The organism is Paractinoplanes rishiriensis (assembly GCF_016862375.1).
In the GTDB taxonomy this organism is placed as follows: Bacteria; Actinomycetota; Actinomycetes; order Mycobacteriales; family Micromonosporaceae; genus Actinoplanes; species Actinoplanes rishiriensis.
The window spans coordinates 619498-730971 of the sequence record NZ_BOMV01000007.1 but is presented as its reverse complement, the minus strand read 5'-3'; the positions used below and the strand labels follow the sequence as shown (position 1 = coordinate 730971).

At 70.8% G+C, this 111474-nt stretch carries 111 protein-coding genes and 1 pseudogene (2 of these 112 cut by a window edge); 70 read left to right on the top strand and 42 right to left on the bottom strand.

Features of this window, described 5'->3' with window-relative positions; translation table 11 throughout:
* The 8 genes from Ari01nite_RS07265 to Ari01nite_RS07230 all read left to right on the top strand — a co-directional run.
* Positions 1-659: the 3' portion of a lysophospholipid acyltransferase family protein gene (locus tag Ari01nite_RS07265; protein ID WP_203780253.1), read on the top strand. It extends 103 nt beyond the left edge of the window; only the last 659 of its 762 coding nucleotides appear in the window; its start codon lies off the left edge, out of view; its stop codon occupies positions 657-659.
* A gap of 109 nt (positions 660-768) precedes the next feature.
* On the top strand, positions 769-1482 hold the full coding sequence (locus Ari01nite_RS07260) for a response regulator transcription factor (RefSeq protein ID WP_203780252.1): 714 nt from the start codon (positions 769-771) through the stop codon (positions 1480-1482).
* A gap of 8 nt (positions 1483-1490) precedes the next feature.
* On the top strand, positions 1491-3068 hold the full coding sequence (locus Ari01nite_RS07255) for a sensor histidine kinase (protein ID WP_203780251.1): 1578 nt from the start codon (positions 1491-1493) through the stop codon (positions 3066-3068).
* 39 nt (positions 3069-3107) lie between these two features.
* A complete protein-coding gene (locus Ari01nite_RS07250) occupies positions 3108-4751 on the top strand; it encodes a S1C family serine protease (RefSeq protein ID WP_203780250.1) in 1644 nt (547 codons plus the stop codon).
* A gap of 237 nt (positions 4752-4988) precedes the next feature.
* Positions 4989-8165 carry a zinc metalloprotease gene (locus Ari01nite_RS07245; RefSeq protein WP_239162528.1) on the top strand — a complete coding sequence of 1059 codons (3177 nt, stop codon included), beginning with the start codon at positions 4989-4991 and terminating at the stop codon, positions 8163-8165.
* Between the two features lie 31 nt (positions 8166-8196).
* Positions 8197-8412: a hypothetical protein gene (locus Ari01nite_RS07240; protein WP_203780249.1), complete on the top strand. Its 216-nt coding sequence runs from the start codon at positions 8197-8199 to the stop codon at positions 8410-8412.
* A gap of 18 nt (positions 8413-8430) precedes the next feature.
* Positions 8431-8952: a hypothetical protein gene (locus tag Ari01nite_RS07235; protein WP_203780248.1), complete on the top strand. Its 522-nt coding sequence runs from the start codon at positions 8431-8433 to the stop codon at positions 8950-8952.
* Between the two features lie 52 nt (positions 8953-9004).
* Positions 9005-10390, top strand: a complete 1386-nt coding sequence (locus Ari01nite_RS07230; RefSeq protein ID WP_438872150.1) for a chitinase — start codon at positions 9005-9007, stop codon at positions 10388-10390.
* Between the two features lie 6 nt (positions 10391-10396).
* Here Ari01nite_RS07230 and Ari01nite_RS07225 read toward each other — a convergent pair whose 3' ends face one another.
* Positions 10397-11758, bottom strand: coding sequence for a serine hydrolase domain-containing protein (locus Ari01nite_RS07225; protein ID WP_203780246.1), 1362 nt, complete (start codon positions 11756-11758; stop codon positions 10397-10399).
* Positions 11759-12096: 338 nt separating this feature from the next.
* Between Ari01nite_RS07225 and Ari01nite_RS07220 the strand changes: the two genes are divergently transcribed.
* From Ari01nite_RS07220 to rocD, 4 genes are all read left to right on the top strand, one after another.
* Positions 12097-12699, top strand: coding sequence for an ATP-dependent Clp protease proteolytic subunit (locus tag Ari01nite_RS07220; RefSeq protein ID WP_203780245.1), 603 nt, complete (start codon positions 12097-12099; stop codon positions 12697-12699).
* Positions 12700-12817: 118 nt separating this feature from the next.
* Positions 12818-13417: a hypothetical protein gene (locus Ari01nite_RS07215; protein ID WP_203780244.1), complete on the top strand. Its 600-nt coding sequence runs from the start codon at positions 12818-12820 to the stop codon at positions 13415-13417.
* Positions 13418-13674: 257 nt separating this feature from the next.
* Entirely contained in the window at positions 13675-14481 is an 807-nt protein-coding gene (gene ddaH / locus Ari01nite_RS07210) for a dimethylargininase (RefSeq protein ID WP_203780243.1), read from the top strand.
* Positions 14478-15692, top strand: coding sequence for an ornithine--oxo-acid transaminase (gene rocD / locus Ari01nite_RS07205; RefSeq protein ID WP_203780242.1), 1215 nt, complete (start codon positions 14478-14480; stop codon positions 15690-15692). The genes ddaH and rocD overlap by 4 nt, the downstream gene beginning before the upstream one ends.
* A 17-nt stretch (positions 15693-15709) precedes the next feature.
* On the opposite strand, the gene Ari01nite_RS07200 is transcribed toward rocD, so the two are convergent.
* Entirely contained in the window at positions 15710-16864 is a 1155-nt protein-coding gene (locus Ari01nite_RS07200; protein WP_203780241.1) for an FHA domain-containing protein, read from the bottom strand.
* 177 nt (positions 16865-17041) lie between these two features.
* Between Ari01nite_RS07200 and Ari01nite_RS07195 the strand changes: the two genes are divergently transcribed.
* Positions 17042-17827 carry a hypothetical protein gene (locus Ari01nite_RS07195; RefSeq protein ID WP_203780240.1) on the top strand — a complete coding sequence of 262 codons (786 nt, stop codon included), beginning with the start codon at positions 17042-17044 and terminating at the stop codon, positions 17825-17827.
* On the opposite strand, the gene Ari01nite_RS07190 is transcribed toward Ari01nite_RS07195, so the two are convergent.
* Positions 17824-18885 carry a 1-acyl-sn-glycerol-3-phosphate acyltransferase gene (locus Ari01nite_RS07190; protein WP_203780239.1) on the bottom strand — a complete coding sequence of 354 codons (1062 nt, stop codon included), beginning with the start codon at positions 18883-18885 and terminating at the stop codon, positions 17824-17826. The genes Ari01nite_RS07195 and Ari01nite_RS07190 overlap by 4 nt on opposite strands.
* The gene (locus tag Ari01nite_RS07185) at positions 18885-19733 is read right to left on the bottom strand and encodes a patatin-like phospholipase family protein (RefSeq protein WP_203780238.1); all 849 of its coding nucleotides are present in this window, start codon (positions 19731-19733) and stop codon (positions 18885-18887) included. Before Ari01nite_RS07185 ends, Ari01nite_RS07190 begins: the two co-directional genes overlap by 1 nt.
* 67 nt (positions 19734-19800) lie before the next feature.
* Here Ari01nite_RS07185 and Ari01nite_RS07180 point away from each other — a divergent pair, with 67 nt between their 5' ends.
* From Ari01nite_RS07180 to Ari01nite_RS07170, 3 genes are all read left to right on the top strand, one after another.
* On the top strand, positions 19801-20625 hold the full coding sequence (locus tag Ari01nite_RS07180; protein ID WP_203780237.1) for an Fpg/Nei family DNA glycosylase: 825 nt from the start codon (positions 19801-19803) through the stop codon (positions 20623-20625).
* Positions 20626-20715: 90 nt separating this feature from the next.
* Positions 20716-21513 carry an ATP-binding protein gene (locus tag Ari01nite_RS07175; protein WP_203780236.1) on the top strand — a complete coding sequence of 266 codons (798 nt, stop codon included), beginning with the start codon at positions 20716-20718 and terminating at the stop codon, positions 21511-21513.
* Positions 21506-22882: an ATPase domain-containing protein gene (locus tag Ari01nite_RS07170; RefSeq protein ID WP_203780235.1), complete on the top strand. Its 1377-nt coding sequence runs from the start codon at positions 21506-21508 to the stop codon at positions 22880-22882. The genes Ari01nite_RS07175 and Ari01nite_RS07170 overlap by 8 nt, the downstream gene beginning before the upstream one ends.
* Here Ari01nite_RS07170 and Ari01nite_RS07165 read toward each other — a convergent pair.
* The 3 genes from Ari01nite_RS07165 to Ari01nite_RS07155 all read right to left on the bottom strand — a co-directional run bounded on the left by Ari01nite_RS07165 (position 22879) and on the right by Ari01nite_RS07155 (position 27053).
* Entirely contained in the window at positions 22879-24321 is a 1443-nt protein-coding gene (locus tag Ari01nite_RS07165; RefSeq protein WP_239162527.1) for a polysaccharide deacetylase family protein, read from the bottom strand. The genes Ari01nite_RS07170 and Ari01nite_RS07165 overlap by 4 nt on opposite strands.
* 131 nt (positions 24322-24452) lie before the next feature.
* On the bottom strand, positions 24453-25823 hold the full coding sequence (locus tag Ari01nite_RS07160; RefSeq protein ID WP_203780234.1) for an FAD-dependent oxidoreductase: 1371 nt from the start codon (positions 25821-25823) through the stop codon (positions 24453-24455).
* Positions 25824-25895: 72 nt separating this feature from the next.
* Positions 25896-27053, bottom strand: a complete 1158-nt coding sequence (locus tag Ari01nite_RS07155; protein ID WP_203780233.1) for a carboxylate-amine ligase — start codon at positions 27051-27053, stop codon at positions 25896-25898.
* Between the two features lie 70 nt (positions 27054-27123).
* On the opposite strand from Ari01nite_RS07155, the gene Ari01nite_RS07150 reads away from it, so the two are divergent.
* The 5 genes from Ari01nite_RS07150 to Ari01nite_RS07130 all read left to right on the top strand — a co-directional run bounded on the left by Ari01nite_RS07150 (position 27124) and on the right by Ari01nite_RS07130 (position 32169).
* On the top strand, positions 27124-27393 hold the full coding sequence (locus Ari01nite_RS07150) for a DUF6412 domain-containing protein (RefSeq protein WP_203780232.1): 270 nt from the start codon (positions 27124-27126) through the stop codon (positions 27391-27393).
* A gap of 80 nt (positions 27394-27473) precedes the next feature.
* Entirely contained in the window at positions 27474-28094 is a 621-nt protein-coding gene (locus Ari01nite_RS07145; protein WP_203780231.1) for a YidC/Oxa1 family membrane protein insertase, read from the top strand.
* Between the two features lie 93 nt (positions 28095-28187).
* On the top strand, positions 28188-29603 hold the full coding sequence (locus Ari01nite_RS07140) for a carbohydrate-binding protein (protein WP_203780230.1): 1416 nt from the start codon (positions 28188-28190) through the stop codon (positions 29601-29603).
* 122 nt (positions 29604-29725) lie between these two features.
* A complete protein-coding gene (locus Ari01nite_RS07135) occupies positions 29726-30973 on the top strand; it encodes a chitinase (protein WP_203780229.1) in 1248 nt (415 codons plus the stop codon).
* Entirely contained in the window at positions 30970-32169 is a 1200-nt protein-coding gene (locus Ari01nite_RS07130; protein ID WP_203780228.1) for a carbohydrate-binding protein, read from the top strand. The genes Ari01nite_RS07135 and Ari01nite_RS07130 overlap by 4 nt, the downstream gene beginning before the upstream one ends.
* Before the next feature lie 9 nt (positions 32170-32178).
* On the opposite strand, the gene Ari01nite_RS07125 is transcribed toward Ari01nite_RS07130, so the two are convergent.
* A complete protein-coding gene (locus Ari01nite_RS07125) occupies positions 32179-32832 on the bottom strand; it encodes a DedA family protein (RefSeq protein WP_203780227.1) in 654 nt (217 codons plus the stop codon).
* Positions 32833-32893: 61 nt separating this feature from the next.
* Here Ari01nite_RS07125 and Ari01nite_RS07120 point away from each other — a divergent pair, with 61 nt between their 5' ends.
* From Ari01nite_RS07120 to Ari01nite_RS07100, 5 genes are all read left to right on the top strand, one after another.
* Entirely contained in the window at positions 32894-34531 is a 1638-nt protein-coding gene (locus tag Ari01nite_RS07120; RefSeq protein ID WP_203780226.1) for an alpha-amylase family protein, read from the top strand.
* A 49-nt stretch (positions 34532-34580) separates the two neighbouring features.
* Complete coding sequence (gene fabG / locus Ari01nite_RS07115; protein ID WP_203780225.1) at positions 34581-35345, top strand: 3-oxoacyl-ACP reductase FabG; 765 nt, start codon at positions 34581-34583, stop codon at positions 35343-35345.
* A gap of 49 nt (positions 35346-35394) precedes the next feature.
* The gene (locus tag Ari01nite_RS07110; RefSeq protein WP_239162526.1) at positions 35395-35793 is read left to right on the top strand and encodes a hypothetical protein; all 399 of its coding nucleotides are present in this window, start codon (positions 35395-35397) and stop codon (positions 35791-35793) included.
* A gap of 3 nt (positions 35794-35796) precedes the next feature.
* Positions 35797-37260 (top strand): glutathionylspermidine synthase family protein, encoded by a 1464-nt coding sequence (locus Ari01nite_RS07105; RefSeq protein WP_203780223.1) that lies wholly within the window; start codon positions 35797-35799, stop codon positions 37258-37260.
* A 149-nt stretch (positions 37261-37409) separates the two neighbouring features.
* Positions 37410-39002 carry a methyl-accepting chemotaxis protein gene (locus Ari01nite_RS07100; RefSeq protein ID WP_203780222.1) on the top strand — a complete coding sequence of 531 codons (1593 nt, stop codon included), beginning with the start codon at positions 37410-37412 and terminating at the stop codon, positions 39000-39002.
* Between the two features lie 44 nt (positions 39003-39046).
* Here Ari01nite_RS07100 and Ari01nite_RS07095 read toward each other — a convergent pair whose 3' ends face one another.
* Positions 39047-39463: a hypothetical protein gene (locus Ari01nite_RS07095; RefSeq protein ID WP_203780221.1), complete on the bottom strand. Its 417-nt coding sequence runs from the start codon at positions 39461-39463 to the stop codon at positions 39047-39049.
* A complete protein-coding gene (locus tag Ari01nite_RS07090) occupies positions 39456-39821 on the bottom strand; it encodes a hypothetical protein (protein WP_203780220.1) in 366 nt (121 codons plus the stop codon). Before Ari01nite_RS07090 ends, Ari01nite_RS07095 begins: the two co-directional genes overlap by 8 nt.
* Positions 39822-39888: 67 nt before the next feature.
* On the opposite strand from Ari01nite_RS07090, the gene Ari01nite_RS07085 reads away from it, so the two are divergent.
* Genes Ari01nite_RS07085 through Ari01nite_RS07075 form a run of 3 tightly spaced genes read left to right on the top strand, consistent with a single transcriptional unit; the run spans position 39889 to position 42473 of the window.
* On the top strand, positions 39889-41421 hold the full coding sequence (locus Ari01nite_RS07085) for a sensor domain-containing diguanylate cyclase (RefSeq protein ID WP_203780219.1): 1533 nt from the start codon (positions 39889-39891) through the stop codon (positions 41419-41421).
* Positions 41422-41442: 21 nt separating this feature from the next.
* Positions 41443-41766, top strand: coding sequence for an ArsR/SmtB family transcription factor (locus Ari01nite_RS07080; RefSeq protein WP_203780350.1), 324 nt, complete (start codon positions 41443-41445; stop codon positions 41764-41766).
* The gene (locus Ari01nite_RS07075; RefSeq protein WP_203780218.1) at positions 41766-42473 is read left to right on the top strand and encodes a cation efflux transmembrane domain-containing protein; all 708 of its coding nucleotides are present in this window, start codon (positions 41766-41768) and stop codon (positions 42471-42473) included. The genes Ari01nite_RS07080 and Ari01nite_RS07075 overlap by 1 nt, the downstream gene beginning before the upstream one ends.
* A gap of 19 nt (positions 42474-42492) precedes the next feature.
* On the opposite strand, the gene Ari01nite_RS07070 is transcribed toward Ari01nite_RS07075, so the two are convergent.
* The gene (locus tag Ari01nite_RS07070) at positions 42493-42783 is read right to left on the bottom strand and encodes a hypothetical protein (RefSeq protein ID WP_203780217.1); all 291 of its coding nucleotides are present in this window, start codon (positions 42781-42783) and stop codon (positions 42493-42495) included.
* Positions 42784-43052: 269 nt separating this feature from the next.
* On the opposite strand from Ari01nite_RS07070, the gene Ari01nite_RS07065 reads away from it, so the two are divergent.
* A complete protein-coding gene (locus tag Ari01nite_RS07065; protein WP_239162525.1) occupies positions 43053-43418 on the top strand; it encodes a hypothetical protein in 366 nt (121 codons plus the stop codon).
* Positions 43419-43441: 23 nt separating this feature from the next.
* Here Ari01nite_RS07065 and Ari01nite_RS07060 read toward each other — a convergent pair whose 3' ends face one another.
* Positions 43442-44404, bottom strand: a complete 963-nt coding sequence (locus Ari01nite_RS07060) for an AraC family transcriptional regulator (RefSeq protein WP_239162524.1) — start codon at positions 44402-44404, stop codon at positions 43442-43444.
* Positions 44405-44746: 342 nt separating this feature from the next.
* Between Ari01nite_RS07060 and Ari01nite_RS07055 the strand changes: the two genes are divergently transcribed.
* The 3 genes from Ari01nite_RS07055 (at position 44747) to Ari01nite_RS07045 (ending at position 46181) form a co-directional block, all read left to right on the top strand.
* A complete protein-coding gene (locus Ari01nite_RS07055; protein WP_203780215.1) occupies positions 44747-45103 on the top strand; it encodes an STAS domain-containing protein in 357 nt (118 codons plus the stop codon).
* A gap of 26 nt (positions 45104-45129) precedes the next feature.
* A complete protein-coding gene (locus Ari01nite_RS07050) occupies positions 45130-45465 on the top strand; it encodes a YnfA family protein (RefSeq protein ID WP_203780214.1) in 336 nt (111 codons plus the stop codon).
* A 74-nt stretch (positions 45466-45539) separates the two neighbouring features.
* Positions 45540-46181 carry a VanZ family protein gene (locus Ari01nite_RS07045; protein ID WP_307837755.1) on the top strand — a complete coding sequence of 214 codons (642 nt, stop codon included), beginning with the start codon at positions 45540-45542 and terminating at the stop codon, positions 46179-46181.
* Here the strand turns inward: Ari01nite_RS07045 and Ari01nite_RS07040 are convergent.
* Together Ari01nite_RS07040 and Ari01nite_RS07035 are read right to left on the bottom strand one after the other, a co-directional pair.
* Complete coding sequence (locus Ari01nite_RS07040) at positions 46159-46536, bottom strand: VOC family protein (RefSeq protein WP_203780212.1); 378 nt, start codon at positions 46534-46536, stop codon at positions 46159-46161. The genes Ari01nite_RS07045 and Ari01nite_RS07040 overlap by 23 nt on opposite strands.
* Positions 46537-46562: 26 nt before the next feature.
* Positions 46563-47033: a hypothetical protein gene (locus Ari01nite_RS07035; protein ID WP_203780211.1), complete on the bottom strand. Its 471-nt coding sequence runs from the start codon at positions 47031-47033 to the stop codon at positions 46563-46565.
* 92 nt (positions 47034-47125) lie between these two features.
* Between Ari01nite_RS07035 and Ari01nite_RS07030 the strand changes: the two genes are divergently transcribed.
* Positions 47126-47491, top strand: a complete 366-nt coding sequence (locus Ari01nite_RS07030) for a nuclear transport factor 2 family protein (protein WP_203780210.1) — start codon at positions 47126-47128, stop codon at positions 47489-47491.
* On the opposite strand, the gene Ari01nite_RS07025 is transcribed toward Ari01nite_RS07030, so the two are convergent.
* Complete coding sequence (locus Ari01nite_RS07025; RefSeq protein WP_203780209.1) at positions 47451-49100, bottom strand: CocE/NonD family hydrolase; 1650 nt, start codon at positions 49098-49100, stop codon at positions 47451-47453. The two genes, Ari01nite_RS07030 and Ari01nite_RS07025, sit on opposite strands and share 41 nt — an antisense overlap.
* 163 nt (positions 49101-49263) lie before the next feature.
* Here Ari01nite_RS07025 and Ari01nite_RS49635 point away from each other — a divergent pair, with 163 nt between their 5' ends.
* Positions 49264-51171: a serine/threonine-protein kinase gene (locus tag Ari01nite_RS49635; RefSeq protein ID WP_239162523.1), complete on the top strand. Its 1908-nt coding sequence runs from the start codon at positions 49264-49266 to the stop codon at positions 51169-51171.
* Between the two features lie 3 nt (positions 51172-51174).
* On the opposite strand, the gene Ari01nite_RS07015 is transcribed toward Ari01nite_RS49635, so the two are convergent.
* From Ari01nite_RS07015 to Ari01nite_RS07005, 3 genes are all read right to left on the bottom strand, one after another.
* Complete coding sequence (locus tag Ari01nite_RS07015; protein WP_203780208.1) at positions 51175-51924, bottom strand: alpha/beta fold hydrolase; 750 nt, start codon at positions 51922-51924, stop codon at positions 51175-51177.
* 101 nt (positions 51925-52025) lie between these two features.
* On the bottom strand, positions 52026-53045 hold the full coding sequence (locus tag Ari01nite_RS07010) for a polysaccharide deacetylase family protein (protein WP_203780207.1): 1020 nt from the start codon (positions 53043-53045) through the stop codon (positions 52026-52028).
* A gap of 85 nt (positions 53046-53130) precedes the next feature.
* Positions 53131-53307, bottom strand: coding sequence for an alpha/beta fold hydrolase (locus Ari01nite_RS07005; protein ID WP_203780206.1), 177 nt, complete (start codon positions 53305-53307; stop codon positions 53131-53133).
* 32 nt (positions 53308-53339) lie between these two features.
* Between Ari01nite_RS07005 and Ari01nite_RS07000 the strand changes: the two genes are divergently transcribed.
* The gene (locus tag Ari01nite_RS07000; protein WP_203780205.1) at positions 53340-53993 is read left to right on the top strand and encodes a 4'-phosphopantetheinyl transferase family protein; all 654 of its coding nucleotides are present in this window, start codon (positions 53340-53342) and stop codon (positions 53991-53993) included.
* On the opposite strand, the gene Ari01nite_RS06995 is transcribed toward Ari01nite_RS07000, so the two are convergent.
* The 6 genes from Ari01nite_RS06995 to Ari01nite_RS06970 all read right to left on the bottom strand — a co-directional run bounded on the left by Ari01nite_RS06995 (position 53977) and on the right by Ari01nite_RS06970 (position 61338).
* Positions 53977-56022: a GGDEF domain-containing protein gene (locus Ari01nite_RS06995; RefSeq protein ID WP_203780204.1), complete on the bottom strand. Its 2046-nt coding sequence runs from the start codon at positions 56020-56022 to the stop codon at positions 53977-53979. The two genes, Ari01nite_RS07000 and Ari01nite_RS06995, sit on opposite strands and share 17 nt — an antisense overlap.
* Positions 56023-56561: 539 nt before the next feature.
* Positions 56562-58904: a recombinase family protein gene (locus Ari01nite_RS06990; RefSeq protein WP_203780203.1), complete on the bottom strand. Its 2343-nt coding sequence runs from the start codon at positions 58902-58904 to the stop codon at positions 56562-56564.
* Positions 58901-59311 carry a hypothetical protein gene (locus tag Ari01nite_RS06985; protein ID WP_203780202.1) on the bottom strand — a complete coding sequence of 137 codons (411 nt, stop codon included), beginning with the start codon at positions 59309-59311 and terminating at the stop codon, positions 58901-58903. The genes Ari01nite_RS06990 and Ari01nite_RS06985 overlap by 4 nt, the downstream gene beginning before the upstream one ends.
* Before the next feature lie 152 nt (positions 59312-59463).
* On the bottom strand, positions 59464-59682 hold the full coding sequence (locus tag Ari01nite_RS06980; RefSeq protein ID WP_203780361.1) for a hypothetical protein: 219 nt from the start codon (positions 59680-59682) through the stop codon (positions 59464-59466).
* Entirely contained in the window at positions 59679-60644 is a 966-nt protein-coding gene (locus tag Ari01nite_RS06975; protein ID WP_203780201.1) for a TRM11 family SAM-dependent methyltransferase, read from the bottom strand. Before Ari01nite_RS06975 ends, Ari01nite_RS06980 begins: the two co-directional genes overlap by 4 nt.
* Positions 60637-61338 (bottom strand): hypothetical protein, encoded by a 702-nt coding sequence (locus Ari01nite_RS06970; RefSeq protein ID WP_203780200.1) that lies wholly within the window; start codon positions 61336-61338, stop codon positions 60637-60639. The genes Ari01nite_RS06975 and Ari01nite_RS06970 overlap by 8 nt, the downstream gene beginning before the upstream one ends.
* Before the next feature lie 721 nt (positions 61339-62059).
* On the opposite strand from Ari01nite_RS06970, the gene Ari01nite_RS06965 reads away from it, so the two are divergent.
* From Ari01nite_RS06965 to Ari01nite_RS06880, 18 genes are all read left to right on the top strand, one after another.
* A complete protein-coding gene (locus Ari01nite_RS06965; RefSeq protein WP_203780199.1) occupies positions 62060-62893 on the top strand; it encodes a hypothetical protein in 834 nt (277 codons plus the stop codon).
* A gap of 373 nt (positions 62894-63266) precedes the next feature.
* Positions 63267-63629 carry a pilin gene (locus tag Ari01nite_RS06960; protein ID WP_239162548.1) on the top strand — a complete coding sequence of 121 codons (363 nt, stop codon included), beginning with the start codon at positions 63267-63269 and terminating at the stop codon, positions 63627-63629.
* A 2-nt stretch (positions 63630-63631) separates the two neighbouring features.
* On the top strand, positions 63632-65632 hold the full coding sequence (locus tag Ari01nite_RS06955; RefSeq protein ID WP_239162522.1) for a TrbL/VirB6 family protein: 2001 nt from the start codon (positions 63632-63634) through the stop codon (positions 65630-65632).
* Positions 65633-65838: 206 nt separating this feature from the next.
* Entirely contained in the window at positions 65839-66789 is a 951-nt protein-coding gene (locus tag Ari01nite_RS06950) for a PrgI family protein (RefSeq protein ID WP_203780197.1), read from the top strand.
* A complete protein-coding gene (locus Ari01nite_RS06945) occupies positions 66786-68546 on the top strand; it encodes a VirB4 family type IV secretion system protein (RefSeq protein WP_203780196.1) in 1761 nt (586 codons plus the stop codon). Before Ari01nite_RS06950 ends, Ari01nite_RS06945 begins: the two co-directional genes overlap by 4 nt.
* A gap of 30 nt (positions 68547-68576) precedes the next feature.
* Positions 68577-69974 (top strand): hypothetical protein, encoded by a 1398-nt coding sequence (locus Ari01nite_RS06940; protein ID WP_203780195.1) that lies wholly within the window; start codon positions 68577-68579, stop codon positions 69972-69974.
* On the top strand, positions 69971-71566 hold the full coding sequence (locus Ari01nite_RS06935) for a type IV secretory system conjugative DNA transfer family protein (RefSeq protein ID WP_239162521.1): 1596 nt from the start codon (positions 69971-69973) through the stop codon (positions 71564-71566). The genes Ari01nite_RS06940 and Ari01nite_RS06935 overlap by 4 nt, the downstream gene beginning before the upstream one ends.
* A gap of 41 nt (positions 71567-71607) precedes the next feature.
* Positions 71608-72438, top strand: a complete 831-nt coding sequence (locus Ari01nite_RS06930; RefSeq protein WP_203780346.1) for a replication-relaxation family protein — start codon at positions 71608-71610, stop codon at positions 72436-72438.
* Positions 72426-73463 carry a C40 family peptidase gene (locus tag Ari01nite_RS49630; RefSeq protein ID WP_239162520.1) on the top strand — a complete coding sequence of 346 codons (1038 nt, stop codon included), beginning with the start codon at positions 72426-72428 and terminating at the stop codon, positions 73461-73463. Before Ari01nite_RS06930 ends, Ari01nite_RS49630 begins: the two co-directional genes overlap by 13 nt.
* Positions 73464-73927: 464 nt before the next feature.
* On the top strand, positions 73928-75130 hold the full coding sequence (locus Ari01nite_RS06920) for a winged helix DNA-binding protein (protein ID WP_438872149.1): 1203 nt from the start codon (positions 73928-73930) through the stop codon (positions 75128-75130).
* A gap of 202 nt (positions 75131-75332) precedes the next feature.
* A complete protein-coding gene (locus tag Ari01nite_RS06915; protein WP_239162519.1) occupies positions 75333-75872 on the top strand; it encodes a hypothetical protein in 540 nt (179 codons plus the stop codon).
* A gap of 214 nt (positions 75873-76086) precedes the next feature.
* The gene (locus Ari01nite_RS06910; RefSeq protein ID WP_239162518.1) at positions 76087-76437 is read left to right on the top strand and encodes a hypothetical protein; all 351 of its coding nucleotides are present in this window, start codon (positions 76087-76089) and stop codon (positions 76435-76437) included.
* Between the two features lie 265 nt (positions 76438-76702).
* The gene (locus Ari01nite_RS06905) at positions 76703-77500 is read left to right on the top strand and encodes a hypothetical protein (RefSeq protein ID WP_203780193.1); all 798 of its coding nucleotides are present in this window, start codon (positions 76703-76705) and stop codon (positions 77498-77500) included.
* Positions 77501-77805: 305 nt separating this feature from the next.
* The gene (locus Ari01nite_RS06900) at positions 77806-78648 is read left to right on the top strand and encodes a TnsA-like heteromeric transposase endonuclease subunit (protein WP_275410826.1); all 843 of its coding nucleotides are present in this window, start codon (positions 77806-77808) and stop codon (positions 78646-78648) included.
* Positions 78645-80912: a DDE-type integrase/transposase/recombinase gene (locus Ari01nite_RS06895; RefSeq protein WP_203780191.1), complete on the top strand. Its 2268-nt coding sequence runs from the start codon at positions 78645-78647 to the stop codon at positions 80910-80912. The genes Ari01nite_RS06900 and Ari01nite_RS06895 overlap by 4 nt, the downstream gene beginning before the upstream one ends.
* Entirely contained in the window at positions 80909-82177 is a 1269-nt protein-coding gene (locus Ari01nite_RS06890) for an AAA family ATPase (RefSeq protein WP_203780190.1), read from the top strand. Before Ari01nite_RS06895 ends, Ari01nite_RS06890 begins: the two co-directional genes overlap by 4 nt.
* Positions 82174-82875, top strand: a complete 702-nt coding sequence (locus Ari01nite_RS06885) for a TniQ family protein (protein ID WP_203780189.1) — start codon at positions 82174-82176, stop codon at positions 82873-82875. Before Ari01nite_RS06890 ends, Ari01nite_RS06885 begins: the two co-directional genes overlap by 4 nt.
* Before the next feature lie 515 nt (positions 82876-83390).
* The gene (locus Ari01nite_RS06880; protein ID WP_203780188.1) at positions 83391-84080 is read left to right on the top strand and encodes a hypothetical protein; all 690 of its coding nucleotides are present in this window, start codon (positions 83391-83393) and stop codon (positions 84078-84080) included.
* Between the two features lie 177 nt (positions 84081-84257).
* Here Ari01nite_RS06880 and Ari01nite_RS06875 read toward each other — a convergent pair whose 3' ends face one another.
* Positions 84258-84674, bottom strand: coding sequence for an NUDIX domain-containing protein (locus Ari01nite_RS06875; RefSeq protein ID WP_239162516.1), 417 nt, complete (start codon positions 84672-84674; stop codon positions 84258-84260).
* 440 nt (positions 84675-85114) lie between these two features.
* Here Ari01nite_RS06875 and Ari01nite_RS06870 point away from each other — a divergent pair, with 440 nt between their 5' ends.
* The 8 genes from Ari01nite_RS06870 (at position 85115) to Ari01nite_RS06835 (ending at position 89884) form a co-directional block, all read left to right on the top strand.
* Positions 85115-86101, top strand: coding sequence for a DUF932 domain-containing protein (locus Ari01nite_RS06870; RefSeq protein ID WP_203780186.1), 987 nt, complete (start codon positions 85115-85117; stop codon positions 86099-86101).
* A 233-nt stretch (positions 86102-86334) separates the two neighbouring features.
* A complete protein-coding gene (locus Ari01nite_RS06865) occupies positions 86335-86832 on the top strand; it encodes a hypothetical protein (protein WP_203780185.1) in 498 nt (165 codons plus the stop codon).
* A gap of 63 nt (positions 86833-86895) precedes the next feature.
* The gene (locus Ari01nite_RS06860; RefSeq protein ID WP_203780184.1) at positions 86896-87369 is read left to right on the top strand and encodes a hypothetical protein; all 474 of its coding nucleotides are present in this window, start codon (positions 86896-86898) and stop codon (positions 87367-87369) included.
* The gene (locus tag Ari01nite_RS06855) at positions 87366-87692 is read left to right on the top strand and encodes a hypothetical protein (protein WP_203780183.1); all 327 of its coding nucleotides are present in this window, start codon (positions 87366-87368) and stop codon (positions 87690-87692) included. Before Ari01nite_RS06860 ends, Ari01nite_RS06855 begins: the two co-directional genes overlap by 4 nt.
* Before the next feature lie 15 nt (positions 87693-87707).
* Complete coding sequence (locus Ari01nite_RS06850) at positions 87708-88130, top strand: hypothetical protein (RefSeq protein WP_203780182.1); 423 nt, start codon at positions 87708-87710, stop codon at positions 88128-88130.
* A 98-nt stretch (positions 88131-88228) separates the two neighbouring features.
* Positions 88229-88624, top strand: coding sequence for a hypothetical protein (locus Ari01nite_RS06845; protein ID WP_203780181.1), 396 nt, complete (start codon positions 88229-88231; stop codon positions 88622-88624).
* Positions 88621-88992: a hypothetical protein gene (locus Ari01nite_RS06840; RefSeq protein ID WP_203780180.1), complete on the top strand. Its 372-nt coding sequence runs from the start codon at positions 88621-88623 to the stop codon at positions 88990-88992. Before Ari01nite_RS06845 ends, Ari01nite_RS06840 begins: the two co-directional genes overlap by 4 nt.
* 253 nt (positions 88993-89245) lie before the next feature.
* Positions 89246-89884 carry a hypothetical protein gene (locus Ari01nite_RS06835; protein WP_438872139.1) on the top strand — a complete coding sequence of 213 codons (639 nt, stop codon included), beginning with the start codon at positions 89246-89248 and terminating at the stop codon, positions 89882-89884.
* Between the two features lie 67 nt (positions 89885-89951).
* Here the strand turns inward: Ari01nite_RS06835 and Ari01nite_RS06830 are convergent, their stop codons facing one another.
* From Ari01nite_RS06830 to Ari01nite_RS06760, 15 genes and pseudogenes are all read right to left on the bottom strand, one after another.
* On the bottom strand, positions 89952-90122 hold the full coding sequence (locus Ari01nite_RS06830) for a hypothetical protein (RefSeq protein ID WP_203780178.1): 171 nt from the start codon (positions 90120-90122) through the stop codon (positions 89952-89954).
* A gap of 79 nt (positions 90123-90201) precedes the next feature.
* Positions 90202-90642: a DUF6907 domain-containing protein gene (locus Ari01nite_RS06825; RefSeq protein ID WP_203780177.1), complete on the bottom strand. Its 441-nt coding sequence runs from the start codon at positions 90640-90642 to the stop codon at positions 90202-90204.
* A gap of 92 nt (positions 90643-90734) precedes the next feature.
* The gene (locus Ari01nite_RS06820; RefSeq protein ID WP_203780176.1) at positions 90735-91610 is read right to left on the bottom strand and encodes a DUF2637 domain-containing protein; all 876 of its coding nucleotides are present in this window, start codon (positions 91608-91610) and stop codon (positions 90735-90737) included.
* Positions 91607-94475 (bottom strand): annotated as a pseudogene (locus Ari01nite_RS51360) (AfsR/SARP family transcriptional regulator). The gene Ari01nite_RS06820 and the pseudogene Ari01nite_RS51360 overlap by 4 nt, the downstream one beginning before the upstream one ends.
* 31 nt (positions 94476-94506) lie before the next feature.
* On the bottom strand, positions 94507-94956 hold the full coding sequence (locus tag Ari01nite_RS06810) for a pilus assembly protein TadG-related protein (protein WP_203780345.1): 450 nt from the start codon (positions 94954-94956) through the stop codon (positions 94507-94509).
* Positions 94957-94961: 5 nt separating this feature from the next.
* Positions 94962-95438: a TadE/TadG family type IV pilus assembly protein gene (locus Ari01nite_RS06805; RefSeq protein ID WP_203780175.1), complete on the bottom strand. Its 477-nt coding sequence runs from the start codon at positions 95436-95438 to the stop codon at positions 94962-94964.
* Positions 95435-95923: a TadE family protein gene (locus tag Ari01nite_RS06800; RefSeq protein ID WP_203780174.1), complete on the bottom strand. Its 489-nt coding sequence runs from the start codon at positions 95921-95923 to the stop codon at positions 95435-95437. Before Ari01nite_RS06800 ends, Ari01nite_RS06805 begins: the two co-directional genes overlap by 4 nt.
* A gap of 5 nt (positions 95924-95928) precedes the next feature.
* Positions 95929-96120, bottom strand: coding sequence for a hypothetical protein (locus Ari01nite_RS06795; protein ID WP_203780173.1), 192 nt, complete (start codon positions 96118-96120; stop codon positions 95929-95931).
* 64 nt (positions 96121-96184) lie between these two features.
* Positions 96185-97078: a type II secretion system F family protein gene (locus Ari01nite_RS06790; protein ID WP_203780172.1), complete on the bottom strand. Its 894-nt coding sequence runs from the start codon at positions 97076-97078 to the stop codon at positions 96185-96187.
* A complete protein-coding gene (locus tag Ari01nite_RS06785) occupies positions 97075-97986 on the bottom strand; it encodes a type II secretion system F family protein (RefSeq protein ID WP_203780171.1) in 912 nt (303 codons plus the stop codon). Before Ari01nite_RS06785 ends, Ari01nite_RS06790 begins: the two co-directional genes overlap by 4 nt.
* Positions 97974-99413: a TadA family conjugal transfer-associated ATPase gene (locus Ari01nite_RS06780; protein WP_203780170.1), complete on the bottom strand. Its 1440-nt coding sequence runs from the start codon at positions 99411-99413 to the stop codon at positions 97974-97976. Before Ari01nite_RS06780 ends, Ari01nite_RS06785 begins: the two co-directional genes overlap by 13 nt.
* Complete coding sequence (locus Ari01nite_RS06775) at positions 99410-100216, bottom strand: hypothetical protein (RefSeq protein WP_203780169.1); 807 nt, start codon at positions 100214-100216, stop codon at positions 99410-99412. The genes Ari01nite_RS06780 and Ari01nite_RS06775 overlap by 4 nt, the downstream gene beginning before the upstream one ends.
* Before the next feature lie 2 nt (positions 100217-100218).
* Positions 100219-100824 carry an SAF domain-containing protein gene (locus Ari01nite_RS06770; RefSeq protein ID WP_203780344.1) on the bottom strand — a complete coding sequence of 202 codons (606 nt, stop codon included), beginning with the start codon at positions 100822-100824 and terminating at the stop codon, positions 100219-100221.
* A 148-nt stretch (positions 100825-100972) separates the two neighbouring features.
* Complete coding sequence (locus Ari01nite_RS06765) at positions 100973-101890, bottom strand: hypothetical protein (protein ID WP_203780168.1); 918 nt, start codon at positions 101888-101890, stop codon at positions 100973-100975.
* Positions 101884-102435, bottom strand: a complete 552-nt coding sequence (locus Ari01nite_RS06760; RefSeq protein ID WP_239162515.1) for a hypothetical protein — start codon at positions 102433-102435, stop codon at positions 101884-101886. The genes Ari01nite_RS06765 and Ari01nite_RS06760 overlap by 7 nt, the downstream gene beginning before the upstream one ends.
* Before the next feature lie 833 nt (positions 102436-103268).
* On the opposite strand from Ari01nite_RS06760, the gene Ari01nite_RS06755 reads away from it, so the two are divergent.
* Both Ari01nite_RS06755 and Ari01nite_RS06750 read left to right on the top strand, forming a co-directional pair.
* A complete protein-coding gene (locus Ari01nite_RS06755) occupies positions 103269-103598 on the top strand; it encodes a winged helix-turn-helix transcriptional regulator (protein ID WP_203780167.1) in 330 nt (109 codons plus the stop codon).
* 8 nt (positions 103599-103606) lie between these two features.
* A complete protein-coding gene (locus tag Ari01nite_RS06750) occupies positions 103607-104254 on the top strand; it encodes a prepilin peptidase (RefSeq protein WP_203780166.1) in 648 nt (215 codons plus the stop codon).
* A 259-nt stretch (positions 104255-104513) separates the two neighbouring features.
* Here the strand turns inward: Ari01nite_RS06750 and Ari01nite_RS06745 are convergent, their stop codons facing one another.
* Together Ari01nite_RS06745 and Ari01nite_RS06740 are read right to left on the bottom strand one after the other, a co-directional pair.
* On the bottom strand, positions 104514-105731 hold the full coding sequence (locus tag Ari01nite_RS06745; RefSeq protein WP_203780165.1) for a helix-turn-helix domain-containing protein: 1218 nt from the start codon (positions 105729-105731) through the stop codon (positions 104514-104516).
* A 65-nt stretch (positions 105732-105796) separates the two neighbouring features.
* A complete protein-coding gene (locus Ari01nite_RS06740; RefSeq protein WP_203780164.1) occupies positions 105797-106612 on the bottom strand; it encodes an NAD-dependent epimerase/dehydratase family protein in 816 nt (271 codons plus the stop codon).
* A gap of 472 nt (positions 106613-107084) precedes the next feature.
* On the opposite strand from Ari01nite_RS06740, the gene Ari01nite_RS06735 reads away from it, so the two are divergent.
* The 6 genes from Ari01nite_RS06735 to Ari01nite_RS06710 form a co-directional block, all read left to right on the top strand.
* The gene (locus Ari01nite_RS06735; RefSeq protein WP_203780342.1) at positions 107085-108533 is read left to right on the top strand and encodes an APC family permease; all 1449 of its coding nucleotides are present in this window, start codon (positions 107085-107087) and stop codon (positions 108531-108533) included.
* A complete protein-coding gene (locus Ari01nite_RS06730) occupies positions 108505-109527 on the top strand; it encodes an acetamidase/formamidase family protein (RefSeq protein ID WP_203780163.1) in 1023 nt (340 codons plus the stop codon). Before Ari01nite_RS06735 ends, Ari01nite_RS06730 begins: the two co-directional genes overlap by 29 nt.
* The gene (locus Ari01nite_RS06725; protein WP_203780162.1) at positions 109527-110231 is read left to right on the top strand and encodes a GPP34 family phosphoprotein; all 705 of its coding nucleotides are present in this window, start codon (positions 109527-109529) and stop codon (positions 110229-110231) included. The genes Ari01nite_RS06730 and Ari01nite_RS06725 overlap by 1 nt, the downstream gene beginning before the upstream one ends.
* 28 nt (positions 110232-110259) lie before the next feature.
* Complete coding sequence (locus tag Ari01nite_RS06720; protein ID WP_203780161.1) at positions 110260-111102, top strand: SAM-dependent methyltransferase; 843 nt, start codon at positions 110260-110262, stop codon at positions 111100-111102.
* 21 nt (positions 111103-111123) lie between these two features.
* Positions 111124-111315, top strand: a complete 192-nt coding sequence (locus Ari01nite_RS06715; RefSeq protein WP_203780160.1) for a hypothetical protein — start codon at positions 111124-111126, stop codon at positions 111313-111315.
* Positions 111316-111412: 97 nt separating this feature from the next.
* Positions 111413-111474 carry the 5' end (the start) of a hypothetical protein gene (locus Ari01nite_RS06710; RefSeq protein WP_203780159.1) on the top strand. Its footprint extends 238 nt past the window's final position, so only the first 62 of its 300 coding nucleotides appear in the window; its start codon is at positions 111413-111415; its stop codon lies beyond the right edge, outside the window.

Below are 111474 nucleotides of genomic sequence, written 5' to 3'. Positions count from 1 at the left end.
GCGTACTCCTCGGTGGTTTGCTGCTGGTGCCGCTCCTGCGTGGCGCCGGGCTGCGGACCCTGGCCCGCACCATGCTCGCGGTGCTCGGTATCCGGCTGGTGCGGCAGGGACCGGCGCCGCGGCCGGGCAGTCTGCTGGCCGCCAACCACGTCTCCTGGCTGGACATCCTGGTGCTGCTCGCGGTGGCGCCGGTGCGGCTGGTGGCCAAGGGCGAGGTCGGCGGGTGGCCGGGGATCGGGATGCTGGCCGGGTGGTCCGGGGCGATCTTCATCGACCGTTCCCGGCCGAAGTCCCTGCCGGTCACGGTCGCCGAGGTGGCCGCGGCGCTGCGGGCCGGCCGGACGGTGGCCGCGTTTCCGGAGGGCACCACCCACTGCGGGGTCAGCCAGGGCCGGTTCCGGTCGGCGCTGTTCCAGGCCGCGATCGACGCCCGGGCGCCGGTGGTGCCCGCCTCGATCCGCTACGACAGCGCGGCGGCGGCTTTCGTCGGCGACGACACCCTCTGGGATTCCGTACGCCGGGTGGCCGCGCTACGGTCCCTGACAGTGACCCTCGTCACGGCGCCGGCGCTGCGCCCGGCCGCCGATGCGGACCGGCGCGGGCTCGCCCGGGCTGCCCAGTCGTCACTCGCGGTGAACGGATATCGCCTGGCCGCCTAGCCCGTCCGACCACCCCGCCGCCGCCCTTGACCTGACTGAAGGCGGTTTTTCAGACAACTTTCAGGCAGCGTGCAGCGAAGGTGCAGCGCGCTGATAAAGAATGGGCACCATGGCCGCTCAAACCCAGCCCAAGCAGAGTGAGGCGAAGCTCCTCGTCGTCGAGGACGACGCCAACATCCTGGAGCTCCTGTCCGCCAGCCTGCGCTTCGCCGGGTTCGACGTGAGCACCGCGACCAGCGGCAGCGCGGCGGTCAGCGCCGCCAAAAACTCGACGCCCGACCTCGTCGTCCTCGACGTGATGCTGCCCGACCTCGACGGTTTCGAGGTCATCCGGCTGATGCGCGAGGGCGGCCAGCGCACCCCCGTGGTCTTCCTGACCGCCCGGGACGGCACCGACGACAAGATCCGCGGGCTCACCCTGGGCGGTGACGACTACGTCACCAAGCCGTTCAGCCTCGAGGAACTCACCGCCCGCATCCGGGCCGTGCTGCGCCGCACCACGCAGGGCGACGAGGAGCCGTCCCGGCTGGTCTTCGCCGACCTCGAACTCGACGAGGAGACCCACGAGGTCTACCGGGCGGGCCAGCGGGTCCAGCTGTCGCCGACCGAGTTCAAGCTGCTGCGCTACCTGATGCTCAACGCCAACCGGGTGCTGTCCAAGGCGCAGATCCTCGACCACGTCTGGAAGTACGACTTCCGCGGCGACGACAACATCGTCGAGTCCTACATCTCGTACCTGCGCCGCAAGGTCGACAACGTGCAGCCGCGCCTGATCCACACCCTCCGCGGCGTGGGCTACGTGCTGCGCAAACCCGCCGTCTGAGCCGGGTCGTGTCGCTCGCCGAGCGGGTCCGGCTCTCGCTGCCGCAACAGCCCAACCTGCGCAAGATCTCGCTGCGCACCAAGCTGGTCGCCTCGGTGCTGGTGCTGGTGTTCGCCGCACTCACCCTGATCAGCGCGGCCAGCACGTACGCCCTGCACACCTATCTCCAGCAGCGGCTGGACGAGTCGCTGGCGATCTACGCCCGGACCATCGCCGACTCGCGCTGGGCGCAGATCCCGGTGCCCGGCGACTTCTACGTCTCGACCAGCACGATCAGCGGTTTCCGCGCGCACGCGCCCTGGGTGGGCGACACCAAGCTGGCCGCCGACGACCTGCCGCCGATGGTCAAGGGCGTCGACGAGGTCTACGCGGTGATGGACCAGCCGTACACCGTGCGCTCGCCCAGCGGCCGGGTGTACTGGCGGGCGATTGTGGTGACCAGCAGCAACGGCACGGTCGTGCAGGTGGCCGAGAAGATGTCCGTGATCGAACGCGCGATCACCTGGATGGTCTGGGTGGACGTGCTGGTCGGCGTCGGCGTGCTGATCGCGCTGGCCTCGGTGGGCGCGGCCATTGTGCGGCAGAGTCTCATCCCGCTCGTGCAGATCGAGCGGACCGCGGCGGCGATCGCGGCCGGCGACCTGAGCCAGCGGGTGCCCGACCCCGAGGCGGACGGCGGCGAGCCGACCACCGAGTTGGGCCGGCTGTCCCGCGCGCTGAACGCGATGCTGGCCCAGATCGAGGCGGCCTTCAAGGCGCGCGCCGAGTCCGAGGCGGCGGCCCGGTCGGCCGAGGCGGTGGCCAAGAACGCGGCCGAGGCGGCGCAGGTCTCCGAGGCCCGGGCGGTGCGCTCCGAGGCCAAGATGCGGCAATTCGTGGCGGACGCCTCCCACGAGCTGCGTACGCCGCTGACGACCATCCGTGGTTTCGCCGAGTTGTACCGGCAGGGCGCGGTCACCGGCCCGGACGACGTGGCCCGGCTGGTCCGCCGGATCGAGGACGAGGCCGCCCGGATGGGCCTGCTGGTCGAGGACCTGCTGCTGCTCGCCCGGCTGGACCGGGAGCGGCCGCTCACCCTGGGCCCGGTCGAGCTGCCGGTGCTGGCCCTCGACGCGGTGCAGGCGGCCGAGGCGACCGCGCCGGAGCGCTCGATCACCCTCGAGGTCAAGGACGAGGTGGACCGCCTGGTCGCCTACGGGGACGACGGCCGGCTGCGGCAGGTGATCGGCAACCTGATGACCAACGCGCTGGTGCACACCCCGCCGGAGGCGTCGGTGACGCTGCGGTTGTACGCCGAACCGGGCGACCGCGCGGTGATCGAGATCTCGGACACCGGGCCGGGCCTGTCCGCCGACCAGAAGTCACACGTCTTCGAGCGTTTCTATCGCGCCGACGAGGCACGCACCCGGCACACCGAGCGCGAGGCCACCGGCACCGGCCTGGGCCTGGCCATCGTGGCGGCCATCGTGCGGGCCCACCACGGCACTGTCGAGGTGGTCAGCGAACCGGGCCAGGGCGCGACCTTCCGGGTCACGTTGCCTACGTTAAATCACGACAAAAGCTTCACAGAAAACATCCAGGCATAACTCAGTCGGGTACGAGTCGCGGGGGGCAAGGTGGGTGGCATGAACGAGAACGAGACCGACCCGCGGCCCGGGCAGGGCGAGGCGGAACGGGGTCAGGCCGAGCCGCCGACCGCCGCGCAGCCCCCCGTCGCCGCGCACGCCGGCGCCGCCGCGCAGCCCGCCGGCCTGGAGGGGCTCGGGTTCTCCGCGCAGGCCGGAGGACAGCCCGCCAGCAACGCGCCGCAGTGGGGCGCACCGGTGTCGGGCGCTCCCCAGTCCGGTCAGCCGTGGCCGCAGCCGCAGCATCCGCAGCAGCAGACCTGGCAGCAGCCGCACTCGCCGTGGCAGCAGCCGGGCTACCACCACCAGGCCTACCAGCAACAGCAGTACGCGCAGCAGGCCGGCTACGCGGCCTGGGCCCAGCCGGGCAGCCAGGCGCACACCGAGGGCCAGCCGGGTCAGGGCCAGCCGGGTCAGGGCCAGCCGGGTCAGGGCCAGCCGGGTCAGGGCCAACCGGGTCAGGGCCAGCCGGGTCAGCAGGCGTGGGGCCAGCCCGGTGCCACCGACGGCCACGGCTGGCCGCCCGCCGAGGGGCAGCAGCCGGCCTGGGCCCAGCCCGTGGGCGGACCGCCGCCGGCGCCCGGCCGTGGTCGCAAGACCCTGGTGGCCGGCGCCGCCGCCGTGTTGATCGCGCTCGTCGCGGGTGGGGTCGGCGCCGCCACGGCACTGGCCTTCGACGGCGACGGTTCCTCGCCGACCGTGCAGACCGGCAACTCCTCGGTCACCCGGGTGGTCGACCGTTCGTCGCTGGCCCAGATCGCGGCCGCCGTCCAGGACAGCGTCGTCTCCATCACCACCGGGTCCGGCGAGGGCTCCGGCGTGGTGCTCACCGCGGACGGCTTCATCGTGACCAACAACCACGTGGTCGCCTCGGCGCAGGGCAGTTCGGTGACGGTCATCTTCGCCGACGGCCAGAAGGCGCAGGCCTCGATCGTCGGCACCGACGAACGCACCGACCTCGCGGTGATCAAGGCCACCGGGGTGAGCGACCTGCAGGCCGCCAAGTTCGGCACCAGCGCCAAGATGGAGGTCGGCGACACGGTGCTGGCCATCGGCAGCCCGCTGGGTCTGGAGGGTTCGGTGACCGCCGGCATCCTGAGCGCCAAGGACCGCACCATCCAGTCCGGCGGTGGCAGCGACGGCAGCCCGTTCGGCAACCAGTCCGCGCCCACCACCATGTCGGGCCTGCTGCAGACCGACGCGCCGATCAACCCGGGCAACTCCGGCGGCGCGCTGGTCAACACGAACGGCGAGGTGATCGGCATCAACTCGGCGATCGCCACCGGCGGCCAGGGCTCGGGCAACATCGGCCTGGGCTTCGCGATCCCGAGCGACAAGGCCAAGCTGGTCGCCGAGGACCTGATGGCCGGCCGCAAGGTCAGCCACCCGGCGCTCGGCGTCAGCGTCACCGACGCCGAGAACGGCGGCGCCCTGGTCAAGAGCGTCACCCCGGAGAGCGCCGCGGCCAAGGCCGGCCTCCAGCAGGGCGACGTGGTCACCCAGGTGGACGGCAAGGCCATCGACGGCTCCAACGACCTGGTGGCGGCGGTCCAGCAGGGCAAGGTGGGCCAGCAGATGACCCTCGACTACACCCGGGACGGCGCCAAGAAGCAGGTGACGGCCACCCTGACCGAGGCCAAGTAGGCCGGTCGATACGAGCAGTTCCTCCCCGCCACGGCGGGCGGCGCGACAAGGGGGTTGTCGCGCCGCCCGCCGTACGCATGTGTATGCCGCTATTCCGGACTTTTATTGCAAGCCGGACTTAACGCCTCGAGGGGCTCGCCTTGGTGCAGCCTGACCGCCTAATCTCCATTCCGCCATCGGCGGTGCCCCGCCGCGCAGTTGAGAGGGCCCCCTCAGTTGACCTACGTCGAGTCCCGCGTGAATGTCTGGGAAGCTCTGGCCGGCCGGGCTCCCGGCGAGCCAGGCGGCCCGGCCGACCCCGGCCTGTGGGGCGCGGTCGTCGACCGCCTCAACCCGGCCAGCGCCCGCCCGGTGCTGCGGGCCGGCATCGAGGCGGTTCAACTGACCTCGGCCCGCGGCGTGCCGTACATCATGCTGCGCTCGCCCGACGACGGCATCCGCTCCGGTTACCTGCGCCTCACCCCCGAGGAGTGGCAGCTGGCGCTGCTGATGGACGGCGAGAACACGGTGGCCCGGCTGGTCGCCGAGTTCGCCCGGATCGCCGGCCGGCTCGCCCCGGACCAGGTCCGCCGGGTGGTGGCCGACCTGGCCGGCAACCGGATGCTCGACGAACTGCCGATGGACGCCTTCCGGCCGCTGGAGGAGGGCCGCCGCAAGGCGCCGCCGGAGCGGCCCGGCCAGATGATGCGCGGCCGGCGCACCCTGGTCTTCCCGATCGACGGCCTGGTCACCGCGCTCTACCGGGCCGGTGGCCGGTTCCTGTTCAGCACCGCGGCGTTCGTGGCCACCGGGATTCTGGCGGTGCTCGGCCTGGTGCTGTTCATCGGCACCTGGGTGGGCGGCAGCCAGTCGCTGTTCCTGACCGCCAACTCCTATCTGGCCGGCGCCATCGTGCTGGTGGTGCTGAACGCCGGCGTGCTGGTGCTGCACGAGCTGAGCCGGGCGCTGGCCACCAAGGCCGCCGGCCGGGAGGTGTCGGCGGCCGGGCTGGCCTTCTACTTCGGCATCCCGTCCTTCTTCGTGGACACCACCGACGCGTGGATGGCCGGTCGCCGGGCCCGCATGCTGGTCGCCGTCTCCGGTCCGGCCGGCGCGCTGCTGCTGGCCGGCGTGGTGCAGCTCGGCGGCCTCGCGGTGCCGGCGCTCGGCGGGCTGGCCTTCAAACTGGCCTTCCTGCTCTATCTGAACGCGTTCTTCCAGCTCAGCCCGTTCCTCCCGCTCGACGGCATGTACCTGCTGATGGACTGGCTCGAGGTGCCGTCGGTGCGCGCCCGCGGGCTGGCCTGGGTCGGCGGCCGGCTGCGCGGGCAGTCGCCGCGCTGGTCCACGCTGGACCGGGAGGGCCGGCTGGTCGGCGTCTACGGCATCCTCGCCGTGGTCTGGCTGGTGCTGGCCGCCGCGGTGACCTACCGGGTCTTCGCCGACCGGATCTCCGGGCTGGCCACCGGTCTCTGGCAGGCCGGCCTGCTCGGCGGCCTACTGCTCGTGCTGGTGGTGCTGGGGCTCGGCGCACCGGCCGTCTTCTTCCTGCTCAGCCGCCTGGCCCGGTGGTGGCGCCGGTCCGGGCAGCAGCGCGCCGAGAACGACCGCGAGGCGGACGCCCCGCGCCGGGTGGCCGCGCTGCTCGCCTCCGACCTGGGCGGCCTGCCCGAACCGGCGCTGCACGGCCTGGCCGCGCGGGCCCGCTGGGTGCACCCGAACACCGGCCGCCAGATGGTGCTGGCCGGCGGGGCACAGTCCTCGGTGTACGTCGTGGTCGAGGGCGCGCTGCAGGCCCGCAAGCCCGGCGACCCGCCCGGCACGATCCGGCACCACGTCGGCGCGGGCGGGGTGGTGGGTCTGGTCAACGCGCTGACCGGCCGGTCCACCCAGCTCGACTGGCACACCGCGGGCACCACCCTGCTGGCCATCCCGAGCGCCACCATCGCGACCGTGGTGGGCCCGCTGCCCGGGCCGCCGCCGCAGGACCGGGCCGAGGCCGAGGCGCTGTTCGCCGACACGCCCGCGCTCTCCGGCCTGGCGGTCGACCAGCGGCTCGCGCTGATCGCCTCGGCGCACCCGGTCGACCTGGACGCCGGCTCGCCGGTGATCCTGCCCGGACCGACCCACGCCATCGTGGTCGAGTCCGGCGTGATCGCGATGCCGGACGACGTCGAACTGCGCCGCGGCACCCTGGTCGGCCCGGTCGGCGACGGCAGCCCCGGCATGGTGGCGCAGACCCGCACCCCGGTGCGGCTGTGGGTGCTGCCGGACGCCTCCGACCTGCCGCCGCTGGTCGGCGCCACGCACCGGCCCGGTTCGCCGATGCCGGTGGTCGCGGCGTCCGGCGGCCTGCGGCCCGGCGCGCCCGGTCAGGACTCCTACCCGCCGCTCGCGGTGCCGCCCGGCCCGCCGGAGGGACCGGAGAACTCGTCGACCGACCGCCGCTTCGAGGGCCGGCTCTGGTGGCTCACCGTGGGCCTGCTGGTGACGGCGCTGGTGTTCACCGGCCTGAGCTTCCGGCCCGGCCCGGCGTGGGCCGAGATGCCCACCGACAACGCCCTGCTCACCGTCGACCGGGGCCGCGCCAACGCGGTCGTGGACGGCGCCATCACCGCGCTCGAGCCCGGCGACCGGCGATACCTGGCGAACGGCACCCGGGTCGAGGTGCCCAACCAGGCCACCGCCCGCCTCACCCTCCCCGGCGGGGCGATCCTGGTGCTCTGTGCCGGTTCCCAGGTTGACCTGACCTCGCTGGCCACCGAGTCCGGCCGGGAGCACACCCCGAAGGCCACCCTGGGCCTGCAGGCCGGCCGCCTGCTGGCCGACACGACCAGCACGAGCGGCGCCTACCAGCCGCTGCACCTGACGGTCACCCGCAGCGGTGGCGAGGTGGTCAACACCGGCGTCGCCTGGTATGCGATCGACCCGGGCGCGGTCACCGTCTCGACCGGTCAGGTGACCGTGGCCGGTGCCGAGAGCACCGGCACCGGTGGCGACCTCACCTGCGGCGACGGCATCGCGGTCAGCCCGCCCACGGCGCCGGACGCCGCGCCCAGCGAGGAGCCGCTCCCGACCGACCTGCCGTCGCTGGAGCCGTCGTTGCCGCCGAGCGTCGAGCCGTCCTCGGCGCCCACGACGACCGACCCGGCGCAGACGGACGACCCGACCACCCAGCCGACCGAGGGCACCACTACGACGCCGCCGCGGACGACGCGACCCACCACGACGCCGCCCACCACCAGGCCGACGACGCGGCCGCCGACGACGCCGCCGACCACGACCACTCCACCGCCGACCACCGAGCCGACGACGCCGCCGACCACGGACCCGACCGACGGGTCTTCTGTATCAGCTTCGGCACCGACGGGGGAAGCGTCCGCTTCGTCCATTGAGTCGCCCTCTTCGTCGGTGGGGGCTTCCACCCTCGTCTAGGTACTTTCGTTCCCAGGCGAGGGGAGAGTCCATGCGATGCTGGTTCTGCGACGACCCGGCGCGTGCCACGTGCCGGTTCTGCGGCCGCGGGGTGTGCGCCGAGCACGCCCGCTTCGGGCCGTACCTGTTGCAGGTCAACCGGTCGGAGACCCGGCAGCGGGCCGAGGCGCTGGTGGTGGACGACGCGGTGCAGTGCGGCACCTGCCGGCCACGACCACACCCGGTGGCGATGCCGGAATTGGACTGAGCGCCGTACCGTCTAGGCATGACCCAACAGGACGGCGACGACCTCGGCATGTGGTCGGAGTTCGGCACGGCCGCCGGCATGGCGGCCGACCGGGCGGCGCGCGCGCTGACCGGTGAGCCGGCGGGCGGTCGCGCCGGCGGCACGGCACACAGCGGCATGGGCGACCGGCCCGACCTCGACGGGCTGCCCCCGGTGACCCGGATGGGCGACGCGCCGTCGACCGGCGAGGAGGTGGCCGGCGCGGTGCGCGACGTGGCCGCCATGATGCCGCCGGCGGGCTACCGCAACCGGGTGGACGCGGACGGCGACGGCACTCTCGACAAGGCGACCTACCGCGGGGACGGCAAGGGCGGCGCCGAGATCCACGTCGACCTCAACCGGGACGGTAAGGCCGACTTTGTCGGACATGACACTGACCTCGACAACCGGGTCGACTTCGCCGTCTACGACAAGAACCACGACGGCTTCTTCGAGAAGCGGATGTACGACGACGACGGCGACGGCTACCTCGACCGGGCCGAGTGGACGGCCGACAGTTAGGACTCTTTACAACTGCAGTTAACAGTCCTAATAATTGGCCATGCGCCGATCGATGATCTTCGCCGTGGCCGCGGTCCTGGCCGCCGCCGGTTCGACTGTCTACGTTGCCTCCTCGGCGGGTGCGGCCGTGGCCTGCGCACCGGCCTGGAGTGCCACCGCCGTCTACGTGGGCGGCAACTCGGCCTCGCAGAACGGCCGCAACTACACCGCCAAGTGGTGGACCCAGAACGAGTCACCGGCCACGCACAGCGGCCAGTGGGACGTGTGGGCCGACAAGGGCGCCTGCGAGGGCGGCACGACACCCACCACACCACCGACAACGCCGCCGACCACACCCCCGACGACGCCGCCCACCACACCGCCGACAACGGCTCCCACCACGCCGCCGACCAGCCAGCCGCCGGTCAGCGGGATTCCCAAGCGGGCCCTGATCGGCTACCTGCACGCCAGCTTCGCCAACGGCTCCGGCTATCTGCGGATGGCCGACGTGCCGGCCGACTGGGACATCGTCAACCTGGCCTTCGGCGAGCCGACCACGGCCACCTCGGGCGACATCCGGTTCGCGCTATGCCCGGCGGCCGAGTGCCCCGGGGTGGAGACCGAGGCCCAGTTCATCGCCGCGATCCGGGCCAAGCGCGCGGCCGGCAAGAAGGTGCTGCTGTCCATCGGCGGCGCGAACGGCCAGGTGCAGCTGACGACAACGGCGGCCCGGGACGCGTTCGTCCGCTCGGTGAGCGCCATCATCGACAAGTACGGCCTGGACGGCGTCGACATCGACTTCGAGGGCCATTCGCTGTCGCTGAACACCGGCGACACCGACTTCAAGAACCCGACCACCCCGGTGATCGTCAACCTGATCAGCGCGGTCCGCAGCCTCAAGGCCCGGTACGGCGCGAACTTCGTGCTGACCATGGCGCCCGAGACGTTCTTCGTCCAACTGGGTTACCAGTACTACGGTTCCGGGCCGTGGGGCGGCCAGGACCCGCGGGCCGGCTCGTACCTGCCGGTGATCCACGCGCTGCGCGACATCCTCACGGTCCTGCACGTGCAGGACTACAACTCGGGTTCGATCATGGGGCTGGACAACCAGTACCACTCGATGGGCGGCGCCGACTTCCACATCGCGATGACCGACATGCTGCTGGCCGGCTTCCCGGTGGCCGGCAACACCGCGAACGTCTTCCCGGCACTGCGCGAGGACCAGGTCGCGTTCGGCGCGCCCAGCTCGGTCAGCGCCGGCAACGGCCACGTGGCGCCGGCGGCGGTGCAGCAGGCGGTCGGCTGCCTGGTCAACGGCAGCAACTGCGGTTCGTACACGCTGCGCGGCGGCACCAACCCGAACTTCCGCGGGCTGATGACGTGGAGCATCAACTGGGACCGGTTCTACGGCTGGGAGTTCCAGAACACCAACGGGAGGTACCTGAAGTCGCTGCCGTGACGCCGCTCAGCCGGCCGCGATGACGTTGTGCACGGCCTTGCGGTGGGTGTCGGGATCGGACCAGGACCAGTTCGGGTGGGCCCGGTTGGTGAGCAGCACCACGACCTGCCGCCGGGACGGTACGACCAGCAACGACGTACCGCTGAACCCGGTGTGCCCGAAGCTGGTGGCAGCCGCCAGCCGGCCCATGAACCAGGACTGGTTCATCTCGACACCCAGGCCGTGGTCGGCCGAGCGGCCCGGCCGCTCGGAGTCGATGGCCGGCTTGCCCTTGTTGACGTTGGTCAGCATCTTGTTGACCGTGGCCGCGGAAAGGATCCGCCGGCCGTTGTAGGTGCCGCCGTTGAGCAGCATCTGGCCGACCACCGCGACGTCGGCCGCGCTGGCGAAGACGCCGGCGTGGCCGGCCACGCCGCCGAGGACGTTGCAGACGTCGTCGTGCACGGTGCCGCGCAGCAGACCGCGTGAGGTGCGCGCGTCGGTGGCCACCAGGCGCTGCTTGTCACCGACCCAGTTGAGCGGCTGGAAGCCGGTGTCCTTGAGCCCGAGCGGGGTGGTGATGTTGTCCCGCAGCGCCTTGTCGAGCGTCTTGCCGGTGAGCTTTTCGACCAGCCGGCCGAGCACCATGAGACCGACGCTCGAGTAGCGGAACGTGGTGCCCGGCACGCCGCCGCTGATCAGCTTGGTGCTCAACACGGACTGCCAGCGCGCGGTGTTGCTGGCGAGTCCGGTGACCTTGGCGCCGACCGGCAGCGCGCTGGTGTGCGCCAGCAGCATCTCGACGGTGATCTTGCCTTTGCCGGTGCCGGTGAAGTCGGGCAGGTACCGCTGCACCGGCGCGCCGAGCTCGATCTTGCCCTGGTCGAGCAGCTGGAGCGTGAGGATGGTGGTGTACACCTTGGTGATCGAGGCCAGGTCGAAGATCGAGTTGGTCCGCATGGCGACGCGCTTGGCGGCCGGCAGGTCGACCGGACCAGCTTGGTACCGCAGCGCGTGCCCGACCGCGGCGCTGAACTGCGTCTCGCCGTCCTGAAGCACCAGCGCGACCGCGCCCGCGTACCCCGGATGTCTGGGGTTGTCGCCGGTCGGCTTCAGATACTTGGTCAGCGTGCTCTGGAGCTTGACGGCGTACGGCGCATTGCCCGCCGGCGCCGCGGCGGCCGAGGCCGGACCGGCACCCGCCGAACCCGGCGCGGACGGCTGCACCGACCGGGCGGCGCCGCTCGGCGCGTCCAGCGGCTGCCCGGTGGTGACCGGCTCGGCCCAGGTGGGCGCCGCGTCCGTGGCCGAGCCGCGGTTGCAGCCGGTGAGCAGGGCGGCGGTGGCGGCGAGTCCGGTGCTCAGGACCGCGCGGCGCGGGAGATTCACCGCGCGATGATGTCACGGCCGGGCCGTTCCGGGCAGATCCGTACCTAGGGTGGGTGCCATGCGATCGTCGGTGCGTGGGTTGTTCCGCCCAGGACGAGCAGGACGGCGTGAGCCCGTTAGCCGCGTCGTGGGACCCCCGACGAGGTGGAAACTTTCCACGGCCTTGAGCTCCACGGCGCGGGCGACGGCAGCGGGCGGTTCACGGTGGACACCATCACTGGCTAGCTCGCCTTCACCGCCACGGCGGTCACCTTCGCAACGAGCGGTTATGCCCACAGCTGATTCGCCCACAGGGGAATCGCTAAGCTCGGCGGGTGGGTCTGAGGAAAGCTGGGGACATGAGTGTTGATGAGCTGACGATGCGCAGCAACGGTGCCTCGTTCGACGACCAGGTCTTCGAGCGGCTGCTGCGGGAACGCATCATCTTTCTCGGCAGTGAGGTGAACGACGAGGTCACCAACCGGATCTGTGCCCAGATGCTGCTGCTGGCGTCGAACGACAGCCAACGGGACATCGCCCTCTACATCAACTCGCCGGGCGGCTCGATCAGCGCCGGCATGGCGGTGTACGACACGATGCAGTACATCAAGAACGACGTGGCCACCATCGCGCTCGGGATGGCCGCCTCGATGGGGCAGTTCCTGCTCTGCGCCGGCGCGCCCGGCAAGCGGTATGCGCTGCCGCACGCCCGGGTGATGATGCACCAGCTGTCCGGCGGCATCGGCGGCACCGCGGCCGACATCGCGATCCAGGCCGAGAGCATGCTGCACGTCAAGCACGTGATGAACGAGCGGATCGCCTACCACACCGGGCACACCGCCGAGGAGATTGAGCGGGACGCCGACCGGGACCGCTGGTTCACCGCCGAGCAGGCCCGCGAGTACGGCATCGTCGACCACGTCATCCACCGGGTCAGCGACGTGCCGGCGCTGCCGGGCTGATCCGGTTTCGACCTCCCGCTCTCGGGGCACCCGGCGTCGGCCGTGTGCCCCGTTGTGTGCGGGGCGGGCGATCGGGGTATAGCCGGTGGCATCCCCCAATCGTCAAGGAGGTGCTGACGTGAGAATCCCGACGTTCTCCCGCCAGACCGAGCCCGCAACCGCGGAGGCGGAACGCCCGGCCACGGGCACCGCCACGGCGACCAACACCGCGCCCGTGCGCCCGAGGCACGACCGCGACGACACCACCGAGGTCCGCCCGGCGCCCACGGCGACCGAGCGGCCACTGCCGCCCCCGCCGCCCCGCGCGGTGGCCGATACCGACAAGACGGACACCGGCCGGGCCGACTCTGGCAAGACCGTGGTCACCGATCGCACCCCGGCCGCCGCCGGGCCCAAGCCGCGGGCCAGCCTGCTCGCGACCCTCGGCCTGATCCTGGCCGTCGTCTCGATCCTGCTGGTGCTGTCCGGGCCGCTGCTCGGCTACGGCATCGGGGTGGCCGTGGTGGCGCTGATCCTGTCGCTGAGCGGCATCCACGCCACCGGCAAGCGGCACGTGGCCGGCAAGTCCGACGCCCTGATCGGCATGGTCGTCTCGCTCGGCGCCATCGTGCTGGGCGTGCTCGCGCTGACCGGTTCGCTGTACTGGCTCGGCACCGACGTGCAGCCGGTAAACAACCTGCGTGAGTGGCTTGATACACAGTTTGTGGACCGTTTCTGAGGGTAGATCGTATTCGTGCCCGGCGATGCGCCGGACACAAAACGGAACCGGGGCGGCTCCAGGGTTGTCCCGCCCCGAAACTCTCCGGCGGTGCGCCGGATCGCATGACCTCGTCCGGGGGTGGCTCAGCGTCGAGCCACCCCCGGACGGTCGTGTGCAACGAATCGCCGTGACCTGCGCAGACAACGCAAGGATCGAACGCGGCGCGCACGGTTGAACCATGGGTGCTTGCGGAAGCCGCGCCTAGCGTTGCTGGCATGACGTTCTCCGCGACGCCGCGCCGATATTTGATGTGCCGCCCCACCCATTTCGCGGTCACGTACCGGATCAACCCGTGGATGGATCCCACGGCTCCCTACGACAACGCGCTCGCCATCTCCCAGTGGGAGACGCTCCGGCAGACCTACCTCGACCTGGGCCACACCGTCGAGCTGATCGAGCCGCTGCCCGGACTGCCCGACATGGTCTTCGCCGCGAACGGCGCCACCATGGTCGACGGCCGGGTGCTGGGGGTGCAGTTCCGCGACGCCGAGCGGGCCGACGAGGCCCCGGCGTACGCCGCCTGGTTCACCGAGCGGGGTTACCCGGTGAGCATGCCCAAGCACACCAACGAGGGCGAGGGCGACCTGCTGCTGGCCGGTGACATCATGCTGGCCGGCACCGGGTTCCGCACCGCGCACGCCGCGCACGCCGAGACCCAGGAGGCGCTCCAGCGGCCGGTGATCACGCTCCAGCTGGTCGATCCGGCGTACTACCACCTGGACACCGCGCTCTGCGTGCTGGACGACACCAACGTCGCGTACCTGCCCGAGGCGTTCTCGCCGGGCTCGCAGGCGGTGCTCCGCCAGCTGTATCCGCACGCCGTCCTCGCCGATCGGGCGGACGCTGCGGTGTTAGGCCTCAACGCGGTCAGCGACGGCCGTACCGTGGTGCTGCCGGTGCAGGCCACCCATCTGGCCGCCGCACTGCGCGAGGCCGGCTACCAGACCGTCGGGGTCGACGTCTCCGAGCTCCGCAAGGCCGGCGGGGGACCCAAGTGCTGCACGTTGGAGGTACGACCATGACCAGCGTCGACATGCGCACGTCCGGAGCGCTCGCGGACGCCGAGCGGTGGACCGCGCACAACTACCACCCGCTGCCGGTGGTGATCGCCGAGGGCGAGGGCTCCTGGGTGGTCGACATCGACGGCCGCCGCTACCTGGACTTCCTGGCCGGCTACTCGGCGCTGAACTTCGGCCACCGGCACCCGGGCCTGATCGCCGCGGCGCACGCCCAGCTCGACCGGGTGACCCTGACCAGCCGGGCGTTCGTGCACGACCAGTTCGCGACGTTCTGCCGCGAGCTCGCCGAGCTCTGCGGCAAAGACCTGGTGCTGCCGATGAACACCGGCGCCGAGGCGGTGGAGACCGCGATCAAGGTGACCCGCAAGTGGGGTTACCAGGTCAAAGGCGTGGAGGCCGAACGCGCGGAGATCGTCGTGGCGGCCGACAACTTCCACGGGCGTACCACCACGATCGTCAGCTTCTCCACCGACCCCGACGCGCGTGCCGACTTCGGCCCGTACACCCCTGGTTTTGTGGTTGTGCCCTATGGCGACCTGGCGGCGCTCGCCGACGCGATCACGCCGAACACGGTGGCAGTGCTGATGGAACCGATCCAGGGCGAGGCCGGCGTGCTGGTGCCGCCGGAGGGCTACTTCGCCGGGGTGCGGGCGCTCTGCGACGACCACAACGTGCTGTTCGTGGCCGACGAGATCCAGTCCGGGCTGGGCCGCACCGGCCGCACCTTCGCCATCGAGCACGAGGGCGTGGTGCCCGACATGTACGTGCTCGGCAAGGCGCTGGGCGGCGGCATCGTGCCGGTGTCGGCGGTCGCGGCGGACCGGGCCGTGCTGGGCGTGCTGCGTCCCGGCGAGCACGGCTCGACGTTCGGCGGCAACCCGCTGGCCTGCGCGGTCGGCACCGAGGTGGTCCGGCTGCTGGCCACCGGCGAGTACCAGCGCCGCTCGGCCCGGCTGGGCGAGCGGCTGCACGACGGGCTCACCGCGCTGGTCGGCCAGGGCCTGGTCGCGGTGCGCGGGCGCGGCTTGTGGGCCGGCATCGACATCGACCCGGCCCTGATGAGCGGCCGCGAGGCGTGCGAGCGCCTGGCCGACCGGGGCGTGCTGGCCAAGGACACCCACGGCTCCACCATCCGGCTGGCCCCGCCGCTGGTGGTCACCGCGGACGAGCTGGACCACGCCCTGATCCAGCTGGCGGCGATCCTGCGGCCATAGCCACCGGTTGAACTTCGTTACCGGTTGAACTTCCGGAGGGCCATCGTCGGAGCCTCACCCATCACCGAGCCGGGCTGAGTGAGGCCGCCGGTGGCCCACAGCTTGGACCGGCCCACGTTCACCCCGCCGTACAACTCCACCACGTCGTTCGCGGCCAGCGGCCGGCTCTCGTTGCGGTTGAGCGTGACGCGCTCGTCGTCGTCCTCGGAGCCGCCCGGCCGGATGCCGGTGCCGTTGGTGCTGACGTCCTGGGCCAGCAGGCTGCCGTCCTCGCGCAGGATGAGCTTCACGTGGCCGCGGCTGATCCACTTACGGGCGTCCTCGGTGAGCCACTGGCCCAGCATGATGCCCTTGCCGCCCTCGGGAGCCCGGCCGACCACCACCGGTTCCTCGGTGGAGACCACGAAGCGCTGCCGGACCACGCCGTCGATGCGTACCGACAGCACCTCGACCGCCGGGCGCGGACCGGCGTCGCGCAGCTTGGCGCCGTGCCGCGGGCAGCTGGGCGCGCCGGCCCGCAGGGCCGGCGGCGGCTGGGCCACCGGGCTGGTGAACGTGCGCATGTCGGCGAACGGGCTGTCCGGGTCGCCGCCGGAGCCGAAGCTCGTGCAGTTGGATTCGGGGCAGCTCCACACCCGGGTCAGCAGCCGCTCGCCGGTCGGGGTGCGCTCGATCTGCTTGGCCGGGTCGCCCCGGCCCACCCGGGAGACCAGCACCGGCTGGCCGCCGTCGCCGGCGATCGCGGCCAGCAGCCGGCCCGGCTCGTCCACCCAGGGGCGGCGGCTGCGGAACTGCTCGCCGCGGGTGCGGGTGAGCACCGGCAGCCCGAGCAGCTCGGCCACCTCGTAGATCCGGTCGTCCAGCTGGGGCACCACCTCGACCTTGCCGTCGTCGGCCCAGCGCCGGATCACCATCCGCTCGTTCGAGGTGAGGTCGGTGTCGGAGAGCAGGCCCCGCTGGGCGACCACGTAGACCGGCACGTTCTCCTCGGTCAGGTACCGGCTGAGCGCGTCGACGACCAGGCCGAGCCGCACCGAGCTGGCCGGCCGGCCGCCGTCGAGGTCGGCGTAGCGCACGATCTCGGACAGGTCGACCACCGCGCGAGCCAGCGCCGGGTCGGTGGTGAGCCGGGCCTCGATGGCGTCGAGGACCTTACTGACCTCGAATCTCACGGATCCTCCTGGTGTTATGCCTCCGGTCATCATGCCGCGTCCGCACCGGCACCGGTGGCGTCGGGTCGGTACGCCGGCCCGCCGTGTCCCGAGGTGTCCGTTTGCCCGCCGGAGCCACCGGGAATTGAAGTCGGTCAGCCGGCGTCACCCGGGACGCCGATGGCAGGGAGGACGGACATGCGGACACCACGGCTCGCCGGCCTGGCGATAGCGACCATGGCCACCGGCGCGCTCGCGCTGGCCGGCTGCGAGAGCGGAGCCGTCGTCACCCCGGCGGCCACCGCGCCGGCGCCGGCCGGCTCGGCAAGTTCGGCCGCGGCCGACCCGGCGGCGGTCGAGGCGCTCTCCCGGGCGACGGCACAGCTGGGCACCACCAGCTTCAAGATCACTGCGACCGCCGGTGCGGGCTTCAAGCTGACCGGCGAGGTCGACCCGCCGAACGGCAACGGCACCGCCCAGCTCACCGCTACCGGGCCGAACGCCGAGGTCAACATCAAGACGCTGCTGCTCGGTCAGGACCTCTACGCACAGGTGCCGGGCATCACCAAGGCCGGCACCTGGACCCACGTCGACGTGTCCCGGCTGCCCGAGGGCGCCAACGTCGGCCTGCGCCCCGGCCAGATCGACCCGGTGAACACCGCCAACCTGCTCGGTTCGGCCACCGACGTGCACCAGACCGGCGGCAACAGCTACGCCGGCTCGATCGACCTGACCAAGGCGGTCGGCCTGGCCGGCCTGAGCCAGGTGACGATCGACGGGTACGGCGCGGCCGCCTCGAAGGTGCCGTTCACCGCGGGCCTGGACGCGCAGGGCCGGCTGTCGGCGCTCACCGTCACGGTGCCGCAGGGCGACGCGATCGAGGTCCTCTACACCGACTACGGCGCGCCGGTGACCGTCACCAAGCCGGCCGCCTCCGAAATCACCGAGGCTCCGGACAGCTTCTACAACTCGCTCGGCTCCTAGGGCCTGCCCTGGACCGACGACCGGCGGGCCGTCCAGTCCGTGCTCAACGGATGGGCGGCCGGCCGGTGTTCCTCGATCCAGGCGTCGATCCGGGCCCACCAGTCGTAGAGCCAGGCCACCCGCTCCTCCTCGCCGGCCGGGATCTCCTCGGGCGGAACGCTCCAGAACCGCATGATCAGCTGCTTGTCCATCGGCAGTTCCCGCCACACGTCGCCGACCGTGAGCATCCGGTCGAGGCCGGTGTGCGCCACGAAGATCACCCCCGCGTCCGGGGCCGCGTCGATCGCCGCGGACAGCCCGGCCGGTTTCGGCGGCAGCAGGTTGCGCAGGCCCTCCGCGCGTTCGGCCATGTCGGCCAGGCCCCGGGCGCGCAGCCGGGCGATCGCCCGGGTCCGCCGGCGCGGGGTGAAGTTGCCGCCCTCCGGGAAGATCACGAACGCGTCGTTGTGGTCGAGACCGGTGGCCAGGTCGCCGATCTCGCCCTCGAGCGTGTCGGTGCCGGTGCGGCCGGGCGAGATGAAGCGGTTCGGCAGGCGGTTGAGGAGTACGTCCACCGCCGGGTCCCACTGAAGGGCGGCCTTGAGCACGATCCGCGGCTCGCGTTCGAACCAGTTGACCAGGCTGTGGATCAGGATGAAGGAGTCGCCCGGCCCGGCGTGCCGGCTCACCACGATCTCCGGACGGCCCGGCATGCCGGTGTCCGGGTCGGTGCCCACCACGTCCACGGTCAGGTGCAGCGACCAGCGGGCCAGCCAGAACAGCACCCGCAGGAACCGGCCGGTGAGCACGTAGTGGGCCCGCTGGAAGGCGGGCGTACGGATCCGCCAGCCGAACCCGGACGCCACCCAGAGCACGGCCAGCGCGATCAGCGCGGCGGCGTCCCAGACCAGGTAGACGATCGCGAGGAAGACCAGCCGGGGCACCCGCAGATGGCCGGAGACCAGCGGCGACGCGGCCAGCGCCAGCAGCAGCCAGATCGGCAGCGTGGTGACCAGCAGGACGGCGAGCAGCACCACGGCGGGCGCGATGACCAGCCGGCGGACCCAGATGGGCGGCATCAGTGGCCGCCCGGCAGCGGATGCACGTTGGCGGCCAGATAGCGCCGGGAGGCGGTGTAGGCCCGGCTGATCCGCCGGCCCACCGCGGCCATGTCCCGGTATGCCCAGGGGCTGTCGTCGCGGCCTTCACCGCCGCCGGTCGGAAGCACATGCACACGACAATCGTCCGGGAGCGAGGCAACCTCCCGGGCGAACCGGTGTCTGCGGGCGATCTCGAACGCCACCTGGGCCACCTCCCACGGCCGGCGGGGCACGGTGAGCGGGCGCTCGATCCGCCCCACCTGGAGCACGAAGATCAGTCTGGCACCGATTCGCACCGCTTCACCGATCGGAATCGAATTGACGATGCCACCGTCCACATAGTGCTCGCCGGAGATCTCCATCGGCGGCAGCAGTCCGGGCACCGCCGACGAGGCGAGCACGGCGTCGACCAGCGGCCCACTGTCGAACCAGTGCTCGGCGGCCCGCTCGATGCTGGCGGCGCAGCACCGGAACGGAACTTTCAGGTCGGCGAACGAGGTCTGCTCGCCCAACTCGCCCTCGAGCAGCCGGCGCAGCGGCCGGGGCGAATGCAGGTGGGTCCGCGCCGCGAACCGCCGCACCTGCCGCCCGATCGAGTCGCCGTACACGCTCGCCGCCTCGGGTGACGTCCAGAGCCGCACCAGCCGCTCGGTGACCGCCTCACTGGGGTCGGCCGCCACCAGTGCACCGTTGACCGCCCCGATCGACGTACCGACCACCAGATCCGGCTTGAACCCGGCCCGGAACAGCGCCCGCAGCATCCCCACCTCGACGGCACCGAGCACCCCGCCACCACCGAGCACGAACGCCACCGGACCGTTGACCATGGGCCCATCGTGGCACGGTCACCCGATCGGCGAGCGTCGAGGCGAGTACTGACTATCGTTGCCTCCCATGCCCGAGGGACACACCATTCACCGGCTTGCGGCGCGGCATCGAGAGCTGTTCGCGGGGCGGCGCCTCGTGGCCGAGAGCCCGCAGGGGCGGTTTGCGGCCGGGGCCGGGCTGGTCGGCGGGCGGCTGTTGCGGGACACCGAGGCGTACGGGAAACACCTGCTGCACCACTATGACGGTGCGCTCAGTGTGCATGTCCACCTCGGACTTTACGGAAAGTTCAGCGACGGGGAGCGGCCCGAGCCGGAGCCCGTCGGGCAGGTGCGGATGCGGCTGCTCAGCGACACGCACTGGCTCGACCTGCGCGGCCCGACCGCGTGTGAGGTGTTCGACCCGGTGCAGGCGCAGCGGCTCCGGGACCGGCTGGGTGCCGACCCGTTGCGCGACGACGCCGAGCCGCTGGTCGCGTACGGTCGGGTGCGCACCAGCACCAAGCCGGTCTTCGCGCTGCTGATGGACCAGTCGATCGTGGCCGGGTGCGGGCTCATCTACGCGAACGAGGTGCTGTTCCGCGCGGGGCTGGCGCCGACCACGCCGGGGCGGCTGATCGGCGTCGAGCAGTGGGACGAGTTGTGGGCCGACCTGCGCGCGCTGATGAAGGAGGGTGTCGTCCGTGGCCGGATCGACACCGTGCACACCGAGCACACGCCGGAGGCGATGCGGCGGGCGCCGCGGGTGGACCGGCACGGCGGTGAGGTGTACGTGTACCGGCGGCCGGGCCAGCCCTGCCTGGTGTGCGGCACCGAAGTCGCGCGCGGCCCGCTGGCCGGGCGCAACCTGTACTGGTGTCCGGCCTGCCAGCGGGATGCGCTACCTTCCGGGTGACTTGCGGGACCGATGCCCAACGGCCTCGCGGAGTGATGGCGCCCGGGTTACCGTTAGTGGTTGCCGGGAGGGCCGGAGGGAGGCCCAGTTATGTCTTTGTTGCCTGGTCCGGGGTCGAGTGAGCCGGTTGAGTATCTGTTTCCGGCAAGCCCCGAGGCGTTGCGCGACATCCGAGCCTTCGTCACCCGCCTGGCCCAGGAGGCGGGTTTCGCGGACCGGGAACGCGAACGGATCGTGCTGGTCACGCACGAGCTGTCGGCCAACGCGGTGGAGCACAGCGCCACCGACGTGGTCTGCGTGCGGTGGGAGGACACCGATCAGGGTCTGTGGATCACCGTGTCCGACGCGGGTGTCTTCGAGGTCGGCGGGGGAGTCGGTGACCGCGGGCGTGGCCTGCGGATCGTCCTCGGCCTGGCCGACGAGGTCACGATCCGGCCGGGCCGCCAGGGCGAGCACGGCACCATGGTCCGGCTGCGGGTGCCCGTCCACGCCGGGCGCGCACGGGCGGATGGTCCGGCGCAGCCTCGGGTGCTCATCGTCGACGGCGACCGGTTCGCCGGCCGCTCACTGTCGTCGTTCCTGGACGCCGAAGGCTACTCGACGGTGGTGACGGGATCGGCCGAGGCGGGCCGTGCCGCGGCGGCACGCCTGCCGCAGCTGGCGATCGTCGACCTGATGACCTCGCACGGGCTGACCGTCCAACTCTGCGAGGAGCTCACCCGGGCGGGAGTTCCGGTGCTGGCCATGTCGATCCTTCCACCGCCCGACGACCTTCGGTCGGGCCGGTTCCTGCGCAAGCCGGTGCATCCCTTGGCGGTGCTGGCCGCGGTGCGGCTGCTGACCGAGCCGTCGGCCACGGGCGTCGCCTCGGAGGCGCCCCGTGCCTGAACGACGGTTGGCGAGCGGGCAGGCCAGACTGGACGCGATCCTCGGCGGCGGTCTGATCAACCCGTCCATCGCCCTCATCGCGGGTCTGCCGGGCAGTGGCAAGACCGTGCTGGCGCAGCAGTACGCGTTCGCGAACGGGACCGAGCAACTCCCCGCGATCTACCTCAGTACCGTCGCGGAGCCGCTGAGCAAGATCCTGTACTTCGGCGAGGCACTGTCGTTCTTCGAGCCCGGCCGCGTCGGCCGGTCGGTGCAGTTCGAGGACCTCGGCGGCGAGCTCGACGACAACGGCCTGAAAGGCGTGCTCGACCGCATCGGCGGCATCGTCGAGCGGCAGCCGTGTGCGCTGTTGATCATCGACAGCTTCCGGGCGCTGCGCTACCGGGCGGTCGGCGAGCGGGAGTTCGAAGGCTTCGTCCATCAACTGGCCGGCCGGCTGGCCGCCACCGGCACGATGGCGCTGTGGCTCGGCGAATACCGGCGGGACGAGTTGGAGGGCTGCCCGGAGTTCGCCGTCGCGGACGCCGCAGTCCTGCTCGCTACCGAGGACGCCGGGCAGCGCGACAGCCGCGCCCTGCGGGTGCTGAAACTACGCGGCAGCGACTTCCGGTCCGGCAAACACGCCTACCGCATCGAAGCCGGCGGCATCAGGGTGTTCCCGCGGCTCAGCGACATCGACGCCGGCTCGTACGAGCTGGGTGGACGGCGGGCAACGTCGGGCATCGCGGCGTTGGACATGCTGGTCGGCGACGGCTACTGGCCCGGCTCCGCCACCCTGGTGGTCGGCCCGTCGGGGTCCGGCAAGACGGTGATGGGGCTGCAGTTCATCCACGGTGGGGCGGGCCTCGGTGAGCCCGGCGTGTTCGCCTCGATGCAGGAGAACCGCGTTCAGCTCGAACGGATGATCGGCGGATTCGGCTGGGACATCGACGAGCGGGTGGCCGTGCTGCGCTGCGACTCACCGAACGACATCTACATCGACGAGTGGTACTACGACCTCCTCGAGACCATCGCGTCGGCCGGTGCCCGCCGCTTGGTGATCGACAGCCTCGGCGACCTGGCGGCGGCCTGCCCCGACGAAAAACGGTTCCGGGAATTCGTCTACGCGTTGCTCAACCATTGTTCCCGGGCGGGCATCAGCGTCCTGCTCACGTTCGAGTCGGCCGAGCTGTACGGCCACACCAGCCTGTCCGAGCGCGGAGTGTCGCACCTGTCCGACAACGTGATCCTGCTCCAGTACCTGCGCAACGAGGCTCAGGTCGGGCGGGCACTGACCGTCCTGAAGACCCGGGCCAGCGGACACGTCCCGCAGCCCCATGCATTCGAGATCACCCCGGACGGCATCACCATCACGTCGTCCCTGGCTTAGCCCGCCTGGGGCGCCTTGGAGCCGGCCGCTGCGGTGCCCGCGTCCGGTGCCTTGGCCGGCGGCGCGGGCGTGGCCGAGCCGCTCGGCTCGGGGGTGTCCGGCGCGGACTCGCTCGGCGTCGGCTGCGGGTTGTCCGGGGTCTCGTCCGGCACCGGCTCGCCGGGGATGCCGAGGGTGAAGTTCGCGACCAGCCAGGGCAGCAGTTTCTCGTACGCGGTGATGGTGTCCGGCTGGTTGAAGTCGTGCGACAGCACGATCGAGCCGGGCCGCACCTGGCTGCGCACGTCGTTGACGATCCGGGCCACATGCTGGCGGCCGGTCTCGCCCTCGGGACGTTCCCAGTCGCGCGGGTCGACCTCCCAGTAGAGCGAGATCATCCCCTGCGACGCGGCGACGTCGACCAGCCGGTTGGTGAAGTTGCCGCCGGGCGCCCGGAAGAACGGCACCTCGACGCCGGGCGCGGCGGCCTGGATGGCGGCGTGGGTGCGGTTCAGGTCGGCGCGGATCTGGCCGGGGTTGTCCTTACCGATGGTCAGGCTGTGGTCCCAGGTGTGATTACACAGCGTGTGTCCGGCGGTGACGATCTGTCGTAGCACGTCGGGGTGCCGCTGGGCCTGCGCGCCGACCACGCAGAAGGTGGCCTTCACGTTGTACCTGGCGAGCAGGGCCAGGATCCGCGGGGTCTGCACGGGGTCCGGGCCGTCGTCGAAGGTGAGTGCGACCGCCCGGGTGCCGGTGGTGCGCAGCGAGTTGCCGGGGCCGGCCTTGCCCTCCGCCTCGGGCTGGGTGACCGGGGGCACCGCGGGCAGGGGCGCGGTGGCGCTCGGGGCCGGCGCCGGCGCGCCGCCCTCCCGGCCGCCGGTCTGCTCGCCGCCGGTCTGCTTGTCCTTGTCGCGATTCTTGCTCGCGGACTGCGCCTCGGCGGCGCGCTGCGCCGCCGCGTTGACGGCGTCCACCTGGTCCTGGGCGCCGCGGTCGTTGGGCAGCGCCACCAGCATCAGGCCGACCGCCACCAGCGACGCCAGCAGGACCTGCTGCCGCGTCTTGCCCATCAGCAGCCAGGACTCGATCGGCAGGGTGCCGGGTGCGCGGTGGCTGCCGGTGACCGGCGGGCGGGCGCCGCCGGCGCGGTGCGAGGCGGTGTGCCGGCCCGGCGTGCGGGTGGCGGTGGGGGTGCGGGTGGGCCCGCCGGCGGTGCGCTGGTGCCGGGAGGTCCGCTGCGCGGGTACGGCGATGCGCCACTCGCCGGACGCGGTGCCGCGGCGCTCGACCGGAACGGCGATGCGGCCCTCGGCCCCGAAGGAGTGCCGTGCTGGGCGCGTGTCCTCAGCCGGCATCTCCGGCCGACCGGTGCCGGCGAGCGATTCGGGGCGCCGGTGCCGGCCGCCGGCCTGGGCTTCCGACGCCGGGCTCGGATAGCGCAGAGCTTGCGGCGACATGCTGAATCTCTACCGTGTGGCAGCGCCCGGCGCGATACCAGATCGGTGATCTTCGGTGTACGGAATGTAGTTTCGCCTGTTCGCGCTCAGTAGCGAGTCGCCTACGAAATCGACCAAAGTCGACTGTGGCCTTACAAACTGGCGTGTACCGCCTCGGTCGCCTTGCGGGCCGCGATCAGCACCGGGTCCCACACCGGGGCGAACGGCGGCGCGTAGCTGAGGTCGAGCGCGGTCATCTCCTCGACGTTCATCCGGTTCCACACCGCCACCGCGAGCGCGTCGATCCGCTTGGCGGCCTCGGCCTTGCCGACGATCTGCGCACCCAGCAACGTGCCGGTGCGCCGCTCGGCGATCAGCTTGATGGTCATGGTCTCGGCGCCCGGGTAGTAGCCGGCCCGACTGGTCGACGCGACGGTCGCGGTCACGTACGCGAAGCCGGCGGAGTCTGCCTCCTTCGAGGTCAGTCCGGTGCGGGCCACCTCGAGGTCGCACACCTTGGTCACCGCGGTGCCGATCACGCCGGGGAACGTGGCATAGCCGCCGCCGATGTTGATGCCGGCCACCCGGCCCTGCTTGTTGGCGTGGGTGCCGAGCGGCACGTGCGCCGGCCGCCCGGTCAGCAGGTGCCGGGTCTCGACGCAGTCGCCGGCCGCCCAGACCCCGTCCACGCCCTCGACCCGCATCCGCAGGTCGGTGCGCAACCCGCCGGTGGCGCCGACCGGTAGGCCCGCCTGCTCGGCCAGCGCGCTGTTCGGGCGTACCCCCAAACCCAGCAGCACGATGTCAGCCGGCAGCGCGCCGCCCGGGGTGACCACCGCACGCACCCGGCCGCCCTCGGTGTCGATGCCCTCCACCGCGGCGCCGGTGCGCACCTCGATGCCCAGGCCCTCGATCGCCTGCCGGACCAGCGCGCCCATGTCCGGGTCGGCGGTCTTGGCCATCGGCTGGTCCGATTTCTCCAGCAGCGTCACCCGCAGGCCGCGGCGCACCATCGCCTCGGCCATCTCCACCCCGATGTAGCCGCCGCCGATCACCACGGCCCGCCGCGGCGCCGGGTCGCGGGCCAGCCACTCCTGGATCGCGGCACCGTCGTCCAGGGTCTGCACACCGAAGATGCCGGCACCCCGGTCGGTGGCCCAGTCCGGGGTGACCGGGCTCGCGCCCGCGGCGTACATCAAATGATCGAAGTGGGTTTTGACCTCGCCGCCGCCGTCGAGATCGCGCGCCACCACCTCGCGCCGGTCCAGGTCGATGCCGGTCACCTCGTGCCGGAGCCGCACCTGGATGCCGGCCTTGCGGTGCTCGTCGGGGGTGCGGGCCACCAGCGCGTCCCGCTCGGCGACCACACCGCCGATCCAGTATGGGATGCCGCAGGCCGAGTACGACGTGAAGTGGCCGCGCTCGAACGCGACGATCTCCAGCACGTCCCGGCCGAGCCGCTTGCGGGCCTGCGAGGCCGCCGACATGCCGGCCGCGTCCCCGCCGATGATGACCAGTCGCATCCGGCGCAACCCCTGCCTCTCGTGCCGGATCTCAGGCTACTTCGTAGGCTTCGTCCTCGGTGGCCGATCCGGTCACTCGTCGCCGCGGGTGGCCCGGGCCAGCCAGTCCACCACGTCGGCGACGTTGCCCTGCTGGGCCAGCACGGCGCGCTGGCGGGCGGCGCCGGTGCCCCGGCTGCGCAGGCGTCCCATCAGGACGGTGGCCGTGTCGAGGTCGCCGTGCCGCTCCAACTCGGGACGCACGTAGTCGAACAGCTGGCGCATCAGCCGCCAGGCCGGGCGCGGCTCGCGGGTGGCCATGTCGATGTTGACGCCCTCCAGGCCGTCGTGCGCGGCCCGCCAGTGCGCGGCGACCAGCAGCGGGTCGGGCACCCGGGGCGCCGGCACGCCGTCCCGGACGTCGCTCACCAGGGTGGCGACCAGGGCCCGGGTCAGCGCCGCGAGCAGCATGGTGTCGTCCAGGCCGGGCATCACGTCGCCCATCCGGATCTCGACGGTGGGGTAGCGCGCGGAGAGCCGGGCGTACCAGTAGAGCATCCCCTCGTCGAGCATGGCGCCGCTCGCCTCGAGGTCGGACACCAGGGTCAGATACTGGTCGTGCGACTCCAGGTAGGGCGTGGGCCCGACGGTGGGCCAGCGCTCCCACATCACCGAGCGCCAACTGGCGTAGCCGGTGTCCCGGCCGCCGAAGAACGGCGAGTTCGCGGTGGCCGCCTGCAGGATCGGCAGCCAGGGGCGCAGGTGATTGAGCACGTGTACGCCGCACTCGGCGTCGTCGATGCTGACGTGCACATGGGTGCCGCACAGTCCCTGGCCGGGGGAGAGGTCGCCGAACCGCTCGCGCATCCGGTGGTAGCGCGGCGTGTCGACGAGGCGGGCCACCGGGCCGGCGGCCGGGCCGGTGCCGACGGCCAGCAGCCGGGCACCCGCGCGCTCGGCCGCGGCCGACACCTCGGCGCGCAGGTCGCGCATGGCCGCGTGCAGGCCGCTCAGCTCCAGCTGGGGCGGGCTGGCCACCTCGATCTGGCTGCGCAGGTATTCGTGCTGCACCGACTCGCGCAGTGCGGCCGGGATCTCGGCCAGCACGTCGTCGACCGTCTCGGTGGCGCGCGGCTCGGTCGCGTCGAAGAGCAGGTACTCCTCCTCGACGCCGAGCGTGAACAGTTCCTGCGACTCGGCCTCGGCGGCCAGCGCTTCGGAGATCGTGGTTCCACCAACAGCCGCATCCATGCGCAGCCATTACCCGGCAGGGCGATTCGGAAAACGAACGATCGTTGCATCCGGCGGCTAGCGTGGCCGCATGGTGCTGTGGGGTTTCTGGGTGCTGGCCGCCCTGCTGGACCCGGCACAGCAGAGCCCCGCGACCCTCGCGCTGGGTCTCACGGTGCTGGCGGCCGGGTTGCTGGTCGCCGCCGTTGTCGCGCTGCCGGTTCCGATCCCGGCGGCCGCTCCGGGCGTACGCGCGTTCGCGCGCCGGTCCCGCACGGCCGCACCCTCCCGCCTGCGCGACCCGGACGCCGCCGGCCGTCCGCGCCCCCGAGCCCCGGGTCTGTACCCCGCGGCCGCGTAGCCGCTCGCACCCCCTGGGCGCGAGCCTGCGCCGCCGCCTGATGAGTCCCTTTCGTCCGGACCTCAGTCAGGGGTATCACCATGTCCTTCTCCGCCGTAACCAATGCCGTCCACGCTGCCATCGAGGGCCTCGCGGCCCTGCTCGGCCCGGCCACCGGCTCGTTCGCCGTGGCCCTCGCCATCGTCGTGTTCACCGTGCTGGTCCGGCTGCTGATCAGCCCGCTCAGCTATCTGCAGGCCCGCGGCCAGCGCCGGGCACAGGCCCTGGCGCCGCAACTCGAGAAGTTGCGCGAGAAGCACCGCGAAGACCCGGCCCGGATGCTGTCCGAATCGTTCGCGCTGCAGCGGGCCAACGGCGCCGGGTTACTGGTCACGCTGCTGCCGGCGCTGGCGCAGGCGCCGTTCTTCATGATCATGTACCGGGTGGCGCTGGACCCGCCGGCCGGTGTGTTGTTCGGTGCGCCGCTCACCGCCCACCTGTGGGCCGCGCTGCCGATCTATGCCGTGCTGATCGCCGTCGCGTTGCTGCTGGCCCGGTGGACCGCGCGCCGCATGACGGCGTTGCGTTTCCTGCCCTATCTCACCGTTCCGGTCATCGCCTGGCTGCCGCTGGCCGGTGCCCTCTATCTGGTCACCTCCACTGCGTGTACCGCGGTGGAACACGCACTGTGGCGTCGCCCGGTACCAACGGGCAATCGTTGACGGCCAATATTGACTTTGCTTCGTAACGCGCGTGCAATCTTTCTCTGAGAGCGCTCTCACAGCTTTCTCGGCCCCCCATTCGAAAGGCTTCCGATGGCATCTCGGCTCCGAAAACGCGCCCGTGCCCTGTTCGCCGTGTCGACCGCGGCCGTGGCAGCCGTGGCCGCCACCGCGGTCTTCACCCTGGACGCCAGCGCGGCCGTCCCGGCGGCACCGGCGGGCATGACGACGGTGTTCAGCGACGACTTCACCGGTGCGGCGGGCACCGGGCTGAACCGGACCAACTGGCTGTACGCGACCGGCACCGGTTACCCGGGCGGGGCGGCCAACTGGGGTACCGGCGAGATCGAGACGATGACCGACTCGACCGCGAACGTCTACCACGACGGCAACGGCAACCTGGCGATCAAGCCGCTGCGCGACTCGGCCGGCAACTGGACCTCGGGCCGGGTGGAGACGCAGCGCACCAACTTCGCGGCCCCGGCCGGCGGCAAGGTGCGCGTCGAGGCGCGGATCCAGCAGCCGAACGTCACCGGCGCGGCGGCGGCCGGGTACTGGCCGGCCTTCTGGATGCTCGGCGACGCGGCCCGCCCGGTCGGCGCGACCAACTGGCCGAGCATCGGCGAGTGGGACATCCTGGAGAACGTCAACGGCCGGGCCTCGCACTTCGCGGCGCTGCACTGCGGCACCAATCCGGGCGGCCCGTGCAACGAGACCACCGGCATCACCAGCGGCGAGCGCTCCTGCTCGACCTGTCTGACCAGCTTCCACACGTACGCCATCGAATTTGACCGCAGTTCCTCGCCGGAGGTGCTGCGCTGGTACCTGGACGGCAACAACTACTTCTCGGTCAACCAGAACCAGCTGGACGCCACCACCTGGAACAACGCCACCCACCGCGGTTTTTTCGTGATCTTGAACGTGGCGATGGGCGGCGGCTTCCCGGCGGCGTTCGGCGGCGGGCCGACCGCGTCCACCCAGCCGGGCGTGCCGATGCTGATCGACTACGTGGCCGTCTACCAGTCCACCGGGGGCGGCACGACGACGTCGCCCACCACCTCGCCCACCACGTCCCCGACGACCAGCCCCACCGGGGGTACCGGCCGGGACGCGTTCAGCCGGATCGAGGCCGAGTCGTCCAACGCGTCGGGCGGCGTGCAGACCGAGACCTGCTCGGAGGGCGGCCAGAACGTCTCGTACATCGGCAACGGCGACTGGGTCCAGTTCAACAACGTCAACTTCGGCAGCGGCGGGGTCAAGGACTTCGTCGGCCGGGTGGCCTCGGGAGCCGGCAACGCGGTCAGCGGCCTGGTCGAGGTGCGGCTGGACAGCCGGACCAGCGCGCCGATCGGCAGCTTCGCGCTGGCCAACACGGGCGGCTGGCAGAACTGGCAGTCCATCCCGGCCAACGTGACAAATGTGACCGGAACCCACACCGTCTATCTGACCTTCACGAGCGGCCAGCCGGCCGACTTCGTGAACGTCAACTGGATTCAGTTCCGCAAGTAGCACCGGCCCCCTTTTTTTGCGTACCGGAAAGATTTAAGGATGTTTAAGGTTCTTGCTCTTTACCTTTATTTTTAACAGTCCTAAACATTTAGTGGTAAGCGGAGGCGCATGGAAGGACGACTATGAAGCGCTCCAGATCGGTCATTCTCGCGACGGTGGCGGCACTCGCCGCCGGCTCCGCGGCGGTATATGTCAGCAGTACGGCGACCGCGGCGGTCGCGTGCGCCCCGGCGTGGAGCGCCTCGGCCGTCTATGTCGGCGGCAACTCGGCCTCGCAGAACGGCCGCAACTACACCGCCAAGTGGTGGACCCAGAACGAGTCACCGGCCACGCACAGCGGCCAGTGGGACGTGTGGGCCGACAAGGGCGCCTGCGGGGACACACCGCCGCCGACCACACCACCGACCACGCCACCCACCACCCCGCCCACGATGCCGCCGACCACCCCGCCCACGCCGCCGCCGCCGAACGGCTCGCTGCCGCGGCACTTCCTCACCGGGTACTGGCAGAACTTCGACAACGGCGCCGCACCGCTCAAGCTGGCCGCGGTGCCCGCCGCGTACGACCTCATCGCCGTGGCCTTCGCCGACGCCACCGCGAACCCCGGCGCGGTCACCTTCAACCTCGACCCGGGCCTCGCGAGCGCCGTGGGCGGCTACACCGACGCCCAGTTCAAGGCCGACGTCGCCACCCTCAAGCAGCGCGGCAAGAAGGTCGTCATCTCGGTCGGCGGCGAGAAGGGCACGGTCGCGGTGAACAGCACCGCGGCGGCCACCGCGTTCGCCGACTCGGCGCACCGGCTGATCACCACGTACGGCTTCGACGGGGTGGACATCGACCTGGAGAACGGGCTCAACCCGACGTTCATGGCCCAGGCGTTGCGCAGCCTGCGGAGCAAGGTGGGCGCGAGCCTGATCATCACGATGGCGCCGCAGACCATCGACATGCAGAATGCGGCCTCGTCCTACTTCGCGCTGGCGCTGTCCATCAAGGACATCCTCACCGTGGTCTTCACCCAGTACTACAACTCCGGGTCGATGCTCGGCTGTGACAACAGCTTCGCCTACGCGCAGGGCACGGTGAACTTCCTGACCGCGCTGGCCTGCATCCCGCTGCAGAACGGCCTGCGCCCCGACCAGGTCGCGCTCGGCCTGCCGGCCAGCACCCGGGCGGCCGGTGGCGGCTACGTCGCGCCGGCCGTGGTCAACCAGGCGCTGGACTGCCTGGCCAAGGGCACCAACTGCGGCTCGTTCCGGCCGCCGGCCACCTATCCGGCCATCGCCGGCGCGATGACCTGGTCGATCAACTGGGACGTCAGCAACGGCAACGCCTTCGCCAACACGGTCAAGCCGCACCTGGACTCGCTGTGACCGCCGGCCGGAAGCTGCTGGTCGTCGCGGTGGTCGGCGCGGCCGCTGCGATCGTCCCGCTGACCACCTCGAACGCCGCCGTCGCGTGCGCGCCGGCGTGGAGCACGAGCGCCGTTTACGTGGGCGGCAACACCGCTTCGCAGAACGGCCGCAACTACACCGCGAAGTGGTGGACCCAGAATCAGTCCCCGGCCACGAACAGCGGCCAGTGGGACGTCTGGGCCGACAACGGCGCGTGCGGCGGAACGACCACCCCCACCACCGGACCGACCACCAGTCCGCCGACCACCAACCCTCCGGCCACCAGCCCGCCGACCGGGGCGAAGATGGCCGCCGCGCCGTACATCTATCCCGGCTGGGGCAACCCGCCGGCCCCGGCCACCGTCGTCAACGCCACCGGCATCAGGGCGTTCACCATCGCGTTCGTGCTGGCCGGCAACGGCTGCAACCCGGTGTGGGACGGCGAGTCCGGGCTGACCGGCGGGGTGCACGCCGGCACCATCGCGGCCATCCGGGCGGCCGGTGCCGACGTGGTCCCGTCGATCGGCGGCTGGAGCGGCAACAAGCTCGGCCCGAACTGCTCGACGGCCGAGGCGCTGGCCGGCGCGTACCAGAAGGTGATCGACGCGTTCCAGCTCAAGGCCATCGACGTCGACATCGAGAACACCGACGAGTTCGAGAACACCGCGGTGCAGGACCGGGTCCTGACCGCGCTGAAGATCGTCAAGCAGCGGAACCCGTCGGTGCGGACCATCCTCACCTTCGGTACCTCGCCGAGCGGGCCGACCTTCTACGGCACCCGGCTGGTGCAGCAGGCCCGGGCGCTGAACGCGAACATCGACATCTTCACCCAGATGCCGTTCGACTTCAGCGGGCACGCGGACATGTACGCCGCGACGGTGGGGGCCTCCGAGGGGCTCAAGAACCTGCTGACGACGACGTTCGGCTACACCGACGCTCAGGCGTACGCCCGGATGGGCATCTCGGGCATGAACGGGCTCTCCGACCAGCAGGAACTGACCTCGCTGGAGACCTGGACCCGGATCCGGGACTACGCCCGCAGCAACGGGTTCGCCCGGTTCGCCTTCTGGTCGGTCAACCGGGACCGGGGCTGCGCCGGCGGCGGGGTGGTCGCGCACTGCTCCGGCATCGCGCAGGCCGACTGGGCCTTCACGAAGGTCAGCGCGGGCTTCTGACCGGGTGGGTTACGACGCGCGGCCGCCACTCCCCGCGGCCGCGCGTCGCCGCCTGCGCTTGCGCACCTTCTTGATCACCCACCAGCCGATCGCGCCGGCGAAGAACGCCCAGATCGCGTAGTCGAACCAGTGGCTGTACGTCTCGAGGTCCTGCCAGCGCTCGCCGAGCAGGTAGCCGCCGCCGACGAACAGCGCGTTCCAGACCCCGCTGCCCAGCGTGGTGAACAGGATGAACTGCCCGATCGGCATGTGGTTGGCGCCGGCCGGGATGGAGACCAGGCTGCGCACCACCGGCGCGCACCGGCCGAACAGCACGGCCGCCTTCTCGTGCTTTTCGAACCAGCGGTCGGCCTTGTTGAGGTCGTCGACCTCGACCAGGGGCAGCTTGTCCAGCCAGCGGCGCAGTCGGTCCTCGCCCAGTTTGTATCCCAGCCAGTAGAGGACGAGCGCACCGACCAGGGCACCGCAGGTGGCCGCGATCCACACCAGCACCACATTCATCCGGCCCTCCTGGGCCAGATAGCCGGCGAGTGAAAGGACGATCTCGCTGGGTATGGGCGGAATGAGGTTTTCCAGGGCGACCAGCAGCCCCACGCCCACCTCGCCCAGCGCCGCGATGACAGACGCCACCCACCCGGTAAGTCCCTGCAACTCGCCCATCATTCAGTGGTACCCGACGAGGGGCCGGTTTCACGCATGCGTTGTCGAGGCAATAACCCGGGGCATGACTGACCGGTGGTACAAGAAGGCCGTTGTCTACTGCCTCGACATCGACACGTATGCGGACTCCGACGGCGACGGTGTCGGCGACATCCGCGGCCTGATCGGCCGGCTCGACTACCTGGCCCGGCTCGGCGTCACCTGCCTGTGGCTCAACCCGATCCACCCCTCGCCGAACCGCGACGACGGGTACGACGTGACCGACTTCTACAACGTAGACCCGCGCTTCGGCTCGCTCGGCGACTTCGCGGAACTGCTGCACCAGGCCGGCAACCTGGGCATCAACGTGATCATCGACCTGGTGGTGAACCACACGTCGGACCAGCACCCGTGGTTCCAGTCGGCCCGTAAGTCGGCGGACTCGCCGTACCGGGACTGGTATGTCTGGGCGGACAGCGCGCCGGAGGACCGGTACCAGGGCATGGTCTTCCCGGGCGAGCAGGGCGAGACCTGGACCTATGACCGCACCGCCAAGGCCTGGTACTACCACCGCTTCTATCAGCACCAGCCGGACCTCAACATCAGCAACCCGCTGGTCCGCGACGAGATCAAGCAGATCTGCGCGTTCTGGCTCCAGTTGGGTGTGGCCGGGTTCCGGATGGACGCGGTGCCGTTCATCATCGAGGAGACCGAGCCGGGCAACCCCAACTCGCCCAAGGACGTCGACTTCCTCACCGAGCTGCGGCAGTTCGTGCAGTGGCGGCGCGGCGACGCGGTGCTGCTGGCCGAGGCCAACGTCGAGCCGGACCAGCTGGTGACGTTCTTCGGCGACGCCGGCGGCTCGAACAACCGGATCCACATGCTGTTCGACTTCCTGCTCAACACCAAGCTCATGCTGGCCCTGGCCCGGCAGAACCCGGAGCCGGTGATCGAGGCGCTGCGCGAGGTGCCCAAGCTGCCGGACGGCGGCCAGTGGGCCACCTTCCTGCGCAACCACGACGAGGTCGACCTGTCCCGGCTCACCGCCGACCAGCGGCAGCAGGTGTTCGCCGAGTTCGGGCCGGACCCCGACATGCAGCTGTACGGCCGGGGTATCCGCCGCCGGCTGGCACCGATGCTCGGCAACGACCGCAAGCGCGTCGAGCTGGCCTACTCGCTGCAGTTCACGCTGCGCGGCACCCCGGTGCTGCGGTACGGCGAGGAGATCGGCATGGGCGAGGACCTGGCGCTGAACGGGCGGGACGCGATCCGGACCCCGATGCAGTGGTCCACGCTGCCGAACGCCGGGTTCACCACCGGCAAGCCACTCAAGCCGGTGATCTCGTCCGGTGACTTCTCCTACGAGCAGGTCAACGTCACCAACCAGCGGCACGACCCGAACTCGCTGCTGGCCTGGTTCGAGCGGATGATCCGGACGCTGCGCGAGGCCCCCGAGGTGGGCTGCGGCACCTGCACCCACGTCGACGTGCCGGTGCCCGCGGGCGTCCTGGTGCACCGCGCCGACGACATCACCGGAACCATGGCGTTCCTGCACAACCTCGGTCCGGACGACGTTACCGTCGACCTGAGCGTGCTGGCGTCCGAGGCGGAGGGGCCGAACGACGTGCTCGCCGACCAGGAATACCCGGAGCTGGGCAAGTTCGACCAGGTGCGACTGTCCGGATACGGATACCGGTGGATCCGCCTACGACGCCGTCCCTGAGCCGGGTTAAAGTCGGCCGTCGGTGTCGTGATCACTGCCGGAGGCCGCAATGTCGCAGTCCGTTCCCACCCGCGTCGCCATCGTCACCGGGGCCGCCCGCGGTATCGGCGAGGCCACCGCCCGCAAGCTGGCCGACGACGGGATGGCGGTCGCGGTCGTCGACCTGGACGAGGGCGCCTGCTCGAGCGTGATGACCTCGATCCACGACGCGGGTGGCACGGCACTGGCGGTCGGGGCCGACGTGTCCGACCCGGCGCAGGTGGCGGCCGCGGTGGAGCGGGTGGTTACCGAGCTGGGCGCGCCCACCGTGCTGGTCAACAACGCCGGCGTGCTGCGCGACAACCTGCTGTTCAAGATGACCGACGACGACTGGGAGACCGTGATCGCGGTCCACCTGCGCGGCGCGTTCCTGTTCAGCCGGGCGGTGCAGAAACACATGGTGGATGCCGGCTGGGGCCGGATCGTGAGCCTGTCCAGCACGTCCGCGCTGGGCAACCGCGGCCAGGCCAACTACGCGGCGGCCAAGGCCGGCATCCAGGGCTTCACCAAGACGCTGGCGATCGAGCTGGGCCGCTTCGGGATCACCGCCAACGCGGTGGCTCCGGGCTTCATCGTCACCGATATGACAGCGGCCACCGCGGCCCGGGTCGGGGTCGATTTCGCCGATTTTGAGAAGGCTGCGGTCGGCCAGATCCCGGTCGGCCGGGCGGGTCGCCCCGAGGACGTCGCGAACACCGTATCCTTCCTCGTCAGCGAGGGCGCCGGCTTCGTCTCGGGGCAGGTCATCTACGTGGCCGGGGGACCGCGCGCCTAAATTTTGGCAGGTTGCTGAGAGGCGCTACAAAGAGATGATGAATCGACGCATGAGCTCCCGCAGCGTACGGCTGACCAGCACCTTCCTGTTGCTGGCGGCCGGCGGGGTGGCGGCCTGCGACAGCGGCAACGATTACCACGAAGAGGGCTTCTACTGCGCCGACGAGAACGGCGTGATCGTCGACGAGGATCTCTGCGACGACGACGACACGGTGCGTTCGGGCGCTTTTGTCCCCTTCATCTGGCACTCCTCGTCCTATAAGCCCGGTTACCGGGTCGGCTCGAAACTGCCGGCCGGCGGGACGAAGTTCGCCTACAACGACCGGGCGGCACGATCCTCGTTCGGGCTGCCGGCCTCCGGCAAGATCACCAACGGCACGGTGAAGACCAGCGTGGTGGGCAAGGGCGGCGGTGGCACCAGTTCGTCGAGCAAGAAATCCGGCGGCTGACCGATGCGCCGGGTCCCCTACGGACCGGTCCGGGACGGGTGGAAACTCACCAACTTCAGTCTCGGGCTGACGTACAACGACACCGAACTGCCGGACGGGACGATGATCTCGTATTGGCAGGAGGGTCCGTACTACGACTTCACGGCGGCCGAGATCGAGGAGCTCGAGGCGGCCACCGCCACGCTGCACGCGATGTGCATCGAGGCCGGGGACTGGATGGTCAAGCAGTGCCCCCGGCACACCGTCCAGGGCCGCCGGGACGGGTACTTCGCGGCGGTCTGCTCGCCGGAGAGCTGCTTCCTCGCCAAGATCGGCATCCCCGAGTACACGCACGAGCAGATCATCCGGACCTGGTTCGACGGCGACGCCGACACCTGGACACACTACGACAAAGACCCCGATATGCGAACGCCGATGCAGACGCCGGACTTCTCGCCGAGCGTCTACGGCCGCTTCGACCTCTGGTACAACGGCGCCGGCAGCACGCCCAAGCTGCTCGAGTTCAACGCGCAGACGCCCACCTCGCTGGTCGAGAGCGCGGTGATCCAGTGGCACTGGATGGACCAGGTCGGCGTCACCCAGCACCCGTGGCGGCAGTGGAACTCGATCCACGAGCGGCTGATCGGCTGGGAGGCGGCCGACGGCGAGCCGGCCAACCCCGGTGCCTGGCGCCGCAACATCGACAAGCTCCGCGAGGCCCGCACCTGGCTGCCGGAGAAACCCAAGATCTTTTTCGCGTACGAGACATCGGAGCGCACCGGGGAAGACCGGATGAACGTGGCCTACCTGATGGCGACCGCCGAGGAGGCCGGCTACCCGGTCGAGTTGATCGCGATGAGCCAGATCGGCTGGGACGTGGCCGGCGACCGGGTGGTGTTCGTGCCCGAGCCGGGCCGGGAGGACAAGGCCCAGCCCATCGACATCATCTTCATGCTGTACCCGTGGGAGTGGTTCTGGCAGGAGGAGGGCGGCCGGGGCTTCTTCCGCAACATGGCCGACCCCAGCAAGCGCGGGACGGTCTGGATCGAGCCGCCGTACAAGGCCGCCCTGCTCGGTAACAAGGCCATCCTGCCGGTGCTGTGGAAGCTGTTCGGCGACGACCCCGAGCGCGGAAAATACCTGCTGCCGTCGCACTTCGCCGAGTCGTCCTCGGCCCGCGAGATGACCAGCTACGCCAAGAAGCCGGTGTGGGGCCGGGAGGGCGGGTCGGTCACCCTGGTGCGCGACGGCGTCACCATCTCGGAAAACCCGACCGAGTACGGCGCGGACGGCCGTTTCATCGTGCAGGAACTGTGCGAACTGCCGTCGTTCGACGGCTTGGAGGGCACCGTCCACCCGGTGATCGGCTCGTGGCTGGTCGACGGCGAGGCGGCCGGGATGGGCATCCGCGAGGGGCTCGGCACGGACGGCCTGGTCACCAAGGACCGCTGCTATTTCGTACCGCACACGATCGAGGCTGACGCCTGACCGCCGGCTGCACCCGGATCGCTACCGAGCCTGGTGCGATTCGGGAATAAGGGATCTCAAGTCCGGGGGCCCGGCACCGATGAAGAATCACGATTGCACCGTGTAGGGGGGCCTGCGCGGTAGGTGACGACTAATCGGGGTGTCGGGCAATGCGGAACTGGACCATCGGTAGGCGTCTCGGCGCCGGTTTTCTCGTAGTCATCGCGACCATGGTCGCGCTGGTCGTGGTCGGCGTCATTCAGGTACGCAGCATCGACCACGGTCTGACCACCATCAACGAGAAGAACGCGGTCAAGCAGCGGTTCGCGATCAACTTCCGCGGCAGCGTGCACGACCGCGCCATCGCACTGCGCGACGTCGTCCTCTCCTCGACCAAGGAGCAGGTCGACGACGAGGTGGCTCTGATCAAGGAGCTGGCGGACAAGTACTCGGACTCCGAGGACAAGATGAAGGCGATCTTCGCCGACCCGGCCGCCACCAGCGATGCCGAGAAGGCCGCGTTCGCCGACATCAACAAGGTGCAGGACGAGACGCTGCCGCTCATCGAGAAGGCGGTCGCGCAGTGGCGGGCCGGTGACCACGAGGGCGCGCTGGAGATCGTGAACGGGCCGGCCAAGCAGGCCTTCATCGAGTGGCTCCGGGTGATCAACGTGTTCATCGACCTCGAGGAGGCGATGAACCAGAAGGAGACCGCCGCGGCCCGGAGCACGGCCGGCAGCTTCATCGCCCTGATGACCGGCCTGCTGCTGGTGGCCATCGCGATCGCGGTGCTGATCGCCTGGCGTACCACCCGCGGCATCACCCGGCCGCTGGCCGAGGCCGGCGGGGTCATGTCGGCGGTGGCCGACGGCGACTTCACCCGCCGGCTCGACGTCCGCTCGCAGGACGAGGTGGGCCGGATGAGCGCCTCGATGAACTCCGCGCTCGACTCGGTGGGCACCGTGCTGACCCGGCTGGCTGCCAGCTCGGCGACGCTCGGCGCGGCCAGCGACCGGATCGGCGCCCTCTCGACCGAACTGGCCGGCGGCGCGCAGCAGTCCTCGGCGCAGGCCGAGACGGTGGCCGCGGCCGCCGGCGAGGTGTCGCGCAGCGTCCAGACGGTCGCCGCCGGCGCCGAGGAGATGGGCGTGTCGATCCGCGAGATCGCGCACAACGCCAGCGAGGCGGCCAACGTGGCCGGCGAGGCCGTGACGGTCACCCGCACCACCACCGAGACCGTGTCCCGGCTGGGCACCTCGAGCCAGGAGATCGGCGACGTGGTCAAGGTGATCACCAGCATCGCCGAGCAGACCAACCTGCTGGCGCTGAACGCCACCATCGAGGCGGCCCGGGCCGGCGAGATGGGCAAGGGCTTCGCGGTGGTCGCCGGCGAGGTCAAGGACCTGGCCCAGGAGACGGCCCGGGCCACCGAGGACATCTCCCGCCGGGTGCAGGCGATCCAGGCCGACACGGCCGGCGCGGTCTCCGCGATCCAGGAGGTCTCCCGGATCATCGCCCAGATCAACAACTACCAGACCACGATCGCCTCGGCGGTCGAGGAGCAGACGGCCACCACCAGTGAGATGAACCGCAGCGTCGCCGAGGCCGCCACCGGCTCCGGTCAGATCGCCGCCAACATCGACGACGTGGCCGCCCTGGCCCGCACCAGCAGCGAGCTGGTCGGCCAGTCCGAGCAGGCCGCACACGAGCTGTCCGACGTGTCGAAGGAACTGCGCGAGCTGGTCGCCACGTTCAAGCTGTAGCCGTCATCCGGTAGCCGTCATCCGGTCGCACCGCCCTCGGTCCGCTAGTCGGGCCGGGGGCGGTGCCGCCATATCCACCACAGCCCGACGAACGGCAGCACCAGCGGGACGTAGCCGTAGCCGCTGCCGTACCGGGACCAGACCGTGTCGTCCGGGAAGGCGACCGCATCGGCGACGCTGAGCGTGCCGACCACGAGCACGCCGATCAGCTCGATCGTGCAGCTCACCAGCGCCAGCCGGCGGCCACGCGGACCGCCGATCGCGAGCCCCACGGTGGCCGCGATGTAGACCAGGCCGGCCGCCGCGGACAGCAGGTAGGCCAGCGGGGCCTCGTGGAAGTGGGTGGCGATCTGCACGCCGGCCCGGGCACTCGCGGACAGCGCGAACACGCCGTAGACGAACAGCAGCACCCGGCCGAGGCCGGTGCGCAGGGCGGCGTCGGCGGGCCGTGCCTCAGCCACCGGTCACCGACGCGATCTGCTCCAGCCGCAGCACCAGGACCGGCAGCACCAGGCAGGCGACGCCAAGGATCAGGTTGCCCCAGCGGGTCGGTTCCATCCGGGCCAGATAGAGCGCCACCGGGCCGAACGCGACCGTGGTCATCAGGTAGCCGGCGAAGGTCGCGGTGTCGGCCGGGCGGCTGCCGTCGAACAGGCCCACCACGGCGACCAGCACGAGCACCGCCATCAGCGCGCTCAGCACGGCGATGGCGATCAGATCGGCGCGGCTGGGCGCGCGGTTGAGCGCGGCGCGCAGCAGAAACCAGGCCGCGAGCACGAGGGCGGCGACGATTGCCGCGACCGACAGGGGACCGTTCACGCGGCACAGCGTACTGAGGATCTCGCTTTGCTCAGGTTGCGGGCCCGGGCACCGATCGAGCCGGGCGATGCGGACCGCAATGTTTGTCATGTACGCCGTGGCCGGAATGACGGCCGCGGTGGTGGCGCTGCTCACCGTCCGGCATCGCCGGCTCACGGAACTGGCCGTGCCGCTCGGCGTCATCCTGGGCGGCGCGGCGATCTGGTCGATGTCGCAGGCCCTGGCCGTCGTCGCGCCGACCCGCGGGCAGGCGCTGTTCTTCAGCTACGCGATCTTCCCGGGCGTGGCGATGGTGGTGGCCGGCTACTTCTGGCGGTCGGCGCTGTCCGCGGGCCGGCTGCGCACCCGGAAGCGGCGCCTCCTGCTGCTGCTCGTCCATCCGGTGCTCCTGATGACGGCGGTGGTCAGCGACCCCTGGCACCACGCGTTCTTCCGCGGGTTCGACATCGCCGGCGACGGCTCGCTGGTGCTCTCGCCGGGTCCGCTGTACTGGCTGCACACCGCGTACAGCTATGCCCTCATGACGGTCGGCACCGTGCTGGTGGTCCGGGCGATGCGGCGCGCGGTCCGCGGTCAGCGGCGGCTCTACCTCTGGTTCCTGACCGGCGGGTCGGCGCCGGTGGTGGGCAATCTGGTGACCCTGTTCGCCGACGTGGACGCCCAGCGGTTCGACCTCACGCCGGTGCTGTTCCTGGTCACCGGGCTGGTCTGGTCGGTGGCCGAGCGGGTGGGCGTCAACCGCGAGCGTGAGCCGGTCGCCTACGCGCAGGTCATCGCCGCGCTCACCGACGCCGTCATGGTGCTCGACCCCAAGGGCCGGTTCCTGGACGTCAACCCGGCGGCCGCCGGCCTGCTGGCCGCCCTGCACCCGGAGAGCCGCGGCGACGTGATCGGCCGGCAGTGGCAGGAGATCGCCGGCCGGCACTTCGCGGCCCGGTTCACCGGCGCCATCCAGAGCACGGTCACCGGCCCGGACGGCGCCGTGTACGACGTCCGGGTGGTGCACATGCGGTCCGCCGACGGCACCTGCCCCGGCACCGTCGTGGTGGTGCGGGACATCACCGAGCTGGAACGGCTCCGGGCCGAGCTCACCGACCAGGCGGTCCGGGACGGGCTGACCGGCGTGTACAACCGGCGGCACCTGACCGCGGTGCTCGACGAGGCGGTCGCCGGACCGGACCTGTCCGTGGTGCTGATCGACGTGGACCACTTCAAGATCGTCAACGACCGGTACGGGCACGCGGTCGGCGACCAGGTGCTGGTCCGGGTCGCCGAGGAACTGGCCGGCGCAGTCCGCGAGACGGACACCGTGGCCCGCTACGGCGGCGAGGAGTTCGTGGTGGTGCTGCCCGGCACCGACGCGCTGACCGCGGCCGACCGGGCTGACCGTTGGCGGGCCCGCTGCGCCGCGGTGGCGGTCGACACGCCGCTCGGCCCGCTGACCGTGACCTTCAGCGCCGGGGTGGCCGAACTGTCCGCCGGGGACCGCCCCGACGACCTGCTGCGGCACGCCGACGAGGCGCTCTACCGGGCCAAGCGGGCCGGTCGCGACCGGGTCGTGGTCGCCAACGGCGCCGACTGCAAACAGTACAGCGTCTGATGTACTATCGCCGGTGTGGAGATGCTGACGCACGGTGCGGTGCTGGCCCGGTTCGGGCACGCCCTGTCGGATCCGACCCGGGCGCGGCTGTTGCTGGCCCTGCGGGACGGGCCGGGCTATCCGGCGCAGCTTGCCGACCTGCTCGGCAGCACCCGGCAGAATGTGTCGAACCACCTGGCCTGCCTGCGTGGCTGTGGGCTGGTCGTGGCGGTGCCCGAGGGGCGCCGGGTCCGGTACGAGCTGGCCGACTCCCGGCTGGCGCACGCGCTGAGCGATCTGCTCGGGGTGGTGCTCGCGGTCGACCCGGACGCCTGCGACGACGCGGCCGGTAAGGGCTGCTGCTGATGACCGGGCCGCCGATCCCGATCGTTGCGGCCGGGCCGGCACCGCAGCGCCGGCGGTTGCTGAACCGCCGGGTCCGGCTGCTGGTGGCCGCCACCATCACCTACAACGTGATCGAGGCGGTCGTGGCGATCACCGCCGGGACGATGGCCTCGTCGACCGCGTTGATCGGGTTCGGCCTCGACTCGGTGATCGAGGTGTCCTCGGCCGCGGCGGTGGCCTGGCAGTTCGCCGGCCGGGACCCGGAACGCCGGGAGAAGGCGGCCCTGCGGGTCATCGCGGTCTCGTTCTTCGCGCTGGCCGCTTATGTGACGGTCGCATCAGTGCGGGCGCTGGCCGGCGGTGCGGAGGCCGAGCACTCGACCGTGGGTCTGGTGCTGGCCGCACTCTCCCTGGCGATCATGCCGGGCCTGTCCTACGCCCAGCGCCGCACCGGCCGTGAGCTCGGCTCCCGCTCCGCGGTCGCCGACTCCAAGCAGACGCTGCTGTGCACGTACCTCTCCGGGGTTTTGCTTGTCGGTCTTGCGGTGAACAGTCTTTTCGGCTGGTCCTGGGCCGACCCGGTCGCGGCCCTCGTGATCGCGGCGGTGGCGCTGAAGGAGGGCCGCGAGGCCTGGCGCGGCGACGTCTGCTGCACCCCGGTGACCCCGGCCACCCCGGCCGGCGGCTGTGGACCCGGCTGCTCCTGTTGCGCCGCCGCACCGAACTGACCGCGGGTCGCCGGCGACCTCAGGGGACCGTGCGCTCGATCGCGGCGGGGCCGTCCTTCTCGAGTTCGCGGCGGGCGCGTTCGACGTTTTCCGGGGTGGGGTCGCGGCCCTCGGCGACGGCCAGGTCCTCCGGGTCCCACGGCTGGTCGGCGCCGGTGCGGTAGACGGGCGGGCGGCCGGGCTGCTGGAACGCGGGCGTGTCGGCGTCCGGTCCGCCGCCGGTCATGAAGGCGTCCACCGCCACGTCGTCGGCGATCGCGTCGGCCACCTCGGGGCGCTCCTCGAGCGGCGGCTGGTTGTCCTCGGTCATGATCATCCTCCTGGGTCGGCTCCCTCGGGACTCACTCCCGTCCTAACCCTTACCCCGTCTTGCCCATCTCGACCATGCGTGAGAAAGGGACGATCATGCCGTCCGCGGGCAAACTGAGCGCTAACTGGACAGGGCTTGCGCGTTACGGATGGACGCTTAGTAGCGAGCCGAATACATTTTCGACTCAGCGGGGGAAAGGACGGCGTACCCGGGCGGGGTTTGCCGCGGAGGCGATGACGATCGCCTTGGGTGGGGTGAGGGGGAGACGCGTGGCGAGTCTGTCCGACGCGGAACGGGACGCATGTGATGTGGCGCAGGCCCTGGCGGGCCTATCCGCCCTGCTACGGAGGCCGGCCGGTGAGGTGCCCGGCCTCGACTTGAACGACCCGGCGGTCGCCGAGGCCCGCCGGCTGCTGCTCAACATTGCCGAGGACGGTGGCGTGGCCGCCGCCCGCGTGCTGGCTTACCTGCGCGAAATGCGCGGCGCCGGGGACGGCGACCTGGCCGCGGTGCCGATGCGGCTGGGCCCGTGGCGGGAGTGGGCACCGCCGCGCGGCCACCTGTTCGGCCGGTCCGCCGATGTCCGCCGGCCCGACGGCGTGCCTCAGCCACGCCGCAGCGACCCCGGCGAATAGGTGTCACCCGGACGGGTGAATCCTCAGCCGGTCGCGCGGAGGGTTTCCGACGGCGACTCGCCGAACCGTATGCGGTAGGCCGACGCGAACCGGCCCAGGTGGGCGAATCCCCAGCGGTGAGCCACCGCGGCCACCGTCACCCGGGCCGGGTCGGCTCGCCGCAGGCTTTCGTGCGCGCGGAGCAGCCGTTCCTGTTGCAGGTACGCCATCGGAGCGCTGCCCACGTGCCGGCGGAAGCCCTCCTGGAGCGAGCGCACGCTCATCCCGGCGACCGCCGCCAGGTCGGCCACCGAGAACGGCTGCTCCGGTTCGTCGTGGATGGCGTCCACCACCCGCCGGATGGCCCGCGGCGGCCCCGCGGCGGCCGGGCCGGTCAGCTCGTCGTGGTAGCGGTGCGGCACGCTGAGCAGCAGGCCGCTGAGCACGCTGCTGCGCAGTTGCTCGGCGATCAGCGGCTGGTAGATCAGGCTCTGCTTGTACTCCAGTTCGTCGCGCAGCAGCCGCACCAGCCGGTTCCAGCTCTGCCCGGGTCCGACCGTGAGGTCGATGACCGGGGGCAGGTCGATCGGTCCCTCGATCGGGTGTCCGAGAAGGGCGGCAAGCTCCCGTTCCAGCGCGTCGCGGTCGATCTTGACGGCGAGTTCCGCCGAGTTGCCGTCGTGCGCGACCCAGACCGGCTTGCCCGGTCCGAACACGACGCCGGTCGACGGCGTGCCGACCACCTCGTGCCCGGCGTGCCGGGCGTGCAGGCGGCCGGTGGTGGGCATGCTGACGTGGTAGGCGTCCAACTCGGCCACCTGGAACGTGACCGGGGTGGCAAAGGTGAGATGGCCAACCGTGAGTGGTCCGAGTTGGATCACTTCCACGGCCAGGCTGAAACCGTCAGCGCCCTCCGGAACCCCGATCGCCACCGGGTAGTAGAACCGATTTAGCACCAGCCGCACCTGATCGATGTCTGCGCTGCTGAAGTGGAGGATGTCGGGCATTTCGGAGGACCCGGGCGCGGCTGTGGGGATGACGTCAACCATGCCGAAGCGGGCTCCATCGCATACCGTGAGTATTCGGCCCCGGTACGTGGAACGTCAACGTTCCCGCCATGCACTGACCGTTCCAGCACATTCAGGCCATATGAACTACTCTGGCGTTCCGCGCCTACGTGGCGTAACTTGCAGACCAGCGGATTGTTGTAGGAACGCGGTTGGAAAGCGGCGCCAGGGCGACGGCGCCGGACGCACAGTCAGGCCACGGTGGCAGCCGACGGCCCGCGCACGCGTCCTCCACGCGGTACGGTCGGCGTCGGCCTCTCCGACGCCAGGAAGAGGGCAGCCGTGTATCTGCCGATCACCACCCGCCAGTTGGCCGATGGCACTGTTGAGATCGCGCCGAGCGGTGAGATCGACTTGGATAACGCCCACGTGATGCGGGACGCCGTGAACGACGTCCTCACCAGCGCCACGCCAGGCAGAATCTGCCTCGACCTGCAACGGGTGATGCTGATCGACAGCATCGGCATCGGGATCCTGGTGGCCTGCTTCCATGCGGCCGCCGCGAGCGGCATCAAGCTGGTGGTGAGCCATCCCAGCCCCACGGTGTACCGGCAGCTCTGGGTCTCCGGCCTGGTCGGGCTGTTGGGCTGCGCCGAGCCGCCGTCCCCGCGCACGTCGGTGGGTCTGCGCCCGTCCTGATCCCGGCCCTTGGTTGAATGCGGCACATGGGTGTGCTGCGTTCGATCGGGCTGTTCGCACTGGCCGCGCTGGCCGAGATCGGTGGCGCCTGGCTGGTGTGGCAGGGTGTGCGCGAGCACCGTGGCCTGCTGTTCGTGGGTGCCGGGGTGCTGGCGCTGGGCGCGTACGGGTTCGTGGCGACGCTCCAGCCGGATCCGAACTTCGGGCGCATCCTGGCCGCGTACGGCGGCGTCTTCGTGGCGGGCTCGCTCGCCTGGGGCATGCTGGTCGACGGCTTCCGCCCGGACCGCTACGACGTCTTCGGAGCGGCCCTCTGCCTGGCCGGCGTGGCGGTCATCATGTACGCCCCGCGCGGCGCCTGAGCGGGCTCCCGCGACCGTCGCCCGGCCACGTCGCGCTCCACTATGGCCCATCGGGTGCGTCGGATTGCTCGGGTATGCCGCGATCATGCCCGGGATTGACGAATCGGTCGCGGCCGCTACCAGGCCGACGGGTTGGTCTGCACTTTCCTCCGGTGGTGCGGGGCGACCGAAATTCATCGTCGGAAAAGGTTTGTCGACACGGTCGGTCACTCACCGAGCGCTACCTGTGCCGTCGCGCGTTGAACCAGGCAATCAGGGGAGGCGTCGTGCGGCGTACGGTCATGGTGTTGATGTTTCTCGGATATGCCTGCGCGGTGATTGGCGTGACCGTGTTTCCGATCGCCCCGCATCCGGAGTCCTACTACGGCGGCGAGCCATGGTGGACGATGCTGCACTACATCCCGTTCCTGGTGGATGCGCCCAGCTTCATCCTCAACATCCTCATGTTCGTGCCGTTCGGGGTGCTGGTGCCGCTGCTCCGGCCGCGCGCCGACTCCTACCGCCGGCTGTTCGGGCTCGCCGCCGCGGCCAGTGCCGGCATCGAACTCGTCCAGTTGATCGTCATGCTCACCCTGGGCAGCCGCCGCACCGTGGACGTCAACGACCTGATCGCGAACACCGCCGGTGCGCTCGCCGGGCTGCTGGTGCTGCGGCTCGCCATCCCGCACCGCAAGCACCGGCAGCGGCTCGGGGTCAGTCCGGCTCGCGTTGACTGATCTTGATGAGCAAGCCGTCCGGGGTGCGGATCCGCAACTGCTCGCCCAGGTCGCGGTCGGTGGTCACCTCGGCCACCGGGAAGCCGGCCCGGTGCAGCCGCCGCTCCAGCTGCTCCAGCGGCATCTGGGCGCCGAAGTGCAGCTCGACCGTGGTCTCGCCGCGAGCGGTGTCCGGCGGGCGGGCCACCAGGCCGACCTGGACCGGGCCGAGCTGGATCAGCACCCACTCGGAGTCCCGGTCGCCGTGGATGACCGAGCCGCCCAGCTGCTGGTAGAACGTGATCGCGGCGGCCATGTCGGCGACGTGCACCATCGGCTGAAGGCGCAGGCCGGGATCGGGGTGCGCACGTGCCATGCCCCGATTAACGAGCGATCCGCGGATCAGTCGTTCAGCTGGGTGCGTTCGATCTCGGCGAGGGCCGCGACCAGCACCGGCGGCACCGGGCGGGCCGCGAGCAGGTGGGCCAGCAGCAGCGTGGCGTGCCGGGCCGACACGTCGGGCTTCGGTGGCGGCGCACCGTCCTCGTCGGACACCCCGAGCGCGCCGGCCAGCAGCAGCAACACCACGTGCGGGTCGATCTCGGGCTGCCAGACGGCGGCCGAGCGCACGCAGGTCTCGAGCACGTCGCGGACCGCGTCGCCGTCCAGACCGTCGGGATGGCGGTCCTCCAGGAGCAGGCGCACCGCGGTGCCGAGGATGAGACCGGTCTGCGCCGGGTCGAGTGCCGCGAGGTCGCGCACCGCGTCGCCGAGGGCCTCGGCGTCCTGCCGCTGGGCTGCCTCGACCGCGGTGCTGGTGGCCGCCGCGATGGGCCGGGCCGGTGGCGGCAGGTGGCGCCAGTTCTGTTCCATGGCGAGACCTTAACGAGGGCTCTGTTCCCGGCGGTGCTCCGCTCGTAGGGTGTGGGGGCGCGGCCCGGTCGTGGTCGCGCTGGGGAGGCCCGATGAGCAGTCTCGACGCGGTCACGGCGTGGGTGGACAACTATCGCAAGGCCTGGGAATCCAACGATCCGCACGACATCGCAGACCTGTTCGCCGACGGCGCGGCCTACTTCACCGAGCCGTACGCGAAGCCGTGGCTGGGCCGCGAGGCGATCGTCGCGGGCTGGCTCGCCGCGCGGGACAAACCGGGCACCACGACGTTCGAGTGGCACCCGCTGATCGTCACCGACGACCTGGCGATCATCGAGGCGACCACCCGCTACCCGACGAAGGCGTACAGCAATCTCTGGGTCTTGCGTCTCGACAACCTCGGCCAGGCGCGCCAGTTCACCGAATGGTGGATGAAGCATCCAGGACCGGCAGGGTGAGCCGGGAGTCCGGGCAGTGCACGGTGTGCACCGACGGCCGCAGCAGGTGACCCTCGGCCGGCGTGCCCGGCATGCCCAGGTTGCGGGCATATCGCGGAAAGGCCCCGCCGGACACCTGGAGGCGCAGCCGGTGCCCGGCGAGCAGGCGGTGGAAGCAGTCGTCCATCCGCAGCGTGAGGTGCTGCACCTCACCGGCCGGCACCGCCGGGTCGAGCCGGTGCAGGTGGTCCGAGAAGTTGCGTGATCGGCCGCGCTCGTCCACGTCGCAGAGCCGCACGAAGACGTCCGCGTGCGCCGGGTCGACGGCGATCGCCAGGTCGAGCAGCGGCGTGCCGGCGACGTCGACGGCGGTGGGCAGCGGGTCGGTGGTGAAGGTGACCACGTCGGGCCGGGACTCCAGGGCGCGGTTGTCCTGGATGCCCATCGAACCGGTCAGCGTGCGGCCGCCGAGCGCCGGGGTCGGGTCGGCCGGGTCGTAGCGGAAGCTCACCGTGCCGGGCTCGGCCGGACCGGTCAGGGTCAGGGCGCGGTCCGGGGTCAGCCGGAACGTCGCCGGAGTGGTGGGCGGCGGCCAGGCAGCGAGGTCGTGCCAGCGCCCCTCGCCGGTGCGGTGCACGCGGACCGGGTGGCTGCGGGCCGCCGGGCCGCCGGCCATGTGCTGGTCGAGCCAGGCCAGGGTCTCGCCGCTGACCCGGGCGGCGGCCCGGGTGCCCATCTCCAGGTGGGTCCACGGGCCGACGGTCAGCGCCACGTCGACGCCGCGGGCGGCCAGTGCCTCGTACTGCTCCAGCGACTGGCCCAGGAACAGGTCCTGCCAGCCGCTCATCACCAGCACCGGCGCGGTGACCCGGCCAAGCGCGGCGCCGGCCCGCAGCGGTTGCCACCACGGGTCGTCCGCGTCGTGGTGGGCGACCCACTCGCGGTACCAGGGCGCCCGGCCGCGCAGCACGGTCTCGGCGGCCTCCGGCAGCGGCAGGCCGGCCAGCGCGGGGCGCAGCCGGCGGTTCGCGGTCGCCATGCTCAGCACCCGGCGCAGGTTGCCGTCCTCCTGGTGGGCGATCATGTCGCTCCAGCCGAGGAAGTCGCCGAGGGTGAACGCGCCGGTCCCGTACACGGCCTCGCGGAAGTCGTGCGGCGCCACGTAGACGATCGCGGTCCGCAGTTCCGGCGGCGGGTCGAGCAGCGCGCTCCACTGGGTCCAGCCCAGGTAGGACGCGCCCAGGGTGGCCAGCCGGCCGTCGAACCAGGGCTGTTCGCGCAGCCAGGCCACGGTGTCCGGGCCGTCCTCGACCTCCTGGACCATCGGCCGGAAGGTGCCGCCCGAGCCGAACGTGCCGCGCACGCTCTGCAACACCACGTGGTAGCCGCGGGCCGCGAAGATCCGCGCGTTGGTCGCGGTCACCGGGAAGCTGCGGCCGTACGGGGTACGCACCAGGACGGTGCCCCGCGGCTCGCTGGTCCGCGGCGCGAAGTGGTCGCCGACCAGGACCGTCCCGTCCCGCATGGGCGTGCGCACCGGCGTCACGGCGTAGCCGTTGCGCGCGGGCGGCAGCCGCAGCAGCCGGCTCAGGGCGGTGTCGGTCAGTCGCTGCCGGGTCGACATCGGCATCCCCGCTCCCGAACGTGATCAATGGGACCGTCATGATCAATCCGGCCGTCGTGATCAATAACGGCCGACGAAACAATAGATCGAATGCCCGAAAAATGAAAAGTGAATGGCATTCGAGTGGCGAGGATGTGCGAATTTCCGGTCGGACGGGCAGACTGCCACGGTGGAGGTTCGGCAGACACTCGGCGGCCGCTACAAACTGCTCGATGAACTGGGCCGCGGCGGCATGGCGGTGGTGTGGCGCGCCCGCGACGAGGTGCTGGGCCGGCCCGTCGCGGTCAAACTGCTGGCCGGGCGCTACCTGGACGACCCACAGCAGCGGGCCCGCATCCGCGACGAGGCCCGCGCCGCGGCCACGCTCTCGCACCCGAACATCGCCCAGGTCTACGACTTCGGCGAGGCGGACGAGGGCCCGTACGTGGTCATGGAATTGATCAACGGGCCGACACTGCAGCAGCGGGTGACGTCCGGCTCGCTGCCGCCGCGCACGGTGTTCCGGATCTGCGGCGAGGTGGCCGCCGCGCTGGCCGCCGCGCACCGGCACGGCCTGGTGCACCGCGACGTCAAGATGGCCAACATCATGGTCACGCCGGGCGGCGCCAAGGTGGTGGATTTCGGCATCGCGGCCGCGGCGGGCCCGGCCCAGCCCGAGGAGATGCTGGTGGGCACCCCGGCGTACCTGGCGCCGGAACGCCTGACCGGCGACGCGGTGGTGCCGGCCTCGGACGTGTATGCGCTGGGTGTACTGCTGTACCGCCTGCTCGCGCACGAGTCCCCGTGGTCGGTTGAGACGACGACCCAGATGCTGCGCGCGCACATCTACGTGGAGCCGGAGCCGTTGCCGCCGCTGCCCGGCGTGCCGTCCGCGGTGGTCGATCTCATCGCCCGCTGCCTGCGCAAAGACCCTGATCAGCGGCCGAGCGCGAGCGAGGTGTCGGGCACCCTGGCCGACGCGGCGGAGGCTTCAGCTTTGATCGATCCGGTACGCGCGACGCCCGGCGCGACGGGGCCTCGGGTGCCGGAGGGCGTCGACGGGAGCGCGGAGGCACCGCACGAGGAGACGTCGGAGCGTCCCCGGTCTCTGCGCGGCGCGGCGGCCGGGCTGATAGCGGGGGCCGAGGTGCTTCCGGCCACCGATGATCCGCGCAAGGGCGGGAATGCCGGCCCGGGGCGCGACCTCGAGCAGGCCGGTGGTGCACGGGCGGCGCGAGCCGGTGGCAATCAGCGGTCCGAGACCGGTGGGCGGGGCGCGGCTCGCGCGGCCGGTGGCGGGGCTTTCCCGGCTGTCGAGTCGAACCCGTCACCGGGTGGGCCCGAGTCGCCGGGTGGGCCCGAATCGCCCGGTGGGCCCGAATCGCCGGGTGGTCTGGCCGGGTGGGGCCCGGCGTCGGGGCGCAGCCGGGGAGCGGCTGGTGCCGGGCCGGCTGCCGGCGGGCGGCGTCCCGGGGCGGCCGGCAAGGACGCGCGGCGCGGGATCTACCGGCCCGGGCGGGAGCGGAAGATCTACCTGGCTGTCGGGGTCACGGCTGTCGTCGTGGCGGCGGTGGCGGGCTGGTTCCTGGCGGCGGGAGAGTCCGGGTCGGCCAGGACCGGGGCCCGGGACACCGGCACGGCCGCGGCGCCCACTCCCGTCGACGGGGCGGTGCCGCCGGTGCCCACGGCGTCGGGGGCGGCCGGCCAGCCGTTACCGGCCGGGACCGACCTGCCCGAGCGGCCGCCGATTGCCGGCGGCGGGCCGGCCAGCGCGACCAGTCCGGGCGCGGGACCCACGTCGTCGGCGGCCGGTGAGCCGACCGCCCAGGCGCCCGGCGGGGACGACGGCACGCCGGACGCCTCGGCGCCGCCGGACGGCAAGCGGCTCACGTCGCCCGGCGGAGCCGTCCATGCCACCTGCGCGAAGGGCAAGGCGAAGCTGAACTCGTGGGAGCCCGCGCCGGGATACAGCGTGGAGAAGGTCGAGGCGGGCCCGGCGTTGGCGCCGCTGATCGTGTTCAAGGGTGACTCGAGCCGGCACCGGATCACGGTGACCTGCGTGGCCGGGACGCCTACGCCGGTGGTGCTGCCGCTCTGAGCCTCAACGCGCTCCGGCTCGGGCCAGGAAGCGCAGCAGCGCCTCGTTGACCACCTCGGGTTGCTCGAGGCCGGGCAGGTGGCCGGCCCGATCGACCACCACAAGTTCGCTGTCCGCGACCAGGCTCGCGGTAAGTTCGGCCTGGTCCAGCGGGGTGTAGGCGTCCTCGGCGCCGACCAGCACCAGGGTCGGCACGCGGACCGTCGCCAGGCCGGCCCGGTAGTCCGGGCGAGCGGCCCGTCCGCGCAGGGCAGCCGCGGCGCCCTTCGGCGCGGTGCCGAGCATCATCCGGCGCACGTGCGCGGCCACCGCGGGCTTTTCGATGACGTGGTACGGCGTGATCATGCGGTCCAGCACCTCGCCGGCGTACCCGGTCATGCCCTCGGCCAGCAGGCGGTCGGCGGTGGCGTGCCGGAGCCGGCGGCCGGCCTCGTCGTCGGCGACCGGCGACGTGTCGGCGAGGATCAGCCCGGCCACCCGCTCCGGAAAGAGCCGGTGGAACTCCATGGTGATCTGGCCGCCCATCGAGACGCCGCCGACCACCGCCCGGTCGACGCCGTGCCGGTCGAGTTCGGCGGCCAGGTCGGCGGCGAAGTCGGAGAGCAGCGTGACGTCGCCGTCCGGCGGTGGCGCGGCGCCGTAGCCGCGCAGGTCCGGCGCGATCACGTGGTAGCCGGCGGCGCGGAGGGCGGCGGCTTGCGGATCCCAGAGCGTGTGGTCGAACGGGTGGCCGTGCACGAGCAGAACCGTCATGCCTCCACGGTTGCGCCGGGCCCGGCCGATGGAAAGGGCCACCTCGAGGGTGGTGGGTGCGAGGACCCTTACCCGTCCCCGCACCCTGCCCTCCAGGAAGGTCAGCCCACCCGGCAGGTGAGTGCCGGCCAGATCCAGTTCCCGCCGTGCTGGACGGTGAAGCCGAAGACGTTGCCGCTGCCGTTCGGCCGGGCGGTCAGCACCGTACCGGTGCTGTCCAGGGTGACCGCGGCGCTCCAGCTGTTGATGATCTTCTGCGGTGCGCGGAGTGTCACGGTCACCACCCAGTTGCTGGTGCCGGAGACGGTGACCTGGCCGTTGAAGCGGTCGGCCCACTTCTGGCCCTCGGCGTAGGTGGCGGTGCAGTTGCCACCGGCGGGCGGCGTGGTCGGTCCAGTGGTCGGTCCAGTTGTCGGTCCGGTGGTCGGGGTCGTGGTGCCGTCCGGGGCGACGGCCCGGCCGGTGGCCGGCGAGATCATGCCGGCGCACAGGCCCCGGCTCTTCAGGCCGGAGACGATCTGCGGGATGGCGGCGATCGTGGTCGCGTACTGGTCGTGCATCAGGATCGACTGGCCGTTGGTCAGCCGGCCGGCCGCCTGCACGATCGCCGCGGTGCTCGCACCGTTCCAGTCCTGCGAGTCGACGTCCCAGGTCACCGTGCGCAGGCCGAGGGCGGAGGCGGCGGATTGCAGGGTGGCATTCGTTTCGCCGTACGGGGGACGGAACAGTCGCGGGGTGCCGCCGCCGGCCGCCTGGATGGCCGACTGGGTGCGAGAAAGTTCCGAGGACATCTGGGCGGAGCTCAGGGTCAGCATGTGCGGATGGGTGTAGCTGTGGTTGGCGATCCACATACCGGCGGCCGCTTCGGCCGCGACCAGGGACGGGTTGGCAGCCGCGTTCTGGCCGGTGTTGAAGAGCGTTGCTCGTACGCCGTTGGCGCGCAGCGTGTTCAGCAGATTGTTGGTGTTGCCGGGGTTGGGGCCGTCGTCGAAGGTCAGGGCGACGTAGCCGTTGGCACAGTCGGCGGCCGAGGCGGCGGGGGCGAGCGCGACGGCGCCGGCCGCGGCGACCAGACCGGCGACGCCGGTCAGCAGCAGTACTCGGGGACGGATGCGGTGCATGCGGATTTTCACCTCGCGTGGGGGAGCGCGATCGAGGAACGTCACTACATGGTGGAAGCGCTCCGAGCGAAAGTCAACGCGTAACTTACGAGTTCTTCCGAAACTCTCGGTCGCCGAGCCACTCCAGCGTCGAGACAGCGGCGGCCGGCAGCACCGAGAGGTGACCGGCTCCGGCGACCTCCCGCCACTCGGCCTCCGGGCGGTGCCGGGCCAGCCAGGCGCCGTGGCCGGCCGGCACCACGCGGTCGGCGGCACCGTGCACCAGCAGGGCCGGCGCCAGTAAGGTGCCAATTGATGATCGACGACATCCTGCCGCCCTTCGCCGTCGCGGTGGAGGCATTCGACGACCTGACCCCGGCGCCGCTGTTCCCCGAGGAGGAGCGCGAGGTGGCGAAGGCGGTCGAGAAGCGCCGCAACGAGTTCGCCACCGGCCGCCGGTGCGCCCGGGCCGCGCTCGCCGGGCTGGGCCATCCGCCGGTCGCGGTGCCGGTGGGCGAGCGCCGGTCGCCGGTGTGGCCGGCCGGGGTGGTCGGCAGCATCACGCACTGCACCGGCTACCGGGCCGCGGTGGTCGCCGCCGACGGCCGGGCCTGGTCGGTGGGCGTGGACGCGGAGAACAACGAGCCGATCCCGGAGGGGGTGCTCGGCGCGGTCGCGGGCGGGACGGAACGGGCTGCGGTCGCGGACCTGCTCGCCCGGGACCCGAAGGTGTGCTGGGACCGGCTGCTGTTCAGCGCCAAGGAGTCGGTCTACAAGGTGTGCTTCCCGCTGATCCGGCGGTTCATGGAGTTCGACGCGGCGGTGGTGACCCTCGACCCGGGCGGCACGTTTGCGGCCCGGCTCACGGTGCCCGGGCCGGTGCTGGACGGCATTGAGGTGACCGAGCTGTCCGGCCGCTGGACGGCCGGCCGTGGCCTCCTCCTGACCGCGATCACGCTGGAGCGCTGAGCTCGCGGGAGCGGCCGCCGCGGCGCTCCACCTTCTGCCGGTACAGCCGGGCGTCGGCGGCCGCGTACAGGCCGTCGAAGTCGTCGCCGTCCAGGCCGAGCAGGGCCACGCCGAAGCTCGCGCCGGTCCGCTCGGCCAGCGCCCGCTGCAGCCGGTCCGCGGTGTCCTCGGCACCGTCGGCCTCGACCAGCACCACGAACTCGTCGCCGCCGAGGCGGCCCACGATGTCGTGCGCCTGCAGGTTGCCGCGCAGCGTGCCGGCCACCCAGCGCAGCAACTCGTCGCCGGCCGCGTGCCCCGCGGTGTCGTTGAGCTGCTTGAAGCCGTCCAGGTCGAGGACCAGCAGCGCGGCGCCGGTGCCGTGCCGCCGGGCGAGGTCGAGCTGGCCGGCGAACCGCTCGGCGAACCCGCGCCGGTTGAGCGCGTCGGTGAGCACGTCGACCCGGGACAGCCGGGTCAGCAGCCGGCGCTGGCGAGCGGCGGCCCGGCCCTGCACGGCGCAGGCGACCGAGGCGGCCGCGGTGCCGAGCACGTTGATCGCGACGTACCAGAATCCCGGCTCGCCGACGAAAACCGCCACCCCGAGATAGAACACGGCGGCCACCCCGGCGACCGGCGCCGCCACGTTCGGCCGCATGCCGAGCATCAGCAGCGGGATCGACAGCAGCATGCCCACCCCGAGCGGACCGTGCACGCCGCCGTCCAGCACGGCGATGGAGGCGCAGCTGAGGAACGAGCTGACGGCGAAGGCCAGCATGATCGGCCGCGCCAGGCGGGACCGGCTCAGCCAGTCGGCGCCGAGCACGACGGCCAGCCCGGAGACGAAGCCCCAGCCGCAGATCGCCACCATGCCGACGCGGTACGGGTGCCCGGCCGTGAACAGGAGCACGTAGAGCAGCGCGACGCAGGTCTGCGCCATCGACATCCAGCCCGGGTCCGCGATGGAGTGCCGCCGCCGCTCCCGGGTCGAGACGGTCGCGGCCGGCCCGAGCTGCCCGATCCGGGTGCGGGCCTGGGCGACCGCGTCGGCGCACGGTGCGCGCCGGTCGCGGGCGGCCTTGTCCGCGTACAGCCGCCGGTCGGCCACCCCCGCCAGGGCGGTGGCGTCCCGGGCGTCCTGCGGGTAGGTGGCGAACCCGAGGCTCGCCGGGGCGCACGGCCGCAGCTGCTCGCGAAGCCGGTCGACGACCACCCCGGCGGCGTCCGCGTCGGTGTCGGTGAGCAGCAGCGCGAACTCGTCGCCCCCGATCCGGGCGACCCCGCCGTGCACCGAAACCTCGGTGCGCAGCACGTGGCCGGCCCAGGCCAGCAGCTCGTCGCCGGCCCGGTGCCCGTGCGAGTCGTTGACGTCCTTGAAGTGATCCAGGTCCAGCAGAACGAGGCTGGCCCGGCTGCCGGACCGCTCGGCCTCGGACAGCTCCGCCGCCACCAGCTCGTCGAACCCGCGCCGGTTGAGACACCCGGTGAGCGGGTCGGTCCGCGAGGTGTCGGCGAGCCGCCGCCGCAGCGAGGCCAGCACCATGGCGTGCCGCAGACAGAGTGCCGCGGCCCCGCCGAAGCCGAGCGCGTGCACCATCGGATATCCGTCCGGCGAGGGCTCGGAGAAGACCACGACGATCGCGTACGTCGCCATGGCGTACGTGGCCATGGTCAGGAACGCTCGCGGCGGCAACACAATCGCCAGAAAGACGACGGTGAGCGGCACGAGCGCACCGAGCGGCCCGTGCACGGCTCCGTCGAGAACCCCGAGCAGCGCCGACCCGGAGAGGCTGACCCCCGCGCCGACCAGCTGAATGCCCATCCAGCACCGGGATTGCGACAAACGGGGCGCCGCCGCGTAGGCGAGCACCGCGGTTATCGCCATCACGCCGGCGACGAGCAGCATGAGCCCGCGGTGCTCCGCACCCCAGGTCCCGACGGCATAGCCCGCACCGAGCACCGCCGGCACCACCCGGCAAACCGCATTGGCCCGAATCATCCGCCGCCGCGGCTGATGCACGCCACTGGGGTGGCCGACCCGTGTCTCCATGCGTCGGCCTCCTCCCGCCGCTGCCGAACGCGCTTCCCATCGGCCGTCCACGAGCCGCCTTGAGCAAACTTGCAACCAAAAACCCACGGCGCTGCGCCCAGCCCGTCCCTAGCGGACGTGGCGCCAAGCCGATCGCCGAGAGCGGCAGTCGCATGGGCGGGACGCTCAGCGCCGCCAGTGGAGACGTCTGCGTGGATCGGTGCTCGCTGATGTCATGCCACCGATCGCGTGCCGTTCTTGCACTCCCCGGTATTGCCGCGACCCGAACAGGCGGACCACCTCCCAGCCCTGTCGGCCGCGCGGCGGCAGCTCGCTTGGGATATTTCCGATAACTGCTGCTTTAATCGGACGCAGATAGGTCGCCGGGACCCAGATCTTGGCGATCTGCGGTCATCCTCGGCGCAGCATCCCCGATGCAGCAGATCGACAACATCGCGTCGCGGACAAGCGCCAGCGGGGGACGTTTGCCAAAAGGCCTGGACGAGCGCCGCCCTGCCCGGCGGGATGTGACATCGCACTCCACCACACCCTGAAGAGATTCAACTCCGGTGGTGTCGAAGCCAAGATCGAACCGACGGCCACGACTCGAGCGGAATGCACAGGCAAGGCACCCGATCAACAGCCGGTTGGCGTCGTGGCGCGGGGTGGCGGTCGCGGGCGCCGGTTTCTGATGGGCCCGGGGTGGTCGCGCCGTGGCGCCGGCGCCGACGCCACGGCGCCGGTGGCGGTGGCGGTGCCGGTGGCGGTCGCGCGGCGCAGGTTGCCTTGCGGCCTGAGGCCGTCGCGCATGCCGGTCGGCCGGTCGCGCAGCGGTATGAAACGTGTCGCCCGGGCGGAGCGCGAACACCCGATGTCCGTAGCCTGGTGCGAGGCCGTAACCGACCCGGGGTCCGGGGGCGTGCCCCCGGCGTGGGGTCTGGGGCCCGGCCCCAGGAAAAACGCACCAGTTGCCGGCGAGCGCTTTCCGCGAGCAGGAAGAGCCTGAACTGGTGCCCCCGGCGGGGCATGTCACAGAACTGCAAATCGACGCCGCCCCCGCCGTCGTTGGCGGGGGCGGCGTCGTGTCCGGTGGTCACGGCGTGGTTTGGGCGGCGTTGGACCGGGCTGATGGTGCGGGTCAGCCGGGACAGGTTGGCTGCGTCGCGGCCGGTGATGGTGGCTTGGAACCTGACTCGGTTGGTTCGGAAGTCGTGGGTGATCTTTACGGCGAACGCGTCGAGGAAGCGCCGGATGCGATCGGTGGGTAGGAGCCCGAGGTCGATCTCCATCTCGGGCAGGTCGGCGAGGAGCTCGACGTTGTCGGCTGAGCCGGCCGGGGTGCTGGCTTCGAGGTGCGCCAGCTCAGCGGTCTTGATACCGAGGTCCTGATCGAGCTGGGCGCGTCGTTCTCGGATGTCGTTGAACATGCTGCCGTCGGTGTCGTCGGCTTCTTCGAGCACGCGTAGAAGCCGGGTACGGCGGTTGGTGATGTCGGTGAGGGCATGGCGAAGGGAAGCGATCTTGCGGCGGTGTTCCTCAGCGGCCTGTTGGGCGGTGAGGTCCACGGTGTGTACGGCGAGTTGCAGGCGGTCCGGGCCGAGCACGTAGGTGTTGAAGAAGCGGGTGGTGAAGTCGAGCAGCGTCTCCTCGGTCACCGAGATGGTGCCGGGATGCCCGTCGGGGATCTCCCGCTCCCGCGGTTGGCAGGAGTAATAGGTGTACGGCAACACAGTCCGGCCGAACATGCGCCGTTGGCAGGGGTCGCACCACACGTATGACCGCAGGGCGTAGACCCGGCGGGTTTGGCGATGCCGGTTGGGGGTGTCGGGCCGCGCGTCGGCGCGGGATCGCTGGCGGGACGCGGCGATGCTCTGAGCGGCAACGTACGTGTCGATCGGCACGATCCCGGGGTGGGTGGGTTCGGCGGAGACGATCCACTCTTCGCGAGGGTTGTTCTTGCCTGGGTGGAGCTTGTCTTTGGTCGATCGGCGGTTCCACACCATGTGGCCGGTGTACTTCGGGTTGAACAAGATCTCCCGGACGGCGGAGCCGGTCCACCGGCCTACCGCGCGTTCCGGGTCAACTGGCTGCGGAGGCGGGTATCGGTCGAGGTCGGTGTTGAGTCGTTCGGCGACGGCTCGGTAGGACAGCTTCTCGTCGATGCGCCATGCGTAGATCTGGATGACGGCGGGGCTGCGAACCGGGTCGATCTCCAGTTTCGTCTTGTGCTTACCCTGCGCTCGTTTCGCGGGCACGGGATGCTTGTGCTTCTCGGCAAGGTAGCCGTAGGGCGGCTTCCCGACGTTCCAGCCCTGCCCGGTGTGGGTCTCGAACCCGTCCCAGGACTTCTCCAGCATTTCGATGATGTACCACTCCGCCACGCCCTGTTTGGTGCGGCGCAGGAGAACCTGGCTGGCACGCTTGCGTTTGCGGCCGTTGGTCCGCCCGTCGAGAATGATCGGTTCGTCGGCGGCCAGCAGGGGGACACCGGCAAGTTCGAGGTCATGCTCGATCTTCGTGCCCTGGTGGGTGTAGCGGGCGATGCGGTCGATCGACTCGCAGATGACGACGTCGAAGCGGCGGTCCGGGGCGGTGGCCTCGGCGATTAGATCATTGAGGCCGCCGTCGCGTTGAATGCCGATGTCGTACTTGCTCCACGCGGTGCTGGAACCGCGCTGGGCGAGTTCCTTTCGAGAGGATTCGACGTCGTAGAACCACGCGACGATCACCATCCCGGGTAGCAGCGCGCGCTCGGAGTTGGTCAACTGTCGGGGCAGCGACAGGGTGGGGTCTTGCTGTTCGTCGGTGGAGGTCCGACCGAGGAACGCGACCCTGATCGTCTGCTGCGGAAGCGGGCCGCCGGTGGCTGTGGGCCGTAGCCATTCGGGCAGGGCGGCGGTCATCGAAGTCCTCCTTCCTGGCAGTCAGGCTCGGACAGCGGAAGAACGTGGCAGGTGGCGCCGCTGGCAGCGAACCGGTTGGGGGTGGCTTGCCACCACTGACGGGCGCGGTCGGGTCCGGTGAACGGGTCGACGGCGAGGGTTTGTCGGCAGCGAGGATGGATGGCCACGATGACGGTGGGTGCGTTGAGGTCAGCCACCGTCTCGTCGCGTGGCGGCTGTGCGGGTATAGCGGCAAGCTCGGCGCTGGCGTAGGCGTACTGATGCGGGTGGGCGAGGGTGCCGGACCACCGTTCGCAGGCGTCCGGCGGGCAGAGCCGGACCGTGACCCCGGCCGTGTTGTGCGGCGCGGCGGGCGCGGCGTGGGCGGTCAATCGTCCGGTGTCGTCGCGATTGATGGTGACTTGCATGGAACCGTTGCCTCCGGTGTCGGATGGGGGATCGGACACCCGGCGTTCCGGCCGCTGGCCGGAACGCCGGGTGTGCACCGATCGACCCGCAACTCGATGCGGTGATCAAGGCTGGCATCGGCGGCGGTGCGCTACCCGATGCCTGACCTCGGTTACTCGGCGACCGGGCCGGCGCGGTGATGATCGTGCAACCAGGTCAGCACGTCGAGGACGACCTGGGCCTGCAGAACGGCGAGACGCCGACCGTGCTCCCCATCGACCACCGTGATGTCGAAGTCGACCTGCAACGGCGCATCGGTCGGTGCCGTGTCCCGGGCACCGCCGACACGATCGACATCGCCTCGGACATCACGCCCTCGTCGCCTGGTCACCGCTGCGACCCGCCGTCAGCGGGCACCGGGCCGAGCCGGAACAGCAGCAGATCCTCATGCTGGATGAGCCATTGCGGGTCACCGGCGGCGACGGCATCGCGGACGTTCTTCATCTGGAAGAACGAGGCCCGCGGCACGAGTACCCCGTCACGGACTCCGGCAATGAGGGCCACGAGTTCCTCGACCAGGGTTAGCCCGGCGGCGAGACCGGCCGCTGCGACCATGCCGGGGATGTCGATGAGTTCGCCGTGGCGCCGGTACGGGCGGGCGGTGACCGCGACGTATCCGCCGGGTCGCAGCACTGCGGCGCAGCCGGTGAGGATCTGGGCGAACCCTTCGGCCAGTTCGGCGTGTTCGGTGTAGGCGAGGTTCGCGGCGTCGGCACCGTATCGGTGGTGAATCTTGCGGACCTTGCCCCGGCGCGGGCCGGGGGTCCGGACGTGGCCGTGGGTGGACGGCCCGTATGGCGGTGAGGTGATGACCAGCGCGATCCGGCCGTGGACCTCGGGTGGCAGCAGTGCGGGCAGGCGTCGGGCGTTACCGGTGTAGATCTCGCCGGTGCCGGTGGCGCCTTGGCTGGTGGCGAGGCGGATGTTGTCGGCGGCGTGCTGCGCCCACCGGGTCTCGTACTCGACGCCGACACCACGGCGGCCGAGGTGCATGGCCTCTACGACGGTAGTGCCGATCCCGGCCATCGGGTCGGCCACCAGATCGCCGGGCTCGGTGTAGGTGGCGACGAGGTAGCGGGGGATGGTGGGCAGCATTTTGCCGGGGTGTTCCATCGATTCCGGGGTGTACCGGCCACGCCGCAAGTCGCGGGAGGCAGTCTGCCCGGTCAGCAGGACCGAGCCCTGCACCCCGTCGGCGATCAGGGCGAACAGCCGGCCGACGTCGAGGGCGGAAGCGTTGGAGTCGGGGTTGAGGCCGAGGGTGAACGCGGCGGTGGAGATGGGCTCACGCATCGGCGGCCTCCTGATCGATGGTGGTCGCCGTGAACGCGAGGATGTCCATGTGGGTGGGTACGTGCCGCCCGTCGAGCAGCGCGGGCCGGGTGCTCGCGGCGGTGGCCGCGTCGGTGCGCGGTTCGACGGCCGGGAGCGGGACCAGCAGCACCGGGAGGTGCTGGTGGTAGCGCAGCCCGGCGGCGCGGGCGGCGGTGATGACGGTGCTCCGCCGCGAGGTCCGGCTCGGCTGTGGTCCGGCGGCGGGCAGCGCGGTGAGGATGAATCCGCCGGGGCGCAGCAGCCGGTGCCACTGGTGCATCGCCTCGGTGACGGCGTGGACGCCGAGGCGGTCGCCGCCGGGCCGGGGTAGTCCGGCCAGCAGCAGCGCGACGCCGTCTTCGGCGAGGTGCCGGGCTCGGGCGGGCCGGTCGTCGGTGACCCGGGTGTGGTCACCGTCGGTGGTGATGGTGGCCGGGTGGCGGTGCAGGTGCCGGGCGGCGCTGGCGACGCCCGGGTGGTTGTCGAGGTCCAGCACGACGTCGCCGTCCCGGGTGTAGTGCCGGATCAGCCAGGCGAGGCGCTGCGGGTCGAGTCCGTACCAGGCCGCCGCGTCGGCCAGCGGCGCGGCGCGGCGGTGCGGAGGGACGAGGAACAGCCCGACGCGCGGGCGTTCGGAGCTGGGATCGGGGGTGTGCGGGGAGGTCTGCGGCATGGGTGGTGGGCCACGTCCGCCGACAAGCGCTGACATTAAGGGAATACAAATCCGGGCCTCGATTTGGAGGACGCCGCCGCGACCACCGGCCGCCGACCTCCTCACATCGGCGTGGTCACACCCCCCCATGAACAAGATCGACTGAAGGTTGAACACGCAGGTCAGACGTTGAACACCACCGACGCCAGATTCACACACTTATTGATGGTGGTGACTTTCGTGGCAGCGCCACGCCGGTGGCATGCCAGCAGCCCCGGAATGTCCCTCGCGGGGCCTTGAACAAGATCGACACTTCACATTGAACAAGATCGACTCGGCGGCGGAATGCCTTGAACAAGATCCACTCACGGTTCATAGGCCGTCGCTGACCATGAACACCTCTGGCCCGCGCCTTCCGGCGCGGGCCTTTTTTGCGTTCCCGGCGCCGTGTGGGTTCATGGCTCGCCGAAGCCCCGCCGAGGCGGGCGGTGAGCCCGTCAGGCAGCGGGGGTTGAACGGGCAGCTACTGGGTTGCACAAGCCGTGAACACCCGCCCCGCGCCGGTCGGCTGCCCGCATCGAGGGTCGTCATCGCGACCTCGGCTGACCACGTTGTGTTCAACCTGAAACAAGATCATCAGTGTTCAAGATGTGTTCAACCTGCCTGGTGGCGTAGGTGCTGCACCGCCGACCGGCCCGTGATCGCCGGTCCGGCAACCACCTCACCATCAGGGAGTACATCCATGTCTGCGAACACTCGCCCGGTCGCCGGCCCGCTCGCTGAGCACCCGGGCTCCCAGCCCGGCGCGGCGCTGCTCGACGCGATCGATTACCGGTTCCGGCTGCGCGGCGAAGGCCCGCAGCCGCAGGCGGTCGATGGCAGCCAGCTCGGCCACGGCCTGCCCCGCCGCCCGATCGCGTTGACCGAGCTGTCGGCGATCCTCATGCACCCCTCCTGCGGCACGGCGGCCCAGGACGCGGCCTGGAGGTTCCTCGTCACTCAGGCCCGCACCGGCGCGCAGCGGTGGGTCGTCGGCGCGGTCGGGGTGGCCCTGCCGGGCCTGCGGCACCGGGCGCACCTGCTGTCGAAGCTGTCGTCCGGTGACCTACACGCCGCGCTGGTGGAGGCGTTCCTGAAGGCGTTGCACAAGGTCGACATCGACCAGCCGGGCATCGTGAACGCCCTGCTCAACGCCGCGTTCTCCGGCGCCCGCGCCGCACTGCGCGACCAGGAACCGGCCGCATCCGGGGAGGCGAACTTCGCGCCCGGCTCGGCGCTGCCCCCTGCCCCGTACGGCCACCCGGACCTGGTCCTGGCCCGCGCGGTGCGCCTTGGTGTGCTCACCGTCGCCGAGGCCGACCTGATCGGTGGCACCTACCTGGAGGACACCAGCCTCGCCGCGTACGCGCAGCGCACCGGCCTGGCCCGCTGGGGTGTCTACAAGCGGCGCAGCGCCGCCGTCGAGCGGCTCGTCGCGGCGATCCGGGCCGGGGAACTGCGCGACCCGACCGCCGATGTCATCGCCGAGGCCACGCTCACCACCGTGGCGGAGGTGACACCCGGGCGCCGCCCGTGACGCACCCCCGCTGAGCTGCGCTTCTCCAAATCGACCCTCGAATTTGTATTCCCTTAGTGCGGGACTTCCCGCGTAGGTGACCCTTCCGACCGGCCCCGCTGACGGCGCTGACACCCCGTTCGCCCGGCCCACCAGACCCTCTGTGAGGAGGACGGCCCTCGCGCCGGTCGGAACTTCGCAGGTCACCACGTGCGGATCCATCCGGTTCCCGCCTCTGCCACCCACGCGCCGCACCACGAGCCCCGCCATGCCCCGGGGCCGGTGGCGGCCTGCGCCCGGAGGTGCCCATTCCATGACCAGCAAACCGACCCGAGTACGCCCAAAGGGGCGTAAGCCGTCGCGGCGTGAGCGCCGTCCCCGGCTGCACCCCTCGATGTGGGTGCTCTACCAGGCCACCCGTCTGATCCCGGTCCTGATCGTGGTGGCCGCAGTGCTCACCACCGTCATGGTGTTGGGCGACACCGCCGCCCACGCCGCCGAGTCCGGCGTCACGGTGCTGGCCGCCCCCGCGTCGATCAACGTCGTGATCGACCGGATCCGCCTCTGGCTGATCGGCGTCCTGCTCGCGGTCGCCACGCTGTTCCTCACCGTCGGCGGCCTGCGTCTCACCGCCGCGAACGGTGACCCCGGTGAGGTGGAAAAGGCCAAGACGGCGCTCAAGTCGGCCGCGATCGGCTACGGCCTCGCGCTGCTGGCGCCGCTGTTCGTCACCATCGTCGGGCAGTGGGTGGCCTAGCCATGACACGCACACCGACACGCGCCGGGCGGCGCACCTCCCGCGCCGCCCGGCTGGCCCTCGCGCTGCTGCTCGGGGCGGGTCTGGCCGGTGGCATCGCCGTCGCGGCGGCCTCCCCGGCGGCGGCCGAGCCGTCACCCGCCCCGGCACCGGGCGCCCCACCGAGCCCGAGCCCGAACCCGACGCCGAGCCCGATCGGCCCGCCACCGACGGGCAACCCGACCCCGGACCCCAACCCAAGCCCTACTCCGAACCCGTCGCCCGGTACCAACCCGGCCCCGGCGCCCACGACGGGAACCGACGACGATCCGGCCTGGTACGACATCCCGGGCCAGATCCGCAAGGCGATCAGCGACTTCTTCGCGTGGGTGGTCGAGTCCGGCCTGAACCCGGTCATGGAAGCCCTCGGTAGCACGGTGTTGTCCACCCCGGACCTGACGAACAATCCGCAGGTCAAGGCGATCTGGACGACGTGCCTGGTCATAGCCAACGCGGTCTTCGTGCTGTTCGTGGTCATCGGCGGGTTCGTCGTGACCTCCCGGGAAACCCTGCAAACCCGGCACGGGCTCAAAGAGATCCTGCCGCGTCTGGTGATCGGCGGGGTCGGCGCGAACGTGTCGCTGCTGCTGTGCGAGCAGATCCTGACAGCGGTCAACGCGCTGACCGCCGCGATAGCCGGTCAAGGCATCGACGGCCCGACCGCCGCGACCGCCATCACCCAGGCACTCGAACGCGCCGGCCAGGGCGGCTACTTCCTGTTGACGTTGCTGGTCCTGGTCGCGCTGGTGATGGCGATCGTCGTCGTGCTGACCTTCATCCTGCGAGTAGCGGCCACGGTCCTGCTCATCGGCGTGGCACCGCTCGCGCTGGTCTGTCACGCCACCCCGCAGACCGAGGGCCTGGCCTACACCTGGTGGCGGGCGCTCGGCGCGTGCCTGGGCATGCAGCTCGCCCAAGCCGTGATCATGCTGGCCACCGTCCGGGTGTTCCTGACCCCGAACGGCCCAGCGGTCCTCGGTGTCCCCGCCACGGTGGACGGCTTCCTCGGGATCCTGGTCTGCCTGACGATGCTGTGGGTCCTGATCAAACTGCCGGGCTGGATGAAGATGTTCATCCTCGGCTCGCTCGGACAGTCGAAGGGCCGCGGGCTGCTCGGGCAGCTCGTCTCCACCATCCTGACGATCAAGACCCTCGGGGCGGCGGCCAGCGTCCTCGGTGGGGCGAAGGCGGCGGGCGCCGTCGCGGGGACGGCCGCCCGCCGAGGCCCGGGGACGGCGCCCCGCCCCCGCCCCGGTCCCGGTCGTCCCGGACCGGGACGCCCGCCCAGCCCCGGCACACCGCGCCCGCCCCGCCCGCCCCGAGCGGGACCGTCCCGCCCGTCCCCGGCGCCCGCCGGACCGGCCGCGTTCAGCCACGCCCCGGCCACGCACACCCCCCTCGCACAGCCCGCCGGAACCACGGCCGCCCCGGCATTCAGTCACGCCGGGCCGCCCGCCACGGCAAGCGCCGCCCCGGCGGGTGCCGCCCCGCCCGCCGTGTTCTCGGCCGCGCCGAGCACCCCACCGGCGGTCAGCGCCGCGCCGCCGCCGAGCGCGGTGCCGTTCAGCCACCCACCGACCACCCCGGCGGCGACCGGCACCGCGACCGGCTCCGCACCGGCCTCCACCAGCGCACCAGGGGTGGTGTTCTCGTCCGCATCACGTGCCCAGACCGCGCCGAAACGGCCTCCGGCACCGGTCACGCCGACGTTCTCGGTCGCGCCGGCGACACCGGCTCGGCCGCGTCCGACAGCGGCGAAACGAGCACCGGCGACGCCCGCACGCACGCCCCGGCCCACCGGTGCTACCCCGGCCGCCCCGCCCCGGACCGCCCCGCCCCGGGCCAACCGGACCGCCGCCCCGGCGGCCCGACCGAACCCGGCGGCCCGTCCGTCCCCGTCCGTACCGGCGGCGGCCCCGTCCCCGGCGCCCCGTCCGCCCCGGCCACCCGGACGGTCCCGGTGACCGGTCCGTCCCCGACCGCGCGGCCGTCCCCGCCGGATCGTCCTTCCCCGCCCGTACGGGCGGCTGTCCCGTCCCGGCCCGCCGTCCCGTCCCCACCCGGGCTCCGACTCCGGCGCCCGTACCGCCTCGCGACCCCGCCCCTGCGGCACCGCCTTGTGCGGAGCCGCCCGCCCGTCCGTCGCCGTCCCCGACAGGAGTGATCACCGATGGCACGCCGAACCGCCGATGAGCCGTTAAGAGCACGAGTACCCGCCGACGTCGAGCGACCCGACCGGATCGTGTTCGGGCTGACTCTGCGCCAGGTCGTCATCCTGACCGTCACCGCGCTGATCCTCTACGCGGTCTGGACCGCCCTCGCGACGGTGGTCAATCCGCTGTACTTCATCGCCGGGTCGATCCCCGTCGCCGGGGCGGCGTTCTTCCTCGCAGTCGGCCGCCGCGACGGCACCAACCTCGACGCCTGGCTGCTCGCCGCGCTCCGGCACCGGCGTGCCCCGCATCGCCTGGTCCCGACCGACGAACCGATCCACCCGGCACCAGCCTGGATCACCACCACCGGCGGGCGCGGTGACAAGCTGCCCCTCCCGGCGCCGCTGCGGCTGCCGGCGAAGGGCATCACCGGCGACGGGCTGATCGACCTCGGCCCGGACGGCACCACCGCGCTTGTGTCCGCTTCGACGGTGGCGTTCGGGCTGCGCTCACCCGGTGAGCAGAACGGCCTGGTCGCCGGGTTCGCCCGCTGGTTGAACAGCCTCGACGCGCCGACGCAGATCCTCGTGCGGGCACAGCGCGTCGACCTGACCCACGTCGCCGACCGCATCGAGCACCGTGCCCCGGCGTTGCCGCACCCGGCGCTGGAAGACGCGGCACGATCTCACGCCGCGTTCCTCGACGATCTCGCCACCCAGCGGGAGCTGCTGCACCGGCAGGTCACCGTCGCGGTGCGCGGGCGGCGCAACCCCGGCCACACCGCCCACCAGGCGCTGGAGGCGGTACGTGCCCTGGCCGGGTGCGAGGTCGCCGGGACGGTCCTGGACGCCTACGACACCCAGGCCGCCCTCGCCGCCTGCCTCGACCCGGCCGCCCCCGCCCCGGCCTGGGCGGCGGCCGACAGCCCCGATCGGACGACCGACCTGGAAGACGGTGATGACCGGTGAAGCTGTTCACCCTGCGCCGCAGCCGCCGCCCAGCGGCCGAGACCGGTGGCGTGCTGCCCGGCAGCCCCGACGCCGTGGAGGTCGGCGGGCGGTCCGTGCACGTCGGCGCCGATTACTCCGCGACTCTCGCGGTGACCGGCTACCCGGTCGAGGTCGGCGCCGGCTGGCTGGAGCCGATCCTGTCCTACCCAGGCCGGGTCGATGTCGCCCTGCACATCGAACCCGTCCCGCCGGTCGTCGCCTCCGATCGGCTGCGTAAACAGCGCGGACGCCTCGAATCCTCCCGGCGTACCGACGCCGGGAAGGGCCGCCTGGATGACCCGGGGTTGGACGCCGCCGCGGCGGACGCCGCCGAGCTGGCCGCCCGGGTCGCCCGGGGCGAGGCTCGGCTGTTCCGGCTCGGTCTGTACCTGACCGTGCACGCCGATACCGAGGCCGAGCTGACCGACCGGGTGGCCGAAGTGCGGGCGCTGGCGTCGTCGCTGCTGCTCGACCTGGCCCCGGCGACGTGGCGGCAGTTGCAGGGCTGGATCACCAGCCTGCCCCTGGCCTTCGACGCCCTCGGCATGCGCCGGGTTTTCGACACCGATGCGCTGGCCGCCGCGTTCCCGTTCACCAGCCCGGACCTGCCGGTCACCGCCGGGAACACCGGCATGGGCGTCCTCTACGGGTTGAACCTCGCTTCGGCGGGGGTGGTGGTCTGGGACCGGTGGGCGCAGTCGAACTTCAACGCGGTCATCCTGTCCCGTTCCGGTGAAGGTAAGTCCTACCTGGCGAAACTGGACCTGCTGCGCAACCTCTACCTCGGGGTGGAGGCGTTCGTCATCGACCCGGAAGACGAATACCTCCGGCTCGCTGAGGCGGTCGGCGGGACGATCATCCGGCCCGGCGCCCCCGGGGTGCGGATCAACCCCCTCGATCTGTCCGCCGCTGACGGTGATGATGCCCTGTTCCGGCGGACCCTGTTCATGCAGACGTTCGTCGCGGTACTCACCGCCGGCGACGACACCGCCGCCACCCTGGCGCCGGAGGATGTGCCGGTCCTCGACGCCGCCGTGCTGGCGGCCTACCGGGGCAAGGGCATCACCACCGACCCGCGTACCTGGCGGCGCCCGCCGCCGCTGTTGGCCGATGTGGCGCACGCGTTGACGGAGATCGGTGACGCCGGGCGGACCCTCGCCGCGCGGTTGCACCCGTACGTGAAGGGGTCGTTCGCCGGGCTGTTCGACGGGCCGACCACCACCGCCCCGGAGGGGCACCTGGTGGTGTACGCGATCAAAGACCTGCCTGATGAGTTGAAGCCGGTCGGGACGCTGCTCACCTTGGATGCGATCTGGCGCAAGGTCGCCAATTCCTCGCCGGACGTGCGCCGGATGGTGCTGGTCGATGAGGCGTGGCTGCTGCTGCGCGCCGGGCTCGGCGCGAAGTTCCTGTTCCGCCTCGCCAAGTCGGCGCGCAAGTACGGCGCCGGTTTGACCGTGGTCACCCAGGACGCCGCCGACGTGCTCGGCACCGAGGTCGGCCGGGCCGTCGCCAGCAACGCGGCCACGCAGGTGCTGCTGCGTCAGGCCCCGCAGGCGATCGACGCAGTCACCGACGCGTTCGGGCTGACCGACGGCGAGCGGACCTTCCTGCTGTCCGCGGCACGCGGAGACGCCCTCCTCGCGTGCGGCAACAGCCGGGTCGCCTTTCACAGCCTCGCCTCCGACGTCGAGCACCAACTCGTCGTCACCGGCCCCACCGCCGGCCGCCGCTGAAGCTCAGCTGACCCTCTTTGGGAGCCTGCCATGCCCGTCACGTTGACCCTACTCATCCCACCGTCGCTGACCCCGACATCACCGCCGACCCCGGCACCCGTGCTCCCGTCCGCGACCTGCGTCCCCGGCCACGACGGAATCCCGGATTCGGTGATCGGGCACCTGATGTGCGGCACCTGGGCCGACGACGCCCCCGCCTCGATGGCGGTGTTCATGCGGGCGTACTGGCCGCTGCTGCTTGCTGCCCTCGCCCTGCTCGTCGCCGCCCGCCTCGGGTGGGCGTGGTGGCGGCGGCATGTGTGGCGTCGTCACGCCGGGCAGGCCCGTTGGTTGGAGATCGTTCCGCCGGTGTCCGCCACCCCGGCCGCGACCGTGGGATTGTGGCGGTTGCTCGCGACCGCGTTGCCCGCCTCGAGCCGGTGGTCGCGGCGCCCGCACCGGCTCGTCTGGGAGGTCCAGTCCGACCCGAAAGGGATGCGGTGCGGGCTGTGGCTGCCGCCCGGGGTGAACCCGACCGCCGTGCTCCGGTTGCTGCAACGCGCGTGGCCCGGTGCCCGCGCCGAGCAGGCGAAGGCACCGGCCTTCGCCCCGGGCAGCCCGGTCGTCGCGGTGGCGTTGCTGCCCACCCAGCCGGAGTGGCTGCCCCTGGTAGACGATGCCGCGCCGAGCCGGGGGCAGCGGTGGGAGGCCGGTGCCCCGCCGGAAGAAGACCGGCTCCGGGCGGTGTATGACGGGCTGGCCGCCGCCGGGCGCACCGGTGGCGGGCTGCTGCAGGTCCACGTCACCCGCGCCCCCGCCCACCGCGTCCGAGGATTGCGCCGCGCCACAATCCACCCCGACCGTGCCCGCCGACCCCGCACCGGCGCATCCCGCGCCATCGGCCTGCTCGCGGACGCCCTCCGGGCGGTGATCATCGGTGTCCTCGACCTGGTCACCCCCGGCCCGGCCACGCGTAAGCATCAGAGCGGCCGGGCGGATCCGTACCTGGCCGAGCTGGCCCGGCAGGCGCGCGGGAAGCTGGCCGCCGCGCCGCACCTGCTCGTCGCGGTCCACGCCACCGCCACCGGGCCGACGGTGGCTGCGGCGCGGGCTGCCGCCGCCGATATCACCTCCGGGTTCGGGCTGCTATCGCCGCACTTCAGCCGCCGCCGGCTACGTCGAGCCCGCGCCGCCGCGACCTGGCGGTGGGTGCCCGCGTCCCGGATGACCCTCGCCTCGGTGGACGAGACCGCCGCCCTGGCCGGGCTGCCCGCCGAGCCGTCCGCGCACGGCATGCCCGCCGCCGCGTCGCGGCGGCGCCCGGCCAGCCGGGAAGTGTTCACCGCCGGACCGGCCCCAGCCACCCGGCCGAAGCGCCGCCCGGCCCCCGACCTGGCCCAGAACAACCCGGCGCAGGGTGACCCGCCGACCGTGTGGAGTACCCCATGACGACTGCCGAGAGCTCAGCCGCACGGGCTACCCGAGGCCAGCGGCCCCTCAACCTCGTGCCGCCGTCCGAACGGCGCGGACTGCCCGGCAAGGTGATCGGCGTCGCCAACTCCGGTCCCGCCGTGCGCGTCGGGATCTCGCTGGAAGACTGCCGTCACCACCTGCATGTCTGCGGCCCGACTGGCACCGGCAAGACGTCGCTGTTGTTGCGGACGATCCTCGATGACGTGGAGGCCGGGCGCGGGGTCGCCGCGTTCGACCCCGCCAAAGGCGACCTGATCCGGGATCTGCTCGACGTGCTGCCGAGCGCCTGCGGGGACCGCCTCGTCATCGTGGACCCCGATGAGCGCTCGTCCCCGCCGGCGATCAACCTGCTCGACCCGAAGGTCCACGGCGGCACCGCGCACGACGTGGCCGCCGCCGTCACCTCCGTCATGAGCAAGGTGTGGTCAAGGTGGTGGGGCCACCGCACCGCCGACATCTGCTACCACGGCCTGCTCACCCTGGCCCACCTGCCCGGCTCCACCCTGGCGCAGCTCCCGCGCCTGCTATCGGACACCAAATGGCGGGCCGGGCGGGTCCGGGCCGTGGTGAACAGTCTCGGCGCGTGGGAAGGCAGCACCCTCGGCGAGTTCTGGGAAGGCTTCGACGGCCTACCCGCAGGGCAACGCGCCGGGCTCGTCGCCCCGCTGCTGTCCCGGCTGCGGCTGGTCCTCGCGCACCCCTTGGCGAATGGCCTGTTCGGGGTGCCCAGCACCACGTTCCGGTTCGCCGACATCCTCGACGGCGGAGTCCTGCTGGCGCGGCTGCCCAAGGGGGTGATCGGGGAGGACGGCGCCCGGCTAGTCGGGTCGCTGATGCTGGCCGGGTTGTGGCAGGCCACCGCTGCACGCGCTCGTATCCCCGAGAACGACCGCCTCGACGCCAGCATCGTGCTAGACGAGTGCCACAATTTCCTGCACCTGCCGATCGGCATCGATGATGCCCTCGCCGAGGCCCGCGGCCTGCACACCTCGTTCGTCCTCGCGCATCAGTACCTCGGGCAACTGTCCTCGGATATGGCCGAGGCGATCGACGCCAACGCCCGGAACAAGGTGTACTTCGCGCTCGCCCCGAAAGACGCCGTCGACCAGTCCCACCACGTGCTCCCGTACCTGGACCAGGGCGATCTGATGCGCCTCGGTGGCTACGAAGTGGTCCTTCGGCCGGTGGCCGGCGGGCGGGTCGCTCCACCGGTCACCGCGGACACCATTGCGCCGCCCGAGCCAATCCGAGGCCGGTCCTCCGAGTTGCGTCGGCTGGCTCGTGAGCACACCGGACTGCCGATCGGTGAGCGTCGACAGTTGCTCGGCGATGCGGCCACCGACCAACCAGACGTCGACGCTGACGTCGACCCGGCTGACGGTGGCAGTGGCCTGCTGATCGGTCGTAACACCTTCGCTGTTCAAGGGGCGGGATCTCTAGAGGGTTCTAACGAGAGGTCTAACGAGGTTTCCAACGACCACCAACGCTCGCCTGAACCCTCGCCCATGAACACGTCATACCCGCTGGTGGACGACGGTGAGGAGGACTGGTGGACCGGAACCGACTGATAAGAGATATCCCTCCTACCGGTAAACACGCTGCCAGCAGCCTGCGCCTCACGGCGTCCGTCGTCGCGGCCGAACTCGCCCGGCTCACCCCCCGCGACCGGCTCCTGCTCGACCTGCTCGACCAGCACTCCACCTTCACCACCGAGCACCTGACCGACCTAGCCTTCGGCTCCGTCGGGCGCGCCCGCAACCGACTCAACACCCTGCATGATCGAGACATCCTCGACCGGTTCCGCCACTACGAGCGCCCCGGCTCACAGTCGTGGAGGTGGACCCTCGGCCCGGTAGGCGCGGCCATCGTCTCCGCCGGGCACGGCGAGGCGATGCCCCGCCCGGCCGCCGTGCGCGACACCACCGCCCGGTTGGCCATGTCCCCGACGTTGAAGCACCTCCTCGCCACGAACGGGTTTTTCGTCGCGCTGACCGGGACCGCCCGCACCCGGCCCGGGGCGCGGTTGGCGCGGTGGTGGAGTGAGCAACGGTGCCGGGAAGCCACCGGCAACCTCGTACGCCCGGACGGTCACGGGGTCTGGGCCACCGGCGGACGGACGGTGCCGTTCTGGCTGGAGATGGATCTCGGCACCGAGACCGTTCATCGGGTCGCGGCCAAACTCACCGGCTACGCCGCCCTCGGCCCCCGCCGCGCGTACCCGGTGGCATTCTGGCTTCCCACCGCCGCCCGGGAAGCCCACCTCCACGCCCACTTGTCGCGCACCGGAATACCAGACGGGGTGAGCGTGACGACCGCCGCCGACGACTACGCCGCCAACCACGGCGGCCCCGCCGGAGCCGTGTGGCAGCTACCCGGACACCCCGGACGGCTCACCCTCGCCGATCTGCCCCTGTCCGGCGGTGCCGTATGGGACGGGTAGTCACCGGCGCGGTCGGCGGCCTCGTCCTACTCCTCGTGATCATCGTCGGCGCGGCGGCCGGAGTCGTCTCCGGGGTGGTCGGCGGCGGCCAGAGCGCCGCGTACGCGTGCACGGCCACCGCCACCACCCCCGGCGCGGCCCCCGCCGGGATGACCGCCGAGCAGGCCGGTAACGCCGCCGTGATAGTGGGGGTAGGTCAGCGCATGGGCGTGCCCCCGCGCGGGTGGGTGATCGCCGTCGCGACCGCCCTGCAAGAGTCGAACTTGATCAACCTCGGTGACCTCGGCGCCCGCAACGATCATGACTCGTTGGGCCTGTTCCAACAACGCCCGAGTCAGGGGTGGGGCACCCCGGCACAGATCATGAATCCCGACTACGCCGCGACGACGTTCTACGAGCGTCTCCGGCGGGTGCCCCGGTGGCAGACGCTACCGCTCACCGATGCCGCCCAGGCGGTGCAACGGTCGGCGTACGGTGATGCGTACTCCAAGCATGAGGCGTGGGCCGCTTCCATTGTGGCCGGTTACACCGGCGGTGTGGTGTGCGACGGCGGCGACAACCTCCCGCCCGAGGCCGCCGCGAAGCTGCCACCGGGCTTCACCCTCCCGGCGGGCACCCCCGCGCCGGTGGTGACGGCGATCGGGTGGGCGCTGGCACAGTTGGGCACCCCGTACACCTTCGGTGGCGACTGCACCGCGCCGCACTCGGGCAACCCCCGGCGTCAGTGCGACTGCTCCTCACTGATGCAACAGGCGTACCGGGCCGCCGGAATCCGCATCCCGCGCACCACCGCCGATCAGGTCCACGCGGGCACCTCCGTCCCCGACCCCGCCGCCCTTCGGCCCGGAGACCTGATCTTGATCCCGGGCGGTGGCGGCACCCGCGCCGACCCCGGTCACGTCGGCATGTACCTCGGTTCCGGGCTCATCGTGCAAGCTCCGAAAACCGGCGACGTGGTGAAGATCAGCAAATTGTCCGCATGGATACATCAGACAGCGGCAATACGTCGCATCGTGCCGAACTGACGCTTGACAATTCCGAGGCGTCGAGCGCTCCGGCCGCCGGCCCGCGAAGTGATATTTAGCTCAATACGTCGACTTGACTTCACCGCACTACCGAGCAATAGGCGCCGCCCATTGCCTGCGGCCGGACACGGCGGAGTGTCCGGCCGCAAGCAGCGAGCCACCACAACGCCATATACGTGCACGGGGTGCTACGCCTACCCGATACACCGGCGTGCGCCAGAACGCGCCGAGCGGGCAATACAACGGCGCTAACGCCCCGATGCAATCCGGACGGTCACCGCGCGGCACGAGGCAAAACGTGTCCCGAACAGCCGCCCGTAAAGAGTCATGAAAATGCGGGTTGACAAACAATGCGTGCAGAGGGTCCATGGACGTGGGCAACAACAAACGCCCCGCCGGAACATCATCGGAAAGCGCACCGCATTAATCGCGGGAACGCTATTGCCATCCCTATTAACGGAGGTATCACTGCCATGACCACGCCCACCACGCCCGCCGCCGTCACCGTCGCCGCCACCCTGACCGCCCACCCGGACGGCATCACCACCCGCGCACTGGCCGACGCCTCCGGCGTCAGCGCCTCCACCGTCGCGAAAACCCTCACCGCGATGGAGGCCGACGGCACCGCCACCCGCACCCCCGGCCCCGCCAACGGCAACCGCAAGACAGCCGACATCTGGCACCCGAACACCCCGACCCCTGCCGACGCCACCCCGGCGGACGAGGCCCCGGCTGACGCCACCCCGGCGGACGAGGCCCCGGCTGACGCCACCCCGGCGGACGCCACCCCGGCGGACGAGGCCCCGGCTGACGCCCCGGCGGCTGCGGTGTCGGGTGCGCCGGTCGGGCCGCGTCATCCGGACCTGAAGGTGCTGATCATGGCAGGTGTCCTTGGCGGACACCCCGAGGGCGTCACGGCGGACGCGGCGATCAACGAGAGCGGACTGTCGGTAGCGATGGGCGACACGATCCTCGCCGCGATGGAGGTCAGCGGGGCCGCGCGTCGCCTGCCGACCGAGGCGGACGGTACCGAGTTGTGGGTGCCGGTCGCGGACGCCGACCTGGCGAAGGTGGACCCGGCGAACGCGCCGACGCACACCACCTGCCCGACGTGCGGGCACACCCGCAAGATCCGCCGACCCTCGGCGCGACGTGCCGCCGCCACGAGCACGGACCGCACCACCGGCGAGATCAACAGCGATGGGTCGGCGAAGCTCGCCAAGAACGGCCTGCGTAACCAGGTCGAGGCGTTCATGCGCGACCTCGGCACCGGTCACGACGTGACCCCCGGCACCGTCGCCCGTGAGTTGGGCGGACGGTCCTCCGGTGCGGTCGGCAACGCCATGGCCCGGCTCACCGCCGAGGGTGTGCTGGTCATGACCAGTGAGGCCCCGGTGAAGTACGCCATGGCCGAGACTGCCCCGGCCCCGACCGCCGAGGTTCGGGCGTACATGACCCGGCCGCTGACCGACGAGGCCGACACCGAGGCCGCCACCGATGACGCCGCCGCGACCGCCGACACCGACGCGGCCAGCACCGACGACGCCAACGGCGACGACACGGCCGACGCGGGCACGGACACGCCCGCCACCACCGAAAGCGACGCCGCCACCACCGGCGCGACAACGGCCGACCACGAGGCCACCCCCGCACCGATCGCGGCCTGACACCACCCCCGCCGGGGCCGGGCACCACGCCCGGCCCCGGCACCCGCATACCCCGTTACCTACACCCGAAAGGACAACCCGTGATGACCAATCCTCACGCTCACGACCGCACCGGGCCGGACAGCGGCACCACCCCGGCTCAACCGGGGTCGCTGCGCTGCCCCGAATGTGGGGAACCGGCCCGCGCCGTACCGCCGCGCGAATGGCCCTCGCCGCGTTCCTGGCGCGGCCTGCCGCGTCGCACACCGACGGGACGGCGCTGTGCCCGGTGCCCGGCCCGGACGGCTCACAACCGGCTATCCCCGTCGGTGTCCCGGCGCGGCTGACGATGTGGCAGGCCGTGCGGCAGAGTTGGCTCATTCACCCGGACTGGACCGTCGAGGATCACCTGTCGTGGCTCGACGGTGAGGGCTATGACACTGACACGATCGAGGGTGACCCGGCGGAGGTGATCGGCCGATGGCTGGCCGAGCACCGTCGGACCGCGCGGCTGACGGTGCCGCCGGAGGTCACCGGCGAGTCCCGCGTGTACGTGGTCGCGGCCGGAGACATGGTCGCGGTGTTCGACAACCCCGACGCGGCCGGAATCCAGCGCACCGTGATGGAAGCCGCCAATCTGGACACCATCGCCTCGGCGATGACCCCGGCGCAATGGGACACCGCGCGGGCGGTCCTGCGCGCCGAGCACCCCCACCTGGTCATCACCGACGTCCGGCACGGCGCGGCGGGTGAGGCGGAATGACCCGGCCGCCCACCCCGCCCGAGGTGCCTGGCGACCTGCCCGCCGCGCTGGCCGCGCGGCCCCGCGACGCACGGCGCGGCCTGCCGATCCCGCCGGTCAACGAGCACCCCGACCCGCACGGTGGCCCCGGCACGTACGTCGACTTCACCACCCTCAACACCACGACTCGACGCAGCTCGCCGCCGGCCGCGCGTGCTCGCTGTGCGGCGAGTCGATGGAGTATTGGGCGGCGTTCCTGGGCACGCCCCGCGCCGCCGAGCTGCGCCGATTCTCTGATCCGCCGGGGCACCCCGCGTATGACGGCTGCTCTGACGTTGTGCCCGCACATCAAACCCTCGCCCGGCACCGCCGCGCCCGCGCCGACCGGCCGAGCGCGGGCATCATCCCGCCGGGGTCGCACGGGACCAAACCCGACGGGTGGACCCTGGGCATCACCCGCACCTACCGCACCATGTTCATCCCGGAACACGGACTGACGGTGTACCTACCGGCATCGTTTCGCACCGTGCACGCCTATGTGTACGGCCCGGACGGGCGACTGAACGCACGGCCCGACACCCGGTAACCCGGGCGTGACGTCGGGCGTCAGATGTGACTGCCAGCGATAGATGGCGGGGAAGTGCCTGATGCCCAGGGAGATAGGCTCCGGTTGCCAGCGACGTTTGGCGGGGCTTACTAGACGTGGTTGGCGGGGCCGCCGGAAGTCCCAGCCTGTGGTGGCGGGTGAGGCAGAGGTGACGGGCGACCCGGCTCCGCCGGGCGGCGGCCAGGAGTGGGCACAACGGGGGCGCAGTTGGCGCAGAGTTGCACACGGTTACCACAATTGCTTCATGGCCGACGAAGACGAGGCGGATGCCTTCGCTGAAGTACGACTCCAGCAAGCCCGGCTGCACGCGTACGACGAGGCTTTGCGGTACACCGGTGAGCGACGGGATCGCGAAGAGTTGTTCAGGATGCGTGGCCTTGCCGCGGTAGATCTCCTCCGCGCTGCCGCTCATGCATCGGACATTGCATCGTCCGACGTCGACGAAGAGCTGAGTTGGCTTGAGCATTCCTACCGCCATGACCCGGTTTCCGCATGGGTCGACCCCGACACGGTGCTCGGTGCCGCTGTTACAGTTGGGGCCGTCGTCCTCGCGGTGACCGGTGCCGCCCCGATCGCGGCGGCGGTTGTCGGTGAATCGCTGGTCAAGGAGACGGTGAAGGCGTTCGTCGGCACGATGATCGCTTCCGCTCTGACGGAGATGGTCGGCCATCTCCGTCAGCGTCGGATCTCCCAGTCGGCTGCGGGGCAGAGGCCAGCCGCGCCGGAGGCCAGGGTTGGCCGGCGGCGGCTCAGTCTTCAATCTCACGGATCCGTTTCGCCGAAACGGGAGTCGGAGCAACCTCCGGCAGGATCTTCTACGGCCGGTTCGCCGCCGTCGCTGCTGACTAAACGCGCAGATGAGGTGACGAGGGGTTCCGCGCCAGTCGAGAGCGTTGCGCTTGGCGACCGCGAAACTCGATCGACGACACCGGCGGCTTCAGTCGAGGGTGCGCCACGTACTCCCGTGCCACCTGACTTAACCCAGCCGCCGCCGGACCTCGACCAGCAAGACCCGCCGGGAGCTTCCATAGGAAGCCTGTAGAGCCGATCGCCATAGTGGCCCCAAGTGCGTGGATCATGGGCGAGCCCCGGGCGGGATGCGGCTTCGCTGATCGCCCATACGGTGGAGACCGTTGCCTTGAGACACTGCCGCCGGCAGAGATCTCGTATCCGTTTCCAGACATGAGCGCAAACTCAAGTGCGCCAGCCGAGATGGAATCCACCGTTACACAAAAGTTACTCAGCGCGAAGGGCACGATAGCGCCCGTTGCGCTGTTCGACTCGCCGCAAAGCAACGCGAATCGGAAACCTCGGCTCGGGTAGACATCAGTCTTGTTGGATGGATGGATGTCGTCGGGCGTTACGGCCAGCTGTGGTGAACTCTGGTCCGACCGGTGCGGGCTGGCGGGTCTGTGCACGCAGTGGGTCGGCTTCGACAGGGCACGGGGATCGCTGGTTCTGGCGGATGGGTGGACCGGAAGGTGGCGGGCGCAGTGGCGGGCGTCGGGCGCCCCGGTGCTCTGCGCGGTGCGCGACTTGGCGTCGATGCCGATATCACGGTGCGAGCCGGTGCGGCGGTTCTCCTGGCGTCGGGGACAGCGGCACCGTCCGGGCTTGCAGTTCATGGTGTCGACCGGCCGTCACCACGGTTTCGAGAGCATCGCCGAGCAACGGCTGCTGCTGGCGTTGGACTTCGCGGGCGGCGTGAGCGACGTGTTGGGCCAGCCGTTCCGGTTACGGTTCGCGACCGGGTCGGGTTGGCGGGAGCACATCCCGGACTTCCTGGCGGTGACGGCCGAAGGTGGCTTGTTGATCGATGTGCGGCCGGGTGAGCGGATCGGCGACGACGACCGGGTGTGCTTCGCCGCAGCGCGGGAAGCGGCGTTGGCGGCCGGCTGGTCGTATCTGGTTGTCACCGGCTGGCGGCCACACGTGCAGACCGGCCTGGACACGCTCTCCGCGCAGCGCCGCCCGCTGCGCGACCCGTTGGGCCTGCAGTCGGAGTTGTTCACGGCGGTCGCGTCAGGTCCGCGAGCGTTCGGCGATCTCGTGGCGGCCACCCGGCTACCCGCGGTGGCACGAGCGCATGCCCTGCACCTGATCTGGCACCGGCGACTCGGGATCGACCTATCGGCCCCGCTGAATGACGCCGCGAAGGTGTGGGCCTCACTGGCCGGAGTTGGCCGATGAGTCAGCACGTCGGCATGCTTGACCTGTCGCCCGGCGCCGTCGTCGTGGTCGATGGCGTCGAGTGGCTGGTCGAGTCGTTCGCCCCGCAGTACGGGCACATCCAGCTGCACCGTGGTGACGGTACGACGATGCAGACCACGGTGCGGGCCCTGCTGACCGGCCCGGCACACCGCGCGCCGGTGAACGCGCTGATCCTGGGGACGGACTCGGCGACCCGGCAACCGATGACGCTCGCCGACCTGACTCAGGATCAGCGGGAGTTGGCGCTGGTCCGGCTGGGACACGTGCTGGAGGTGGAGACCGGTTTCCGTGGCGGGGATCCGTTGCGGCCGGCCCCGGGCGAGCCCAGACGTGGCTACGACCCGAACGCCACGACGTTGACCGCGCGGCGGCTGGCGAAGGTAGCCGAACTCCAAGCACTTGATCCGCAGGACGCGCGGCGGCTCGGGTTCGCCCACGTCAGCCTGCGCACGCTGGAGCGGCTGGGTGCGGACTGCCGCCGGTTCGGGGTCGCCGGGGCGATCCTGGGCAGTTGGGTACGCCGCAGCGGTGGGCGGCCGAGCATCACCGAACCGGTCCGCGAGGCGATCTTCGCGGTGCGGGCCGAGACGCTGCACCGGTCGCGGATCAGCATGATGGCGCGGCGTCGGCTGGTCTGCCAGTACGTGCGGGAGAAGTACGACGAGCAGGTCCAGGTGCCGTGCTACGAGACGCTGCGGCAGGTGTGGCGGGAATGGTTCGGTCCCGGCGGGGCCCGGCAGCGCTATCAGCGGTCGGCTGCCGCGGTCGAGGCCACCGGGATCCATGTGGTGGTGCACAGGCCGGGGCAGGTCATCGCGTTGGACACCACGATTCTGCCGGTGAAGGTCCGCGAGAGCGTGTTCGGCGACCCGGTATCGGCACATTTAACGATCGCGTTGGACGTGTACACGCATTCGCTGGTGGCGTTCCGGCTGACCTTGGTGTCGGACACGTCGGTGGACGTGGCGATGCTGCTGCGGGACGTGATGACGCCACTGCCGCTACGCGACGGGTGGGGCGAGGACATGATCTGGCCCTACCCGGGAGTGCCGGCCGCGGTGGTGGCCGAGTTCGCGGGATACCCGGTGGCCGCGTTGCCGTTCTTCACCCCGGAGACCGTCACGACCGACCACGGCTCGGTCTACAAAAACCACAATCTCGTGGAAGTGCAGCGGGTCATCGGCGCGAACATACTCCCCGCTCGGGTGCTGCGCCCGACGGATAAGCAGGCCGTGGAACGGGCGTTCGGCGCCATACAGAGCCTGCTGTTCGAGAATTTGCTGGGCTATCAGGGCGTCGATGTCGCGGACCGGGGTGTCGACCCGGAGGCCGATGCGGTGCTCACGGTCGAGGCGATGGAACACCTGGTCGCGACCTGGTCGGTGAAGATTTGGCAGAATCGGGTGTTGGGCGAGTACGCCCCGGCTTGGGATCCGGGTGGTCGGCACAGCCCGAACACGTTGTTCGCCGCCGCGATGGCCCAGGGCGGGTTCGCGTTGCAGATCCCCACGCCGGAGTTGTACTACGAGTTGCTACCCGCCCACCACGTCAGCGTTCACGGCCGACGCGGGGTGAAGATCCGCGGATTGTGGTACGACGGGCCGGGCCTGGACGACTACCGCCACGAGCCATCGACGCGAGGTGGCGTCCACAAAGGGAAGTGGGTCGTGCGCTCCGATCCCCGCGACCGGCGGACCGTGTTCTTCCACGACCCCGGCGGCGGGCAGTGGCACACGTTGCGGTGGACCGGGCTGCCGGCCGAGGGCGAGATCCCGTCGTTCTCCGATGCCCGAGCCCGGCAGCTTCTCGAGCACGCCCGTCAGGCCGGCCTGAAACCACGCTCGGACGCGGAGCTGTTGCCGCTGCTGCTGGACCTGCTCAGCGACGTAACTCCAGTACACCAGTGGCCGACTCAAGCCGGCCCAGCCGGGACGGGTAAACGGCACCGCACCGAGCACGCGCGGGAGGCGACGCGGGCCGCAGCCGCGCACGCCGACCGCCCTGAGGCGCCTCCGGCGGCCGAGCCTGGGTGCGGGCAGGACGTGGGGACGGTGGTGCCGATGCGTCCGGTGGGCCGGGTCGCGCAGGTGCAGACCGCGGTGGACGCCGAGCGTCGACGGCGCCGCGAGGCCGCGGTGCCGGACCGGCCGCAGCCTCCGCCGCGTCTCGGTGATGCGTTCCGGCGGCGCAGCCTGTTCCTGCTTCCCGCCGACGAGCCGGACGAGCCGGGGCAGGCCGGATGAGCGGCGAAGTGCCGGACACCGCGGCGTTCACGCTGCCTGGGCCGGCGATCGCCCGGGAGACCGCCGCAGGCTGGAGCCAGTGGCGGACCACCCGGCACGGCTTCACCCCGGCGCCGCGGTTGTCGCTGGCGCAGTGGCGAACGTTGAGTCCGCGACAGCGGGTCCTGCACGACCTGCACCGGGCCGCGACCCACGCGAACCTGCCCATTCAAGAGACCCCGATGAGCGCCAGGGTCGCCCGGGTGATGGGCTCCCGGCTGTTCAACAACGCCCTCAAGCACAAGCCGACCACCCGCGCCGGGCTCATGATCAACGGCGGCGGCTACCAGGGCAAGACGGAGACGGTCTGCGAGATCGCCGCCGCGTTCGAAGACCAGTGGCTGGACCTGCACCAGCAGATCAACCCGCACGCGGTGCCCGGCACCCGGGACCTGCACGCCGCCGTCGCCTACGTGCAGACGCCGGTCACCGCGACCCCGAAAAGCGTCTGCCAGGCGATCCTCGACTTCTACGGCGCACTCCACAAGGGCATGACGCTGCCGCAACTGGTCCACGCCGTGCGCGGCTCGCTCTACGACCACGCCACCAAGGTCCTCATCCTGGACGACATCACCCGGCTGCGGATGCACCGCGAGGCCGACCAGGACGCCCTCGATCTGATCCGCGCGTTGATGAGCATGCACCTGACCCTGGTCCTGGTCGGCGTCGGCATCCCCGCCTCCGGGCTGCTGCGCGAAGGCCGCCGGGACCGGGCCACCGGACAGGTCGTCTTCGCCCAACCCCGCCACGCCCGCACGTTCACCGACGAAGCAGCCACCCAGACCGAACGCCGCTTCGACCTGATCGACCTCGACCCGTTCCGCTACGACACCCCGCAGACCATCGCGGCGTGGGTCACCCACCTGGCCGGCATCGAGGACAACCTGCGGCTGCTGCGCGCCGAGCCGGGCATGCTCACCGACGGGGCCATGCCCGAATACCTGTTCCGCCGCACCGGCGGCATCGTCGGCCTCCTCGAACGGCTCATCGAAGACGGCGCCGCACACGCCATCGACACCGGCGCCGAGCAACTGACCACCGATCTGCTCGACACCATCGACATCAACCTCGGCAACCTGGCCCGCCGCGACACCACCGCAGGTGAGATCCCCGACATCCCCCCACGACCGGCCCCGACCACCGGCAAGAGCAGCAAGCGCCGCAACACCGTCTTCGACGACCACGGCGGCACCAGCGGCGACCAGCCAACGGCATCGACCGCGTGACCGGCCGCCTGCCGCGCAGCCTCGACCCGCTGCCCGACGAATCGCTGCCCGGCTACCTACTCCGGCTCTCCCACCGCCTCGGACTGGCACCCACCCGACTGCAACAGGCAACCGGCCTCGCAACACCACCCAACGCCGCCCGAGCCAGCACCATGCTCGCCCTGACCCCTGAAACGACCGCCGCTTTCGCCCACGCGACCCGGCTCAGCACCACCGAGGTCACCGCCCTGACCCTGAGCAGCCTCGCCACTCGCTACCCACCGGTCGACCTCGCCCGCACCGGCCGCGACCAGCGGCGCCTCGTGCACGGCCTGTTCGTCCGCGAAAGCTGGGTATTCGCCCGCTTCACCCGCTACTGCCCCCACTGCCTGACCGGGGACGGCAGCCTCATCCAACAACACCACGGCGGCGGCTGGAATAAACTCTGGCGCCTCCCGATCGTCTTCGCCTGCCCCACCCACCAGCGGCTACTCGCACACACCTGCCCCGCCTGCGCGCAGCCCGCCCTGGCGCGCGGCCCCGGCGCGGCGATGATCCCGCGCGGAGGCGACAGCACACTGCACCCCGCCGCCTGCCGAGCCCACCCCCCCGATCGCGACCAGCCAGCGGCTCCTGCGGTCACCGGCTGGACCAGGCACCGGCCTCCACCAGCACCCACGACGTTGCGGCACCGATCGCCCTGCAACACCGGCTGCTGACCCTGCTCAGCACCGACAACGCGACCACGATCAGCGCCGGCGGTCCGGCCACCTCCAGCCAGTACGTCACTGACCTGCGAATCCTCACCTGCCTGATCACCGCCGCCTGGCCCACCAGCCGGCATCTGGTCGACACCACGGACGCGGCCGGCCTCATCGACCGGCACGCCGAGAACGTCCAACGCCAGATCGACCAAGACCGTCGCGAGCGGCGATACCCGCGCGACAACGCCCTCTACGACGCGCCGCCCTCCGACGCCGCCACCGCCGCGGCGCTGCTCACCGCGGCAGCACACATCACCGACGCGGACAGCCCCGACTCGGCCCGCGACATCGTCGCTCCGCTACTGGAGGACCAGCCAGGCGCCCGCCCGTGGGTCAGGAAGTTCCTACCCGGCGACGGCTACTGCTCACCAGGGCTGCAAGCCGCCCTCGGTCCTGAAGTCGGCGCGCTGCACGTCATCAAACGCACCGGCGTCCCGCACTACTCCACTCGTCGGCGCCTACCTGCGCCGTTGGGGGTCCGCTTCGGCATCCAGCACATCCCGCAGCGCCCGCCCGAACCTTGGCTCAACTACCTCTACGAGTTCATCGACCTCAAGTCGCGGCTGCTGGAGCACGTCCTCGTGATCCGGCTCGCGCACGCCACGACCGGCGGAACCCTCATCGACGCCGCGAACCAGCTCGGCATTCCTCGACTCGCCGCCGACAACGCGCTACGCGTCACCCACCGGGCGCTGGCCGCCACCTCCCGCCACAAGGCGTTCGACCACGCCGTCGGCAACCTCATCGAACACCTCGACACCACTGCGGGCTTGACCGACCACGGCCGACGTCGCGACGCACTGCGCACCTGGGAGATCCCTCCCGGCCAATGGCAGGAACTCATCGACGGACTGCCCGGCCAACTGATCAAGAACCGCCTCGTGCCGCACACCCACTGGGGCGACGGAAAACGCCGACTGGCCAGCACCTGGGCCTGGACCGAACTGACTCACGGCGATCACATCTACGCTCCCGCCGTCCGCCCCGACCTCCACGCCACCCGGCCCGGAGGCGAAGACGTCCACTACGTCCACACCCGCTGGCAACACCTGCTGCGCCCCTCGCCCTACGGCCACTTCCGACAACTCCGCGACCGCCTCGATCCATTCATCCGACAACTCGGCGAACACATCGACAACGCCCAGTCGCCGCGCCAGTAACGCCAGCTGAGTCCTCGATCGGAGCCGCCAGCCAACGAGACGGCAGAGAGCTGCGCCGAAGCGCGGTAGTTGACACCGCGGAGGCGGGGTGACCTGCAGTGCACGAGGGCAGGCGGATGGGACGCCAGCCGGCCTCCGGATCGCCGATGAGCGCGCACCCCAGGCCCCGGAGCGACGTCAGGTGGCGAGCACGGTGGTAAGCATCGAAAGGTACGACTCGTGGGCGAGACGCAGGCTGTCAAGGTCGGACGTCTCGAACCACGCCACCGCGTCGTGTTCGTCCGGCGCGGCGTTGACGGGTATTCCGGTCCACCTGTCGACCAACCAGATCTGCATGTCGAACGTCGCGGTCCGGATCTCATGCATCGGCGGGCTGGACGGCTCCGGCGCCGTGATCCCCAACTCTTCCCGAAGCTCGCGGACAAGGCTTTCCTTCGGATCCTCCCCCTCGTCAACATGACCGCCCGGCAGGTCCCACACGTCGGGATACCAACGGCGCCCGGCGCTTCGATGACACAGCAACACCCGATCGCCGTCGCGAAGAACGGCCGTAACAATCCGGACCGGACCGGAATCGTCAGCGGAGATCGTCATCGGCACATTCTGACCCATGCGGATCTGGCCGCGGTCTGAGCGCTGGTCGGGCTCTTCAGATGACTCGCGAAGCGCCCTCGCTCAACACGGAGCCGTCAAGAACATCCTCACCCACCGCGCCGACCTCCTCATTCTCAAGATCGACATGTTGGGCCCCGAACACGCAGGTGACAACAAGCCTACCTACGTGACAACTACCGTGCTTCGGCTCAAGAGCCGGCGAGACGCCGGCAGCGCCGTCCCGCCATCTACCGCTGGTAACCGCCATCTATCGCTGGCAATCACATCAGATTGCCGCCAAAAACCTCGATCGACTCCAGCCGATCGCCTTGATCGGCCCGTGGAGGTAGGAAACATTACCTATGACGGCGCCGCCGGGCCGCGAAACCCCGGCGTCGCCGCCACCACCACCGAACCCCGCATGAAAGGACACGCCAGTCATGGCACACGAACTCGAAACCCTCGCCAACGGACAGACCGCATTCGCCTCCGCCCGCAAGTCGGCGTGGCATCAGCTCGGCCAGATCACCGACGAGTGCATGACCGCGGAAGAGGTCATGAGTAGGGCGTGGCTCGGTGGTTGGGAGGTCCGCAAGATCGCCCTTCAGGGCATCGAGGTCACCGACGCCGGTGTCACGAAGGTCGACTGCCCCGACAAGTTCATGACGGTCCGGACCAACCCCGTCACCGGCGCGACCGAGTATCTCGGCGTCGTTGGTGAGGACTACACCACCGTGCAGAACGAGCAGGTCGCGGAGTTGCTGAACCTGCTCGTTGACGAGTCCGGCGCGCACTTCGAGACGGCCGGCTCGATGCGTAAAGGCAAGAGCGTCTTCGTTACGATGAAGCTGCCGAAAGCGATGGAGATCGCCGGAGTCGACCGGATGGATCTCTATCTGGCCGCGACGACCAGCCACGACGGCACCGCCTCGCTACGCCTGGACGCGACCCCGGTACGGATCGTGTGCGCGAACACGCAGCGCATGGCCTACGAGCGGTCGCTCGGCTCGTACACCTTCCGGCACGCCCCCACGATCACCGCGAAAATCGGCGAGGCCCGTCAGGCCCTCGGCCTGGTGTGGAAACACTTCGCCGCGTTCGAGACCGAAGCCGAGAAGATGATCAACGAGTCGCTGACCATGGGCGAGTTCGAAAAGATCACCGCCCAGCTCTGGCCGATCGCCGACGACGCCTCCGACATCGCGAAGAACAACGCGAAGCAGCGCACCAGTTCGCTGCGCTACCTCATCCGGGACGCGGACACGCAGAAGGCGATCAAAGGCACCCGGTGGGCCGGATACCAGGCCGTCACCGAATACCTCGACCACTTCGCCCCCGCCACCAGCGACACGGTACGCGCGACGCGGGCACTGACGGGCAAAGGCGCGGACCTGAAGGCCCGCGCGTTCGAGCTGTTCGCGCTCTGATGCACACCCGGTACCGGGGCCGCCACCGGCGGGCGGCGGCCCCGCCGGGCACCACGACGGACGCCCGCCCGACACGGCCAGTGATCCGCCCGCCGCAGCCCACCGGCCCCCGCCGCCCGTCCGGCCCGGCCGCTGATCACCCAGCTAGCAAGCCGCCGCGCCTGCGCCCGGCCGCACCGGCGCCACCGGCGCCCGACTTCACATCCGGCTCCACCGCGATGGAGGCACCCACCGTGAACCCCACCACGACCGCCGAGGCGATGCTCGCCGCGATCTGGCAACTCTGCGACGCCCATGCCAAAGGCGAGGTCAACCGTGTCCTCGCCGGGCACGCCGCCACCGACAACGAAGCCCAACACCTCGTCGCCCAGGCCGAGTACTGGGAACAGGCCGTCCAGGCCGGATACCAGGCCCTCGCCGCGACCGTCCGTGAGGCGCTGCCCGACGGCGCCCACCCGGAGGCGTTCCTGCCGGTCCGTCCGACCACCGGTGGTCACATCGAGGTACACGCCCGCGACACCACCGCCCGACCCCTAGTGATCGCGTTCACAGCCGCGCAGGCCCTCACCATCGGCACGCACCTCACCGCCCTCGGTGCGGTCGCCCTCGACCGCGTCGGCGCGAAGGTCGACGCCGCTCTGCCTGCCATCACCGAGGCGGCGCCCTTCACCAGCACCAGCACCCGTCCCGGGCCGCCACCGGTGATCCCTGGCCCCACCGACCCGCGATGACCCGCCGCCGCGCGGCCGGTCATCGGCCGCGCGGCGACCTCAGGACACTCGGAGGAACCCCTCGTGAAAGACCTACTTGCCCTCGTACAGGACTACGCCACCGCGTGCGCGTCCGCCGAACATCACCGCACTCTGCTGGAGTGCCTCGTTGACGACCCCGGTGACTTCCTCGCAACCGAGGCCGCCAAGTACGACGCCGCCGCGACGGTGTACCACGCGCAGCTCCACACCTCTCTCGACGCACTGACTCGCACCACGGTGCGCGCCGTGCCCGACGAGCGCCTCCCGGTATGTACCTGGCAGCGGGGCACCGTCGAGGCCCGCGCCGTGTTGCCCGATCACAGCCGCAGCGTTCGCGTGCGTTACACCCCGGCGCAGGCCATCGCCGCCGGAACCGCACTCGTCGCCTGCGGCGCCCTCGCCGACGAACAGACCGGCGGCACCCTCACTACCATCCTGCCCGCCTTCCCGACCACCGACCTCAACGCGGAGCCGACCGCGGCCGGCGCCACGCCCGAGAACGGGAGCCAGTCATGACCTCCGACCCCTTGGACGCCCTCGGCGACGGCGGCCAGCACACCCTCAGCGCCCACCAACTCCTCGGCGCCCTCGCTCTGATCAGCGACCTCGACCCGGTCATCGCCGATGTCCTGCGCAACCTGCACCTGCGCGTCTACCCGATCAACCCGGAAACCGGCGCCGCCACCGACTACATCGTGCTCGACCTGCACGGCGTCTCCATCGGCGCCCTGCGCCGCGACCACGACTTCTACCTGCACGCCGACACCACCGAGACCCCCGACCGGATCATCGCGTTCGAGGTCAACGGACTCGGCGAACACGACCACCCCACCCGGTAAAGGAGCACCGCCGCCATGACCGACACCACCGCTGAGCCCAGCGCCTTCGCACCGGTCGGCCCGGAGCCGCGACTGCGTGACCTGGTCCGCGCCCGGTTCGTTCTCCAGGACCACCAGGAACACCCCGGCGTGATCATCGACATCCTCCGCCGCCCGAGCATCCCCAACGGGAACCGGTACCGCGTGCGGTTCCGCGACGGCATCACCGACTGGCACTTCCGCGACGAACTGACCGTGGTGCCCTTCACCGCACAAGCCGAGATCATCCGGACCGATCTCGCCGCGATCCGCACCATCTTCGATCACGCCATCACAGCCGCCCGCGACCACTACCTACTCCACCACGCCCTAGGTGAGGTGTTCGACGCGCTCACCGCCACCGCGAACACCTACCTCGACGGCCACCTCGACACCCTGACCCCGGCCACCACCGACTGACAGCGGGGCCGAGACCGCCAGCACCCCCGCGTCCGCGCCGTGGCGGTCTCGGCCCCGCACCCGCCGCACCACACCAACATTCGCCTTCGGAGGCTCGCATGGAACTCAACGACACCGCCCGGGTACGCCAACCCGCCGATCCGATCGAGCACCGCCTTGCCACCGTCACCGATCTGTTCACCAATGGCTCCACCACTTACATCCAGCGCTACGAACTCCGATTCCCTACCGGGGAAACGCGCACGTACCCGCCACAGGCGATCGTCGGGTGCACCCGCGACGACGACCACACCGCCCTCGTGACCGCCTTCACCACCGCCTGCCGGGCGCTGCGCGATGCCTGCCGCATCGCCCACGACTACGACGAGCAGCTCAGCACCGACCTCATCGGCCTCCTGCTGGCCATCCACGGCACTGCGCAAACGCGCCTCGGGATCACCCTCGACCCGGCCCACCTCGATCCGCTGGCCGACACCGAGCAGGTGACACCATGACCGTCCGCTGGACCCACGGACGCTCCGCCCGCCACCCCGGAGCCGTCTGCGGCGCTGACGAGGGACCGCACACGCGGGTCACCGACGAGCCGCACCTGGTCACCTGCCCCGACTGCCCGGACGCCGCCGCAAACGAGGCCATCCCCGACGACGCCACTACCGGCGACCCACAGGTCATCGCCATCTTGCGCGAGGCGAAGGCCGGACGCAGCCGTAAGATCGGCGGTGTCTTCGTGGACGCCACCACCGCGAACGCGATCCTCACCGTCTACGACGCCGCCACCCCGAAGACGCAGGCCAAGATCGCCTCGTTGCCGATCGAGATCATGGCGTCGTTCGCGTGGCGGGTCCTGCGCCCGGACTCCTGACACGCCCAGCGCCAAACGTCGGAGCTGCGCGCGGCCACACGTGCGGGTCGGGCGTGGTGGCGGCGGCCGGTGGGACACACCCGCATAGGGTGTGGCGAAACCCCACCGGCCACCTCGCCCGCACCGGGCCACCCACGGCCCGCATGAGCCCGTATCCTCCCGGCGCGGGCGTGGCGCCGATCCTAGCGAAGCCGCAGCTCCCGCCGCGGCCCGCCGAACGCACCGCTCGAGACGGCGGGGGAGAATGGTCATCGTGGGCCGACACACCATCGGCGGCCGAGTCGCCGTCGACCGCGCCGGGGTTGCCGCGCACACCGGCGCGGCCCGGCGCACCGTCAACCTCTGGCACCGCAACCGCGAGCGCACCGGCTTTCCCCACGGCTTCACCGACGAATCCGGCCGCGAGTGGTTCTGGCTCGACCAGATCACCGCCTTCCACACCGCCCACCAGCAGGCGAAGGTGGCCGTCCTCACCGAGGTCGACCGCAGCGGCGACCCGGACGAACTCGTCGGGTCCGGCGAAGCCGCGAAGATCCTGCGCTACGGCTCGTACCGCAACCTGCCCGACCAGCTTAGCGACCGGCCCGACGACATCGAGATCCTGTCCGACGGCAGGCTGCGGCGTCGCTGGTACCGGCGCACCGTGTGGGCCATCGCCGATGCCCGCACCGGCCGCCAATCCACCGGCCGTACCCCCGGCACCACCACCGGCCCGCTCAAACCGCACCCGTACGCCGACGACCCACGTCTACAGGTCGCCGCCGAGTTGCTGGCCGAGGCACAGCAGAACGGGCGCGACCGACGCGGCCTCGGAGTGGAACTGGCCCGCCGTCTCGGTGTTGCCCAGCGGACCGCGCAACGGCTGCTCACCGCCGCCGAGGCCAACCTTTAGACTCGCCCCTCAAACATGGGAGGCGCCGCCGGTCCCCCCTTCCGGCAGCGCCTCCCGTGCCCGCGTGCTACTCCTCGTCGTTGTCCGAGGTCGGCGCGGCTGGCACCGCCGGTGCCTCGATCAGGTACTTCAGGGCACCGTTGATGTCGGTGTCCCTGGTCGCGGCGGTGCGGGCGAGCACGTCGTACACATCCTCGTCGACCTCGATGATGCGGGTGGTGGGCGTGGACGGTTGCATGTCGATACCTCCTGGGTGATCACAGCGGGCGCCCGGATCGGGCACCCGTGACCCATCCATGCCGACCGGTGCCGAGGGATCAAGCCTGCTGCGGCGGCGCACTGGCGGGCGCGGCAGCCGAGGGCGCGCCGGGCGGGACTGGTGTGCGGTAGAAGGCTTCGGTGTCGGCGGCATCGGCGGCGCGCACGAGGGCGGCAGCGAGGGCATGGGCTTGGCCGGGAGTCAGGTACACCTGCATGGCGCTGCTGTCGGAGACGCAGATCTCGACGTGGGGACGTTCGAGGTCGGGAGGGTCGGTGCCGATCCAGTCCGGTGCCTTGTCCCAGAACGCGGCCCGCACCTGCGCTTCGACCAGCTCGCAGCCTTCGTCATAGAGAGCCACGGTGGCCGGCGGGCTGCGGTGTAGGACCGCGCCGGGCGGGCCGAGGTCGCGGTGAGTGCAGTCGACGCACCAGGGCGGGCAGTGCGCCGGATGCTGCAGGTCGAGGGCGGCGTCGCGCGCCGGGGCGAACTCGTCCATGGGCGATCTCCTGGAATCCATCGAGCGGCACGAGTGCGACCCGGTTCGGGTGTCACGCTGACACCGTCGGGCGCGCACCCGGTGGGGTGCGGCTAGACCGGCACTTTCGGGCGGTAGCCGTCGGCTGTGCCCTCGGCTTTCAGCGCAGCGAGTAGCTCGGATGCTCGGGTATTGCGGATAGGAACGCCGTTGCGGCGAAGTTGGGCTGCGAGGGCGTCGCGGCCGACTGTCTTGCCCGCGCTGACCAACTCCTCACGGGCCGCTCGGGCGGCTGGTAGCAGCGGGACGAGGTCCGGCGCGAGTTGGACGGTCCGGTCGTTGCCCTCAGCGGGCCGCGGCGAACCGTCGGCCTCGGTTGCCTTTTTGTCGGTCTCGTCGCCCTGGTCGTCGTGATCTGGGTCGGTCCCGTCGTGCGGGTCGTGAGCAAGGTCGTCGGTTGGCTCGGCTGGCGTCACCCCGTGTGCGGTTGGGCTGGTGTCGAGTGCCTCGTGGGGAGGGTTGTGGCGGAGTGCGTCTGCGGGCTCTTCGCGGGCTGCCGGCGCGGGTGCAGGCCGGTTGGGGAGGTCGGTTCGCTCGGCCTGGGTGATGCGGGCGGTGAGTTCGACAAGGCAGATGCTCGCGACGACGATCAACCCGTCAACGGACAGGGGCAGCAGGTAGGGGGAGGCGCCGGTCTCGCCGTAGCGGGCGGCCACGGCCGCCATGTGCCAGTAGGAAACCCATGCGGCGATGCCCGCGATGACGGCGGTGGCGAACAGGCGCACGAAGGCGAGAGCTCTCGTGTGGATGGGGACACGGGAGATCAGCTCGACGGTGAGCAGCAGCGCCAGCGGGGGCCACGCCGCGATGGCCTGGCTGATCGGGTTGTCGAGGGCGTGCAGGACGTTGGCGGTGACCGACGCGGCGACGCCGAGTACCAACGCTCCCCGGACTCCCCACCGCAGCCGGCGCAGGCGTGGCTCGATCATGCTCGTGTCCCGGACGTGACGGTGGGGAGCAACTGCCGGGCGACGATGCGACGGGTCGCCTCGGACGGTTCCGCCTCGCCGAGGTCAGCGAGCTGGTTCTCCAGGCGGCGCAGAGTGCGGCGGACGGCGTCGGGCCGGTGTTGGCGGCCGTGGATGCGGATGATGCGCTGGTAAAGCTCCTCGTTGACCGGGTCGTGGTGCAGGGCCGTCTCCAGTGCGGCTACTGCCGCGTCGGGTTGGTCGGGTTCGAGGAGTTCGGCGATGCGGGCGTAAACGTTGAGGACCTGGTGGCGGTGGGTGGTGGCGTAGTCGGTGACCCAGATCCGGTCCTGTCCGGTCGGCGAAGTCTCCGCCGTACAGGTCGGCGGCCTCGCGTAGCGCGCTCAGGGCGGCGGTGTCGTCGGTGGCGGTGTTGGCCGCGCCGATCGCGGTGAGCATCCGCCACAGGTCGACCTCGATGGTGTCGGGGTCGATGCGGTAGCGGCCGGTGCCCGGCTCGTAGAGGACGAACTTCGCCTTCGCTGCGCCAGTTGCGGTGCGCAGGACCCGGCGCACGGTGTTGATGTCGGTGCGGATGCGTTTGGCGGCGGCCGTCGGGTCGGTCTCGGGGTGTAGGTCGGCGCTGATTTGGGCGAGGGTGCGTCCGTGGGGGTGCGCGGCCAGCAGTGCGAGGGCGGCGTAGGACCCGGAGCGCATGCCGGTGGTGACCGGTCCGGTATCGGTGGTCAGGGTGACCGCGCCGAGCACGGTGAGGCGGGCCAGCGGCGGAGAGTCACCGCTGGCGGGGGGAAGGTCGGGCAGCGGTGCGAGGTCGGCGGGTGCGGCCTCGTCGCCCGCCTCCATCGGGCCGGCCGACCGGTCCGGCTGGCCGACTTCGGCGGGCGGGTCGACGTCGGTGCCGGGTTCGGGCCGTGCGGCTGCCTCGGCGATCATGGCCAGGAGGTGCGCCAGGTCTGAGGCGGCGAGCGTCGCCAACCTGCCGCCGTCGGGCAGGGCGCCGTCGGCGGCGACCTCTACGGTTGGGGCGCCGTCGAGGTCGCCGAGCACGACCGGGTGCAGGTGCAGCGCGCTGCGGTGCGCCGCGATGGCCGCGATCCGGCCCGTGTGCCGGTGGGTGCCGTCGATGAGCAGGACGTAGGGCGGCTGGTGCTCGATGTGGTCGTCACGGGTGTTGAGGTCGGTGATCGTGTCGGCGTCAAGGGTGTCGAGCAACCTTCGCCGTCCGATCATCTCCTCCTCTGCGTGGGTGACAGCGGCGCCGGTGTCGGCCAGCACGATCAGCCGTTCACCGTCGAAGGTGACGCCGTACGGGTCCAGGCCGGTCGGTTCGGCACCGTCAGGTAGCAGCCGGGCGAGGGTGTCCGGGGTGGTGACCACAACGGGCCGCACGGCTGGCGGGTCGTAGACGCCGGTGGCGAGGGCGCTGGCGAGCACGGCACGGGCCACGGCGTCGGCGCCCGGCCCGCGCACGGCTAGGCCGGGGCCGGGCAGCGCGAACAAGCTCACCTCTGCGCCGGTGGCGTCCAAACCGATCGGAGCGGGTGGCACCGGCGCGGCGGGCCGGGCGCCGGGGCGGGGCCGTTCCTCCGAGCCGTCGAGGTTGGCCTCTAGGTCGGTGTCCAGCGTGAGGTCGCGGCGGCCGGCGGCGTCGGCGAGGGCCAGCTCCGGCGGGACGGGTGGCCGGGTCGGGCCGGTCGCGACGAGGATGGGCGCATGGAGGCGGGCGCGGCGGCGGCGGTGCAGACGCAGCAGCGCGGCGACGGCCGCGATCGTGGCGGCGAGCCCGAGGCTGATCCATCCTTGCGACGGCAACGTGATCCCCGCCTGCTGGTCGGCGTGTGACTCGGTGTGCTCGCCCGGGGCGGAGGCGTCCACGGTGGGCGCGGCCGTGCCCGGCGTGGTCGCCGTGGCCGAGGGCGCGGCCTTGGTCGGTGCTGGGCTGGCCGGGCCGCTCGGGCTGGCGGCGGCCGAACCATCGGGCGCGGTCTTGGCAGGTGCGGGGTTGGCGGGTTCGGCCGATTCCTTGTCGGGAGTGGCGGGGGCGGCCTCGTGAGCGGGTAGGGCGAGGACCCAGCCGATGTGGATTTCGTCGGGGTCGCTCAGGGCGTAGCCGTTGGCCTGCTCGTGGCCCCGATTGAGAACGTAGATCTCGCGCCACCGGTGCGGGTCGCCGAGGCGCTGCTCGGCGATGTCCCACAGGTTGTCCCCGGCGGTGACCCGGTGTATACCTCCGGGTGCGTCTCGCGCCCACGCGGGCAGATCGTCGGCCGCGTGCGCCGCTGCGCTGGTGACGGTTGCCATGGTGATTGGGGCCGCAGTGAGCGCCGGGCGTGGCCCGGACGGTGGGGTCAGCGTAACCACCGTGACATCCCGTGCCGCCGTGACCGCGACGGCGGGGCGGCGGGCGGCAGCGTCAGCAGCGGCGCTCGGTGCGGCACCACTGATCCCGCGCATCGCGTCGAACAGGATCGCGCCGACGATGGCGCCGACGAGGACGGCGGCGACCCACCGGATCGGGCCGCGCCCCGGTACCGGCGGGCGGTGGTGTCCCCGGCGGGTGGCGGTGGCCCCGGCGGACGCCTCGATGACCTCCACGAGCACGTCGCGGCAGAACAGCGCCCACAGGATCCAGCCCACGGTGGCGAGCAGGGCGAGGATCTTGTCGTCGTACCACGCTGTCGTGAGTGCCGTGGACAGGTCGGCGAGGCCGGGCATGGTGCCGGGTTGTGCCCACCCGGCCCAGCCGAACGGCCAGCCGATGACGTTCACGAGCAGCCAGGGCACCCCGACGAGGAACCCGACGAGGGCGACCAGCGCGACCAGGGCGCGGAGCAGCCGGCCTCCGGTGGCCAAGACTCGCAGCATGGTCGGGCGCTCCGTTCTCACGTCGTCGTGGCTACGGGTTGGGGGCGGTGACGGTCTGCACGGCGGTCGCCGTCGCCGACGCGGACACGCGAAGCTGCCTCACGCCGACGAGTTGCAGGAGCTGGGTATTGCTGGTGCGGCGCACGGTCACCGTGACCGTCGCGGTGGTGGCGCGCGCGTCCCCGGCCACCCCGGCGGCGGCCAGCCAGGCGCGAGCGGCCGAGGCAGCGCGGGTTGGGTCGAGTACTGCGACGTTGGTGGTCCGGTACTGCACGAGATCGAGCTGCTGGGCCCCGGCCCTCGCGGCGGCCTGGGCGACATCGAGGGCCTGTACCTTCGCCGACAGGGCCAGCCCGCCGTCGAGGACCAGCCCGGCCACCGCCAGCAACGCTATGGTGAGGATCACGGCGAAGGGCGTCACCTGCCCGGCGTCGCCTCCGCCGGTGCGCCGCTGGATCCACCGCACCGCGACGGCAATCATGCTTCTCACGCTGGCCCTCCACGCCACTGGTCGATCGGGGAGGTCGCCGTGGCTGAAACCACCCGACTCCCTGGGACGCCGAGCAATACGAGATCTGCCAGTGGAACCCGGCACGAGACAGTGACGGTGACCGCACCGCCAGCACGCAACCCGCCGGTGGACACGGAGACGGCGGCGTCGGAGCAGGTCAGTCCGCGTCCGGCGAGAGTGTCGCGGGCCGTGCGTTCGGCCTGCGCGCGGGCCGCTGATTCGGTGCGGGCGATGGAGCCGGTGCGGGCAGCGCCGCTGGCGGCGGCGTCCACATCGAGTTGCACCGCAACGAGCCGCCCGCAGAGCACGACGAACAACAGGACGGCCACCAGCAGCGGAGCCAGTAGGGTCAGCTCCGCAGTGCTGGACCCGGCATCGGCGGTAGCGGCGACCTGACGCCACCGGCCAGCAAGCCCGGCCCGGAGCCGACGCCGCACGGTTTCGCCGGTCATGACGGTCCTCCCGCCGCTAGGTCGGGCACGAACCGCTCGACCGGGCGCACCACCACCGCTCGGACCCGCCACCGCACGCCGGGCACGACGGTCGCGGCCGTGCCGGTCACCTCGACGCGAACCTGCGTCGCGGTCCGAGTCACCGAGACCGCCGGCGACTTGAGCACGCCACTGCCGATCGCGGCGAGGGTCTGCGCTCCGGCGCTCTGTCCGGCGGCGGCGCTGCCTTGGTACGCGGCGGCGGTGCTCGCCGCGCGGGTCGCGGCGGCCTGTGCCACGTGGGTGGCGTGCATCCACACTCCGGCCTGGATCACGAACATGATCATGAGCAGCACCAGCGGCATCGCGATGACCAGCTCGGCGGTGACGGCGCCCTCGTCCGGGCGGGTGGCCGCGCGCCGCCAGCGAGCACGCTGCCATCCGGCCGTGGCCGCCGCCGACGGGGGACGGCGGAGGGCACGGCGGATTCGGACGATCGTCGTCATCACGGTCAGCCCAAGTTGAGGGAGTTGGCCTTGCCGACGAGCTTGGTGCCGATGATCGCGATGACGGCGAGCGCGATCGTGATCAGCACGGCGGTGACCACGACAGACTCGGTGGTGTAACCGCCGTCCTTGGTGTCGCGTACGAGCTGCCAGCGGTGTCGCAGCTCGGCAGTGAGGTAGCTCAGTAGAGCGGACATGGATGGTGCCTCCTTCGGATTCTTATCGGGCGGCGCTTCAGGTTCGCGAACTGACTGGAGGGATTCATAGGCCGCTCAGCACGGCGGCGACAGCGGGGTATCCGAGGAAGATCAGGAACCCGGCGAACAGGGTCACGATCGGCAGTGACATTCGTTCGGTGGCTGCGTTGGCCTCGCCTTCGGCCTCGGTGAGTTGCCGGTCGCGCAGCGACACTGACCGGGATCGCAGCGAGGCACGCACTCGGGCGCCCTCGGTCCCGGCAAGGCCGACGCTGGCGGCGAGCTGCTGCAACTCGGGCACCGCGACGCGGCGGCCGAGGACGGCGAGGATGTCCCACGGCGGTACCCGGGCCAGCCGGGCTTCGGCCAGGGCGTAGCTCAGCTCGCTGTACGCGGGTCCGGAGCCGACCTGGGCGGCCTCGTCGAGGGCCTGATCCACGCCGGCCCCGGACGCGAGGCTGATGACCACGAGGTCCAGAAACGACGACAGGGCATCGCGGAACGCCGCCCGGTACTTGGCCGCGTCGCTGCGTACTGAGAGCTCGGGCGCGAGGAACCCGGCTACACCGAGGATCAGCGAGGCGGCCACCGGCACGACCAGGCCGGTGGCGATACCGCCGAAGGCGAGCAGGGTCGCAGCGGCCGGAGGCAGGATCACCCCGGCGAGCGCGGCCGTGGCCTGTTCGGCGAGGTGCACGTCGACGGGCTTGTCGACGGTGGCCAGGTCGCGGCGGGTCGCGGCGAGCGGCAGGCCGACGCGGCGCAGGAACCGGACCGCCGGACGCCCCCACCTGGCAGTCCACCCGGATACCGGCTCGGTGTCGTCGGCCAGCGGGGTCAGCCCGGCAGGGGCGTCGAGGATCTTGTCCAGGCGAGGTGGACGCGGGAACAAGCCGATGACGATCAGCCACAAACCCAGGCCGGTGCCGAGCCCGGCGAACAACACGAGGCCGGTCATGACGGCACCGCCTGACGCTCGGCCGGGTCGTCGGCGGCAGCGGCGAGCACGCGGCTGGTGTCCTTCTCCCGCATCAATCGCGCCAGCCACCAGAACGCGAACCCGAAGCATCCGCCGACGCCGAACAGCAGGATGAGCTGACCAGTGACGGTGTCGAACGGCGCCAGATAGCCCTGGTTGATCAGCAACAACACAGCTGCCATGGCCAACGTCGCGCCGACCACCACTCGGGCCGACGTGCGGTTGCTCTTTCGGCTGGCTGCGATCCGTTGGCGGGAAGCGACCTTCGCCCGCGCGAAGAGGGCCAGTTCGCCCAGGACGTTGCCGAGCTGCCCGGCGCTGCCCTTCGCGGCGATCACCAGCCCGGCCACAACGAGGTCAGCGGTCGGGTCGGCCATCTCGGCGGCGAACCCGCGCAGGGCGTCGCGCAGCCGCCAGCCGCGTTGCAGCCGTAACGCCAGCCGAGTTACCTCCTCGCGGATCGGCTCGGGTGACTCGATGGCGCTGGCCCCGATTGCCTGCTCCAATCCGGCCGCGCCGGACAGGTTGTCACGCAGCGCCTCGGTCCAGGTGGCGATGGCCTCGATCCGGGCGACCCGGCGGGCGTGACCCCGGTCCGGGCCGATGATGTTCGGCAGCACCCACGCCGCCCCAGCGGACAACAGCGCTGCGACCGGCCAGCGGGTCACCACGGCCACGACAACGCCGACGGCCACACACAGTGCCAGCCGACGCCGGTCCACCGGATCACGACCGGCGGTCAGCCTCAACCACCACGACGCCTCGCCATCGAGTCCCGGCGGCGGATTCTCCCGGCCCGTCAGCCCGACGGTGACCAACACCAGCCCCAGCGCCGTTCCCAGCCCCAGCAGCGCCGCCAGGGGCACCGTCAACGTCATCGCGGCCACCCCCCGCCGTCACCGGTCCGGGCCGCGCGGCCGGTGCTGTCCCACCAGCCCGCTCGGCGCTGCAACAGGGTGGGGTCGAAGCCGTGGAAGGCCAGCCGGTCCATGAGTGCGGTCGACGGCGGTGCTCCCGGGACCGCGTGTTCGTTCGGGCCGGGCCGGAAGATCTCGTTGGACGCGACCTGCAACCCGTCGGCGTCCACGACCTCCCGGACACTGGTGACGAACCGGCGCCCGGTGTCGGTGAGCCGCAACTGCACCACCAGGTGCAGCCCTTCGGCGATGTGCAGGTTCGTCGTGGCCGGGTCGAGGCGCTCCGGGGCCGCGGCGGCGTAGAGGACCAGCTTGCGGAACACGCCGGCCGACGACGAGGCGTGGATGGTCGACATTGAGCCGTCGTTGCCCTGCGACATGGCATTCAGTAGTGGCACCACCTCGTGCCCCCGGACCTCGCCGACGAACACCCGCGAAGGCACCATCCGCAGCGCGTTACGGAACAGCGCCGCCATGTCCACCGCGCCCTCGCCTTCCACGTTGGCGTCACGGGCCTGCATGGCGACCACGTTCGGGTGCGCAGCACGGTCGTGGTCGAAGCCGAGTTCGTAGGTGTCCTCGATCGTCACCAGGCGTTCGCGAGCCGGGATCGCCGAGGCCAGTCCGCGCAGGAACGTGGTTTTCCCGGCACCGGTCGGGCCACCCACGATCGTGTTGAGCCGCGACCGCACGGCGGCGCCGAACAGCTCGGACAGCGCGGTGTCGATGGCACCCAACTCGACCAGCTCGGGCAGGGTCATTGTCAGGTAGCGGTGCCGCCGGATTGACAGCGACGGGCGCCGGACCACGTCGAGGACGGCGTTGAGTCGGCTGCCGTCGGCGAGCTGCAGGTTCAACAGCGGCGCGGCCCGGTCCCAGCGGCGCTCGTCGTTGCCGGTCCGAGCGGCCAACATCCGGATCAGGTCCACCATCTCCGCGTCGGAGTCCGCGATCGGCTCCACCCGTTCGTGGCGCGCGTCGGAGAAGCGCACGAAGACCTGATCGCAGCCGTTCGCGACGATCTCCTCCACCTCCGGGTTGTTCAGCCAGGGCTGCAACCCGCCCGCGCCCAACAGAGTGTCCGCGACCGTCCGCGCCACCCGCGACTCCACCTGCGGGCGTAGCGGCGGGCGACCGGCCTGCATCTCTGCCGTGGCGTAGGCGTCGAGGGCCTCGCTGATCAGCCGGCGCGTCAACGCCTCCCGTTCCTCCGTCGGCATCGGCGTGTTGGTCGCGGCCTCGCGGACCCGGCTGGCCTTGGTCAGCCGCTCGGCGACCTCACGGCGGATCTGCCGGACCACCGCCACATCCGGGCCGAGGTCCCGCTCAACTGGGCGGCCATGGTGCCAATGTCCGTTGACCGGCGCTGCCGACAACGCGTTGAACGGTGCGCTCATCCTGGCACGTCCGTCCGCGAGGCCGCGCCGCCTTGCGGGGCGATCGCCAGCAGCGGCGCCAGTTCGCCCGCGATGCGGTCGAGGGATCGCAGCAGCGGCAGCCGCCGCCACCGGCGGCCCGCGACGAGGCCACCGCCCAGCAGCGCCGCCGCGCGCCGGTCCTCAGGCAGCGGGCCGTGCACCGCCATTTGGTCCACCGGTCCCATCAGCTCCTCGGCCACGTACCGGCCGAGCACGTCGGCGACGTCGGTCTCGTCGTAGATCCCGCCGTGCGCCAGTAGCACCAGCAGACGACCGGTCACTACGTCGAGCAACTCGCCGAGATGTTCCTCCAGATGGGCCAGCGCATCGGCGGTCGCCCGCACCACCACGGCCACCACATCCGCGAGGGCCAGGATCGGCCTGGCCGCCGACAGCGCCTCGAACCGTCCGCAGTCGGCCACCACGAGACGGTCTGGCGGGTTCAGCACGAGTTGCCCGGCGCGGGTCAGCTCTGGCAGCGCTGCCCGGCTCTGCGCCCCACCCGCCGGTGCCACCACTACCTCCACGGCCCGGTCCCCGACGTGCAGCGCCTGCACCACGGTCCGGTACACGGCCGAGTCACTTCCGTTGGCCCGGGCCGCCGAGGCCAGATCGACCACGTTCGGCTTCGCGGCTAACCCGTGCCGCAACATCAGGTCACCGCCCGCCGGGTCACACTCCACCAGCACTACCCGCGCCGACTCGTCGGCGACCGCGGCCAGCCCGAGGGCGGCCGTCGTCACGCCGGGGCCTTTGATCGAGCACATCGCCAGCAGCGGCATCGTCAGCTCTCTTCCGGTGTGGTCTGCATCAGGACCACGCCGCCCGCCGCAGCCGCCGCCAATCGACCACCGTCGTCCGCGTCGAGTAGCAGCGTGATCACGATGGCGCCCTGGCCGTCACCGGCCAGGTCCACGGAGAGGACGACCGCCGGCATCCGGGCCGGCGTGGACAAGGCCGGGGCAGAGGTTCCCGCCGGTGCCGCACCGGCACCGGCGGAGTCCGTTGTCACGTACACGCTCACCCGCGCGCCCGCCGCGAGGCCCTGCGGGTACTGGCCGGGCTTCACCGCCACCGAGGCGGTCACCTTCCCCGCCGGTGGGAACGCCGCGTCACCGAGGAGCGCCGGGGTCAGGAGGGTTCCCGGCAGTAGCGGCACCACCGCCGTACGGCCAACGACCTGCGTGGCCTGGTCCGCCGGGATCAGCTGCACCGTGCGGTCCTGCGCCGCTGACACCGGCCGGAGGTCCGCCGTCGTGAACGCCTGCCCCGCCGCGACCGCCCGGGCCACCGCGAGGACCTGTACCCGGTCACCCAAGGCCACTGCCCCGTAGGCGTACGCGAGGACGCACACGATGACCAACAGCCCGCCGAGCGCGACGAACGGCATCCGGCGGCGGCGGCGAGCCGCCCGCCAGGGTCCTCGCCCGGCACGCGGCTGCGCCGCCTGCGGACGATCTTCAAGGCCCGATTTTGGGCGCACGGCACCCACCGACATGACTACCTCCCCGATGTGGCGCCCCCTCGGGCGCCGGATGTCAGCTCGTGATGAGGGCGTGCGACTCCTGGACGGTGACCGGCAGGCTCCCAGTCGTAGTCAGCCCCGGTACCGTGCCCGATTGCCCAGCACCGGCCCAGGTCACCTCCCACGTCACCGTCACGGTGACCGTGTACTTGCCGCCCGGAGCCTGCGCCGACGGGTGGGTGTAGGTGTATCCGCAGTCCGGCGACGGCAGCTTCGGATCTGTTCCCGGCGTCCACTTAGTACCCGGCCCCGTGCACACCTTCGTCGTGTTGTTGCCCATCGCCCAGGACGCCTGCACCGGCCGCGCGGTCGCCGTCACTGACACCCCGGGCACCGACGCGGTGGCCGACCTGGACTCCCACGACGAGGCATCCAAGGACAGCCACGTCGGTAGATGCGTCAACTGTTTGCCCGGAGGGTTGGTCTGGATCTCGACCCTCGGCAGATTCAGCCGCGAGCGTACCTGACGGGCCAGCACCTCTGGCGACACCACGGGCGGTGCCCCGGCAATCCATACCGGGCCGCCAAAGCCCGAGGTCGCTTCACCGTCGTCGTTGTAGCAAACCCGCTGGTACCAACCGCCCTCGCCAGCAGGCTGACCACCGAGAGCGTCGATCGTGGACTGCGACACATCGGCGGGCTTGTAGTAACAACCGTCGTCGCCAGCCCACCCGCCGTCGCGCTGGCAGGGGATCTCCGTGCCTTGCGGGTTGCGGCACTTGCCGTCACCGCCCTTGCCGCCCGTGCTGGGGTTGGTGCTGCCGGAGTCGCCCCCCGTGCCAGCGTTGATGTCACACCCCGGGGCGGTGGAGCCAATCGGGCAGCTCACGCCACCGGTGCCGTCTCCGGCGGTCGCCGGTCCGGCGACTGCCAGGGCGGCGGCGATCCAGAGGACCACTACCAGCACCAGACGTCGCAGCTGGGTCAGCATGTCGCTGCTCCTTCGAGGACGAAGGAGGACACCTTCCACACACCGTCGGTCAGTCTCACCGTGGCGGTGGTGCGGTGTTTACTGCCCGATTCCTTGTCCCACAGCTCGCCGGACTTTTTGTATTCGAGCCAGTTCGTGGAATCGACGCAATCGAGGATCTTGACCTCGGTGGGCGCGTCCGGCGGCTTCGACTCCGTTGTCTTCGGGTCGATGTGCAACGGTCCCTTGGTCACCTTGCCTTGGTCCCGGTCGGTGAACAGAGAACTGACGATGAGCTTCAGCGCGTTGTCCGACGCGTACCTACGCAGGTCGGGAGCGTCAGGGTCAGACGTCTTACCAGCCTCGACGAACGCAGACCACATACCGCGGTAAGCGACGAGCGCATCCCGCTCGGCCGCGACGCTCAGCGGAAGACTCGCCGATGGCGACGGTTCCGGCACCGTGCTGCTCGCCGGTGTGCCGCCGTCGCCCCCGTCCGAGCTACAGCCAGCCTGACCTATCACCAGGACTGTCACTAGCCCCATCACCCCCGCGCGCCGGTTCACGATTCTGCCTCCTCCGTTGACCTCCGACTGCACGTCAAGACACCGCGCAGCCCGCATCTACACCCTCGCCCAGCCAGCCCGAACCAAGGTCACCCAACGTGTCTAGTCCGCAACTGTCGAGAGTCGCAACTACGCGCGTCCCGAGGTACGCGCGTTCTCGATCCTTGACGCGCGCTCACTGCCGGCCCTACAGCACTGTCGGTGCATCCACCACAAGGTGCAAAGCGGGCATATCTAGTGTCGTAAACACGACAGATCATCATCTTTCGATCGGTCGTACAATCCCGAACGAAGTGGCCAAAGTTTTTTGGAGATACTTTGTTGGGTGACGGCCGCCGGTCACTGAGCCGGATCCTCGAACTCGTCGGCAGGCCCGGCGTCTATCAGACGTTGGTAACGCTGCATCGGCGAGACGGTGTCGCCACCTTCGCACAGATCAATCAGGCGGTATACCCGCACGCTGAGCGGTGCCTACGCGCGCTCGCGGCCGAAGGTCTCATCAGCAGTCCTCGATGCGGATCGTGGGACACCATCCCTTGCCCGGATGCCCCGATCGCGTTGACCTCGGCGGGGGCTACGCTCTTCCCCCACCTTGCCGCACTTCAGGCATGGGCCGACGACTTCCCGGTCACGAGACCGTTCCATCGCCAGCGGCACTAATACACATTCGGTGTAATAGTTATTCTTCGGATTAATGGGAACCTCTCGACAGAGCCTCGTGTGTAACCAAAGTGACAGAATTGGTTCGCAAACGTTCGACATGAGGCAATACACTGATCATTCGTTTGGGTCAGCGGCGCGCCCACGAGGGGAGGTGAGTCGCGCTGGAAAACATGCTGCAACGCGCCCATCAAGCGATCAAACCGAAGTGGGGCCGGGAGATTCTCGACATCCTGTCGTCCGAGCCCCTCCGGTACACCGACCTACTCGTACGGCTCGGCGTGGTCGCCGCAGACCAGCCGGTCCACTCCCGAACCTTCCAAGCCACCCTCGTCGCGCTGACCGGGCAGGGCCTCATCGAGCACCGCACCAAACGTGTGCCACCCGACTACACCCTGACCAACAGCGGGCAGCGCCTCGTGGTCGCCCTCCGCCACATCGAAGCTTGGGACCAGGACCACCTTGCCGAACAGCCAGGCAAGTCCGACTCATGGCGGACCTAGCCGGTCCTATGGCAGCGGTCGCGGCGGCTGGTGGCTTCATAGCAGCGCTACCCGTCGCCGCGACCGCACACGCCGCTCCCGCCGACGGTCCGGTGCGGCTGCCGCCTCGATGGTGGTCAAACAACACGCCGCACCTACTCACCGCGATCATGGCGGTGACGACTGCCGTGATCGCCTACGCCGTGTGTCTCCGAGTCGGGTGGCGGATCTCCGCCCCGGGATACTGGCTGTTCAGCGTCCTCGGCGTGGGATTGTCCTACATCGATCTTCGACGGCATCGACTTCCACACGCCATGGTCGGCGCGACCTGGCTCACGTGTGCTGTCCTGTTCACCATCGAGTCGATCAACGACGGCCGTTTCACCGCCCTGGCCCAAGCCATCTGTTCAGGACTCGCGGTGTCGGCCATACTGCTCCTCGTCGCTTTAGTCGCACCTGGCCAGCTCGGTCTCGGTGACGTCCATTTCGCCGGCGCGACGGCCTTCACGCTTGGCTGGCTTGGATGGCAGGTCTCGGCCACCGCCATCCTGACCGCCCTCGTCGCCCAATGGGTTCTCGCGTTGGTCACGGTCGCCAGAAGCCGCGACCGCTCCACCAAACTACCGTTCGGACCGGTTCTCTTCGGCGCCTCGATATTGGCAACGATCTTTGCCTAGGACCCGCGCGCCGCCCGCGACCATCGGCCGCGCCTGAGGTGAGACATCCTGCGTCGGTGCCCGGACGGGGGCCTGAGTGCTGCGAAGCCGATCAGCGCCCCGGTGTCCTTCGCAACGACCGCCAGGAAGTAGTCCGGACGGACGTGGATCGCTGCGAGCGCGTTCGATGTAGCATCGCAACCCACCCCGCTCCATCCTCGCGATGGAACGGGGGCGGTTATCTTCGTTTACGGCATGGGCATAGAAGCTGGTTATCGGACTAGAGCTCGCCGCCGATCCAATTCACCATCTTCGCGAGCGGTTCGCTGCTCCGGCGGTGGGCTCTCACAAGCATGCGTAGTACCTCGCGTGTCGTCGGCAAGTGGCGTGTCTGTTGTGGCGCCAGCCTTCTCGCCTGATAGAGACTCTTTAATGCACCGTCTCGATCGCCGACCCAAAGCTGAGCTCTGGAAAGATCCACAAAATGATGGCCAGCGCGTATGGGTGGCAGGCTCGTCGGGATCGTTATCCGTTCTGCCCGTTCCATCGCTCCAGGGCCATCGCCAAGCTCAATACGTGCAGCGACCTCGTGAATCTCGACGTTCGTCGGGCCGAACGAGAGCTGGTGCCAACCGCCGTCGTGGTCTGCGCCGCCGAGGTGAGCCGCGATACTGCGGGCTTCCCTCAAATGGGCGGTTGCGGTGTCCCCATCTCCGGCCCGTGCCGCCAGCATGCCCGATCGAAGGTGTAGGGAGCCTGACACGGGAAGCGCCAACGCCTCGCTTTCGGTGCGTTGGGGCTCTATCTCGGCCTGCGCTCGATCAAGCAGCTTGACGCCGATGCCGTAAGAGCCGTTCTGAAGCATCGACGTCGTACGAGCCCAAGCCGCGAGCGCCCCCATCAGCGGATCGGACGATTTTCCCGCGGCCCAATTAATGCGATCCTCAACCACACTTGATAGATCCAGATACCCAGTCTTATAGGTAACCGAGTGCGCAGCGAACAGTAGAACTGCAAGAAGCTCAAAGTGTCTCTCGCGCTCGTGGTCGGCGACTTCGTGTGTGGCGGCAGTGACTTCAAGCATAAGCTCGGGGAGTAATTGAACCAGTCTCACGTGCTGCGCCCTGCGGCGCAGTTCTGCTGCCACAAGGGTCTCGGCCTTAAGAACCTCCCAGCTCCTAATTGGTCGATCTAGTTGAGGACTCAGATCCCAATAGGTCAGGGCTTGCCGGAGACCTGGCATTAGTGCGTGAATTCTGTCGCGACTCCGGCCGTGTTGGTCATAGGGCTGGCCGGTGAGGGCGGTCACGTCGGTGGCGAGAGTCTTCGCTACGGCCGCCGTGAACGCGGGGGTGGCGTCCCTCTTGCCTTGCTCGACCTTGCGCAGCATGGACAGGCTAAACGGAATGCGTGCCGCAAGCTCTTCCTGGCTCATTCGTCGAAGCTTCCGCGCCTCGGCTATGCGGCTACCGATTCCCAGGTCGTCGTCGTAGTCCATCTCGCCACCGGTGCAGAGTAGTAGTTCGGAGGTGTATTCCCTCGGCTGCGGAGACTATGCCCTCGCTACAGTTTGTACTGCTCTGCGAAGGATGTCACGGCGTCCGGCAGAGCCTCACCGCCGAGTTGATCAAGGAGGCATGCTCGTTCCGCCTTTGTCGAGTCGATCCGGTAGTCCATCGGGTCGTCCTTGCCGTCGCTCGCTACGGCGGCGTCGAAGTGGGTTGCGGCGAACGCTGCCGCATCTCCGAAGCGGTAGTTCGACGACGCGACATTGAAGACGCCTTCGATGCGTCGGCTGGCGGCGCGAAGGAGTGCTCGCGCTCCCTGTTCGCGGTGCAGCCAACCCCGCCAGTGGGTAGGTTCGGGAACCGTAACCGACCCCTCGCGTGCAGCCTCGGTTACCCACTTCTCTATACGGTCCTGTCGCACGCCTCGATCGTCAACTCCATACAGTGCACCGAGTCGCAATGCGCTATAGGACACCGACGATGCCTCAAGAGCGTCCTCGCAAGCGGCCTTCAGCTGTGCGTTGTCGGTCATGAGGCTGCGCGGCGTGGTCTCGTCGCAACTCCGACCTTGCTGGTCTCCGTAGACCGTGCACGAGGAAACCGCTGTGATGTAGATGGCTTCCCCGGCGACACCGAGAAGGTCGCTGAGTCGATCAAGTTCGTTGTGCTTCGCGCCGTCAAGGATCCAGATGACCTCGGTCCGCCGGCCAGGTTTCGCGCTCAGGTCCTTAAGCAACTGAGACCAGCTGATGCTGGAAATCCCATGTCGCGTGTCGCCACTTCGGCTCACCGCCGTGGCCTCGACGCCCGCACCGAGTGCGCTGGCCATCACTCGTGAGCCGAGGTATCCCTGGGCGCCGACCACGTACATATCTGAACTCCCCAAGTGTTGATGGCTGGGCGGCTCACCACCGGTGCGCGGCTCGATTGGCCGCCTAGGACCGCCGCCGGCGCGGCGAGCCGCTGCCTCACTCGCTTAGATCATGGCCTTAACGGCCCGGACCCTCAACCATAAGGCCGATCGAAATTCGTACAAGCACACCCCGTGGCCGTCGTGGACCAGCGGGTGACACCGAACTGTGTCACTTCTGGGGCGATCGGCTGACCACACTCCTCTGTATTGAACCGGGCTGTCGCAGCCGGAAGATCCAAAGCTCCTCGCCTGCCGTTCCCTGCCCCCGATGCGGTGCGGCGGGCGAGGCGTCAACGGCCCGACCGCGCGGACCGCGTGCCACATCTCCGCGGTAGGGCGTGGGCTGGGGCGTGCCGCCTGACACGTGTTGTACGCCCAGCCCACCTTCCCCTTATTGCTGATTTCCCTCGATAGGAAGGCAGTCCCCCTGATGACTGCGGTCGGCCGCCTCGATGATGTTCGACGTTTGGAGCAGTACGGCTATAAGCCGGAGCTGAGACGCACGCTGAGCTTCGGTGATTTGTTGATCTACGGCTTGATTTACATGGTGGTGATCGCGCCGTTCGGGATCTTCGGGTCGGTGTTCCAGGCGTCGGCGGGGATGGTGGTGCTGGCGTACGCGGTCGGGGTGGTCGCGATGCTGGTGACTGCGTCGTCGTACGGGGTGATGGTCAGGGCGTATCCGACGGCTGGCTCGGTGTATGCGTACGCCGGCCGCGCGATCGCGCCGTGGGTGGGCTTTTTGGCGGGGTGGACGATCCTGCTGGACTACATCCTGGTTCCTGGGCTGTTGTCGCTGGTCGCGGCGGCGAGCATGACAGCGGTGCTGCCCGGGGTTCCGGTGTGGGCGTGGATTGTGATCTTCGTGGTGGTCAACGCCGGGCTGAACCTGCGGGGGATCAAGACGACCCGACGGTTGAACAAGGCGTTCCTGGTCGGTGCGCTAGCCGTGCTGGGGCTCTATCTGATTGCGGGCCTGCTGGCGTTGATGTCGGGGGCCGGGCGAGGGTTCTCCTGGGCGCCGGTCTTCGACAGTAGCCAGTTCCAGCTCGGGCTGATCGCGGCGGCGGTGTCGGTGGGAATGCTGTCGTTTCTCGGGTTTGACGCGTTGTCGACGATGGCCGAGGACGCGAAGGGCGGCGCGCGGCAGGTGTCCCGGGCGCAGATCGCCGCGCTCGGTGTGACCGGGGTGCTGTTCATGGCGCAGACGTTCGTCGCCGCGCTGCTGGTCGAGGACCCGGCCAAGCTGATCGCCGAGGGTGACCCGGCTGGCACGGCGTTCTACGACACGGCCCGGGTCGCGGCGGGTCCGTGGTTGGCCACGTTGACGGCGTTGGCGACGGCGCTGGCGTGGGGGTTGGCGAACAACATGGTCGCGCAGGTCGGCACGTCCCGGCTGTTGTATGCGATGGCTCGCGACGGCCAGCTTCCCGCGTTTTTGGCGAGGGTGTCGCCGATGCGGTCGGTGCCGACCAACGGCATCCTGCTCACCGCGGCTGTGTCGCTGGGCCTGGGCCTGTTGATGGCGGCGCGCGAGGACGGGATCAGCCTGATGGCGAGCCTGGTCAACTTCGGCGCGATCCTCAGCTTCATCGTGGTGCACCTGTCGGTGCTGGCTCGCAACCTTCGCCCGCAACAGCGGCGGGTGGCGGGGGTGTTCCGGTCGTGGGTGCTGCCGGTGATAGGTATCGCGATCCTGGTGGTGGTGATCGTGAACGCAAACATCCTTGCGCAGAAGCTCGGGTTCGCCTGGCTGTGCCTGGGCGTCGTCGTGCTCGGGCTGATGGTCGCTACCGGCCGTCGGCCCCGCCTGGCGGGTATGGACGACAGCCAGCCCGGCCCGGTTACCGATGCTGTGGTGGCAGGTCACCGTGGCTGAGTCGAGGTTCATCGACGCCACTGATGCGACTGTTGGGTACACGTTCGGTCGCCGTGACCCGGTCGCTGTGATCGAACCGTATGAGCTGGTTCGGCTGCGCACGTGGGACTGTTTCGCCGGGAAAGTCGCCAGCACCGACGACCTGCCCAGCAAGGTGTGCCAGTTCCCGTACCTGAACCCGGTCACCGGGCCGCTGTACGTGGACGGTGCACGGCCCGGCGACACCCTCGCGGTGCACGTGGTCGAGCTGACGCCGGCCGCCGATGTCGGGTTCTCGTCGACGTTCCCGCACTTCGGCGCGCTGACCGGCACAGCGACCACGGCCATGCTGCATCCGGCGCTGGAAGAGCGGGTCTGGCAGTACACCATCGACCACCAGCGCGGCACGGTCCGCTACACGGCGCGCTCGTGTGCGTTCGAGGTGGACCTGCCGTTGCAGCCGATGCTCGGCACCGTCGGTGTGGCACCGGCCGGCGGTGAAGTCCGCGCGTCGATCGTGCCGGGGGTGCACGGCGGGAACCTGGACATGCCCCAGTTGCGGGCCGGGACCACCGTGTATCTGCCGGTGGGTGTCGAAGGTGCCTTGTTGGCGGTCGGTGACGGGCACGCCCGGCAGGGCGATGGGGAGTTGTGCGGGGTCGCGGTCGAGGTGCCGATGCACGTGACCTTGGTCGTCGATGTCCTGTCCGAGGTGTCTACGCCGGTGCCGCGGTTGGAGACCGACGCGCAGTTCATGTCGATCGGTGTGGCCCGGCCTCTGGAAGACAGCTACCGGGCCGCTCACCTCGACCTCGTGCGGCAGCTGGTCCAGTTGACCGGCCTGGATGAGTTGGACGCCTACCAGCTGGTCTCGCAGGCCGGTAGCGCGTATGTCGGCAATGTCGTCGACGCCGACTACACCATCGCCGCCGCGATCGACAAGGCGCTGATTGCGCCGGTGTTGCCCTACCACGGCGCCCACAAGGTGCTCCGCGCGATCCGGGGAGGAGACTGATGCGGCCCGGGATTACCGGCGTCCGCGACCAGCTGTGGTTGCTGGCCCACGACGAACGCTACACACCCTTGCGCCTGATGATCGATGTGCGTGCGTTGAACATCGGCTTGGTCGCCGCGACCCTGACGGACCTGCTGCTGGCCGACCGGATCCACATCGCAGCGGGCCGCATCTACATCACCGATGAGAGCCGTGAGCTGGTGCCCGACCCGGTTGGCGCGGCCATCCAGATCGCTATCGGGGCAGCGCATGCGCCGTTGCTGACCAGCGTCCTGCGGGGGGCTCGCGCTGACTGGTACGGCGACGAGCCCAACCCGTACCAGGAGGTGTACCAGCGCACCCGGGCCGTGCTGATCGCGGCCGGCCACCTGCGTGAAGAACGCCGCCGGCTACGGTCGAGCTGCTATCACCTGAGGAACCAGGAACTCATCTCCACGATCCGTGGCCGGCTCAACCACCGCCTCGTCTACCTCGACCGGCCAGCCGATGCGACCACGGACTGTCTGTGTGCTCTCATCCTGAGTTTGCGTCTGCACGGCAGCCTGATGACCCCGTACGACGCCGCGGAGATCGAACACATCCTGAGCGGCATCACCAACAGCATCCCGCTTCGCGCTGGAAAAGAATCGCCGCTTCTCGCTGTCCCCGACCTGGCCCAGGCCGTCAGCGACACCATCGGCGACCTCGCCACCGCCCCGTTCTAGCCGGCACCCGACTCACCTGGACGCGATCATGACCAGCGACGACCTTCTTGCCCGGCTCGACACCGCCACGCCGCATCCGGCCCGCCGGTATGACTACTGGCTGGGCGGTAAGGACAACTTCGAGGCGGACCGGCAGTCCGGCGACGCGATCGCCCAACGCTGGCCGCACATCGTGACCGCTGCTCGTGAGAATCGGGCCTTCCTGAGGCGCGCTGTCGAGTATTGCGCCAGGCGGCACGGTATCCGCCAGTTCCTCGACATCGGCACCGGCCTGCCCACCGTGAACAACACCCACGAGGTCGCGCAACAGGTCGACCCGGAAAGCCGCATCGTCTACGTCGACAACGACCCGCTGGTACTTGTCCATGCCAGGGCCTTGCTGACCAGCACGCGAGAAGGCGTCACCGACTACATCGATGCCGACCTGCGCCACCCCGGCACCATCCTCGCGCACCCCACGCTGACCAAAACCCTCGACCTGAGCCGGCCGGTGGCTTTGATGCTGGTCGCCGTTCTGCACTTCATCCCCGAACACGACGACCCGTACACCATCGTCGACACGCTGAAGAACGCACTCGCGCCGGGCAGCATGATCGCGCTCTCCCACGGCAGTTACGACCTCGTCCCGCGCCGGAACGTCAACGCGCTGACCAGCGGCAACTATCCCGGCAAGGATCAGTTCCACGCCCGCACCCGCCAACAGGTGCGCCGATTCTTCGACGGCTGGGATCTATGCCAGCCGCGCTCAGACGGCAGGGAACGGCGCCAGCCGCAGCTGGATGTCATCAGCAAATGGGGCCGCTCCTGGAGAGACGCGAAACCTCCCGCGAAGCAGGTCTCGATGTGGGGTGGCGTCGCCAGCAAGCCATGACCAACAAGCAGGGGGACCGGAATGCTGCGCAACGCCCTCTTCACGACCGCAGCCCGCGAGCCGAACGTCGACGTGGGTGTGGTGATCAACGGCGTCTACGCCGAGGTCGAGGGCGTGCACTTCGATCCCGATCGCGGCTGCATCGTCCTGGAGCTGGACGAGGAAGCCCTGGCCAGGGCAATCGGCGGCCGCGTGGACGAGCGCCCTGGATGAAGGAGCCGACCAACGCTTCCTTGCGTACGACAACGGCGGTGATCTTGATTCGACCTGAATCCCATCCGGCACTATCTCCTGTGGAGGGGCACCCGGCATGACCACACCCGTAAACGGAGCTGACGGCGGCGCCCCCGAGCGGGGACGCAAACGCCCATC

Bases quoted from the DNA above. Each gene is read 5' to 3' on its own strand.
- Ari01nite_RS07260 (WP_203780252.1), top strand. From the start codon at position 769: ATGGCCGCTCAAACCCAGCCCAAGCAGAGTGAGGCGAAGCTCCTCGTC.
- Ari01nite_RS07250 (WP_203780250.1), top strand. From the start codon at position 3,108: ATGAACGAGAACGAGACCGACCCGCGGCCCGGGCAGGGCGAGGCGGAA.
- Ari01nite_RS07240 (WP_203780249.1), top strand. From the start codon at position 8,197: ATGCGATGCTGGTTCTGCGACGACCCGGCGCGTGCCACGTGCCGGTTC.
- Ari01nite_RS07235 (WP_203780248.1), top strand. From the start codon at position 8,431: ATGACCCAACAGGACGGCGACGACCTCGGCATGTGGTCGGAGTTCGGC.
- Ari01nite_RS07230 (WP_438872150.1), top strand. From the start codon at position 9,005: ATGATCTTCGCCGTGGCCGCGGTCCTGGCCGCCGCCGGTTCGACTGTC.
- Ari01nite_RS07220 (WP_203780245.1), top strand. From the start codon at position 12,097: ATGAGTGTTGATGAGCTGACGATGCGCAGCAACGGTGCCTCGTTCGAC.
- ddaH (WP_203780243.1), top strand. From the start codon at position 13,675: ATGACGTTCTCCGCGACGCCGCGCCGATATTTGATGTGCCGCCCCACC.
- rocD (WP_203780242.1), top strand. From the start codon at position 14,478: ATGACCAGCGTCGACATGCGCACGTCCGGAGCGCTCGCGGACGCCGAG.
- Ari01nite_RS07195 (WP_203780240.1), top strand. From the start codon at position 17,042: ATGCGGACACCACGGCTCGCCGGCCTGGCGATAGCGACCATGGCCACC.
- Ari01nite_RS07190 (WP_203780239.1), bottom strand. From the start codon at position 18,885: ATGCCGCCCATCTGGGTCCGCCGGCTGGTCATCGCGCCCGCCGTGGTG.
- Ari01nite_RS07185 (WP_203780238.1), bottom strand. From the start codon at position 19,733: ATGGTCAACGGTCCGGTGGCGTTCGTGCTCGGTGGTGGCGGGGTGCTC.
- Ari01nite_RS07180 (WP_203780237.1), top strand. From the start codon at position 19,801: ATGCCCGAGGGACACACCATTCACCGGCTTGCGGCGCGGCATCGAGAG.
- Ari01nite_RS07175 (WP_203780236.1), top strand. From the start codon at position 20,716: ATGTCTTTGTTGCCTGGTCCGGGGTCGAGTGAGCCGGTTGAGTATCTG.
- Ari01nite_RS07165 (WP_239162527.1), bottom strand. From the start codon at position 24,321: ATGTCGCCGCAAGCTCTGCGCTATCCGAGCCCGGCGTCGGAAGCCCAG.
- Ari01nite_RS07160 (WP_203780234.1), bottom strand. From the start codon at position 25,823: ATGCGACTGGTCATCATCGGCGGGGACGCGGCCGGCATGTCGGCGGCC.
- Ari01nite_RS07155 (WP_203780233.1), bottom strand. From the start codon at position 27,053: ATGGATGCGGCTGTTGGTGGAACCACGATCTCCGAAGCGCTGGCCGCC.
- Ari01nite_RS07150 (WP_203780232.1), top strand. From the start codon at position 27,124: ATGGTGCTGTGGGGTTTCTGGGTGCTGGCCGCCCTGCTGGACCCGGCA.
- Ari01nite_RS07145 (WP_203780231.1), top strand. From the start codon at position 27,474: ATGTCCTTCTCCGCCGTAACCAATGCCGTCCACGCTGCCATCGAGGGC.
- Ari01nite_RS07140 (WP_203780230.1), top strand. From the start codon at position 28,188: ATGGCATCTCGGCTCCGAAAACGCGCCCGTGCCCTGTTCGCCGTGTCG.
- Ari01nite_RS07135 (WP_203780229.1), top strand. From the start codon at position 29,726: ATGAAGCGCTCCAGATCGGTCATTCTCGCGACGGTGGCGGCACTCGCC.
- Ari01nite_RS07125 (WP_203780227.1), bottom strand. From the start codon at position 32,832: ATGATGGGCGAGTTGCAGGGACTTACCGGGTGGGTGGCGTCTGTCATC.
- Ari01nite_RS07120 (WP_203780226.1), top strand. From the start codon at position 32,894: ATGACTGACCGGTGGTACAAGAAGGCCGTTGTCTACTGCCTCGACATC.
- fabG (WP_203780225.1), top strand. From the start codon at position 34,581: ATGTCGCAGTCCGTTCCCACCCGCGTCGCCATCGTCACCGGGGCCGCC.
- Ari01nite_RS07110 (WP_239162526.1), top strand. From the start codon at position 35,395: ATGAGCTCCCGCAGCGTACGGCTGACCAGCACCTTCCTGTTGCTGGCG.
- Ari01nite_RS07105 (WP_203780223.1), top strand. From the start codon at position 35,797: ATGCGCCGGGTCCCCTACGGACCGGTCCGGGACGGGTGGAAACTCACC.
- Ari01nite_RS07100 (WP_203780222.1), top strand. From the start codon at position 37,410: ATGCGGAACTGGACCATCGGTAGGCGTCTCGGCGCCGGTTTTCTCGTA.
- Ari01nite_RS07085 (WP_203780219.1), top strand. From the start codon at position 39,889: ATGCGGACCGCAATGTTTGTCATGTACGCCGTGGCCGGAATGACGGCC.
- Ari01nite_RS07080 (WP_203780350.1), top strand. From the start codon at position 41,443: ATGCTGACGCACGGTGCGGTGCTGGCCCGGTTCGGGCACGCCCTGTCG.
- Ari01nite_RS07075 (WP_203780218.1), top strand. From the start codon at position 41,766: ATGACCGGGCCGCCGATCCCGATCGTTGCGGCCGGGCCGGCACCGCAG.
- Ari01nite_RS07070 (WP_203780217.1), bottom strand. From the start codon at position 42,783: ATGACCGAGGACAACCAGCCGCCGCTCGAGGAGCGCCCCGAGGTGGCC.
- Ari01nite_RS07060 (WP_239162524.1), bottom strand. From the start codon at position 44,404: ATGCCCGACATCCTCCACTTCAGCAGCGCAGACATCGATCAGGTGCGG.
- Ari01nite_RS07050 (WP_203780214.1), top strand. From the start codon at position 45,130: ATGGGTGTGCTGCGTTCGATCGGGCTGTTCGCACTGGCCGCGCTGGCC.
- Ari01nite_RS07045 (WP_307837755.1), top strand. From the start codon at position 45,540: ATGCCGCGATCATGCCCGGGATTGACGAATCGGTCGCGGCCGCTACCA.
- Ari01nite_RS07040 (WP_203780212.1), bottom strand. From the start codon at position 46,536: ATGGCACGTGCGCACCCCGATCCCGGCCTGCGCCTTCAGCCGATGGTG.
- Ari01nite_RS07035 (WP_203780211.1), bottom strand. From the start codon at position 47,033: ATGGAACAGAACTGGCGCCACCTGCCGCCACCGGCCCGGCCCATCGCG.
- Ari01nite_RS07030 (WP_203780210.1), top strand. From the start codon at position 47,126: ATGAGCAGTCTCGACGCGGTCACGGCGTGGGTGGACAACTATCGCAAG.
- Ari01nite_RS07025 (WP_203780209.1), bottom strand. From the start codon at position 49,100: ATGCCGATGTCGACCCGGCAGCGACTGACCGACACCGCCCTGAGCCGG.
- Ari01nite_RS07015 (WP_203780208.1), bottom strand. From the start codon at position 51,924: ATGACGGTTCTGCTCGTGCACGGCCACCCGTTCGACCACACGCTCTGG.
- Ari01nite_RS07010 (WP_203780207.1), bottom strand. From the start codon at position 53,045: ATGCACCGCATCCGTCCCCGAGTACTGCTGCTGACCGGCGTCGCCGGT.
- Ari01nite_RS07000 (WP_203780205.1), top strand. From the start codon at position 53,340: ATGATCGACGACATCCTGCCGCCCTTCGCCGTCGCGGTGGAGGCATTC.
- Ari01nite_RS06995 (WP_203780204.1), bottom strand. From the start codon at position 56,022: ATGGAGACACGGGTCGGCCACCCCAGTGGCGTGCATCAGCCGCGGCGG.
- Ari01nite_RS06990 (WP_203780203.1), bottom strand. From the start codon at position 58,904: ATGACCGCCGCCCTGCCCGAATGGCTACGGCCCACAGCCACCGGCGGC.
- Ari01nite_RS06985 (WP_203780202.1), bottom strand. From the start codon at position 59,311: ATGCAAGTCACCATCAATCGCGACGACACCGGACGATTGACCGCCCAC.
- Ari01nite_RS06975 (WP_203780201.1), bottom strand. From the start codon at position 60,644: ATGCGTGAGCCCATCTCCACCGCCGCGTTCACCCTCGGCCTCAACCCC.
- Ari01nite_RS06970 (WP_203780200.1), bottom strand. From the start codon at position 61,338: ATGCCGCAGACCTCCCCGCACACCCCCGATCCCAGCTCCGAACGCCCG.
- Ari01nite_RS06965 (WP_203780199.1), top strand. From the start codon at position 62,060: ATGTCTGCGAACACTCGCCCGGTCGCCGGCCCGCTCGCTGAGCACCCG.
- Ari01nite_RS06960 (WP_239162548.1), top strand. From the start codon at position 63,267: ATGTGGGTGCTCTACCAGGCCACCCGTCTGATCCCGGTCCTGATCGTG.
- Ari01nite_RS06955 (WP_239162522.1), top strand. From the start codon at position 63,632: ATGACACGCACACCGACACGCGCCGGGCGGCGCACCTCCCGCGCCGCC.
- Ari01nite_RS06950 (WP_203780197.1), top strand. From the start codon at position 65,839: ATGGCACGCCGAACCGCCGATGAGCCGTTAAGAGCACGAGTACCCGCC.
- Ari01nite_RS06940 (WP_203780195.1), top strand. From the start codon at position 68,577: ATGCCCGTCACGTTGACCCTACTCATCCCACCGTCGCTGACCCCGACA.
- Ari01nite_RS06935 (WP_239162521.1), top strand. From the start codon at position 69,971: ATGACGACTGCCGAGAGCTCAGCCGCACGGGCTACCCGAGGCCAGCGG.
- Ari01nite_RS49630 (WP_239162520.1), top strand. From the start codon at position 72,426: ATGGGACGGGTAGTCACCGGCGCGGTCGGCGGCCTCGTCCTACTCCTC.
- Ari01nite_RS06915 (WP_239162519.1), top strand. From the start codon at position 75,333: ATGGCCCTCGCCGCGTTCCTGGCGCGGCCTGCCGCGTCGCACACCGAC.
- Ari01nite_RS06910 (WP_239162518.1), top strand. From the start codon at position 76,087: ATGGAGTATTGGGCGGCGTTCCTGGGCACGCCCCGCGCCGCCGAGCTG.
- Ari01nite_RS06905 (WP_203780193.1), top strand. From the start codon at position 76,703: ATGGCCGACGAAGACGAGGCGGATGCCTTCGCTGAAGTACGACTCCAG.
- Ari01nite_RS06900 (WP_275410826.1), top strand. From the start codon at position 77,806: ATGTCGTCGGGCGTTACGGCCAGCTGTGGTGAACTCTGGTCCGACCGG.
- Ari01nite_RS06895 (WP_203780191.1), top strand. From the start codon at position 78,645: ATGAGTCAGCACGTCGGCATGCTTGACCTGTCGCCCGGCGCCGTCGTC.
- Ari01nite_RS06890 (WP_203780190.1), top strand. From the start codon at position 80,909: ATGAGCGGCGAAGTGCCGGACACCGCGGCGTTCACGCTGCCTGGGCCG.
- Ari01nite_RS06875 (WP_239162516.1), bottom strand. From the start codon at position 84,674: ATGACGATCTCCGCTGACGATTCCGGTCCGGTCCGGATTGTTACGGCC.
- Ari01nite_RS06870 (WP_203780186.1), top strand. From the start codon at position 85,115: ATGGCACACGAACTCGAAACCCTCGCCAACGGACAGACCGCATTCGCC.
- Ari01nite_RS06855 (WP_203780183.1), top strand. From the start codon at position 87,366: ATGACCTCCGACCCCTTGGACGCCCTCGGCGACGGCGGCCAGCACACC.
- Ari01nite_RS06850 (WP_203780182.1), top strand. From the start codon at position 87,708: ATGACCGACACCACCGCTGAGCCCAGCGCCTTCGCACCGGTCGGCCCG.
- Ari01nite_RS06845 (WP_203780181.1), top strand. From the start codon at position 88,229: ATGGAACTCAACGACACCGCCCGGGTACGCCAACCCGCCGATCCGATC.
- Ari01nite_RS06840 (WP_203780180.1), top strand. From the start codon at position 88,621: ATGACCGTCCGCTGGACCCACGGACGCTCCGCCCGCCACCCCGGAGCC.
- Ari01nite_RS06830 (WP_203780178.1), bottom strand. From the start codon at position 90,122: ATGCAACCGTCCACGCCCACCACCCGCATCATCGAGGTCGACGAGGAT.
- Ari01nite_RS06825 (WP_203780177.1), bottom strand. From the start codon at position 90,642: ATGGACGAGTTCGCCCCGGCGCGCGACGCCGCCCTCGACCTGCAGCAT.
- Ari01nite_RS06820 (WP_203780176.1), bottom strand. From the start codon at position 91,610: ATGATCGAGCCACGCCTGCGCCGGCTGCGGTGGGGAGTCCGGGGAGCG.
- Ari01nite_RS06810 (WP_203780345.1), bottom strand. From the start codon at position 94,956: ATGATTGCCGTCGCGGTGCGGTGGATCCAGCGGCGCACCGGCGGAGGC.
- Ari01nite_RS06805 (WP_203780175.1), bottom strand. From the start codon at position 95,438: ATGACCGGCGAAACCGTGCGGCGTCGGCTCCGGGCCGGGCTTGCTGGC.
- Ari01nite_RS06800 (WP_203780174.1), bottom strand. From the start codon at position 95,923: ATGACGACGATCGTCCGAATCCGCCGTGCCCTCCGCCGTCCCCCGTCG.
- Ari01nite_RS06795 (WP_203780173.1), bottom strand. From the start codon at position 96,120: ATGTCCGCTCTACTGAGCTACCTCACTGCCGAGCTGCGACACCGCTGG.
- Ari01nite_RS06790 (WP_203780172.1), bottom strand. From the start codon at position 97,078: ATGACCGGCCTCGTGTTGTTCGCCGGGCTCGGCACCGGCCTGGGTTTG.
- Ari01nite_RS06780 (WP_203780170.1), bottom strand. From the start codon at position 99,413: ATGAGCGCACCGTTCAACGCGTTGTCGGCAGCGCCGGTCAACGGACAT.
- Ari01nite_RS06775 (WP_203780169.1), bottom strand. From the start codon at position 100,216: ATGCCGCTGCTGGCGATGTGCTCGATCAAAGGCCCCGGCGTGACGACG.
- Ari01nite_RS06770 (WP_203780344.1), bottom strand. From the start codon at position 100,824: ATGCCGTTCGTCGCGCTCGGCGGGCTGTTGGTCATCGTGTGCGTCCTC.
- Ari01nite_RS06765 (WP_203780168.1), bottom strand. From the start codon at position 101,890: ATGCTGACCCAGCTGCGACGTCTGGTGCTGGTAGTGGTCCTCTGGATC.
- Ari01nite_RS06755 (WP_203780167.1), top strand. From the start codon at position 103,269: ATGCTGCAACGCGCCCATCAAGCGATCAAACCGAAGTGGGGCCGGGAG.
- Ari01nite_RS06750 (WP_203780166.1), top strand. From the start codon at position 103,607: ATGGCAGCGGTCGCGGCGGCTGGTGGCTTCATAGCAGCGCTACCCGTC.
- Ari01nite_RS06745 (WP_203780165.1), bottom strand. From the start codon at position 105,731: ATGGACTACGACGACGACCTGGGAATCGGTAGCCGCATAGCCGAGGCG.
- Ari01nite_RS06740 (WP_203780164.1), bottom strand. From the start codon at position 106,612: ATGTACGTGGTCGGCGCCCAGGGATACCTCGGCTCACGAGTGATGGCC.
- Ari01nite_RS06735 (WP_203780342.1), top strand. From the start codon at position 107,085: ATGACTGCGGTCGGCCGCCTCGATGATGTTCGACGTTTGGAGCAGTAC.
- Ari01nite_RS06730 (WP_203780163.1), top strand. From the start codon at position 108,505: ATGCTGTGGTGGCAGGTCACCGTGGCTGAGTCGAGGTTCATCGACGCC.
- Ari01nite_RS06725 (WP_203780162.1), top strand. From the start codon at position 109,527: ATGCGGCCCGGGATTACCGGCGTCCGCGACCAGCTGTGGTTGCTGGCC.
- Ari01nite_RS06720 (WP_203780161.1), top strand. From the start codon at position 110,260: ATGACCAGCGACGACCTTCTTGCCCGGCTCGACACCGCCACGCCGCAT.
- Ari01nite_RS06715 (WP_203780160.1), top strand. From the start codon at position 111,124: ATGCTGCGCAACGCCCTCTTCACGACCGCAGCCCGCGAGCCGAACGTC.